Annotated in this window: 102 protein-coding genes and 2 tRNA genes (2 of these 104 running past the window's edge); 51 read left to right on the top strand and 53 right to left on the bottom strand. The window is 67.3% G+C overall.

Annotation, left to right across the window (positions count from 1 at the left end; all coding sequences use genetic code 11):
* On the bottom strand, positions 1–488 hold the 5' portion of the coding sequence (locus ABC728_RS16590) for an ABC transporter transmembrane domain-containing protein (protein WP_416619499.1). It extends 112 nt beyond the left edge of the window; only the first 488 of its 600 coding nucleotides appear in the window; its start codon is at positions 486–488; its stop codon lies off the left edge, out of view.
* A 698-nt stretch (positions 489–1,186) separates the two neighbouring features.
* Here ABC728_RS16590 and ABC728_RS16585 point away from each other — a divergent pair.
* Positions 1,187–1,690 carry an HlyD family efflux transporter periplasmic adaptor subunit gene (locus tag ABC728_RS16585; protein ID WP_416619497.1) on the top strand — a complete coding sequence of 168 codons (504 nt, stop codon included), beginning with the start codon at positions 1,187–1,189 and terminating at the stop codon, positions 1,688–1,690.
* An 18-nt stretch (positions 1,691–1,708) separates the two neighbouring features.
* On the opposite strand, the gene ABC728_RS16580 is transcribed toward ABC728_RS16585, so the two are convergent.
* A complete protein-coding gene (locus tag ABC728_RS16580; RefSeq protein WP_416619495.1) occupies positions 1,709–2,662 on the bottom strand; it encodes an alpha/beta hydrolase fold domain-containing protein in 954 nt (317 codons plus the stop codon).
* Between the two features lie 369 nt (positions 2,663–3,031).
* On the opposite strand from ABC728_RS16580, the gene ABC728_RS16575 reads away from it, so the two are divergent.
* Both ABC728_RS16575 and ABC728_RS16570 read left to right on the top strand, forming a co-directional pair.
* On the top strand, positions 3,032–5,206 hold the full coding sequence (locus ABC728_RS16575; protein ID WP_416619493.1) for a TonB-dependent siderophore receptor: 2,175 nt from the start codon (positions 3,032–3,034) through the stop codon (positions 5,204–5,206).
* Between the two features lie 73 nt (positions 5,207–5,279).
* A complete protein-coding gene (locus ABC728_RS16570; protein WP_416619491.1) occupies positions 5,280–7,043 on the top strand; it encodes an amidohydrolase in 1,764 nt (587 codons plus the stop codon).
* Between the two features lie 136 nt (positions 7,044–7,179).
* Here ABC728_RS16570 and ABC728_RS16565 read toward each other — a convergent pair whose 3' ends face one another.
* Genes ABC728_RS16565 through ABC728_RS16540 form a run of 6 tightly spaced genes read right to left on the bottom strand, consistent with a single transcriptional unit; the run spans position 7,180 to position 13,495 of the window.
* Positions 7,180–8,070, bottom strand: coding sequence for an alpha/beta hydrolase (locus ABC728_RS16565; RefSeq protein ID WP_416619489.1), 891 nt, complete (start codon positions 8,068–8,070; stop codon positions 7,180–7,182).
* Positions 8,071–8,124: 54 nt separating this feature from the next.
* A complete protein-coding gene (locus ABC728_RS16560; protein WP_416619487.1) occupies positions 8,125–9,504 on the bottom strand; it encodes an amidase family protein in 1,380 nt (459 codons plus the stop codon).
* A complete protein-coding gene (locus tag ABC728_RS16555; RefSeq protein WP_416619485.1) occupies positions 9,501–10,787 on the bottom strand; it encodes a purine-cytosine permease family protein in 1,287 nt (428 codons plus the stop codon). The genes ABC728_RS16560 and ABC728_RS16555 overlap by 4 nt, the downstream gene beginning before the upstream one ends.
* Positions 10,784–11,134 carry an S-methyl thiohydantoin desulfurase domain-containing protein gene (locus ABC728_RS16550; RefSeq protein WP_445376649.1) on the bottom strand — a complete coding sequence of 117 codons (351 nt, stop codon included), beginning with the start codon at positions 11,132–11,134 and terminating at the stop codon, positions 10,784–10,786. The genes ABC728_RS16555 and ABC728_RS16550 overlap by 4 nt, the downstream gene beginning before the upstream one ends.
* 26 nt (positions 11,135–11,160) lie before the next feature.
* The gene (locus ABC728_RS16545) at positions 11,161–11,889 is read right to left on the bottom strand and encodes a DUF917 domain-containing protein (protein WP_445376613.1); all 729 of its coding nucleotides are present in this window, start codon (positions 11,887–11,889) and stop codon (positions 11,161–11,163) included.
* On the bottom strand, positions 11,879–13,495 hold the full coding sequence (locus tag ABC728_RS16540; RefSeq protein ID WP_416619481.1) for a hydantoinase/oxoprolinase N-terminal domain-containing protein: 1,617 nt from the start codon (positions 13,493–13,495) through the stop codon (positions 11,879–11,881). Before ABC728_RS16540 ends, ABC728_RS16545 begins: the two co-directional genes overlap by 11 nt.
* 205 nt (positions 13,496–13,700) lie before the next feature.
* Between ABC728_RS16540 and ABC728_RS16535 the strand changes: the two genes are divergently transcribed.
* On the top strand, positions 13,701–16,427 hold the full coding sequence (locus tag ABC728_RS16535) for a helix-turn-helix transcriptional regulator (protein WP_416619479.1): 2,727 nt from the start codon (positions 13,701–13,703) through the stop codon (positions 16,425–16,427).
* A 114-nt stretch (positions 16,428–16,541) separates the two neighbouring features.
* Positions 16,542–17,126, top strand: coding sequence for a carboxymuconolactone decarboxylase family protein (locus ABC728_RS16530; protein WP_416619477.1), 585 nt, complete (start codon positions 16,542–16,544; stop codon positions 17,124–17,126).
* 57 nt (positions 17,127–17,183) lie between these two features.
* On the opposite strand, the gene ABC728_RS16525 is transcribed toward ABC728_RS16530, so the two are convergent.
* The 10 genes from ABC728_RS16525 to ABC728_RS16480 form a co-directional block, all read right to left on the bottom strand.
* Positions 17,184–18,494 (bottom strand): MFS transporter, encoded by a 1,311-nt coding sequence (locus tag ABC728_RS16525; protein WP_416619475.1) that lies wholly within the window; start codon positions 18,492–18,494, stop codon positions 17,184–17,186.
* Positions 18,495–18,533: 39 nt separating this feature from the next.
* Positions 18,534–19,274 carry an IclR family transcriptional regulator gene (locus ABC728_RS16520; protein WP_416619473.1) on the bottom strand — a complete coding sequence of 247 codons (741 nt, stop codon included), beginning with the start codon at positions 19,272–19,274 and terminating at the stop codon, positions 18,534–18,536.
* A gap of 94 nt (positions 19,275–19,368) precedes the next feature.
* Positions 19,369–20,133 carry an SDR family NAD(P)-dependent oxidoreductase gene (locus tag ABC728_RS16515; protein ID WP_416619471.1) on the bottom strand — a complete coding sequence of 255 codons (765 nt, stop codon included), beginning with the start codon at positions 20,131–20,133 and terminating at the stop codon, positions 19,369–19,371.
* Positions 20,134–20,145: 12 nt separating this feature from the next.
* Entirely contained in the window at positions 20,146–21,627 is a 1,482-nt protein-coding gene (locus ABC728_RS16510; RefSeq protein ID WP_416619469.1) for an aldehyde dehydrogenase, read from the bottom strand.
* Positions 21,628–21,793: 166 nt separating this feature from the next.
* A complete protein-coding gene (locus ABC728_RS16505) occupies positions 21,794–25,012 on the bottom strand; it encodes an error-prone DNA polymerase (RefSeq protein ID WP_416619467.1) in 3,219 nt (1,072 codons plus the stop codon).
* Positions 25,009–26,655 carry a Y-family DNA polymerase gene (locus ABC728_RS16500; protein ID WP_416619465.1) on the bottom strand — a complete coding sequence of 549 codons (1,647 nt, stop codon included), beginning with the start codon at positions 26,653–26,655 and terminating at the stop codon, positions 25,009–25,011. The genes ABC728_RS16505 and ABC728_RS16500 overlap by 4 nt, the downstream gene beginning before the upstream one ends.
* Positions 26,588–27,325, bottom strand: coding sequence for an ImuA family protein (locus ABC728_RS16495; protein WP_416619463.1), 738 nt, complete (start codon positions 27,323–27,325; stop codon positions 26,588–26,590). Before ABC728_RS16495 ends, ABC728_RS16500 begins: the two co-directional genes overlap by 68 nt.
* Positions 27,326–27,636: 311 nt before the next feature.
* Positions 27,637–28,590 carry an acetyl-CoA carboxylase carboxyltransferase subunit alpha gene (locus tag ABC728_RS16490; protein WP_416619461.1) on the bottom strand — a complete coding sequence of 318 codons (954 nt, stop codon included), beginning with the start codon at positions 28,588–28,590 and terminating at the stop codon, positions 27,637–27,639.
* 151 nt (positions 28,591–28,741) lie between these two features.
* Positions 28,742–29,506, bottom strand: a complete 765-nt coding sequence (locus tag ABC728_RS16485) for an MOSC domain-containing protein (protein WP_416619459.1) — start codon at positions 29,504–29,506, stop codon at positions 28,742–28,744.
* 101 nt (positions 29,507–29,607) lie between these two features.
* Entirely contained in the window at positions 29,608–30,174 is a 567-nt protein-coding gene (locus tag ABC728_RS16480) for a methylated-DNA--[protein]-cysteine S-methyltransferase (protein WP_416619457.1), read from the bottom strand.
* A gap of 167 nt (positions 30,175–30,341) precedes the next feature.
* Between ABC728_RS16480 and clpB the strand changes: the two genes are divergently transcribed.
* The 3 genes from clpB to ABC728_RS16465 all read left to right on the top strand — a co-directional run bounded on the left by clpB (position 30,342) and on the right by ABC728_RS16465 (position 35,561).
* On the top strand, positions 30,342–32,987 hold the full coding sequence (gene clpB, locus ABC728_RS16475; protein ID WP_416619455.1) for an ATP-dependent chaperone ClpB: 2,646 nt from the start codon (positions 30,342–30,344) through the stop codon (positions 32,985–32,987).
* A 448-nt stretch (positions 32,988–33,435) separates the two neighbouring features.
* Positions 33,436–34,722 (top strand): isocitrate lyase, encoded by a 1,287-nt coding sequence (gene aceA, locus ABC728_RS16470; RefSeq protein ID WP_416619453.1) that lies wholly within the window; start codon positions 33,436–33,438, stop codon positions 34,720–34,722.
* A gap of 443 nt (positions 34,723–35,165) precedes the next feature.
* Positions 35,166–35,561, top strand: coding sequence for a VOC family protein (locus tag ABC728_RS16465; protein WP_416619451.1), 396 nt, complete (start codon positions 35,166–35,168; stop codon positions 35,559–35,561).
* Here the strand turns inward: ABC728_RS16465 and ABC728_RS16460 are convergent.
* Positions 35,513–36,181: a helix-turn-helix domain-containing protein gene (locus ABC728_RS16460; RefSeq protein WP_416619449.1), complete on the bottom strand. Its 669-nt coding sequence runs from the start codon at positions 36,179–36,181 to the stop codon at positions 35,513–35,515. The two genes, ABC728_RS16465 and ABC728_RS16460, sit on opposite strands and share 49 nt — an antisense overlap.
* A gap of 87 nt (positions 36,182–36,268) precedes the next feature.
* Here ABC728_RS16460 and ABC728_RS16455 point away from each other — a divergent pair, with 87 nt between their 5' ends.
* From ABC728_RS16455 to ABC728_RS16440, 4 genes are all read left to right on the top strand, one after another.
* Positions 36,269–36,838: a helix-turn-helix domain-containing protein gene (locus ABC728_RS16455; protein WP_416619447.1), complete on the top strand. Its 570-nt coding sequence runs from the start codon at positions 36,269–36,271 to the stop codon at positions 36,836–36,838.
* Positions 36,839–36,849: 11 nt separating this feature from the next.
* The gene (locus ABC728_RS16450; protein WP_416619445.1) at positions 36,850–37,506 is read left to right on the top strand and encodes a GNAT family N-acetyltransferase; all 657 of its coding nucleotides are present in this window, start codon (positions 36,850–36,852) and stop codon (positions 37,504–37,506) included.
* A gap of 166 nt (positions 37,507–37,672) precedes the next feature.
* A complete protein-coding gene (locus tag ABC728_RS16445) occupies positions 37,673–38,020 on the top strand; it encodes a GNAT family N-acetyltransferase (RefSeq protein ID WP_416619561.1) in 348 nt (115 codons plus the stop codon).
* A 61-nt stretch (positions 38,021–38,081) separates the two neighbouring features.
* The gene (locus tag ABC728_RS16440) at positions 38,082–38,837 is read left to right on the top strand and encodes an SDR family NAD(P)-dependent oxidoreductase (RefSeq protein WP_416619443.1); all 756 of its coding nucleotides are present in this window, start codon (positions 38,082–38,084) and stop codon (positions 38,835–38,837) included.
* Between the two features lie 133 nt (positions 38,838–38,970).
* Here ABC728_RS16440 and ABC728_RS16435 read toward each other — a convergent pair whose 3' ends face one another.
* Genes ABC728_RS16435 through petA form a run of 3 tightly spaced genes read right to left on the bottom strand, consistent with a single transcriptional unit; the run spans position 38,971 to position 41,635 of the window.
* The gene (locus ABC728_RS16435; RefSeq protein WP_416619441.1) at positions 38,971–39,756 is read right to left on the bottom strand and encodes a cytochrome c1; all 786 of its coding nucleotides are present in this window, start codon (positions 39,754–39,756) and stop codon (positions 38,971–38,973) included.
* Positions 39,756–41,063 (bottom strand): cytochrome b, encoded by a 1,308-nt coding sequence (locus tag ABC728_RS16430; protein WP_416619439.1) that lies wholly within the window; start codon positions 41,061–41,063, stop codon positions 39,756–39,758. The genes ABC728_RS16435 and ABC728_RS16430 overlap by 1 nt, the downstream gene beginning before the upstream one ends.
* Before the next feature lie 26 nt (positions 41,064–41,089).
* Positions 41,090–41,635 carry a ubiquinol-cytochrome c reductase iron-sulfur subunit gene (petA, locus tag ABC728_RS16425; protein WP_416619437.1) on the bottom strand — a complete coding sequence of 182 codons (546 nt, stop codon included), beginning with the start codon at positions 41,633–41,635 and terminating at the stop codon, positions 41,090–41,092.
* 474 nt (positions 41,636–42,109) lie between these two features.
* Here petA and coaBC point away from each other — a divergent pair, with 474 nt between their 5' ends.
* The 8 genes from coaBC to ABC728_RS16385 all read left to right on the top strand — a co-directional run bounded on the left by coaBC (position 42,110) and on the right by ABC728_RS16385 (position 47,729).
* The gene (coaBC, locus tag ABC728_RS16420; protein WP_416619435.1) at positions 42,110–43,357 is read left to right on the top strand and encodes a bifunctional phosphopantothenoylcysteine decarboxylase/phosphopantothenate--cysteine ligase CoaBC; all 1,248 of its coding nucleotides are present in this window, start codon (positions 42,110–42,112) and stop codon (positions 43,355–43,357) included.
* 14 nt (positions 43,358–43,371) lie between these two features.
* Positions 43,372–43,827: a dUTP diphosphatase gene (gene dut / locus ABC728_RS16415; RefSeq protein ID WP_416619433.1), complete on the top strand. Its 456-nt coding sequence runs from the start codon at positions 43,372–43,374 to the stop codon at positions 43,825–43,827.
* A 10-nt stretch (positions 43,828–43,837) separates the two neighbouring features.
* Positions 43,838–44,293, top strand: a complete 456-nt coding sequence (locus tag ABC728_RS16410) for an RrF2 family transcriptional regulator (protein WP_416619431.1) — start codon at positions 43,838–43,840, stop codon at positions 44,291–44,293.
* A gap of 100 nt (positions 44,294–44,393) precedes the next feature.
* Positions 44,394–45,356, top strand: coding sequence for a cysteine synthase A (cysK, locus tag ABC728_RS16405; protein ID WP_416619429.1), 963 nt, complete (start codon positions 44,394–44,396; stop codon positions 45,354–45,356).
* A gap of 159 nt (positions 45,357–45,515) precedes the next feature.
* Positions 45,516–45,662, top strand: a complete 147-nt coding sequence (locus ABC728_RS16400; protein WP_416619427.1) for an entericidin A/B family lipoprotein — start codon at positions 45,516–45,518, stop codon at positions 45,660–45,662.
* 54 nt (positions 45,663–45,716) lie between these two features.
* Positions 45,717–46,301 (top strand): NUDIX hydrolase, encoded by a 585-nt coding sequence (locus ABC728_RS16395; RefSeq protein ID WP_416619560.1) that lies wholly within the window; start codon positions 45,717–45,719, stop codon positions 46,299–46,301.
* A 68-nt stretch (positions 46,302–46,369) separates the two neighbouring features.
* Positions 46,370–47,380, top strand: a complete 1,011-nt coding sequence (locus tag ABC728_RS16390) for an alpha/beta hydrolase (RefSeq protein ID WP_416619425.1) — start codon at positions 46,370–46,372, stop codon at positions 47,378–47,380.
* A gap of 4 nt (positions 47,381–47,384) precedes the next feature.
* Positions 47,385–47,729 carry an RNA-binding S4 domain-containing protein gene (locus tag ABC728_RS16385; RefSeq protein ID WP_416619423.1) on the top strand — a complete coding sequence of 115 codons (345 nt, stop codon included), beginning with the start codon at positions 47,385–47,387 and terminating at the stop codon, positions 47,727–47,729.
* A gap of 39 nt (positions 47,730–47,768) precedes the next feature.
* On the opposite strand, the gene ABC728_RS16380 is transcribed toward ABC728_RS16385, so the two are convergent.
* On the bottom strand, positions 47,769–48,089 hold the full coding sequence (locus tag ABC728_RS16380) for a DUF1476 domain-containing protein (RefSeq protein ID WP_416619421.1): 321 nt from the start codon (positions 48,087–48,089) through the stop codon (positions 47,769–47,771).
* A 139-nt stretch (positions 48,090–48,228) separates the two neighbouring features.
* Here ABC728_RS16380 and ABC728_RS16375 point away from each other — a divergent pair, with 139 nt between their 5' ends.
* The 4 genes from ABC728_RS16375 (at position 48,229) to ABC728_RS16360 (ending at position 50,922) form a co-directional block, all read left to right on the top strand.
* Positions 48,229–48,981, top strand: a complete 753-nt coding sequence (locus ABC728_RS16375; protein ID WP_416619420.1) for an NRDE family protein — start codon at positions 48,229–48,231, stop codon at positions 48,979–48,981.
* 148 nt (positions 48,982–49,129) lie between these two features.
* The gene (gene purC, locus ABC728_RS16370) at positions 49,130–49,894 is read left to right on the top strand and encodes a phosphoribosylaminoimidazolesuccinocarboxamide synthase (RefSeq protein ID WP_416619419.1); all 765 of its coding nucleotides are present in this window, start codon (positions 49,130–49,132) and stop codon (positions 49,892–49,894) included.
* A gap of 64 nt (positions 49,895–49,958) precedes the next feature.
* A complete protein-coding gene (purS, locus tag ABC728_RS16365) occupies positions 49,959–50,201 on the top strand; it encodes a phosphoribosylformylglycinamidine synthase subunit PurS (RefSeq protein ID WP_416619417.1) in 243 nt (80 codons plus the stop codon).
* 202 nt (positions 50,202–50,403) lie between these two features.
* On the top strand, positions 50,404–50,922 hold the full coding sequence (locus ABC728_RS16360; RefSeq protein WP_416619416.1) for a hypothetical protein: 519 nt from the start codon (positions 50,404–50,406) through the stop codon (positions 50,920–50,922).
* Between the two features lie 162 nt (positions 50,923–51,084).
* Here ABC728_RS16360 and ABC728_RS16355 read toward each other — a convergent pair whose 3' ends face one another.
* Genes ABC728_RS16355 through ABC728_RS16345 form a run of 3 tightly spaced genes read right to left on the bottom strand, consistent with a single transcriptional unit; the run spans position 51,085 to position 54,133 of the window.
* Positions 51,085–52,515, bottom strand: coding sequence for an NAD(P)(+) transhydrogenase (Re/Si-specific) subunit beta (locus ABC728_RS16355; RefSeq protein ID WP_416619415.1), 1,431 nt, complete (start codon positions 52,513–52,515; stop codon positions 51,085–51,087).
* Positions 52,516–52,531: 16 nt separating this feature from the next.
* Positions 52,532–52,963, bottom strand: coding sequence for an NAD(P) transhydrogenase subunit alpha (locus tag ABC728_RS16350; protein ID WP_416619414.1), 432 nt, complete (start codon positions 52,961–52,963; stop codon positions 52,532–52,534).
* A 12-nt stretch (positions 52,964–52,975) separates the two neighbouring features.
* Positions 52,976–54,133, bottom strand: coding sequence for a Re/Si-specific NAD(P)(+) transhydrogenase subunit alpha (locus ABC728_RS16345; RefSeq protein WP_416619413.1), 1,158 nt, complete (start codon positions 54,131–54,133; stop codon positions 52,976–52,978).
* 529 nt (positions 54,134–54,662) lie between these two features.
* On the opposite strand from ABC728_RS16345, the gene ABC728_RS16340 reads away from it, so the two are divergent.
* Together ABC728_RS16340 and ABC728_RS16335 are read left to right on the top strand one after the other, a co-directional pair.
* Positions 54,663–54,875 carry a hypothetical protein gene (locus tag ABC728_RS16340; RefSeq protein WP_416619412.1) on the top strand — a complete coding sequence of 71 codons (213 nt, stop codon included), beginning with the start codon at positions 54,663–54,665 and terminating at the stop codon, positions 54,873–54,875.
* A 117-nt stretch (positions 54,876–54,992) separates the two neighbouring features.
* The gene (locus ABC728_RS16335; protein WP_416619411.1) at positions 54,993–55,970 is read left to right on the top strand and encodes an NADPH:quinone oxidoreductase family protein; all 978 of its coding nucleotides are present in this window, start codon (positions 54,993–54,995) and stop codon (positions 55,968–55,970) included.
* A 136-nt stretch (positions 55,971–56,106) separates the two neighbouring features.
* Here the strand turns inward: ABC728_RS16335 and ABC728_RS16330 are convergent, their stop codons facing one another.
* On the bottom strand, positions 56,107–57,390 hold the full coding sequence (locus ABC728_RS16330; protein WP_445376612.1) for an ammonium transporter: 1,284 nt from the start codon (positions 57,388–57,390) through the stop codon (positions 56,107–56,109).
* 492 nt (positions 57,391–57,882) lie between these two features.
* Between ABC728_RS16330 and glgC the strand changes: the two genes are divergently transcribed.
* The 3 genes from glgC (at position 57,883) to glgA (ending at position 61,593) form a co-directional block, all read left to right on the top strand.
* Complete coding sequence (gene glgC, locus ABC728_RS16325; RefSeq protein WP_416619409.1) at positions 57,883–59,172, top strand: glucose-1-phosphate adenylyltransferase; 1,290 nt, start codon at positions 57,883–57,885, stop codon at positions 59,170–59,172.
* A gap of 61 nt (positions 59,173–59,233) precedes the next feature.
* Positions 59,234–60,076: a type I methionyl aminopeptidase gene (gene map, locus ABC728_RS16320; RefSeq protein ID WP_416619408.1), complete on the top strand. Its 843-nt coding sequence runs from the start codon at positions 59,234–59,236 to the stop codon at positions 60,074–60,076.
* 23 nt (positions 60,077–60,099) lie between these two features.
* Positions 60,100–61,593 (top strand): glycogen synthase GlgA, encoded by a 1,494-nt coding sequence (gene glgA / locus ABC728_RS16315; protein ID WP_416619407.1) that lies wholly within the window; start codon positions 60,100–60,102, stop codon positions 61,591–61,593.
* Between the two features lie 163 nt (positions 61,594–61,756).
* On the opposite strand, the gene phbB is transcribed toward glgA, so the two are convergent.
* From phbB to ABC728_RS16280, 7 genes are all read right to left on the bottom strand, one after another.
* A complete protein-coding gene (gene phbB, locus ABC728_RS16310; protein WP_416619406.1) occupies positions 61,757–62,479 on the bottom strand; it encodes an acetoacetyl-CoA reductase in 723 nt (240 codons plus the stop codon).
* Between the two features lie 80 nt (positions 62,480–62,559).
* Positions 62,560–63,735 carry an acetyl-CoA C-acetyltransferase gene (locus ABC728_RS16305; protein ID WP_445376611.1) on the bottom strand — a complete coding sequence of 392 codons (1,176 nt, stop codon included), beginning with the start codon at positions 63,733–63,735 and terminating at the stop codon, positions 62,560–62,562.
* Positions 63,736–63,874: 139 nt separating this feature from the next.
* On the bottom strand, positions 63,875–65,335 hold the full coding sequence (locus ABC728_RS16300; protein ID WP_416619404.1) for a sensor histidine kinase: 1,461 nt from the start codon (positions 65,333–65,335) through the stop codon (positions 63,875–63,877).
* A 140-nt stretch (positions 65,336–65,475) separates the two neighbouring features.
* On the bottom strand, positions 65,476–67,056 hold the full coding sequence (locus ABC728_RS16295; protein ID WP_416619403.1) for a peptide ABC transporter substrate-binding protein: 1,581 nt from the start codon (positions 67,054–67,056) through the stop codon (positions 65,476–65,478).
* A gap of 118 nt (positions 67,057–67,174) precedes the next feature.
* Positions 67,175–69,100, bottom strand: coding sequence for an adenylate/guanylate cyclase domain-containing protein (locus ABC728_RS16290; protein ID WP_416619402.1), 1,926 nt, complete (start codon positions 69,098–69,100; stop codon positions 67,175–67,177).
* Positions 69,101–69,151: 51 nt separating this feature from the next.
* Positions 69,152–70,621, bottom strand: a complete 1,470-nt coding sequence (locus tag ABC728_RS16285) for a M48 family metalloprotease (protein ID WP_416619401.1) — start codon at positions 70,619–70,621, stop codon at positions 69,152–69,154.
* A gap of 97 nt (positions 70,622–70,718) precedes the next feature.
* Entirely contained in the window at positions 70,719–71,210 is a 492-nt protein-coding gene (locus tag ABC728_RS16280) for a cyclic nucleotide-binding domain-containing protein (protein ID WP_416619400.1), read from the bottom strand.
* 239 nt (positions 71,211–71,449) lie between these two features.
* On the opposite strand from ABC728_RS16280, the gene ABC728_RS16275 reads away from it, so the two are divergent.
* Positions 71,450–71,905, top strand: coding sequence for an NUDIX hydrolase (locus ABC728_RS16275; protein ID WP_416619399.1), 456 nt, complete (start codon positions 71,450–71,452; stop codon positions 71,903–71,905).
* A 52-nt stretch (positions 71,906–71,957) separates the two neighbouring features.
* Here the strand turns inward: ABC728_RS16275 and ABC728_RS16270 are convergent, their stop codons facing one another.
* From ABC728_RS16270 to ABC728_RS16250, 5 genes are all read right to left on the bottom strand, one after another.
* The gene (locus ABC728_RS16270; RefSeq protein WP_416619398.1) at positions 71,958–72,701 is read right to left on the bottom strand and encodes an amino acid ABC transporter ATP-binding protein; all 744 of its coding nucleotides are present in this window, start codon (positions 72,699–72,701) and stop codon (positions 71,958–71,960) included.
* 55 nt (positions 72,702–72,756) lie between these two features.
* The gene (locus ABC728_RS16265; RefSeq protein WP_416619397.1) at positions 72,757–73,845 is read right to left on the bottom strand and encodes an amino acid ABC transporter permease; all 1,089 of its coding nucleotides are present in this window, start codon (positions 73,843–73,845) and stop codon (positions 72,757–72,759) included.
* Between the two features lie 10 nt (positions 73,846–73,855).
* Positions 73,856–75,064 (bottom strand): amino acid ABC transporter permease, encoded by a 1,209-nt coding sequence (locus ABC728_RS16260; protein ID WP_416619396.1) that lies wholly within the window; start codon positions 75,062–75,064, stop codon positions 73,856–73,858.
* Positions 75,065–75,083: 19 nt separating this feature from the next.
* Positions 75,084–76,106 carry an amino acid ABC transporter substrate-binding protein gene (locus ABC728_RS16255; protein WP_416619395.1) on the bottom strand — a complete coding sequence of 341 codons (1,023 nt, stop codon included), beginning with the start codon at positions 76,104–76,106 and terminating at the stop codon, positions 75,084–75,086.
* A 160-nt stretch (positions 76,107–76,266) separates the two neighbouring features.
* Positions 76,267–76,713 carry a MarR family winged helix-turn-helix transcriptional regulator gene (locus ABC728_RS16250; protein ID WP_416619394.1) on the bottom strand — a complete coding sequence of 149 codons (447 nt, stop codon included), beginning with the start codon at positions 76,711–76,713 and terminating at the stop codon, positions 76,267–76,269.
* A 107-nt stretch (positions 76,714–76,820) separates the two neighbouring features.
* Here ABC728_RS16250 and ABC728_RS16245 point away from each other — a divergent pair, with 107 nt between their 5' ends.
* Together ABC728_RS16245 and ABC728_RS16240 are read left to right on the top strand one after the other, a co-directional pair.
* Entirely contained in the window at positions 76,821–77,975 is a 1,155-nt protein-coding gene (locus ABC728_RS16245; RefSeq protein ID WP_416619393.1) for a homogentisate 1,2-dioxygenase, read from the top strand.
* A 176-nt stretch (positions 77,976–78,151) separates the two neighbouring features.
* Positions 78,152–79,168, top strand: a complete 1,017-nt coding sequence (locus tag ABC728_RS16240; RefSeq protein WP_416619392.1) for a fumarylacetoacetate hydrolase family protein — start codon at positions 78,152–78,154, stop codon at positions 79,166–79,168.
* A gap of 63 nt (positions 79,169–79,231) precedes the next feature.
* Here the strand turns inward: ABC728_RS16240 and ABC728_RS16235 are convergent, their stop codons facing one another.
* On the bottom strand, positions 79,232–79,990 hold the full coding sequence (locus ABC728_RS16235; protein WP_416619391.1) for an SDR family oxidoreductase: 759 nt from the start codon (positions 79,988–79,990) through the stop codon (positions 79,232–79,234).
* A gap of 43 nt (positions 79,991–80,033) precedes the next feature.
* Here ABC728_RS16235 and maiA point away from each other — a divergent pair, with 43 nt between their 5' ends.
* The gene (gene maiA, locus ABC728_RS16230; protein WP_445376610.1) at positions 80,034–80,666 is read left to right on the top strand and encodes a maleylacetoacetate isomerase; all 633 of its coding nucleotides are present in this window, start codon (positions 80,034–80,036) and stop codon (positions 80,664–80,666) included.
* Positions 80,667–81,051: 385 nt separating this feature from the next.
* The gene (locus ABC728_RS16225; protein WP_445376609.1) at positions 81,052–82,977 is read left to right on the top strand and encodes a transglycosylase domain-containing protein; all 1,926 of its coding nucleotides are present in this window, start codon (positions 81,052–81,054) and stop codon (positions 82,975–82,977) included.
* A gap of 45 nt (positions 82,978–83,022) precedes the next feature.
* Here the strand turns inward: ABC728_RS16225 and ABC728_RS16220 are convergent, their stop codons facing one another.
* Positions 83,023–84,123, bottom strand: a complete 1,101-nt coding sequence (locus ABC728_RS16220; RefSeq protein ID WP_416619388.1) for an alkene reductase — start codon at positions 84,121–84,123, stop codon at positions 83,023–83,025.
* A gap of 301 nt (positions 84,124–84,424) precedes the next feature.
* On the opposite strand from ABC728_RS16220, the gene ABC728_RS16215 reads away from it, so the two are divergent.
* The 3 genes from ABC728_RS16215 to ABC728_RS16205 all read left to right on the top strand — a co-directional run bounded on the left by ABC728_RS16215 (position 84,425) and on the right by ABC728_RS16205 (position 87,492).
* Positions 84,425–85,717, top strand: a complete 1,293-nt coding sequence (locus ABC728_RS16215) for a hemolysin family protein (RefSeq protein ID WP_416619387.1) — start codon at positions 84,425–84,427, stop codon at positions 85,715–85,717.
* Positions 85,718–85,805: 88 nt separating this feature from the next.
* A complete protein-coding gene (locus tag ABC728_RS16210; protein WP_416619386.1) occupies positions 85,806–86,798 on the top strand; it encodes a zinc-dependent alcohol dehydrogenase family protein in 993 nt (330 codons plus the stop codon).
* 187 nt (positions 86,799–86,985) lie between these two features.
* Complete coding sequence (locus tag ABC728_RS16205) at positions 86,986–87,492, top strand: hypothetical protein (RefSeq protein ID WP_416619385.1); 507 nt, start codon at positions 86,986–86,988, stop codon at positions 87,490–87,492.
* Positions 87,493–87,556: 64 nt separating this feature from the next.
* Here ABC728_RS16205 and rraA read toward each other — a convergent pair whose 3' ends face one another.
* The gene (gene rraA / locus ABC728_RS16200; protein ID WP_416619384.1) at positions 87,557–88,033 is read right to left on the bottom strand and encodes a ribonuclease E activity regulator RraA; all 477 of its coding nucleotides are present in this window, start codon (positions 88,031–88,033) and stop codon (positions 87,557–87,559) included.
* A 236-nt stretch (positions 88,034–88,269) separates the two neighbouring features.
* Here rraA and ABC728_RS16195 point away from each other — a divergent pair, with 236 nt between their 5' ends.
* On the top strand, positions 88,270–89,292 hold the full coding sequence (locus ABC728_RS16195; RefSeq protein WP_416619383.1) for an NADP-dependent oxidoreductase: 1,023 nt from the start codon (positions 88,270–88,272) through the stop codon (positions 89,290–89,292).
* A 190-nt stretch (positions 89,293–89,482) separates the two neighbouring features.
* The gene (locus ABC728_RS16190; RefSeq protein ID WP_416619382.1) at positions 89,483–89,857 is read left to right on the top strand and encodes a VOC family protein; all 375 of its coding nucleotides are present in this window, start codon (positions 89,483–89,485) and stop codon (positions 89,855–89,857) included.
* Between the two features lie 3 nt (positions 89,858–89,860).
* Here ABC728_RS16190 and ABC728_RS16185 read toward each other — a convergent pair whose 3' ends face one another.
* The gene (locus ABC728_RS16185; RefSeq protein WP_416619381.1) at positions 89,861–90,931 is read right to left on the bottom strand and encodes a hypothetical protein; all 1,071 of its coding nucleotides are present in this window, start codon (positions 90,929–90,931) and stop codon (positions 89,861–89,863) included.
* A gap of 221 nt (positions 90,932–91,152) precedes the next feature.
* On the opposite strand from ABC728_RS16185, the gene hemJ reads away from it, so the two are divergent.
* Complete coding sequence (hemJ, locus tag ABC728_RS16180; RefSeq protein ID WP_416619380.1) at positions 91,153–91,587, top strand: protoporphyrinogen oxidase HemJ; 435 nt, start codon at positions 91,153–91,155, stop codon at positions 91,585–91,587.
* A gap of 309 nt (positions 91,588–91,896) precedes the next feature.
* Here the strand turns inward: hemJ and ABC728_RS16175 are convergent, their stop codons facing one another.
* From ABC728_RS16175 to ABC728_RS16155, 5 genes are all read right to left on the bottom strand, one after another.
* Entirely contained in the window at positions 91,897–94,878 is a 2,982-nt protein-coding gene (locus ABC728_RS16175; protein WP_445376608.1) for an ATP-binding protein, read from the bottom strand.
* A 135-nt stretch (positions 94,879–95,013) separates the two neighbouring features.
* Complete coding sequence (locus ABC728_RS16170) at positions 95,014–95,400, bottom strand: gamma-butyrobetaine hydroxylase-like domain-containing protein (protein ID WP_416619378.1); 387 nt, start codon at positions 95,398–95,400, stop codon at positions 95,014–95,016.
* A gap of 3 nt (positions 95,401–95,403) precedes the next feature.
* Entirely contained in the window at positions 95,404–95,625 is a 222-nt protein-coding gene (locus ABC728_RS16165) for a Trm112 family protein (RefSeq protein ID WP_416619377.1), read from the bottom strand.
* Between the two features lie 54 nt (positions 95,626–95,679).
* On the bottom strand, positions 95,680–96,345 hold the full coding sequence (locus tag ABC728_RS16160) for an LON peptidase substrate-binding domain-containing protein (RefSeq protein ID WP_416619376.1): 666 nt from the start codon (positions 96,343–96,345) through the stop codon (positions 95,680–95,682).
* A complete protein-coding gene (locus ABC728_RS16155; RefSeq protein WP_416619375.1) occupies positions 96,342–97,265 on the bottom strand; it encodes a tetratricopeptide repeat protein in 924 nt (307 codons plus the stop codon). Before ABC728_RS16155 ends, ABC728_RS16160 begins: the two co-directional genes overlap by 4 nt.
* A 269-nt stretch (positions 97,266–97,534) precedes the next feature.
* Between ABC728_RS16155 and ABC728_RS16150 the strand changes: the two genes are divergently transcribed.
* The 6 genes from ABC728_RS16150 (at position 97,535) to ABC728_RS16125 (ending at position 102,301) form a co-directional block, all read left to right on the top strand.
* A tRNA-Gly gene (locus ABC728_RS16150) sits at positions 97,535–97,609 on the top strand.
* Between the two features lie 42 nt (positions 97,610–97,651).
* Positions 97,652–97,726 (top strand) — tRNA-Gly (locus ABC728_RS16145).
* A 302-nt stretch (positions 97,727–98,028) separates the two neighbouring features.
* Positions 98,029–98,889, top strand: coding sequence for a flagellar motor stator protein MotA (gene motA / locus ABC728_RS16140; protein ID WP_416619374.1), 861 nt, complete (start codon positions 98,029–98,031; stop codon positions 98,887–98,889).
* Between the two features lie 187 nt (positions 98,890–99,076).
* Entirely contained in the window at positions 99,077–100,732 is a 1,656-nt protein-coding gene (locus tag ABC728_RS16135; RefSeq protein ID WP_416619373.1) for a long-chain fatty acid--CoA ligase, read from the top strand.
* 96 nt (positions 100,733–100,828) lie between these two features.
* Positions 100,829–101,332 carry a GNAT family N-acetyltransferase gene (locus ABC728_RS16130; RefSeq protein WP_416619372.1) on the top strand — a complete coding sequence of 168 codons (504 nt, stop codon included), beginning with the start codon at positions 100,829–100,831 and terminating at the stop codon, positions 101,330–101,332.
* A 399-nt stretch (positions 101,333–101,731) separates the two neighbouring features.
* Positions 101,732–102,301, top strand: a complete 570-nt coding sequence (locus tag ABC728_RS16125) for a DJ-1/PfpI family protein (RefSeq protein ID WP_416619371.1) — start codon at positions 101,732–101,734, stop codon at positions 102,299–102,301.
* A 221-nt stretch (positions 102,302–102,522) separates the two neighbouring features.
* Here ABC728_RS16125 and ndk read toward each other — a convergent pair whose 3' ends face one another.
* Positions 102,523–102,945: a nucleoside-diphosphate kinase gene (gene ndk, locus ABC728_RS16120; protein WP_416619370.1), complete on the bottom strand. Its 423-nt coding sequence runs from the start codon at positions 102,943–102,945 to the stop codon at positions 102,523–102,525.
* 138 nt (positions 102,946–103,083) lie between these two features.
* Between ndk and ABC728_RS16115 the strand changes: the two genes are divergently transcribed.
* Positions 103,084–104,997, top strand: coding sequence for an ABC-F family ATP-binding cassette domain-containing protein (locus ABC728_RS16115; RefSeq protein ID WP_416619369.1), 1,914 nt, complete (start codon positions 103,084–103,086; stop codon positions 104,995–104,997).
* Between the two features lie 108 nt (positions 104,998–105,105).
* Entirely contained in the window at positions 105,106–105,702 is a 597-nt protein-coding gene (locus tag ABC728_RS16110) for a class I SAM-dependent methyltransferase (protein WP_416619368.1), read from the top strand.
* A gap of 205 nt (positions 105,703–105,907) precedes the next feature.
* Here the strand turns inward: ABC728_RS16110 and ABC728_RS16105 are convergent, their stop codons facing one another.
* Positions 105,908–106,762, bottom strand: coding sequence for a phasin family protein (locus ABC728_RS16105; RefSeq protein ID WP_416619367.1), 855 nt, complete (start codon positions 106,760–106,762; stop codon positions 105,908–105,910).
* 352 nt (positions 106,763–107,114) lie between these two features.
* Here ABC728_RS16105 and ABC728_RS16100 point away from each other — a divergent pair, with 352 nt between their 5' ends.
* A complete protein-coding gene (locus ABC728_RS16100) occupies positions 107,115–107,840 on the top strand; it encodes a peptidase (protein ID WP_416619366.1) in 726 nt (241 codons plus the stop codon).
* A gap of 21 nt (positions 107,841–107,861) precedes the next feature.
* Here the strand turns inward: ABC728_RS16100 and ABC728_RS16095 are convergent, their stop codons facing one another.
* Positions 107,862–108,659 carry a hypothetical protein gene (locus ABC728_RS16095; protein WP_416619365.1) on the bottom strand — a complete coding sequence of 266 codons (798 nt, stop codon included), beginning with the start codon at positions 108,657–108,659 and terminating at the stop codon, positions 107,862–107,864.
* 51 nt (positions 108,660–108,710) lie between these two features.
* Here ABC728_RS16095 and ABC728_RS16090 point away from each other — a divergent pair, with 51 nt between their 5' ends.
* Together ABC728_RS16090 and ABC728_RS16085 are read left to right on the top strand one after the other, a co-directional pair.
* The gene (locus tag ABC728_RS16090; protein WP_416619364.1) at positions 108,711–109,631 is read left to right on the top strand and encodes an SDR family oxidoreductase; all 921 of its coding nucleotides are present in this window, start codon (positions 108,711–108,713) and stop codon (positions 109,629–109,631) included.
* Between the two features lie 66 nt (positions 109,632–109,697).
* Positions 109,698–110,954: a DUF445 domain-containing protein gene (locus ABC728_RS16085; RefSeq protein ID WP_416619363.1), complete on the top strand. Its 1,257-nt coding sequence runs from the start codon at positions 109,698–109,700 to the stop codon at positions 110,952–110,954.
* A gap of 295 nt (positions 110,955–111,249) precedes the next feature.
* Here the strand turns inward: ABC728_RS16085 and ABC728_RS16080 are convergent, their stop codons facing one another.
* Together ABC728_RS16080 and glgX are read right to left on the bottom strand one after the other, a co-directional pair.
* Positions 111,250–112,266, bottom strand: a complete 1,017-nt coding sequence (locus tag ABC728_RS16080; RefSeq protein WP_416619362.1) for a response regulator — start codon at positions 112,264–112,266, stop codon at positions 111,250–111,252.
* Positions 112,259–113,236, bottom strand: the end of a protein-coding gene (gene glgX, locus ABC728_RS16075) for a glycogen debranching protein GlgX (protein WP_416619361.1). It continues 1,230 nt past the right edge of the window; only the last 978 of its 2,208 coding nucleotides appear in the window; its start codon lies off the right edge, out of view — the gene reads right to left on this strand; it ends in the stop codon at positions 112,259–112,261. Before glgX ends, ABC728_RS16080 begins: the two co-directional genes overlap by 8 nt.

The following is a 113,236-nucleotide window of genomic DNA, read 5'->3' as shown; positions in this document are numbered from 1 at the left end:
CGGCATGTTCCGCCTGTGCGTCCAGGTTGGCCGTCCCCTCGTCCAGGAACAGGATCGACGGCCGGCGATAAAGCGCGCGCGCCCAGCCACAGGACCAGCAGGGCTTCGGCCAGGTTGAACAGGCCGTTGGCCGTGCCGCCGAACAGGCCAAATCTCTGTGAGCGCAGGCTGTTATTGATGCTGTCGGCCCAGGCGTTCTGCCAGAGGGAATGGCGTTCGGCCTCCCGGCCGAACAGCTTGAAGGCGCGGGCGCCGCGAACCGTCTCCAGGAAGATCGAATTCTCCTTGGCAGCCAATTGTATGCCCTCATCCGTCAGCCGCCGCTGATAGGGGTAGGAAAGCGCGCGCACGCCGAAATAGAGGACAAGGCCGACCAGGACGATGGCCGTCAGGACCGGTGCATAGACCAGCATCACGGCAAGGGTCGCTATCGCCATCACCCCGTCCAGCACGACGGCGATCAATCCACCCGTGAAATGTTTCGACACCTCCGCCCAGAAAAGGCGCCGCTTGCCGATGGCGGGGTCGTTGATATTTATTTATTTTTTATATAATCTCCTATCTCTTATACCAACTTTCGATTAGTAGAACTCATCGCAAGTTGGTCCGGCGGCGACTGCCACAGCACCGCTCGTGCGGCGCAGCCAAGCCAACGAATGTTGGCGCCGGCAATTGAGGGCGGTGACCAGAACCTATAGGTTCTGGTCACCGCAAAATAGTATTATTACAACAAGATCGGTGAAGGTTGTGATAAAAATAAATAGAAAGGCGAAAGGTGTAGCAATATTCCTCAGTCCCGCATTCTCTCCATTCATAAATGATATGGTTAGATCATCTAATGAAGGATTCTTAATTGGAGCAATTTCTATGATTCTTGCAAATCTTGGTTTTATGTTTTTAATCGCGCTATTTTTGGGCTTTTTAAAAATCAACAAAGATGCAAATGAAAAATAAAGGATTTCTAACATTATCACAAAAAAGGCGATCTTCCGCCAGGAAGCCATTGATCATCGTCGCCAGCGTCTCTATGGCGAAGTGGTGATCAGCCAGCCGGTGCGCCATGTCGTTCTGACGGTGGCGCTGGCGGTTACCGCCATGGCGGGTCTGGCCTGGCTTACCGTCGGCAGCTACGCCCGGACGTAGATGGTGCCGGGGTACCTGGCCCCCATCGGCGGGCTGGCGCAATTTGCGCCGTACGCTGGCCGAGCTTGAACTGGCCCAGGGCTATGTGCTGGTCGCCCCGGTCGCCGGACGGGTGGCCGCGCTGCAGGCCGAGACGGGACAGGCCGCCGCCCCCGAGGTGCCCCTGGTTGCCATCGTGCCGGAAGATGCGGGCATGGAGGTGCAGTTGCTGCTGCCGTCGCGCGCTTCCGGGCTGGTGGAGGTGGGGCAGGCGGTGCGCCTGCGCATCGATGCCTTTCCCTTCCAGCGCTTCGGATCGGTGAATGGCACGGTAGCCCAGGTCGGCCGCGCAACCTATCGCCCCGGCGATCTGCTGACCCCCATCGTCTTCGCCGAAGCCGTCTACCGCGTCACCGTGATGCCGGAACGCCTGTCGGTCAGTGCCTATGGCGAGGAAAGGCGGCTTCAGGCCGGCATGACATTGTCGGCCGATATCGTGGTGGATCGCCGCCGCTTCATCGATGTGCTGCTCGACCCGCTGCGCGCCATCCGGGGGCCGGCAGCCTGAACACCCCGCGCAACAGCCTCAGCCGACCCGGCCGGCGATGAAGCCGGCGCCGTCGGCAATGGCGCGGCGGGCCAGGGGGGAAATGGACATGGCTTCCAGGAAACTATGGACTGCACCGGGATAGACCCGGCATTCCACGGCGACGCCGGCCTGTATCAGCCGTTCATGCATGGCCAGGCTGTCGGCCGCCACAAGGTCCAGTTCGGCCACGACGAGGAAAACCGGCGGGAACCCGCGCAGGTCGGCCAGCAGGGGGCAGGCCTGGGGGTTGGCCTCGTCCGCGGCGTCGCGCAGGTAATTGGCCCAATAGCCCCGCGCCTCCTCCCGGTTCAGGATGGCCCCCGGCCCGCCGAAACGCGCCTCCGCCGCGTCGGAGATGATGTTCGTGAAGCCGCCATAGTTGGACAGGATGGCCTTCACCAGATCCGGTTCCCCCCGGTCCCGCAGGCGCAGGCAGGTGGCGAAGGAAAGGTTCCCGCCGGCTGAATCGCCCCCCATGGCCAGCCGCGCCGGGTCGATCCCCCATTGCCCGGCATTGTCCTTCAGCCACAGCATCAGCGCCTCGATCCGGTCCAGCGCCGTCGGGAACTTCGCTTCCGGCGCCAGAGGGTAATCGACCCCGATCACGGCAAAGCCGCCCTGGGCCGCATATTCGCGCATCAGCCGGTCATGCGTGTCGATGCTGAATAGGGTGAACCCCCCGCCATGCACATAGACCAGGGCCGGCAGCGCGCCGCCCCCCGCCACAGGCCGGTACACCCTGATCCGCAATTCCCCGGCACCGGGATCGAAGGTGCGTTCCAGCGTCTCCGCCATCACCGGCCCGCCGACGGTCCAGGGGGCCCGCACCTGTTCGGCCGCGATCCGCTGGTCCGGGAAATCCATGCTCTCCAGCGGCGGGAACCGCTGCCAATCCTCCCGCATCCGCAGGATGAAGCGGTGAATGTCGGGATCGATGCCATCCATGGCCATGGTGTCTTCCACCCTTGCAAGCGCAGGCCGGACGGGACCGATCCCGAACGGTCTAATCACCGGCCAGCCTGTGCCCCACCCGTCCCGCCCTGCAACAGGATGGATGGGTAAGTGCTTGGTCAGGCGGGTAAATGCCGGCCGTGCCGCCGGCCCGGAAGCCCCATGGGCGGCCCCACCCGGCGCGCCCGTCCCCAGCCTTACCCGTCTTTACCCGCCTTTACCCTGAAAAGCCCATCCCTCCGAAGCGGGGTTGCGCCAAGCTGAATGCACCGCGACAGATGCACGAACGATGGTTCGTCAATGATCGCCACGCAATTCAAAAATCAATGGCACCGGGAAAGCACAACGGGGAAGGTAAGGGGAATTACAATGGTATCGATGCTTAACGAACCCAACACTCTATTCTCGAAGAAGGCGGCCCTGCGCCGCGGGTTTTTCTGCACCCTGTCGGCTGGCTGCCTGCTGGCCGCCACCGGCGGTGCGCTGGCCCAGGAAGGCAGCGGCACGGACCTGGAAGAGATCGTGGTGACGGCCGACCGCGCCATCGTCGGCACGAAGACCAATGCCGCCCTGATCGAGACGCCGCAGGCGATCAGCGTCATCACCGACCAGGAATTCCGGGACCGCACCGCGGTCGACCTGCAGGACATCTACCGCTACAGCGCCGGCGTTTCCGGAGCCCCCAGCGTCGATTCCCGCGGCGACTTCGTCACGGCGCGCGGCTTCGACGCGGCGCAGTACCTGGACGGGCTGAAGCGCATGCCCGATTTCATCTATGGCGCGCGGCTGGAAACCTACACGCTGGAACGCGCCGAGGTACTGCGCGGACCGTCATCCGTGCTGTATGGCGCGGGGGGGCCGGGCGGCATTCTGAACGGCGCCAGCAAGATGCCGAAATTCCAGACCGGCGGTGAGGTCGGGATCGTGCTGGGCACCGACAAGCGCAAGCAGATCCAGGGCGATGTCACGGGCGCCCTGTCCGACACGGTGGCCGCCCGCCTGGTGGCGGTGGGGCGCGACGGTGAATCCCAGTGGGGCACGCCCGATGACCGCCTGCTGATCAATCCGTCGCTGACCTGGGAGGCCACGCCGGACACCGAGGTGACGCTGATCGGCCTTTACCAGGACGACAAGCAGGGGTCGCTGGGCTATGTGCCCCTGTCGAAATCACTGCTGGCCCCCAACCGGAACGAGCGGATTGCCTTCAATTTCTACCAGGGTGAACCCGGCTTCGGCGGCATGGACACGCAGTACACGTCGGGCAGCCTGCTGCTGACCCACCGTTTCGCCCCCAGCATCGTGTTCAGCAGCCGCACCCGCTATTCCCACATGGATACCGATTACCGGGAGGTCTACAGCGACCTGTCCGACGGCGGCTATGCCGTCTATGTCAGCCCGTTCGCGGACGCGGAGGAAACGCTGCTGCGCCGCGAATTCTATGTGAACCGGGAAAAGAGCAAGGTGCTGAACACCGACAACAACCTGTCGGTCGGGTTCACCACGGGGCCGCTGAAGCATAATGTCCTGTTCGGCGTCGATTATACCTGGTTCGACCAGAGCAAGGATGAAGGCTTCTCCTGCAGCGGCTGGCTGGAGGCGCCCTGCTTCGCCGGCGGCAGCCCGCCGCCCATCAACATCTACAACCCGCAATATGGCGCGCCGTTCGATTTCGGCTACACCAATTTCCTGGAATATAAAAGCACGCAGCTCGGCGTCTATGTCCAGGACCAGATCAGCTATGACGACCGGGTGCATGTGCTGCTGGGCCTGCGCCGCGACCGCGCCACCTCCGAACGCAACGGGGTGCGGGAGCTGAAGCAGAATGCCTGGTCCTTCCGCGGCGGCATCATCGCCGAGCTGGTGGCCGGCATCTCCCCCTATTTCAGCTATTCGGAATCCTTCCTGCCCGTGCCGGGCGGCGACTTCGCCGGCAATTCCTTCAGCCCGCGCACGGCCCGGCAGTATGAAGGCGGCGCCAAATGGGAACCGATGCGGGGCGCCCTGCTGACCGTGGCCTATTTCGACATCAAGGAAAGCAACTACGTCTCCCAGGACCCGAACAATATCCAGAACTTCATCCAGGGCGGGTCCGTCGGGTCCAAGGGCGTGGAGGTGGAAGCCACCATCCGCCTGCCGGGTGATTTCGACTTCGCCGCCGCCTACAGCTACACCGACGCGGAGGTCCTGACCTCCAGCCAGACCCTGACCGCCGGGGACCGGATCATCGACATCCCGAAGGAAATGGCCTCCCTCTGGGGAAGCAAGACCTTCCAGGTGGGAGCCGACTGGACCCTGCGGGCCGGTGCCGGCGTGCGCCATATCGGCAACAAGATCGACACTTCGCAAAGCTTCCTGACGCCGTCGGTGACGCTGGTGGATGCCATGGTGTCGGCCAGCTATGGTGACTGGTCGGCCTCGGTCAATGCCAGCAACCTGTTCGACAAGAAATATTACGCCACCTGCGGCCTGTCCTCCCCGCCGGAGGGCTATTGCGTCGCCGCCAAGGATCGCACGATCCTGGCGTCGGTGACCCGCAAGTTCTGATCATCGGGCGGCCGGTGCGGATGGTGGCCCCAGTCGCCATCCGCATCGGTCGCCACGGGAGGGAGAGCCCCTGATGTCTTCACGTTCACGCCGCCTCATCCCGGCGCTGGCCCTGCTGCTGGGAACCACCGGCCTCGTTTCCTGTGGCGGGGAGGGCGGGACAGCCGGCGACAAGGCCCCGGCCGCCGCCCTGCTGCTGACCAATGCCCGTGTCTATACGGTGGAGGCGGCGCAGCCCTGGGCGGAAGCCGTGGCCGTGGACGGGGGCCGCATCCTGGCGGTCGGTTCCGCCGCCGAGCTTGCCCGATACAAGGGTGACGCCACGCGGGTGGTGGACCTGGGCGGGCGGCTGGTGATGCCATCCTTCGGCGATGCGCATGTGCATCCGGTGTTCGGCGGCCTGTCCTATTCCCGCTGCTCCCTGCATGCCGGGCGCACGGTGGAGGATTACCAGCGGATCATCAGGGGCTGCATCGACAGCCATCCCGGTGACGATGCGGTGTTCGGCGTGGGGTGGCAGGACGCGCTGTTCCCGCCCAACGGCATCCCGCGCAAGGAGGTGCTGGACGCGCTGTCCAGCGACCGGGCGCTGATCTTCTCCAATGTCGGGGGACACAGCTACTGGGTCAATTCCAGGGCGCTGGCACTGGCCGGCATCACCCGCGACACGCCCGACCCCGAGAACGGCACCATCGACCGCGACCCGGCGACGGGGGAGCCGGTCGGCGGCCTGCAGGAAAGCGCCATGGCGCTGGTGGAAAAGCTGGTGCCCAAGCCCACGCAGGAGGAGCTGGAGCAATCCATCCTCTATACCTCCCGGCTGTTCAACAGCCTGGGCATCACCAACTGGCACGACGCGCTGGTGGATGTGGCCGCCGACGGGTCCAGCGAGGTGGTGGAGGCCTATGGCGCCGTCAAGCAGCGGGGAGAACTGACCAACCATGTCGCCCTTGCCCTGAAATGGGACAATGGCCAGGGACTGGAGCAGATCCCGGCCCTGCGCACGGCGGCCGGCCGGGCCGAAACGCTGGGTTTCCGCGCCCGCGCCGTGAAATTCTTCGCCGATGGCGTCATCCCCCAGCATACCGCGGCCATGATCGAGCCCTATGCCGACGATCCCCATAATCACGGCACCCTGCAGATCGCGCCGGACATGTTCAAGGCGGCGGTCACGCAACTGGCGGCCGATGGCGTGCAGCCCTATGTCCATGCCATCGGCGACATGGCGACCCGGGCGGCACTGGATGCGTTCGAGGCCGCCAAGGCACAGAACGGCACGCTCTACCGCCCGGTGATCACGCATATGAACGTGGTGGACCCGGCCGACCAGCCGCGTTTCGGGTCGCTGGGCGTCATCGCGCAGTTCCAGGCCACCTGGTCCAGCAACTATCCCTATATGGATCTGACCAAGCAGGTCATCGGGCCGGAACGGTCGCAATGGATCTATCCGGCCAACAGCCTGCTGAAGGGCGGGGCCGTCATCGCCTATGGCGCCGACTGGCCCGTGGCCACGGCCGATCCGCTGGCCGGCCTTCAGGTGGCCGTCACGCGCGTGAATTACGAGGATACGACCTCGCCCCCGCTGCTGCCGGATGAGGCGATCAGCCTGGAACAGGCGGTGAAGGCCCATACGATCAACGTCGCCTATGCCAACAGCATGGAGGATGTCACCGGCTCGCTGGCCCGGGGCAAGAGCGCGGACCTGATCGTGCTGGATACCGATATCTTCAAGGTCGATCCCCTGCGCATATCGGATGCCAAGGTCCTGCTGACCCTGTTCGAAGGCAAGCCCGTGCATGGGACCCTGGAGCAGTTCGGGGACGAGGCGGCCCCCTGACGGGCCGCCGGGATGGGCGCCTGCACCGGTGCCGAAAAGAAGAAGGCCGGAACGGGCACCCCCCGTTCCGGCCTTCTTCTTTCCCTCACAATTTCCTGCGAGAACCCGGCCCCGCAAGAACCCGGCCGGCGGCCCCTCAAGGCCATTGCATGGCGGCGCGCAGGGCGGTGGTGACCGATCGGCTGGGCACGGTGATATGGGTTTCGCCGTCCAGCACCATATGGCTGCTGCGCAGCCCCAGCGCCGATAACGGCTCCAGCCGTTTCCCAAGGGCGATGCTGTCGGTCAGACTGACCGGCGTCTCCTCCCGCTCTCCCGCCAGGATCAGGAGCCGGCTGCCGCTTGCCAGCGCCGGCTCCTTTTCCAGCCGGGCACGGAAGGCCCGTTCCTCCGCCAGGATGGCCTGATCGTCCCACCAGATGGACGGGCTGGCCGCGATGATCGTATGGAAGGCACCGGGCCGGGAATAGAGCACATGCAGGGCGAACAGCCCGCCCAGGGAATGGCCGTAGAGCGACTGGCGCAGCGGGTTCACGCCATAGCGCCGGGCGATTTCCGGCCGTACCCGGTCCATCAGGAACGACAGGAAACGGTCCCGTCCGCCGGACGGATGGTCCTTGTACAGCGCCTTCAGCACGGGATGGGCGATGGGTGCGGTGAAATCACCCATGCGCCGCGGATCATAGGGCAGATCGTTGGGATAGCCGATGGCCACCACGATCATCTTGTCCAGCCCCTGGCTGTACACGCCCTGGATGCGCCGCGCCTCCGCGAAGCCGGCGAACATGGCGTTGCCATCCAGCACGTACAGCACGGGATAGCCGCCCTCCGGCACCTCCCCCGCGGGGCGGGAGACATAGATCCGGTAGGTCTGGCCATGGGCCGCAGGCATGTCCCAGACCTCGGTATCCGGCATGACATAGGGGGTGGCGACCGGGGCGGCGTCCTGTGCCAGCACCGGCAGGACCGGTGCGGCCAGAACACCCGCCCCCAGCAGAAGCAGCGGTCCCAGGATGGCGTTCTTCATGACGGCAATCTCCCCCTCTTGTTCACCCCGGCCGGTCCCAGGCTGGTTTCCCTGTCAGGCCAGGGGCGGGCGGCGATGGGCCCAGGGCCGCGCCTCCTCCAGCGCCGCGCCCAGGGCCAGCAGCAGGTCGTCACCGCCATGGCGGGTCCAGAACATGGCCCCCGCCGGCAGGCCGCCCTCCCCTTCGAACAGCGGCAGGGACAGGCCCGGATAGCCGGCCATGTTCTGAAGCTGCGTGTGGTTCACATGCCGGAAATGGTCGCGCCACAATTCATCGAACGCCCGGTCGGGCGCCAGCACGCCCAGCGACGGGGCCGTGCTGGCCGCCACAGGGCTCAGCACCAGGTCGAACCGTTCCCAGAAGGTGGCCAGGTGCAGGTCGATGCGCCCGATGGCCGACAGGGCGGCGGCCAGGTCGTCGGGCGTCACGGCCTGGCGCCGGTCGGCCAGCCCCAGGGTCCAGGGTTCCAGCACCGCGTCCGCCGCCGCCCCCAGCCGGGACCGGGTCAGGTCCACGACCTCTCCCGCCCCATAGCTCCACAGGATATCGAAGGCGCGGTTCAGCGCCCCCAGGTCCAGCGGCAATTCCCGCGGCTCCACCGCATGGCCCAGGTCGGCGCACAGGGTGGCCGTCCGGCCGATCATCTCCACGATGTCCGGCGCCGGCAATTGCCCGTCCAGCCCCTGCAGGCTCACCGCGATGCGCAGGGGCCGGCCGGGCGCGGCCGGGCCGGGCGGCTGGCTGCGCAGGGCGCGGGCGGCCCAGGCCGTGTCGCGCATGGACCGGCCATAAAGCCCGTCGGAGGCCAGCAGGTCGTCGATCAGGCTGACGGCGCGGGCCCGCAGGTTCCAGTTGCGGCTGGGTTTGAACCCGATGATGCCGCAATGCGACGCCGGGATGCGGATGGACCCGCCCCCGTCGCTGCCCGTGGCCAGTGGCACCATGCAGGCCGCCACCGCCGCGGCCGCCCCGCTGCTGGACCCGCCCGCCCCATGTTCAAGGTTCCAGGGGTTGCGCGTCGGACCATAGAGCAGCGCCTCGCCGGAGCCGATCAGGCCGAATTCCGGCATGGTCGACAGGCCGCAGGGCACCAGCCCCAGCGCATCCATCCGCCGGGCGAACGGGTATTTCCGGCGCCCCACCGTGCCCTGCCGGCTGCGCGAACCCGACAGCCAGGGAAAGCCCGGATATTCCATCGAGGCCTTCAGCAGATAGGGCACACCGGCCATGGGGGCCGACCGGTCCAGCCCGGCCAAGGCCGCATGCGCCTGTGCCGCCGCGACATGGGCGACGGCGTTCAGCGCCGGGTTCAGCGCGTCGATCCGCGCCAGGGCCGCATCGAGCAGAGCGGTGGGCGGCACGTCCCCGCGCCGGACCAGATCGGCCTGCCCGTGGGCATCCAGGGCGCAGATGGCATCGATATCGCCGCTCATATTCTTCCCCGGAAGCGCAGAACGATCAGATAGGCGCCGGCCGCCAGCAGCGTGGCGTCCAGCGCCGGCACGGTGGTCAGGGTGAGGCCGGCGGCCATGGCCGGCATGGTGATGGCCAGCGATCCCAGCCAGACGGCGATGGCTTCCCAGCGGACCGGTGGCACCGCCGCTGCTGACCCCGCCGCTGTGCCGGCCGCTGCCCGGTCGCGGAAGACCAGGAAGCCGTCGATCACATAGATGGCGGCGATGGGCGGAATGATCAGGCCCAGCGTGACCAGGAAGGGGATGAAACTGTCGATGATGCCCATCAGGGCGAAGGCGCAGCCCACCGCCCCGCCGCCCAGGATGATATGGACCTGCCGCAGACGGGGAAAGGTCGCCGCCAGGGACAGGCCCGCCGAGTAGAGGTTCAGCGCGTTGATGGTCCAGACCGACAGCAGCAGCATGAGCAGGGCCGGCACGCCCAGCCCCATGCCGACGACGATCTGCATGATGTCCGTCTGGCCCGTGGACAGCGCGATCAGGGCGGAGACGACCATCAGAACGGGCGCCGCGAAGGGAAAGGACAGCACCATGCCCGCCAGCGCCCCCCGTTCTGTACGGATGAAACGCGACAGGTCCGGCATGGCGGCCACGGTCAGCATATTGCCGCCGACCAGGGCGGACAGGGCGATGCCGAAGCTCATGGCCACGGGCGGATCAGCCACGGGGGCCAGATCCACCGGCCCCGTCCCCAGCGCCTTGACGCAGACCACCAGCAGGATCACGCCCACCAGCGGCACGGCCACCATGGCCAGCCGGTCCAGCGTTCGGAAACCGAAGATGGTGGAAATGGTGATCAGCACGCTGCCGATGATGACAAAGGTGCTGAAATTGCCGGGAATGCCGAAGCCCTGCGACGCGGCGGCCACCATGGCGCTGCCGAAGAAGGAGACATTCACCCCGAACCAGCAGAAATGCACGATGGCGATGACGATATTGACCAGCGCCGCCCCCCGCACCCCGAAGGAGCGCTGGACCAGCATGTAGGTGGTCAGCCGCGTGCGCACGCTGATGATGGATGTCAGGCAGGCGCCCGCACACAGGATCAGCCCGGCCGCCAGGGCCGCCGTCACCGCCTGGGAGAAGCCCAGCGCCATGCCCGTCTGCGCCCCGTTCAGGAACCCGGGCAGGGCGAAGGTGAAGCTGGCGATGATCAGCGCCACCCGCCATCCCGGCACCGTCAGGTGTTCGGGCAGGGGACCGCTGGCAAAACCTTCGCTGCCGCTGTTGCTGTGGCTCATGCACCCTCGCCCTGGTTCAGGATCTCGATCGGCGTGAAATCGGGCCCCAGCCCGAAGGCGGCCGGTCCCACCAGGGACAGCGCCGCCGGTTCGCGTAGCATGGACGGGGCCGATGCCGCGATCACCTTGACCCGCTGGCCGTATTTCAGCCGCTCCGTCGTGATCGTGTCGGCCGTCTCCCGGTCCATGATGGTGATCAGGTCGGGCACCATGGCCCGGACGCGGCCATCCTGACGGGCCACCAGATTCTCGTTCTGGAACAGCACCTCCATCCGGCTCCCGCCATCGCCGAACCCGTCGATGGTGACCCGCCCGACGGAGAAGCCGCCGCGCGTCTCGCGCTCCAGGTCGGTGATCTTGCCGTCGAACAGGGTCAGGCAATGGGGATAGAGGCCCGAGTCCCCAAAGCCGCGGCCAGGGCCTGGAACGGGTCACGCCGTTCGGTCCGGGCCGTGCGGATGGCCTTGCCGATGGCGATGGCCGTGCTGACGCTGCCGGGAATGGAATGCTGCCGGGCCTGCGCGCCGGTCAGCGGATATTCCACCATATGCGCGATGCCGCCCAGCGCCACCGACAGGCCGCGGGCCACGCGCTCATGCGTCAGGTTGTTGTCCGTCTCGATGACCGCCAGCGAGCCGCAGGCCGCTGTCAGCACCGACGGACAGGCCGACAGGCCGCGGATGTTGAAGATCACCATCTGGGATTCCGGGAAAGCGCGGCCCATCCCGTCGCAATCCACGACCGGCACGCCCAGTTCGGCCGCCGCCACGAAGGGCGCCAGCCCGTTGCCGCCGCCGATCTCCACGGGCAGCACGGCATCGATCCTGCGGCCCATCAACGCTTCCAGGCGCCGCAGGCCGGCCACGGTCTCCCCGCCATTGGGCAGCTTTTCCACCGACACGGTGGGCGCGCCGATCCAGCCGCAGGGAGCGACCAGCGCATCGTCGGCAAGATCGGCCGGCGCGATCAGGTCGAAGCCGCCGCAGCGCGCGATGGCCGCCTCGGCCAGCAGCAGCCCGTAATAGGGATCGCCGCCGCCGCCCGAACCCAGAAAGGCGGCGCCACGGGCGAGATCGGCCAGGGCCGCGCGATCAATGCGCATGCTGTACCTCCGTGAAGCGGGGGGCCGGGGTGCCGCCGGCCAGATCGCCGACCGCCTTGATGCGCACCTGGGCCGACCGGCCCGGCAGATAGCTGAGGAACACTTCTTCCATATCCACGATCTCGACTGTCTCGGCCTCCCCGCCGGCCGTCACGACGCGGGCCACGGCCTCCTCACGCAGGCGGGCCAGGGCCGTTTCGCGCGGGATGGCCGCGTAATCCACGACCTGTTCGATCTGTGCCCCGATCTGGGCGATGGCGGCCCCCACGGCATTGGCCACGTCGGCATGGGGCGGGCGGATCACCCTGGCCGCCCCTTTCAGGTCATCGTCCACCAGGAAATGCCCGCCCCCCACAGCGATGATGGTGGCATCGCCGCGTGCCGTCTTCATGCGGTCCACCCCGTCGGCCAGCATGGACTGGATACGGGTCCAGACAGCGTCCCGCACGGCGGGGGCGAGCGCGGGGATGCGCGCGGCATCGCCGAAGGCCGCCCTGCCCGTGGAAACGGCGATGTCGCTGGCCGTCAGGGTCGTGCCGCCGAACAGACAGCCTTCCTGCGTGATGCGATAGCCCACCGAATCCGGCCCGACACGCAGGTCCGTCCCGGCCAGGGTGTCGGCCCGGTACAGGCCGGGGTCCAGATGGATGCGCGTGCCGCCGCCCAGGCCGATGGCCAGGATGTCGGGCATGCGGAAATTGGTGCGCACCCCGCCGATATCGACGGCGATGGAGCTTTCACGGGGAAAGCCGTTGGCCAGCACGCCGATATCGCAGGTCGTGCCGCCGACATCCATGACGATCCCGTCATCCACCCCCGTCAGGAACGCAGCCCCCCGCATGCTGTTGGTGGGGCCGGACCCGATCGTCATGACGGGGTAGCGCGCGGCATGCGCGGCGGAAATCAGCGTGCCGTCATTCTGCGAGATGTAAAGCGGGGCATCCAGGCCCAGTTCCCGCAGCGCCCGCTGGAAGGAGGCGATGACATGGCGGGCCAGGCTGGTCAGGGCGGCGTTCAGGATCACGCCGTTTTCCCGCTCGATCAGGCCCAGCCGGCCGATGGCATGCGACAGGCTGATCGCGGCCTGCGGATATTCATCGCGCAGGATGGCGGCGGCCCGTTCCTCCATGGCGGGGTTGATGGGGGCGAAGGCGCTGCTGACCGCGATGCTGGCGATACCGCGCTGGCGGCAGGCGCGGGCGGCGGCGCGCACCTTGTCCTCGTCGAAGGGGGCGATCTCGCGGCCATCCACCTCGTACCCGCCGGGCAGCAGGAAGATGGCATCCCCCACCTGCCCGGCCAGCGCCTCCGGCCAGCCGGTCAGCGGCGGCAGCGCCTCGCCCGACGGGCTGGCCAGCCGGATGATGCCCACCTTGTCCAGGTGCGCGCGTTCCACCAGGGCGTTGGTGAAATGGGTGGTCCCGATCATCACCGACGTGACGATGGCGGGCGGCAACCGCGCCTCGGCCAGAACCCGCGTGATCGCCGCGGCGACACCGGAGCTGACATCCGCCGTCGTGGGCTGCTTGGTCGAGGCAACAACCCGCATGCCGTCGATCAGGACCGCATCCGTGTTTGTTCCGCCCACATCGACACCAATGCGCACTCCTCAACCCTCCAGATCACCTTCACATGCACTGGATTAGAGGGAAGGCACCCCCGGCGCGGCAATTTGTAAAACGGGTGTAGGCGGGGCCGAACGGGTAAGCGGCCCGTTCGGCGCGGGTAACGTGTTGAAAGCCCCGCGCACTGTCCGTACCCTGATCCGTGCCAGGTGCCTGGACGACCACACGGAAGCGAAGGAAGGTTCCATGGAGGACGTGATCGCCGCCAAATTCGGCCCCCCCGTCTGGATGGGCGACCAGATCCGGCGCGATCCCCTGCTGGACCGGCTGGACGCCGCGCTGATGCACCGGCTGACCCTGGTGCAGGCGCCGGCCGGCTATGGCAAGACCAGCATCCTGGCCCAATGGCGCGGACGGCTGGCCCAGCGGTCGGTGCGGGCCGTCTGGCTGGCGCTGGAACGCGACGATTGCGACCTGAAGCGGCTGGTGCGCTATCTGCTGCGGGCCGTGCGGGGGGAAGGCGGGGCGGCGGATGCCCCGGCGCTGGCCGCCGACCTGCCGCCGCGTGCCGCCCTGTCGGCCGTCGTCAACGAACTGGCGGGGGAGGAAGGACCCCTGGTCCTGATCCTGGACGACCTGCACCACGCCCAGGGCGAGGGGGTGGCCGATTTCCTGCAAGCACTGATCCGGCTGGCCCCGCCCAACTGCCATTTCGTTCTGGCGTCGCGCGATTACCCCCGGCTGGGGCAATCGGTGCTGGCGGCAGAGGAACAGTTGCTGGAGATCACGGCCCATGACCTGCGTTTCTCGCTGCGTGAGGCTGAAAGCCTGCTGGCCCGCGCCGGCCGGCCGCTGGCCGCCGATGACGTGGACCGCATCCTGCACCGCACGGAGGGCTGGCCCATCGCCCTGCAACTGACCTCGCTGTCGCTGAAGCGCGGGATCGGCCAGGAGCGGCTGATCGCGCAATCCGGCGGGTCCGGCACCGATCTGGCCCGCTATCTGTCCGAACAGGTGCTGATGGCCCTGCCGGACGAGGTGCGGGAGGTGGTGATCCGCACGGCCCTGCTGGACCGGCTGACGGGTGACCTCGTCAATCTGCTGTGCGACCGGCATGATGGCTGGCTGGTGCTGGAACGGCTGGAACAGCAGGGCGTGTTCCTGACCTCCATGGGGCCGGACCGGCGGGAATATCGCTACCACCAGCTTTTCGCCGAATATCTGCGCGACCGGCTGGAACGGTCGGACGGCCGCCTGTTCGCGGCCCTGCAAAGCCGCGCGGCCGACTGGTTCTCCCAGCGCGGCCAGGTGGCGGAGGCCGTGGCCCACGCCATCCCGGCCGGCGACGACACGCGCCTGGCCGAGATCCTGGAGGAAGCGGGCGGCTGGCGGCTGATCCCGCTGGGCCTGCAAGGCGTGCTGGAACGCGGGCTGGCCCGGCTGTCGGGCGCCCTGGTGCATACGCGCCCCCGGCTGGTGCTGGCGCATGTTTATCTGCTGATGAAGCAGGGGGAATTGGGGGCCGCGCGCGTGGCCTTTGACGCCTTTGCCCAACGGGCCGACGAAACAGCCCTGTCGGCCGACCTGCGCACGGAAATCAGGGTCGTGGGCGACACGCTGACCGATTACGAGAACCAGCCCGTCACCTTCGACGACCTTCTGGCGCGCGAGGCGCTGCTGCGCAAGCTGCCGGCCAACGATCATCTGATCCTGGCCAACATCAACGAGACTTTGGCCGCCAAATATTTCGAGGGTGGTTGGCTGGAGCGCGCCCTGCAGCCCACCCTGACGGCGCGGGAGCATTATCGGGCCTTCGGTTCGCTCTACAGCGACATCTTCACCCGCTTCCTGGAAGCGCGGATCAAGCGGGCGCAGGGCCGGCTGAAGGAGGCGGAGGCCATCCTGAAGGCGGCCCGGCAGGACATCGTGGAGAATTTCGGCGACCATTCCGATCTGGCGGCCAATTGCAACGCCTTCCTGGCCGAGCTTCTCTATGAGCAGGATCGGGTGTCGGAGGCCCGCGAACTGCTGGCCTGGGCACTGCCGCACATGGAACAGTCCGATGGCTGGGTCGATGTCTATGCCGTCGCCTATTTTACCGAGGCCCGCGCCCTGGCCGGGGATGGTGCCTTCGACGAGGCCTGGAACACCATCGCCCGCGCCCGGCGGACGGCGGCCCGGCGGCGCCTGCGGCAATTGGAACTGCTGGCCGACATCAGCGAGGTGGAACTGCACCTGATCCACGGCACGGGGCTGGACGCGGCCGCCATGGCGGCGGAAGCGGCGGGCATCGATGCGCTGGCCGACATGATGATGGCGGATTCCCCCTTCTACCGTCCCGTCGCCGTGGCGGCGTCGCTGTGCCGCGTGAAGCTGCGGCTGCTGGACGGGGCCACCGGTGCGGCGATGGCCGAACTGGCCCGGCTGCGCACCTGGGCCGACCAGCGCGGCGCCGGCCGGCTGCTGATCGATGTCAACATCCTGGCCGCCTTCGGCCACCGCGCCACCGGTTCCCCGGAAGAGGCGCGGACCTGCTTCGACGAGGCCGTGGGCATCGCCATGTTCCAGAACATCGTGCGCCCCTTCGTGGAGGCGCGGCGCTTCGTGCAGGCCGGCCTGGACGCGGCCATGGCCGACGGGGCAGAGGTCGACCGTTTCCGCGGGCAGTTCCTGAAGTCACTCGCAAAATCACTTGCAGCCTGCCGCAACAACATCACCGCCCCCGGCCTGTTCAACGAGGCGGAGGCCGAGGTACTGTTCCTGCTGTGCCAGGGCCACTCCAACAAGGAAATCGCCCGCCTGATCGGCATGTCGCCCGATACGGTCAAGTACCGGCTGAAATCCCTGTTCCGGAAGATCGGCGTCAGCAAGCGCCGTGACGCCGTGCGGGTGTCGGCCGAACGCGGGCTGATACCCACCCGCGGCGCCTGGCCCGCCCGCAACGCCGTGGCCGAGGAGGCGCACAGCGACTGATCCTTACTCCCGATGAACCGTTTTGTCCGGACATTCACCCGTTGGCACGGAGGTGGATTTGCCCCATAATGATATCTTAATATATCATTATGGGTTTAACCAGGGAGGGATACAGTGCCGAATACCGTCATGCCGCGCGTGCCCGTGGAGCAGATGAGCACCCCCATCGCCGAGGCGTTCCATCGCTGTGTCAAGAAGACGGGCGACGGGACCATCATCGAGGTGATGGCCCACAATCCGGAGATCATGCGCTGGTACTTCGACGAGTTCTATGGCGGCGTCTTCTACAACAGGCTGCCAGGCATGCGCCTGGATGTCCGCAGCAAGGAATTGCTGCGCATCAAGCTGTCCAAGCAGCATGGCTGCCGGCTGTGCAACCGGTCCAACACGCTGGACGCGGTGGCGGCGGGCATCACCGAGGAAATGATCGATGTCATCGACAATCCCGCCTCCCCCTTGTGGACCGACAAGGACCGGGCCGTGATCGCACTGGCCGACGAGATGGCCCTGCAGAACATGGACGGCCACCTGTCCGCCGACCTCTATGCCCGGCTGCGGGCCCATTACGACGATGCGCAGATCGTGGAGCTGGGCTTTGTCGCCGCGATCCTGACCGGCATCGCCAAGTGGATATTCACCTTCGACATCGTGGACCGGGAAGAGACCTGCCCCATCAGAAATCCCGCCGCCACGGCGTGACGGCGACGGTCCGGGGGCATTCCGGCACCCCCGGACCCGCAACCGGCGGCGCGCCCTTCATTCCCGGCGCGGCAGCAGCAGCAGCATGGCCGCGGCAACCAGGCCGCCCGCCCCCATCACCAGCGAGACGGGCAGCAGGCCGCTGCCGCCTGCGAACAGGGCCCCGGCCAGCACCGGCCCGATGGCGGACCCGCCGCGTCCCACCCCGATCACGAAGCCGATGCCGCTGGCCCGCAGATGGGCCGGGAAGGTGGTGGCCAGGATCGGATACATGCCGACCACGCCGGCATTGATGAAGAAGGCGGCCAGCGCCACGACCAGCGACAGCCAGAACAGGTCCGTCAGGCCGGAGCCGAACAGGCCGATGGCCAGGAACGAACAAAGCATGGCGCCGACCACCAGGGGCCGCAGCCGCAGCTTCTGCGAGGCAAGCCCGATCAGCACCGCGCTGGCCAGGGAGCCGACATTGGCGGCGACCAGCACCCGGCCGGCACTGGCGGCATCGTGCCCCATGTCCACGACGATCTTGGGCACCCATTTCTGCACGAAATAGAACAGCATGATCTGGGTGAAATAGGCGATGGTCAGCAGAATGGTGACGCGGGCATAGCCCCCCGTGAACAGGGACAGCAGCGAGCGCTGCGACCCGCCGGCCAGGGGGGCCGGCAAGGCGGCCAGCAAGGGCTGGCCCAACCGGGCCAGGGTCCGGTTGACCCTTTCCAGGGCATCGGCCGGACGACGCGCCAGCAGGCTGTCGATGGATTCCGGCAGCAGGAACCAGGCCAGCGGCAGCACGGCCAGCGTTGCGACGCCCCCGAACAGGAAGACGCTACGCCAGTCGCCGCTGCCTTCCAGCAGGGCCGCAGCCACCAGCCCGCCCAGGATGGCCCCGCTGGAATAGCCGGCGATGTTCAGCACGACATTCAGGCTGCGGCGCCGGGCGTTGGAATATTCGGCCACCATGGCGCTGGTCGATGACAGCATGCCGCCGATGCCCAGCCCCGTGGCCAGCCGCGTGGCGGACAGGAAGGCCACGTCGCGCGCCAGGGCCGACAGCAACATGCCGGCCGCCATCACCACCAGACAGGCCAGGATGGTGGGGCGCCGTCCGATCCGGTCGGCCAGGTTGCCGATCAGCACCGAGCCGGTGGCCATGCCGATCAGTTCCATGGACAGCACGATGCCCAGCATGGCCCGGTCGATGCCCCATTCGGCGGCAATGCCGGGGGCGGCGAAGCTGATGGCCAGCACGTCGAACCCGTCCAGGGCGTTCAGGGCGATGCACAGGCAGACCACCACCCATTGCCGCCAATGCATGGGGGCGGCGTCCAGCAGGCCGCTGCCAGCGTCGGTATTGTTGGAAGCCATATCCTTGTCATCCCTCCCGCCATGGCAGGAAGGTGGCGATCAGGCCCCGTCCTGCTTCAGTTTATCGAGCTGTTCCGCCATCACGCCCGCGATTGCCGGCCGCCTGTCCAGGCAGCGGGAGACGGGGCCGACGACGACGATGGAAAGCCGCCGGTGGCCGAAGGGCAGGGCAAGCGCCACGCCGGCCAGATCGGGGATGTATTCCGCATTGCTCTGGTGGAAGCCACGCACCCGCGCGGCCTCCAGTTCCGCCTCCACCATGGCCGGGGTCAGCGGCGTGGTGGGGGAGAACCCGTCGAAGCGGATGCGGCGGTAAAGCTGCTCCCGCTCCCGCACCGGCATCTGGGCCAGCAGGGCCCGGCCGGCCGAACTGGCATGGATGGGCACCAGGCTGCCGGGGCTGGCGAAATAGCGCACGGGCTGGCGCGACTCCTCCACCTCCAGAAAGATGGCCTGTTCCCCGGCGGGGGCGGCGACCAGCACCGTTTCCCCCGTCGCCCGCGCCAGATCGCGGACCAGCCGCCGCACGGCATCGGGCAGGGGGTCGGCGCGCGTCACCCGTTCCGCCAGGTCCAGCCAGCGGGGGCTGGGGTAATAGCCGCCGCGCGGCTGGGGTTCGTAGAGGAACCCCATCTCAGCCAGCGTGCCCAGCATCTTGAAGGTGCTGGAACGTGGCCAGTCCAGATCCTCCGCGATCTCCGCCGCCGTGGCCGGCCGCAGCCGCCGGGCGAAATATTCAAGGAGCTGGAGCGCGTTCGCGGCCTGCCGCACAACAACCATGCCTGGCCTCTGCCAAACGGGGGAAAAGGGACGCCGACGATAGGGGGCCAGGCCCGTTCCGGCAAAGCCCGATCTGCACAGCCCCGTCCCGCCCTTACCGCGCCGTGAAGCCGCCATCCACGGGCAGGGCCACGCCCGTGACGAAACTGGCCTCGTCGGACACCAGCCACAGCACAGCGTCGGCCACCTCTCCCGGTTTCACCAGCCGGCCCATGGGAACCGCGCCGACCACCTTGGCCTCGTTGGCGGCCGCTTCGGCCGGATCGCCGCTGCGGCCCGTGAAGCCCGCCTTCATGGGCGTGTCGGCCAGGCCGGGGCAGACGACATTGACGCGGATATTGTCTCCGGCCAGGGCCAGGGCCAGCGACTTGGTCAGCCCCACCACGGCCCATTTCGCGGCCGAATAGATCGGGCTCATCATCGAACCGACAAGGCCGGAAATGGAAGAGGTGAAGACGATGGCCCCGCCGCCGCGTGCCCGCATGTGCGCCGCCACCTGCCCCGCCCCCAGCGTGGCCGAGGTGACGTTCAGGTCGATCGCCTTGCGATAGGCGTCGATATCCAGGTTTTCCACCGAGGCCGGACCGGGCATGCCGGCATGGGCCCACAGGATGTCGGCCCCGCCCAGGGCCGCCACGGCCTGATCGATGCTGTCGCGCGCGCCGTCCGGTGTCGACAGGTCGGCCACGATGGGCACGACCTTGCCGGCGCCGAAATCGGCCACCAGCCGGTCCAGGGCCTCGGCACTGATATCGATGGCCGCCACGCGCGCACCCTCGCGCACGAACCGTTCCACGCCGGCCCGGCCCATGCCGGACGCGGCGGCCGTGACGATGGCCAGCTTGCCTTGAAGACGCATTGCCTTCCTCCCTCAGCTTGCGAACGGGTCAGCGAAGCGCCCGGTCGTCGATATGATCGTGGTGCGGGTCTCAAGATAGCTGTCCAGCGCCTCGATCCCGTTCTCCCGGCCCCAGCCGCTGGTCTTGAAGCCGCCATAGGGCGTGGACCAGCGGATGTAGCGGTAGGTGTTGACCCAGACGATCCCGGCCTCGATCCGGTTGGCCACGCGGTGGGCGCGGCCCGTGTCCGACGTCCACAGCCCGGCCGCCAGCCCATAGGGCGTGCCGTTGGCGATGGACACCGCCTCCTCTTCCCCGTCGAAGGGAATGATGGCGGCGACGGGTCCGAATATCTCCTCCTGCGCGATGCGCATGTCGGGGCGCACGCCGGCGAACACCGTGGGTTCCACGAAATAGCCGCCGGCCAGGTCCGGGCTGTCGATGCGCGACCCGCCCGCCACCAGATCGGCCCCTTCACGGCGCCCGATATCGATATAGGACAGGGTCTTGTCCAGTTGCTGATGGTGCGCCTGCGGGCCCATATGGGTGGCGGGGTCCAGCGGCATGCCCACCCGCACACGCGCCGCCCGTTCACGGAACGCCGCGACCACCCTGTCATAGACGGGCCGTTCGACCAGGATGCGCGATCCCAGGGCACAGCTTTGCCCGCACAGCGCCCAGGCCGATCCCGTGGCGGCGTTCAGCGCCTGCTCGATATCGGCATCGGCGAAGATGATGTGCGGCGCCTTGCCGCCCAGCTCGAAGCTGAACCGCTTCAGCGTGTCGGCGCCGGTCTTCAGGATGGTCTTGGCCGTGGCGCCCTCGCCCGTGAAGGCGATCTTGTCCACGCCCGGATGGGCAACCAGATGCGCGCCGGCCGCCGGCCCGTCGCCGGGCACGACATTGACCACGCCGGGCGGAAACCCCGCCTCCTGGAACAGCCGGGCCAGCGCCAGGGAGGAGGCCGGCGTCTGTTCCGCCGGCTTCAGCACCACGGTGCAACCCGCCGCCAGCGCCGGCCCCAGCTTCCAGGTGGCCGCCATCAGCGGCACGTTCCAGGGCGTGATGGTGCCCACCACCCCCACCGGCAGGCGGGAGGTGAAGGCATGCACGCTGTCATCCATGGGGATGGTGCGGCCCGACAGCTTGTCGGCCAGGGAGGCGAACCAGTGCCAATATTGCGGGTGCAGCCCGATATCCCCGCGCGATTCCCGTACCGCCCGGCCATTATCCTGTGTCTCGATGCGCGCCAGGGCGTCGATCTGCGTGGCATAGAGATCGGCGAAGCGGCGCAGGATGGCTGCGCGCTCCCATCCCGGCATGCGACGCCACGGGCCCTCGAACGCCGCGCGGGCGGCCGCCACGGCCCGGTCGATATCCTTGATGCCGCCATAGGCCACATCGCCCCAGACCTTGCCCGTGGCAGGGTCGATGCTGCCACGCACGCCGCCATCCAGCGGCACCGTCCATTCGCCATCGATGAAAAGCCGGTCGAACCGGAAACTGTCCAGCATCGCCCTCCCCCTGACAATTTATCTCTGTATAGGGATAAATTTGTCCATATATGGGGATCGGTCAATCATCCAAGCTTCCTGATTCGGTGGGGACCAAGCGCCGCCACCCGTCAATGTCCGGTCCCCTCCATGCCCGGCCCCGTCACCAGCCCCGTCACCAGCCCCGTCAGTGGAAATTGCGCCCTTCCCCGAACACCCGGGCGGGCAGGGCATCGGGCAGGGCCGCGTCATTGGCCGACAGGCCACCCGGCTGCAGGCTGCGCAGGTGGGATGACAGGTCGATCAGCTTTTCGGCCACGATATGGATCACCTCCCCTTCCCGCTGCAGCCGCCCGCGCACGCCCATCAGCGCCGCCGTCATCAGGGTGCGGCGGTGGCGTTCCATGACGGATGGCCAGACGACAAGGTTGGCGATGCCCAGTTCATCCTCCAGCGTCACGAAGATGACGCCCGATGCCGTGCCCGGCCGCTGGCGCACCAGGGTCAGGCCCGCGACATCGACGCGCGACCCCGGCCGGGCATGGCGCAGCGCCTCCGTCGTGCCCATGCCCAGCCCCGTCATGACGGGACGCAGCAAGCCCATCGGATGGGCCCGCAGCGACAGGGACAGGGTGCGGTAGTCGGTCCAGACCTGCTCGCCCAGCGACAGGCTGGGCAATCCGGCCTCCGGCTCGTCCCCCATATCCACGGGCCCCATATCCACCGGCGGGCGGTTATCGCCGATGCGCCGGGCGCCGTCGGCCGCCTGAAACAGCGGCAGCGGCCTGCCCCCCAGTCGTTTCACCTCCCACAGCGCCTGACGACGGTCCTGGCCCAGAGGGGCGAAGGCATCGGCATCGGCCAGCCGTTCCAGCACGGCCACGGGCAGGTCCGTCCGCCGCCACAGGTCGCGGATCGTGTCATAACCGGTGCCGCGGTCGCAGGCGATCCGGATGGCCGCCTCCTCCCGCAGTCCCTTCACCTGCCGGAAGCCCAGGCGCAGGGCCGGGCCGCCACGCCCTTCCTCCAGCGTGCAGTCCCATTCCGACCGGTTGATATCCACGGGCCGCACCTCCACCTTGTGTTCGGCCGCGTCGCGCACGATCTGGGCCGGCTGGTAGAAGCCCATGGGCTGGCTGTTCAGAAGGGCGCAGGCGAAGATGGCCGGGTGGTGGCATTTCAGCCAGGAAGAGGCATAGGCCAGCTGCGCGAAACTGACGGCATGGCTTTCCGGGAAACCATAGCTGCCGAACCCCTGTATCTGCCGGAAACAGCGGTCGGCATAGGCGGGGTCATAGCCGCGGGCGATCATGCCCTGGATGAATTCCGTCTCGAAGGCGCCGACCCCGCCCGTCTTCTTGAAGGTGGCCATGGCGCGGCGCAACTGGTCGGCCCGGCCCGGGGTGAAGCCGGCGGCCACGATGGCCATGCGCATGGCCTGTTCCTGGAACAGGGGGACACCCAGCGTGCGCTTCAGCACCGCCTCCAGTTCCGGCTTGGGGAAGCCGACAGGCTCCAGCCCGTTGCGCCGGCGCAGATAGGGATGCACCATGTCCCCCTGGATGGGGCCGGGGCGGACGATGGCGACCTCGATCACCAGGTCGTAGAATTCGCGCGGACGCAGGCGGGGCAGCATGGACATCTGCGCCCGGCTTTCAATCTGGAAGACGCCGACCGTATCGGCCCTGCAGATCATGTCGTAGGTGTCCTTGTCCCCCTGCGGTATGTCGGTCAGGGCCAGCGGCCGGCCCAGGCGCTGGGACAGCATCTCCAGCCCCCGGCGCATGCAGGACAGCATGCCCAGCGCCAGCACATCGATCTTCAGCAGACCCAGCGCCTCCACATCATCCTTGTCCCATTCCACGACGGTGCGATCCTCCATGGCCGCATTCTCGATGGGAACCAGTTCGTCCAGGCGGGAACGGGAGATGACGAAGCCGCCCACATGCTGCGACAGGTGGCGCGGAAAGCCCCGCAGGTCATAGGCCAGGTCCATGCAGAGCGCCAGCGTGGGGTCGGACGGGTCCAGCCCGGCTTCCCGCGCCACCCCCTCATGCGTGATGCCATGCCGGTTCCAGCCCAGCCGGACCAGGGCGCCGATGACATCGTCGGACAGGCCCAGCACCTTGCCCACCTCCCGGATGGCCATGCGGGAACGGTAGCAGATGACGGTGGCCACCAGCCCGGCATGGGCGCGACCATATTTGTCATAGATGTACTGCATCACCTCTTCCCGCCGCTCATGCTCGAAATCGACGTCGATGTCGGGCGGCTCCCCCCGCTCGGCAGAGATGAAGCGTTCGATCAGCAACTCGTTGACCGTGGGATCAACCGAGGTGATGCCCAGACAGAAGCACACGGCCGAATTGGCCGCCGATCCCCGTCCCTGGCACAGGATGTCCCGCGACCGGGCAAAGCGCACAATGTCATGCACCGTCAGGAAATAGGGCGCGTAGTCCAGCCTGCCGATCAGGTCGAATTCATATTTCAGCAGGCCGGACACCTTTTCGGGCACACCTTGCGGGTAAAGACGTGTCGCCCCCTCCCAGGCCAGCCTTTCCATCTCCTGCTGCGGGGTCAGGCCGGACGGGATGGGATCGATGGGATAGTCGTAGCGCAATTCATCCATGGCGAAGGTGCAACGGGCGGCGATGGCCGCGCTGGCGGCCAGCGCGTCGGGCCGGGCGGCGAACAGGGCCGCCATGGCTCCGGCCGGCTTTGCGTAATGTTCGGCATGCGGGGACAGGCAGCGGCCGGCGGTGGCCAATGTCCGGCCATGACGGATGCAGGTCAGGATATCATGCAGCCGCTGCCGGTCGGGATGGTGGTAGCGCACGTCATGCGTGGCCAGCAGCCCCACCCCCAGGGCGTCGGCCAGCTCCCCCAGCCGCAGCAGCCGCGACCGGTCATATCCCTGGTAAAGCGGCGCGACAGCCAGATGGAGCCCGGCCGACGGCAGGGCCGCGAACCGGTGCAGTTGGGCCGCCAGAACGGCCAGCCGGTCCGGCGTGGCCCTGCCGTCCGGCGCCAGAACGGCCAGGATCAGCCCTTCCGCCCCGGCGGCCAGATCGGCCAGGGCCAGATGGCATTCCCCCTTGCCACCACGCCGCTTGCCCAGGGTCAGCAGCCGCGTCAGCCGGCCATAGGCCGCGCGGTCGGTGGGATAGCACAGAACCGGCGGCGCATCGGCCAGGGTCAGGCGGCACCCGACCACCAGCCGCAGACGATGCTGCCGGCAGGCCACATGCATGCGCACGGCCCCGGCCAGCGTGTCATGATCGGTGATGGCGATGGTCCGCCGTCCCAGGCCGGCAGCGGCCAGGGCCAGTTCATGGGGATGCGAGCCGCCGCGCAGGAAGCTGAAATTGCTGGTGACCTGCAGGTCGACATAATTGCCGTCCGTCATGCGCATAATCCATGCAGGTACCAGTGCCCCCGGTCGTCGGCCGTGCGGAACAGCCAGAGCCGGCGGCCATCGGCCAGTTGCGCGCGGTAATAATCCCGCGTGGGGCCCAGCCGCGCCCGCCACCAGTCCGGGCGGATGCGCTCCGGCCCTTCCAGCCAGTCCAGCCGCCAGCAGCGGCCACGCCACAGCATCTCCGCCGGTTCCGCCACCTCCACCCGCTCGGGCGGGTGCAAAAGCAGCAGCGGCCGCGGCCCTTCCACCCGCCAGGTGCGGGGGCGCGCGGGCGGCGGGCGGCGGGGCTGGGCCTTGGGCCAGGGCCGGTCACCATCATCCCCCATTGCCACCGGGGTGGAGGCCGGGACCGGGTCGGGAAATCGCATGCCGGAAGGCGCGACCGGGCCTTGCGAACCGCCGCCCGCCGGCAGGAAGGCAGGGTCGGCAAGACCCGCCTCCATCTCCCCGGCCAGATCGGTGGCGGCCTCCGGCCGGTGCGTGTCGCGCGGCAGGGGACGGCCGACCCGTTCCTCTCCCAGCCGGTTGACCAACCGGTCCAGCAGGGACAGCAGCGCCAGGGCGCCGCCCCCGCCCACGGCCAGCCCCGCCTGCTCGGCCGTGAACAGGTCAGTCGAAACGGCCGTCAGTTCCATCATCTCGATCCCGAAACCGGGTTCGATCGTGTCGAACCGTTCCCGGAACAGCTTCAGCAGCGCTGCGGGATCGCGGGCGGGGCGGGCGGCACCGATGGACAGGTCCTGCACCGTGGCATCCGTGCGAAAGCAGGTCAGCTTCAGGCGCCGCACCCCGCGCCCGGCCTGTTCCAGCCGCCGGGCCAGATCCCGCAGCAGGGCCAGCACGGCGGCCTCGATCGCCTCGCGCGTGGCGATGGGTTCCAGGAAGGAACGGCGGACCTGCCAGACCGGGGCCGGGGCCTGCGGGGCCACGGGCTCGGCCGACAGGCCCAGCATGCGGTCCAGCCGCCGGCCGATACCCGGGCCATAGCGGGCCGTCAGCGGCGCGCGCGGCTGGCGATGGACATCGCCCACCCGCACCAGCCCCACCCGCGCCAGATCGGCCACCTGTTCCCCATCCAGGCGCAGGGCCGGCATGGGCAGGGGCAGCAGCAGCGGCCAGGCCCCCCGCCCTTCCGGCAGGACAGGGTCGCTGACGGAAGGGCGGTGCCGGGCCCAGCCCCAGGCCGCGGCCGGCGAATCGCCCAGCCCCAACCGGTGGGTGAAACCGGCCCGGTCCAGCCGGGCACCCAGATCGGCCAGCAGCCCCGCCTCCCCCCCATGCAGATGGGCGGCCCCCGCGATGTCCAGGATCAGGCCGTCCGGCCCGTCGGTCGCTGTTTGCGGCGTATAACGCTGCGCCCACAGCGCCAGCCGGACCAGGGCCGCGCGGTCGCCCGCCGGATCGGCGGGCATGGCCGTCAGCGACGGTGCCAGGGCGCGGGCGTCGGCCAGCAGCAATCCTGCCCGCAGCCCGTCCGCCTCGGCCAGCCCGTCGACGGCATGCAGCCGGATGCCGCCCTGCCCCGCCAGGGTCAGGGCCAGGGGACCGGCAGGCCCGTCCTGCCTATTCCGCCGCCGCCACTGGTCCGTCGGCCAGCGGCTGAGCCAGACGGAGACGAAACGCCGCGTCATCCCACGCAACCTCCCACGAACCCGATCCGCCGCCGCGTGCCCGCAGCAGCGATACCTGCCAGCGCGGCCAGCCCCCTTCCGCCTCATGCAGGGGGCGGCCGCGCGCCGACACCACGCGCCAGCGCGTCAATGCCGTGGAAGGCGGGGGGCGGGCCACCGGCGGCAGGATCAGCAGGGCCATCATCCCCCCTTCTTCCGCCGCAAGCTGCAGGCGGCGGCCGGCCACACTGCCGGGCAGCACGCCGTCGCCGACCACAGCCGCCAGCGACGGGCAGCGCAGCGCCTCCTCCAGCACCCACAGCGCATCCTCCACCCCGGCCGGGCGCGCCAGGATCAGGCGTGAGGCGTCCAGCCCCACACCGGCCAGCCCCGGCCCATAAGGCATGTCGGCCAGCCCCAGCGGGTCCGATCGGTCGCGATGGCGGCACCAGAGGATGGGGCCGGGTGGCAGGCCCGACAGCAGGGCCGCAACAAACCCATGCGCCGCCGCATCCCCCGGCCCCGGCCAGAACTCATGCAACCCGCCCCGCACCAGCCCACCCCCCGGCAGGGCCGCATCCAGCGCGCCCAGCCCCAGCGACAGGGCCGCGCGCCCCTTGGGGGGGCGCACCCTGTCCATGATGGACAGCCGCTCCCGCAGGGCGGCGATGGTGGGGATCCTGTCGGCCATGGGGCAATTGTTCGTGTTTTGTTCCTGTTTGCAAGCGTTGAATCCGGTGGGCGGGGATGGGGAAGTGGCAATAGACACGGGCGTCCATGCCCCAGATCGGTGCCGTTACCCTGCGGGTCCGCGATTATTGCGCGGCTTGGCTACGCGGCCTATGCCGCGCGGCAGCAGTTGCCGGCGGGGCGGCTTTCCAGTCAGAGGAAAACCGCTCCAGCATGGAGAATGTCCCCTGGTATCCGCGCCGACGGGCACGGCGGCGGCACGAATGAAGGCGGGACCTGTTTGCCGGCGATGCCGACAGGCCCCGGCGCCGGTCAGCCCAGCCCCTTCTGCCCCATGTCCAGGAATTTCTGCCGGCGGTTCAGGCGCAGGGTGGGGCCGTCCTGGCCGCGCACGCTTTCCAGCGCATCCTCGATCGCGTTGCCCAGGGCCGTGATCGTCTCGTCCCGCCGGCGATGGGCGCCGCCGATGGGCTCCATCACCACGCGGTCGATGACGCCCAGTTCCTTCAGGTCCTGGGCCGTCAGCCGCAGGGCCTGGGCCGCGTCGGCAGCATTGGTTGCCGAGCGCCAGAGGATGGACGCGCAGCCTTCCGGCGAGATCACCGAATAGATGGAATGTTCCAGCATCAGCACGCGATCGGCCGCGGCGATGGCGATGGCCCCGCCGGACCCGCCCTCGCCGATGATGGTGGACACCATGGGCACGGTCAGGCGCAGACAGCTTTCGATCGACTTGGCGATGGCCTCCGCCTGGCCACGTTCCTCCGCCGACACGCCGGGGAAGGCGCCGGCCGTATCGACCAGCGAAATGACGGGCAGGCCGAACCGGTCGGCCATGGCCATCAGGCGCTGGGCCTTGCGATAGCCTTCGGGCTTGGCCATGCCGAAATTATGCTTCACGCGGCTTTCGGTATCGTTGCCCTTCTCCTGCCCGATCACCACCACGGACCGGCCGCGGAAACGGCCCAGCCCGCCGATGACGGCCCGATCCTCCCCGAACAGCCGGTCGCCGGCCAGCGGGGTGAAGTCGGTGATCAGCGCCTCGACATAGTCCAGGCAGTGCGGCCGATTCGGATGGCGCGCCACCTGAACCTTCTGGGCCGGTGTCAGCTTGGCGTAGGTGGAGCGCAGCAGCTTGTCCACCTTGTCCTGCAGCTTCTTCACCTCGTCGGCGATGTTCAGATCGCCGCCATCGGCAAGATGGCGCAGTTCCTCGATCTTGGCTTCCAGCTCCGCGATCGGCTTTTCGAATTCCAGGAAATGCATCGAATTGATGGTTCCGCCCTTGGCACTGAAGCGGGCTGATTAGCACGAGATGGGCGGGAGGGCCATAGTGTGCATGAGTGTGCATGCGCAAGGGTGGGCTGAAGGGGGAGCCCGAGCGGCCCCGAAAGCCACCGCCACCGGCCTTTCCCCGTCAGTCCAGCAGCCGCACCGGATCACCGGCCCGGATCGCCCCGCCGGCTTCAACCCTGGCATAGACACCGCAGACCACATGGTCGAACCCGCTTTTCAGCGCCTTCAACAGGGCCATGTCGCGCTCGCCCGTGGTGGGGTTGACCTCCACCGCGGCACAGCGCGTCGTGGTCTTGAAGACGGACAGCACCGTATCACCGACGGCGATGCGCCGGCCCACCCAGCCCATCTCTGCCCAGGGTGCCAGGCCCGACAGGTGCAGGTTGGCGCGGAAGCGCAGCGGATCGACAGGGCGCTGCGTCACCCGCCCGATATCCTTCACCGATGCCAAATTCAGCAGCGACACGGCCTTGTCCGGGATGTCGGTGAAATTGTGGCCGGGGCTTTCCACCAGCTTGTACGGGCCGGGCACGGCCGCACCGGCCATGTAGGCCGACAGGAACTGGTCGATCAGCAGCCGGCCCGTGGCCGTGTCGATGCGGCCGCGCGCCACGCGCTTGCCCCCGCGCCGCAGTTCGAGGACACAGGTTTCCGGATCGAACACGGCCTGCAGCGTCGCCAGCTTCTCGTCCCGCAGCAGCACCAGGAAATTGGTCTTGGGTTTCCAGGCCGGTTCCAGCGGATCGAACTGCGTCGCCCGGTGCAGGATGGCGAAACGCCGGTCATGCGGCAGGCAGCCGCCCGGCGTCAGGGTGGCATGGTCCAGCGTCTGGGCCGTCAGGCCCTTGACCGGGAAATAATGGATGGCATCGAGCGTCGCGGACATGATGGGACGAAGGATAATCCGCCCGGCGGTCACGGCGCAACCATCACAATGGGTCCGAACCGGTAATTCGGTTTCATGAAACGGCCGATCGCCCGGTAATCTCAGAACAGACCCAACTGTTCGGCCGGCAACACGGCCCCTTCGATCCGCAGCAGGGCCAGCTTCGTCGCCACCCCGCCGGGGGCCGAGAAGCCACCCGCACCGCCGGCCGCCGCCATCACCCGGTGACAGGGCACCACGATGGGCCAGGGGTTGCGCCCCAGCGACTGTCCGACCGCGCGCGGCACCGTGTGCGGCGGCATACCGCCCAGGACCGCCGCCGGCATGCGCCGGCCCACCTCGCCATAGGTCAGGGTGCGGCCCGGCGGGATGGCGCGGGCGATGGCATAGACGGCGCGGTCGAAGGGGCTGGTTTGCGCCATGTCCAGGCCTATTTCCAGCAGGTCCCGGCGCTCCCCCGCCAGCAGGGCGCGGATGCCGGCGATGGCCGCCGCCGCCGTCTCGTCCGGCTGCCCCGCGACGGCACCGGGCACGGCCTTGCGCAGGCGGCCCGCCAGATCGCCCCCTTCCACGGCCGGCAGGCGCACACCCAGCAGCCCATACGGCCCCCAGGCAATGGCACAGGTGCCGACAGGCGTGTCGAACAGGTGAAGGAAACGGCCGGTCATGGGGGGCAAGCATAACCGCTGCAACTTTCCGCGTCACCGGGCCTTGCGCCCCTTCAGGCCATCTCCCACATCCATATCGATCCTCCCGGATCGCACTTTGACGTGGATCATCGCATTCATCGGGCCCAGCGGGGACGATGGGGCAATGTTGGGGAGCATGCAGGATTATGGATTTCAAGAACTACACCGAACGCGCCCAGGGTTTCATCCAGGCCGCCCAGGGGGCCGCCCTGCGCACCGGCCATCAGCAACTGACGCCTGAACATCTGCTGAAGGCGTTGCTGGAGGACCAGGAAGGCATGGCCGCCAACCTGATCGCCAGCGCCGGCGGCGACCCGGCCAAGGCCAATGCGGCCATCGACGCCGCCCTGCGCAAGCTGCCCAAGGTGGAAGGCGGCGGCGGGGCGCAGCTTTACGTGACGCGCGAGCTGGCCCGCACCTTCGACCAGGCGACCGAACTGGCCAAGAAGGCCGGCGACAGTTTCGTGACGGTGGAGCGGCTGCTGCTGGCCCTGGCGCTTTCGGCCGGCACCGACGCCGCCAAGGCGCTGGCCGATGCCGGCGTGACACCGCAGAAGCTGAACGAGGCCGTGAACGCGCTGCGCAAGGGCCGCACGGCCGACAGCGCGTCGGCCGAACAGGGCTATGATGCGCTGAAGAAATATGCCCGCGACCTGACCCAGGCCGCGCGCGACGGCAAGCTGGACCCCGTCATCGGCCGTGACGAGGAAATCCGCCGCACCATCCAGGTGCTGGCGCGGCGCACCAAGAACAATCCCGTGCTGATCGGTGAGCCCGGCGTGGGCAAGACCGCCATCGTGGAAGGGCTGGCGCTGCGCATCGTCAATGGCGATGTGCCGGAGGGGCTGAAATCCAAGCAGCTTCTGTCGCTGGACCTGGGCGCGCTGGTGGCCGGGGCCAAGTTCCGCGGCGAGTTCGAGGAGCGGCTGAAGGCCGTGCTGTCGGAGATCCAGTCGGCGGCCGGCGAGGTCATCGTCTTCATCGACGAGTTGCACACCCTGGTCGGGGCCGGCAAGGCCGATGGCGCCATGGATGCGTCCAACATGCTGAAGCCCGCACTTTCCCGCGGTGAACTGCATTGCGTGGGCGCCACGACGCTGGACGAATACCGCAAGTATATCGAGAAGGACGCGGCCCTGGCCCGCCGGTTCCAGCCCGTCTTCGTGGCCGAGCCGACGGTGGAGGACACCATCTCCATCCTGCGCGGCCTGAAGGAGAAGTACGAGCTTCACCATGGCGTGCGCATCACCGACAGCGCCATCGTGTCGGCCGCCACCCTTTCCAACCGCTACATCACCGACCGGTTCCTGCCCGACAAGGCCATCGACCTGATCGACGAGGCGGCAAGCCGCCTGCGCATGGTGGTGGATAGCAAGCCCGAAGCCATCGACGAACTGGACCGCCGCATCATCCAGTTGAAGATCGAGCGCGAGGCCCTTCGCCGGGAGACCGACCAGGGGTCGAAGGACCGGCTGGAGAAGCTGGAGGTCGAACTGGCGGAACTGGAGCAGAAGTCCGGCACCCTGACGGCCCAGTGGCAGGCGGAGAAGGACACGCTGACCGGCGCCCAGAAGCTGAAGGAGGAACTGGACCGTGCCCGGGCCGAACTGGAACAGGCGCAGCGGTCCGGCGACTGGGCGCGGGCGGGTGAGATCACCTATGGCCGCATTCCCGACCTGGAAAAGCGCCTGACCGCCGCGGCGGAGGCCAGCCAGCACCGCATGCTGAACGAGGAGGTGCGCGACCAGGACATCGCCGCGGTGGTCAGCCGCTGGACCGGCATCCCCGTCGACAAGATGCTGACGGGCGAGCGGGAGAAGCTGCTGCGGATGGAGGAGAAGCTGGCCGGGCGCGTCATCGGGCAGCAGGAGGCGGTGGTTGCCGTCGCCAATGCCGTCCGCCGGTCGCGCGCCGGGTTGCAGGATCCCAACCGCCCCATCGGCAGCTTCCTGTTCTTAGGTCCGACGGGCGTCGGCAAGACGGAACTGACCAAGGCGCTGGCCGAATTCCTGTTCGATGACGAGACGGCGATGGTCCGGCTCGACATGTCCGAATATATGGAAAAGCACGCGGTCAGCCGCATGATCGGCGCGCCGCCAGGCTATGTCGGCTATGACGAGGGCGGGGCGTTGACGGAGGCCGTGCGCCGCCGGCCCTATCAGGTCGTGCTGTTCGACGAGGTGGAGAAGGCCCATCCGGATGTCTTCAACATCCTGCTTCAGGTGCTGGACGACGGGCGCCTGACCGATGGCCAGGGCCGGACGGTGGATTTCCGCAACACGCTGATCATCATGACGTCCAACCTGGGGTCGGAATTCCTGGCCAACCTGCCGGACGGGGAGGATAGCGGTGCCGCGCGGGCCCAGGTGATGGAGGTGGTGCGCGGTGCCTTCCGGCCGGAATTCCTGAACCGGTTGGATGAGATCCTGATCTTCCACCGGCTGTCGCGCGCCAACATGTCGGGCATCGTGGAGGTGCAGCTGGCCCGGCTGACAAAGATGCTGGCCGACCGCGACCTGGGGCTGGACCTGACCCCGGCCGCCAAGGAATGGCTGGCCGACAAGGGATACGACCCCGTCTATGGCGCCCGCCCCCTGAAGCGCGTGATCCAGCGGGAACTGCAGAACCCCCTGGCCAGCCGCATCCTGGAAGGCAAGGTGCTGCCCGGCACGCCCGTGCAGGTGGATGCCGGCCCCGACGGGCTGACCATCCAGGGCGAGCCGGTCCATGGCCCCATGCCGGCACCGGGCGAATCCGCCTGGGGTCAGTCACGGCCAGGCACACTGCATTGACGGCTGCGGGCCAACCCGTGGCGCGCTGACAGCCTCGGGCTGAAACGGCCCTGGCCGGTCAGGCTGTCTGACATCAACGGTCGAAATATTTGACCGTTGATGTCGGCGGCGACTGCCGCCGCGCGGTACGTGCCGCGCAAGGCCCCGGTGATCCGCGTGATCACCGGGGCCTTTTGCTGTCCGTATCGCCTCAGCGCGCGGGGAAATCGGCCTCTGCATGCGGATTTACAAAATTTACAACATCACACGAATTGGCATTACAACATGTGACAGCAATACTATTTTACGTTTCTGGCCATATTGATCATTTTCTGTCGCGGGCTCATGTTCATCTCAACAGCGCTGCACTGCACACCAAGCCCGGCCCCCGGCCCCCAAGGTGGCAGACAAGGACAAGCAGCCGTTCAGAAACCAATTGAGAGCCCCACCAGGCCAGGAGTTACCTTCCATGTCCCCGCTTGATCAGACCCAGAGCATCGATCTCGCCGCCGTCCACGCCAAGCGCTATGAAGGCATCAAGCGCGATTTCACGGCCGAGGATGTGCGCCGCCTGTCCGGCTCCGTGAAGATCGAATATACCCTGGCTGAAATGGGCGCCCGCCGCCTGTGGGAACTGCTGCACACGCGGCCCTATGTCCACACGCTGGGCGCCTTCACGGGCAATCAGGCTCTCCAGCACGTCAAGGCCGGCCTGGAAGCCATCTATCTGTCGGGCTGGCAGGTCGCGGCCGACGCCAACCTGGCCGGCCAGATGTATCCCGACCAGTCGCTGTATCCCGCCAACTCCGTCCCGGCCGTCGTGAAGCGCATCAACAATGCCTTCCAGCGCGCCGACCAGATCCAGACGGCCGAGGGCAAGGGCGACACCTACTGGTTCGCACCGATCATCGCCGATGCCGAGGCCGGTTTCGGTGGCCCGCTGAACGCCTTTGAACTGATGAAGGGCATGATCGAGGCCGGTGCCGCCGCCGTTCACTTCGAGGACCAGCTGGCTTCCGAGAAGAAGTGCGGCCATCTGGGCGGCAAGGTGCTGATCCCGATCCAGCAATTCATCCGCACGCTGAATGCCGGCCGCCTGGCCGCCGATGTCTGCGGCACCTCCACCCTGGTCGTTGCCCGCACGGATGCCGAGTCGGCCCAGCTGATCACCAGCGACATCGACGAGCGTGATCATCCGTTCATCGACCGCAACGACCGCACGCCGGAAGGCTTCTTCCGCATCAAGAAGGGTGTCGGCGTCGATTACTGCATCGCCCGTGCCCTGGAATACGCCCCCTATTCCGACCTGATGTGGTGGGAAACCAGCAAGCCGAACCTGGACGATGCCCGCCGCTTCGCCGAGGCCGTCCACAAGAAGTTCCCCGGCAAGATGCTGGCCTATAATTGCTCGCCCTCCTTCAACTGGAAGGCCAACCTGGACGACGCGACCATCGCCAAGTACCAGGCAGAGCTGGGCGCCATGGGCTACAAGTACCAGTTCGTGACCCTGGCGGGCTTCCACAGCCTGAACCTGGCCACCTTCGAACTGGCCAAGGGCTACAAGGAACGCGGCATGGCCGCCTATTCGGAGATGCAGCAGCGGGAATTCGCCGCCGCCGACCAGGGCTTCACCGCCGTGAAGCATCAGCGCGAGGTGGGCACCGGCTATTTCGACGCGGTGGCCGTGGCCATCTCCGGTGGCACGTCCTCCACGACCGCCATGAAGGACAGCACCGAGACCGACCAGTTCCATTGATCGGTCCCCGGATCCCTCGGTGACCGGGGGGTCCGGACCAGCACTTCGATCCGCCAACCTTCCTGAACGGGGTGGCGGGTCTGCCGGGGGTGGGGGCTGCATCCTTCCCACGGCGCTTGGCCCCAGGGCCGGAACCTTTCCGCCTTCCTTCGCGCTGGATGGGAGGAGGCGGCGGAAAGCCGGCGGACGGCGCGATGGATCGCCGACACCGTCCGGATCGTCCCGGCCAGGGGGCCCTTTCAGGCTGCTCTCTTTCAGACTGATGACATGGCAACGGCACCGCTTCTCCCGCGCGACAAGGGAGAGGCGGTGCCGTTGCCATGTCCGGTGTCATGTCCTGTCCGCCAAGTCTGCCCCATCGCCCTTTCCGGCCTGTCGCATATCTTCAAGAATGCCCGCCGCCCTTCTGGCATCAAGGGGGTTCCCATGACAGGAGCCCCCCGATGATCTTCCGCTACACCATCCTTTATGTCGATGACGTCGCCGCCAGCATCGATTTCTTCACCCGTGCCTTCAGCCTGGAGAAGGGGTTCGTGCATGAAGGCGGGGATTATGGCGAGTTGGCGACGGGTCACACCAAGCTCGCCTTCTCCTCCACAAGCCTGATGCGGCAACTGGGCAAGGACCCGGCCCGCCCCTCCCGTCGTCAGCCCTGTTTCGAAATCGCGCTGGAAACTGATGACGTGGCCGGCGCCCTGCGGCGTGCCCTGGCGGCCGGTGCCGTGCTGGAAAAGGATGTGCAGGAGATGCCCTGGGGGCAGACGCTGGCCTATGTCAGCGACCCCAACGGCTACCTCATCGAAATCTGCTCCCCGGTCCAGTTGCCCAGCCCCGGTTGAGCCAGAAGGCCCAGTTCGGCCCGGCGACGGCTCAGGCGGGCCGGCGTCAGGCCGAACCAGCGGGTGAATTCCCGGGTCATGTGGGCCTGATCGCTGTAACCAAAGGCACAGGCGATATCGGCCAATGACCGGTCGGGACCCAGACTGGCCGCCGCCCGGCGCGCCCGGCCCAGCAGACGCCAGAAATCCGGCGGCGGCAGGCCCAGCCCGGCCAGTCGCCGCTGCAGGGTACGCGGCACGACACCGGCCTGGCGCGCCACCTCCGCCCCCGTGCCGCATGACTGCGCCAGGGCATCGATCACCTGTTCCATCTCCCGGTCGGCCGCGACACCGCTTTCCAGCAAGGCGCCGATCCCGGCCGCCTCCCCCCGCGTTTGGGCCGCCGCCACCACCCGCCGGAGAAGCAGCGGGTCCGGGACCATGCCGGGCCGCAGGCGGAACCCGGCCATCTGCGTGCCGGCCGCGACGCGCACAGCCCGCGGCCCCGTGTCCCAGTCGGTCAGGGATACCCGCTGCCGTCCGTCCGGCCCGGTCGTGACCAGCAGGTCCCGGCACCCGTCGGGCAGGATGATGGCGGCCCCTTCCGCCTCCCAGCAATGCGACCAGCCGACATGATGCATTTGCGCGCGCCTTCCCCTTCCCCGCAACCGTCCGGGGACCGATCTCCCCTCTTGACGGAGTTCCATATTTGAGATTAATTCCCATTTATGGAACAGAACATCGATACGATCGACAGCCGGCTGGCCGCGCGGCTGTCGCAACTGCGCCGGGACGCGGGCTGGACGCTGGACGATCTGGCCGGCCGCAGCGGCGTGCCCAAGGCGACATTGTCGCGCCTGGAACGGGGGGAGACAAGCCCCACGGCCAGCCTGCTGGGCCGGCTCTGCGCCGCCTATGGCCGGCCCATGTCGCGCCTGCTGGCGGAGGTGGAGGCGGAGCCGGCGCTGCTGGTGCGCGCGGCCGACCAGCCGGTCTGGACCGACCCGTCGACAGGCTTCGTGCGCCGGTCCCTGTCACCCCCGGCGGCCGGGATGGAAACGGAGATGATCCACGGCACCCTGCCGCCCGGCACCGTCATCGATTACGACGCCCCGCCCGTGCCCGGCCTGGAACAGCATATCTGGCTGCTGGAAGGCCGCCTGGAATACCGGCTGGACCAGACGGCCTGGCGGCTGGAACCGGGGGATTGCCTGCGGTTCCGGCTGTATGGCGCCTCCCGCTTCACCAGTCTGGGCGAAGGGCCCGCCCGTTACATCATCGCCATCACCCGCCCCTGAGGGGACATCCCATGTCGTTCGACATCATCCAGGCGGACCGCACATCCTTTGCGGCCGCGATACCCGAACTCGCCCTGATCCTGCGGGATTGCGTCATGAACGGCGCCGCGGTCGGCTTCATCCCGCCGCTGGACCTGGATGCCGCCGCCGCCTTCTGGCAGGCGCAGGCGTCCCAGGTGGCAGCGGGGGAGAAGCTGATCCTGCTGGCCGTGACGCGGCAGGAAGCACGCACCGTCGGCACGGTCACCCTGGCCCTGGCACCGCAGGTCAATGGCAGCCACCGGGCGGAGATCGCCAAGATGCTGGTCCATCCCGATGCCCGCCGGCAGGGCATCGCCTCTGCCCTGCTGCGGCGTGCGGAGGAGGTGGCGCGCGGGGCGGGCAGGCGCCTGCTGGTGCTGGACACGCGCCAGGGCGACGATGCCGGGCGGCTCTATGCCCGCCTGGGCTGGCAGAGCTGCGGCATCATCCCGGATTATGCCCTGAATGGCGATGGGACCAGCCATGCCACGCATGTCATGTACCGCCAACTGCCGGGGCCCGTACCGGGCCTGACGGTTGAAGCGACCGACCCGGCCCAGCCAGAGGCCGCCGGCCTGCTGGACGCCCTGTCGGCCGACCTGGGCCGGCGCTTCGGCAGCGACGGGCGGGCCGGCTTCGCCGGCTAATACTATTTTGCGGTGACCAGAACCTATTGGTTCTGGTCACCGCCCTCAATTGCCGGCGCCAACATTCGTTGGCTTGGCTACGCCGCACGAGCGGCGCGGCGGCGGTCGCCGCCGGACCAACTTGCGATGAGTTCTACTCATCGCAAGTTGGTATTAGGCATCGGCCCTGCCGGCCCGGCGCCTGTTCGCCCTGGCCCACCTGGAGGGCCGGGCCGTGGGCTGCGGGGCGCTGCTGCCCTTCGCGGACGATACGGGGGAGATCAAGCGGATGTATGCCGAGCCCGGCAGCACCGGGGTGGGGGCCGCCCTGCTGGCCTTCCTGGAGGATGGCGCGCGCGCCATGGGCCTTCGCCGGCTGGTGCTGGAAACGCGCTGGGCCAACGACCGGGCCGTCGGCTTCTACCGCCGGCATGGCTATCACCTGACCGACAATTACGGCCCTTATGCCGGGCGCCCCTGGTCGGCCTGCTTCGCCAAGCCCCTGCAGCAGGCGCCGGCCGGCGCTATCCGTTGACGCCGGCCGGCGTGCGCGGTCAGGATGGCGGCTTGCATCCACCGCGGGGAAAGGGTTGGCGATGGCACGGTTGAAGGATCGGGTGGCCCTGATCACAGGGGCCGGAAATGTGATCGGCCGGGCCGTGGCGATGGCCTTCGCACAAGAAGGGGCCCATCTGGTCCTGCATTACGACGAGGAAGGACAGCGGACCGCCGTCGGGGACCTAGCACGGGAGGCCGAGCGGGCCGGTGCCCGCGTGCTGGCCCTGCAGGCCGACATCACGGGAACCAACGGCGCCTATGAACTGGTGGAAGGGGCCGTCACGGGCCTGGGCCGTGTGGATATCCTGATCAACAATGCCGGCCTGCGCCCGGCCGTCACCTTCATCGACACGACGGCCGAGCAGTTCGACACGGTGATGGCCGCCAATGTCCGGTCGGCCTTCATGGTGACGCGCATGGTGCTGCCATTGATGTTCGCCCAGAATTACGGCCGCATCGTCACCACGGTGTCGGATGTGGCCTATCACGGGGCGCCGGGCTATACGCTGTATGGTGCCGCGGCCGGCGCGCTGCTGGGCTTCACCCGCAGCCTGGTGCATGATATCGGCCCCCGCGACGTCACGGCCAATTGCGTGGCGCCGGGCGCCATCGATCCCAAGCCGACCTCTGGCACCGCGCTGGCAGGGGTGGAGGCGGTGCGTCGCGCCCTGCCCAGCCAGCGGCTGGGCCAGCCTGCCGATGTGGCGCCGGCCTATCTTTTCCTGGCATCGGACGAGGCACGGCACATGATCGGCCAGTGCATCAGCCCCTGCGGCGGCGCCGTCATGCTGTGATGCCCTTCCCCCGCCGGCGAAACCCGCCGGGGAATGTTGAAAAGCCGAAGGGCCGCCCCGTCACCGGATGCGGCCCTTCGTCATGCCAGATGGCGGGGGAGCCGGTCGCCCGGTCCCCCCCCCCAACCGGGGATCAGTGCAGGTTCGCCCACACGCGGCGCTTGGCCGCGTACATGATGCCCGCGAAGATCACCAGGAAGATCATCACCATCATCCCGACGCGGCGGCGCTCCTCCAGCTTGGGCTCGGCGGCCCAGGCCAGGAAGGTCGTCACGTCATGTGCCTGCTGGGCCGCCGTAGCCGGCGTCCCATCGGTATAGGTGATGCCATTGTCGTACAGCGGCTGTGCCATGGCGATGGCATGGCCGGGGAAGTACTGGTTGTAGGCCAGACCGGACGGCAGGTCGAAGCCGGCGGGGGCATCGGTGTAACCGGTCAGCAGGCCATAGATGTAATCTTCGTGATGGGCACGGGCCTTCACGATCAGCGACAGGTCCGGCGGGGCCTTGCCGCCATTGGCGAAGGCTGCGGCCTGCTTGTTGGGGAACGGGTTCTTGAACCGGTCGGCCGGCAGGCCGGGCCGGGCGAACATCTCGCCCTCGTCATTCGGGCCGTCGGTGATTTCCACCGACGCCGCGATGGCCTTCACCTCTTCCTCGGTGAAGCCGACTTCCTGAAGGTTGCGATAGGCCACCAGATGCAGGGAATGACAGGCCGCACAGACTTCCTTGTAGACCTGCAGACCGCGCTGCACGGACGCATAATCATAGCCCTTGAAGAAGGACAGGAAGCTGTTGACCCCGCCATGGCCCCAGTTCTGGGCCGGCGGCACGGGGGCGTCGCCGGCAGCCTGGGCGCCGGCCGTCAGGCCGGCAATGGACAGAACGCCTGCGGCGATCAGGGTGCGAAGACGACGCATCAGGCCTTCTCCATCGTTTGAGCGGTAGAGCCGGCGGCGGTCTTGCCACCACCCAGGACAGCCTGGGCGATGCTGTCCGGCAGCGGCAGCGGCTTCTCGATCCGGCCGATGATGGGCAGGGCCAGGAAGAACGCGAAATACATCACGGTGCCCAACTGGCCGATCCAGACATAGGGCGGCTCGGCCGGCTTGCCACCGGCATAGCCCAGCATGATGAAGGCCGGCACGAGGCAGAGCAGCACCCACCACTTGTAGATCGGGCGGAACCGGGCCGAACGGACCGGCGAGGTGTCCAGCCAGGGCAGGAACAGCATGATGGCGATGGAACCGAACATGGCCAGCACGCCGCCCAGCTTGGCGGGGATCAGCACCACGTCGGTGAAGGGCAGCCCGATGGAGAAGGTGATGGAGCGCAGGATCGCGTAGAAGGGCAGGAAGTACCATTCGGGCACGATATGCGCCGGCGTCACCAGCGGGTCGGCCGGAATGTAATTGTCCGGGTGGCCCAGCAGGTTCGGGGCAAAGAACACGAAGCCGGCGAAGAAGATCAGGAAGATCGTCAGGCCGAAAATGTCCTTCGTGGTGTAGTAGGGATGGAACGGCACCGTGTCCTGCGGACCCTTGGGCTCGATGCCCAGCGGGTTGTTGGAACCGGTCATGTGGAAGGCGGCGACGTGCAGCACGACGACGCCCAGCAGCACGAACGGCAGCAGGTAGTGCAGCGCGAAGAAGCGGTTCAGCGTCGGATTGTCGACCGAGAAGCCACCCCACAGCAGGGTCACGATGCTGTCGCCCACCACCGGGATGGCGGAGAACAGGTTCGTGATCACCGTGGCGCCCCAGAAGGACATCTGGCCCCAGGGCAGCACATAGCCCATGAAGGCGGTGCCCATCATCAGCAGCAGGATGATGACGCCGAAGATCCACACCAGTTCACGCGGGGCCTTGTACGAGCCGTAATAGACACCGCGGAAGATGTGGATATAGACGACGATGAAGAACATCGACGCGCCGTTGGCATGGATGTAGCGGATCATCCAGCCCCAGTTCACGTCGCGCATGATGCGCTCGACACTGTCGAAGGCCAGTGCCGTGTTGTTCGTGTAATGCATCGCCAGCACGATGCCGGAAACGATCATCGTCACCAGCACGAACATGGCCAGCGCGCCGAAGTTCCAGAAATAGTTGAAATTGCGCGGAGTCGGGAAAACCCCGTACTCCTTGCTCATCATCGTGAAGATCGGCAGGCGCTGGTCGATCCAGTTCACCACCGGGTTCTCGAAATTGGATTGTGGGGCGTGAGCCATTTGGCACTCCCTGACTGGATCTGTTCTTAGCCGATCTTGACGCGGGTGTCGGTCAGGAACGTGTATTCCGGCACATGCAGGTTGGCCGGCGCGGGGCCCTTGCGGATACGGCCCGACGTGTCGTAGTGCGAGCCATGGCAGGGGCAGAACCAGCCGCCATACTCACCCTTCGTCTCGCCCGAGGAAGTGCCCAGCGGAATGCAGCCCAGATGGGTGCAGACCCCGACCAGCACCAGCCAGTTATCCTTGCCCGCCGTCACGCGGTCCTGGTCGGCCTGCGGATCGATCATGTCCGCCGGCTGCACGGCGCGGGCGGTGTCGATCTCTTCCTGCGTGCGGTTGCGGATGAAGACCGGCTTGCCGCGCCACATGACCTTGATGGCCTGACCGGTCTGGATCGGGGCCAGGTCGACCTCGACACTGGCCAGCGCCAGCGTATCGGCGGCCGGGTTAAGGCTGTGGATGAAGGGCCACAGGGCGGCGGCACCACCAACGCCACCCATGGCGGCGGCAGCCAGATAGATGAAATCGCGGCGGGTCTGGCCGTCGCCCGCATGCATGGTGTCCGCCATACCTCTCTTCTCCTCAAAGAGCGAACCGGGCGATGGCCCCCACCGGGCCGCCGCCCAAGACTGGAACGACTTGTTGTGACCCGGCGGGGGCCGGGCACGAATAGGCTTGTCCGCCGGCCTGGCCATCCCCATCTGCAGCGCCAGCATGTCCCATCGGGGATGGTCATGGCGGCAGCCTGTTGAAAAGGCCAACACGAACGGAGCGGCCGAAGGATTCTCCGGTCGCGGATGTTCGATATACATGCCCCGCCAACCGTTGGGAAGCGCGTGCTTCTGGACAATCTGTCGCGCACGGACATCCGGCCCCCGGCGGCAACGCATGGCGCGGCCCAAGCGGCGCGCTTGCATCCGGCCGGGTTTGGGAATATCCCTGATTTCACAGCGGCGGCGCCGTGCTTTGCCCGGCCCGCCATGGCGCAATTCGCGGAGAATCGGGACAGGCCCGGTTCCGCCCCAGCTTGATGCCGGCCCCCCTTGCAACAGACACCCCCACCCGCCCCGCCCCTCGCCGGCCGCCGCATCCTGCTGGTGGTCAGCGGCGGCATCGCGGCCTACAAGACCCCGGACCTGGTGCGGCGCCTGCGGGAACGGGGGGCGGCCGTGCGCGTCGTGCTGACGGGCGGGGGGGAACGCTTCGTGACCCCGCTGGCCCTGCAGGCGGTGTCGGAGGATACGGTCTATCGCGACCTGTGGTCCCTGACCGACGAATCGGCGATGGGCCATATTCAGTTGTCGCGGCAGGCGGACCTGGTGCTGGTCGCCCCCGCCACGGCCAACATCCTGGCCCGCATGGCGCACGGGCTGGCCGACGATCTGGCCAGCACGGTGCTGCTGGCCACCGACAAGCCCGTGCTGGTGGCGCCCGCCATGAATGTGCGCATGTACGAACATCCGGCCACCCGGGCCAACCTGGACCTGCTGGCGGCGCGCGGCGTGGGTATCATCGGCCCCGATGACGGCGCCATGGCCTGTGGCGAATATGGGCCCGGCCGCATGGTCGAACCGCTGGCCATCGCCGATCATCTGATCGCCTGGTTCGCACAACGGGATGCGCCCAGGCCGCTGGCCGGCCGCCATGCCCTGGTGACCAGCGGCCCGACGCATGAGGCGATCGACCCCGTGCGCTATATCGCCAACCGGTCCAGCGGCAAACAGGGCCATGCCGTGGCCGCCGCCCTGGCCGCCCTGGGCGCGCGCGTCACGCTGGTCAGCGGGCCGGTGCGCCTGACCGACCCGGCAGGGGTGACCGTGGTGCCGGTGGAGACGGCGGCGGAAATGCTGGCCGCCTGCCGCGCGGCCCTGCCGGCCGACATCTTCGTGGCCGCCGCGGCCGTCGCCGACTGGCGCGTGGACGGGGCGGCGGAACAGAAGCTGAAGAAGGATGGCGGCGGCCCGCCCGCCCTGCGGCTGGCGGAGAACCCCGACATCCTGGCCACCCTGTCAGCCCCGGGGCCCGAAAGGCCGGCCCTTGTCATCGGTTTCGCAGCCGAAACGAATGATGTGCAGACCTATGCCCGTGCCAAGCGGCAGCGCAAGGGCTGTGACTGGATCGTCGCCAATGACGTGTCGCCCGCCACGGGCACCTTCGGCGGCGACCGCAATTCCGTGCATGTCATCCGCGCCGACGGCCAGGAGGACATCTGGACCGACCTGCCCAAGACCGAGGTGGCGGCACGTCTGGCCACCGCCATCGTCGATCATTTCGGAAACGGAAAGATATAGGAAAGAATATAGGAATGTCAGAGACCAGCATTTCCATCCGCCGACTGCCGCATGGTGCCGACCTGGCGCTGCCGGCCTATGCCACGGCCCTGTCGGCCGGCATGGACCTGCTGGCAGCACTGGACGGCCCGCTGACCATCGCCCCCGGCGCGCGCGCGCTGGTGCCGGCCGGCATCGCCATCGCCCTGCCGCCGGGGTATGAGGCGCAGGTGCGCCCCCGTTCCGGCCTGGCCCTGAAGAACGGCATCACCGTGCTGAACAGCCCCGGCACCATCGATGCCGATTATCGCGGCGAGGTGAAGGTGATCCTGGCCAACATGTCCGACACGGGCTTCACGGTGGAACGGGGCATGCGCATCGCCCAGATGGTGATCGCCCGGCATGAGCGGGCGGCCTGGGTGGAGGTGGATGATCTGGATGAGACCGAACGCGGGGCTGGTGGATTCGGGTCCACGGGCACCAAGGGCTGAGGGAACGAGGATGCTGCGGATTTCCAAGAAGCTGATGTTCGCCATCGAGACCGTGCTGGACATCGCCTATAATGCCGGATCGGCCCCCGTGCAATCGGCCGAGATCACCCAGCGCCAGGGCATCCCCAAGCGCTATCTGGAGCAGGTGCTGCAGGCCCTGGTGCGCGCCGGGGTGCTGGCCGGGGTGCGCGGGCCCAAGGGCGGCTACCGGCTGGCCAAGGAACGCCGCCGCATCACGGTGGCGGAGATCGTGCGCGTCGTGCGCGCCCTGGAACAGGCCACCGACCCGATCGAGGAGGAGGTCGGCGCGGAGCTGGGCCGCAAGGTCGTCCGCCCGCTGTGGGCGGAATTGCAGGAAGAGGTGATGGCCCGCCTGGAACAGACCAGCATCGAGGATCTGTGCGTGCGGGCCCATCAGGCCGGCGTGGCCAGCGAGGCCGCGTCCAAGCTGGATTTCAGCATCTGATCCCGGCCCGTGGCACCGGCACGGCTTTGACACCCGTCGCCACTGCCTATATACATTCCCGACCCGGTATTTCCGATAAATACCACAACGGAGACGTGAAATGTCCGCCAACGCCGAATTCCGTGGCAAGATCTACGACAATATCCTGGACACCATCGGGGCCACGCCGCTTGTGCGGTTGAGCCGGCTGGCGGCCAAGCACGGGGTCGTGGCCGATGTCGTGGCCAAGCTGGAATTCTTCAACCCGCTGTCCAGCGTGAAGGACCGCATCGGCAAGGCCATGATCGAGGCGGCGGAGGCCGAGGGCAAGATCGCACCCGACCGGACCGTGCTCATCGAGCCGACATCCGGCAATACGGGCATCGCCCTGGCCTTCGTGGCGGCGGCCAAGGGCTATCGCCTGATCCTGACCATGCCGGAAAGCATGTCGCTGGAACGGCGCAAGATGCTGAAGCTGCTGGGGGCGGAACTGGTGCTGACCCCGGCCCCGCAGGGCATGAAGGGCGCCATCGCCAAGGCGGAGGAGCTGCTGGCCGGCACACCGGGTGCCTATATGCTCCAGCAGTTCAAGAACGCGGCCAATCCGGCCATTCACCGGGCCACCACGGCCGAGGAAATCTGGAACGACACGGCGGGCAAGGCCGACATCCTGATTTCCGGCGTCGGCACGGGTGGCACGCTGACCGGCGTGGCCCAGGTGCTGAAGGAACGCAAGCCCGGCTTCCAGGTCATCGCCGTGGAGCCCGAGGACAGTCCCGTCCTGTCCGGCGGCCTGCCCGGTCCGCACAAGATCCAGGGCATCGGCGCCGGCTTCGTGCCCGACATCCTGTCCAAGGACCTGATCGACGAGGTGCTGCGCATCTCCAACGTCCGTGCCTTTGAACTGGCCCGCGAGGCGGCCAGGACCGAGGGCGTGGCCGTCGGCATCTCCTCCGGTGCCGCGCTGGCCGCCGCGTTCGAGGTGGGTGCGCGGGCCGAGAACAAGGACAAGCTGATCGTCGTCGTGCTGCCCAGCTTCGCCGAGCGTTACCTGTCCACGGCCCTGTTCGAGGGGCTGGAGTAAGGACCGCAGCCCCTGGCGGCCCCCTTGCCGCCAGGGGCTGCGGCCATCCGTGTCGATGCCCCCGATTTGCGGGAAGGGGGAACGGAACAATCGACCTTGCGCTGTGTTTCTCGTTTTGTCAGCCGGCCTCCCGGGCCGGTTCCAGGACGAGAGGATATCATGAAGAAGCGTTTTCTGACCGTTGCAGCCCCCCTGCTGGTTTCCCTGCTGGCGCTTTCGGCGTGCAATACCGTGGAAGGCGTGGGCAAGGATGTGAAGTCCGGCGGCAAGGCCATCGAGGACACGGCCCAGGACGCCAAGAGCTGATCCTGATCGCCGCTTGATGCCGTAAGGCTTTGACGGCATGGTGGCGGCATGAGCATGCCGCCACCTTCCCCGCCCCATACTCCGCCCCGTCCGCCTGTCCCGCCGGCCCCGACCACGGGTCCGCGCCTTCGCACGGCGCCCCAGGGGGAGGATCGGGAGCGGCTGGTCTGCCCCGATTGCAACTATATCGCCTACGAGAATCCCAAGATCGTCGTGGGGGCCGTGGTGACCGACGCCACCGGCCGCTTCCTGCTGTGCCGGCGCGCCATCGAGCCGCGCCGCGGCTTCTGGACCCTGCCCGCCGGCTACATGGAACTGGGAGAGACGACGGAGCAGGGTGCCGCGCGTGAAGCGTGGGAAGAAGCGACGGCCCGGATCGCCATCGATGCGCTGCTGGCCGTCTACAATATTCCGCGCATTTCGCAGGTGCAGATGATCTATCGCGCCAGCCTGTCCGATCCCGCCATCGCCCCCGGGACCGAGAGCCTGGAGGTGGGAATGTTCGCCTGGGGGGATATCCCCTGGGACGAACTGGCCTTTCCCAGCGTGTCCTGGGCCCTGCATGAATGGCGCGACCGGGCGGGCCTGACCGGTTTCGCCCCCGGCACCAACCCGCCCCCGCCCGTGGAGGGCTTGTAACCGGCCCCGCCTGTGGGCGAAGATGCGGGCGCGATACCGAAACCTGCCAGAGAAAGCCGGACCCGTCGATGCGCCGTTCCCTGCATGCCGCCCGCGGCACCGTTCACCGCCTCACGCTGGGCAGCCAGGTCCTGCGGGACAATCTGCTGGGCGACCCGTCGGAACGCGACATCCATGTCTATGTCCCCGCCGGCCATGACGGGCGGGACCTGCCGCTGCTGATCGACCTCGTGGGTTATACCGCCGGCGGCCCGGCACACACCAACTGGAAGAATTTCGGCGAGAACCTGCCGGAACGTCTGGACCGGCTGATCGATAGCGGGGCCATGGCACCGGCCGCCGTCGCCTTTCCCGACTGTTTCACCCGCCTGGGCGGCAACCAGTACATCAATTCCGCCGCCATGGGCCGCTGGATGGATTTCCTGTGCGACGAGGCGGTGCCCTTCGTGGAACGCCGGTTCGGGTGCGGCGGGGCCGGGCGGCGCGCCCTTTTCGGCAAGAGCAGCGGAGGATATGGCGCGCTGGCGCATGTCTTCCTGCGCCCCGATATCTGGGCGGCGGCGGCCTGCCATTCCGGTGACATGGCGTTCGAACTCTGCTACCTGCCCGACATGCCGGGCGTGCTGCGCGCGCTGAGCCGGCATGGCGGCTCCATCGAGCGGTTCATGAATGCCTTTGAGACGACCCGCAAGACGGATGGCAAGGACACCCACGTCCTGATGATCCTGTGCATGGCCGCCACCTATGATCCCGACCCGTCTCAACATCTGGGCATCCGCCTGCCCGTCACCCCCGATACGTGCGAGATCATCGCGGAACGCTGGGCCAACTGGCTGGAATGGGACCCGGTGCGGCTGGTGGAAAGCCGGGCGCACGCGCTGCGGGGGCTGAAGGGCCTGTTCATCGATTGCGGCGACCGCGACCAGTATAACCTGATCCACGGCGCCCGCCGGCTGCACCGCCGGCTGGAGGCGCTGGATGTGCGCCACCGGTACGAGGAATTTCCCGACGACCATTCCTCCATCGATTACCGGATGGATGAAAGCCTGCCCTATCTGGTCCGCTGCCTGAACGGCTGACCCGATGACCGGGCAGGATATAACCCCGACCGATCCGTCCGATGCCGCCGATATGGCCCGGGGCCGGCTGCGGCTGGACAAATGGCTATGGTATGCGCGGTTCCTGAAGACACGCAGCCAGGCGGCGAAGCTGGCCGGTTCCGGCACGCTGCGCCTGGGTGGTGCCCCGGTATCGAAATCCAGCCAGCCCGTGAAGGTGGGGGACGTGCTGACCTTCCCGCTGGGCGCCTATGTGCGGGTGATCAGGGTGACAGCACTGGCCGCGCGGCGCGGGCCGGCGGCAGAGGCCCAGGCGCTCTACGAGGACCTGGACCCGCCGACGCCGGAAGCAAGGCTGCCGCGGGGATAGGCACGGGTATCGCGGCGCCGGACATGCCGGCGCCCGCAACTACTCGCTCTGGATCTGGGCGCGGGCGATCTCAAGCTGGGTGTCCAGCTCCTTCTCCACCCGGTGCTCGGAAATCGCGACACCCTTGGCCTGGAAATCGGCCAGGATCTTGCGGACGATGTCCTTGTGGCCCGGCTCCTCGAAATCGGCGGCCACGACCTGCTTGGCATAGGCGGCGGCGTCCTCGCCGGTGATGCCCATCTGCTCCGCGGCCCACAGGCCGACCAGGCGGGCGCGGCGGGCATAGATGCGGAACAGCAGTTCCTGGTCGTGCTTGAACTTGTTCTCGAATGCCTGTTCGCGATCGTCGAACGTGGTCATCTTCTTCCCTCTGTGAATGAAAACCCGCTATCGTTCCGCGGCTGCTTATATACCGGTCATGCGCCAGCCGCCATCGTCTGCTGCGCTTCGCACCGTATAGGATGGTGTCCATTGGTCGTAATGTGAAGGTGTCGCACCCATGTGTACGGTGGTCATCCTGCGTCGTCCCGGTCATGAATGGCCGCTGCTTCTGGCCGGCAACCGGGACGAGATGCTGGCCCGCCCCTGGAAGCCACCGGCCCGCCACTGGCCCGACCGGCCGGAGGTGCTGGCCGGCCTGGACGAGACGGGCGGCGGGTCCTGGCTGGGCATCAACGACCATGGCGTCGTCGCCACGGTCCTGAACCGGGAACACACGCTGGGGCCACAGGCCGGCAAGCGGTCGCGCGGCGAACTGGTGCTGGACGCGCTGGACCATGCCGACGCGGAGGCCGCGGCCGATGCGCTGGGCCATCTGGACGGCCGCGCCTACCGGCCGTTCAACCTGCTGGTCGCCGACAACCGGGATGCCTTCTGGCTGTCGCTGCCGGCCGATGGCGGGCGGATCCGAACCCATCGCGTGCCGGACGGGCTTTCCGTCATCGCCAGCACCGACCTGAACGACACGCACAATCCGCGCACCCGTTTCTTCCGCCCCCTGTTCCAGGCCGCGGCCATCCCCGATCCGGACAAGGATGACTGGCGCGCCTGGCAGGAATTGCTGGGCTGCCGCATCTGGGACGGCGATGCGGGCCCGCGTGGGGCCATGTGCATCGTCACCGACTGGGGTTATGGCACGGGCAGTTCGGCGCTGGTCGCCCTGCCCTCCATGCAGCGGTCGGGCGCGCCGCCGCGCGTCCTGTTCGCCGCCGGACGGCCCGACCAGACGCCGTTCCAGCCCATCGACCTCTGATCCAAGCCACCCAGCACTGACCCGCCCGCATCGCTGCTTGCATTGTGCCCGGCCCCGTTGCTTGCTATAGGGTGGGCGTCGGACCCGCTGGCCAGCGCCACGCGGGTCCGTATCCCTTTGGCTGGAACGATTGCTGGACACCAGACCCATGACCCGACGCCGGCGCATCTACGAAGGCAAGGCCAAGATCCTGTACGAAGGCCCCGAGCCGGGTACCCTGGTCCAGTATTTCAAGGACGACGCCACCGCGTTCAACGCCCAGAAGAAGGGCACGATCACGGGCAAGGGCGTGCTGAACAACCGTATCAGCGAATATCTGATGACGAAACTGGGCGAGATCGGCATCCCGCACCATTTCGTCCGCCGCCTGAACATGCGCGAACAGCTTGTGCGCGAGGTGGAGATCATCCCCATCGAGGTGGTGGTCCGCAACATCGCCGCCGGGTCCCTGACCAAGCGCTTTGGCATTCCGGAGGGCACGCCGCTGCCCCGCTCCATCGTCGAATATTATTTCAAGAACGACGAGCTGGGCGATCCGATGGTGTCGGAAGAGCATATCACGGCCTTCGGCTGGGCCGCCCCGCAGGATCTGGACGACATGCTGTCGCTGGCCCTGCGCATCAATGATTACCTGAACGGCCTGTTCCTGGGCATCGGGCTGAAGCTCGTCGACTTCAAGGTGGAATTCGGCCGCCTGTGGGAGAACGAGGAGATGCGCATCGTCCTGGCCGATGAGATCAGCCCGGACAATTGCCGCCTGTGGGACGCCAAGACCAACGAGAAGCTGGACAAGGACCGCTTCCGCCAGGATCTGGGCAATGTCGCCGAGGCGTATCAGGAAGTGGCCCGCCGCCTGGGCATTCTGCCCGAGGCCGGACCCGGCGATCACACCGCCCCCAAGCTGGTGCAGTGACCAGGACGGCAGTGGCCACCATCCGCTATCCGGTTTCCTCCGCGTTGTTGAAAAGGGTTTCCCCATGAAGGCCAAGGTCGTGGTGACGTTGAAGAACGGCGTGCTGGACCCGCAGGGCAAGGCCATCGGCCATGCCCTGACCAATCTGGGTTTCGACGGGATCGGCGAGGTCCGCCAGGGCAAGCTGATCGAACTGGAAGTGGCCGAGACCGATCCGGCCAAGGCCAAGGCCCAGATCGAGGACATGTGCCGCAAGCTGCTGGCCAACACCGTGATCGAGAATTATTCGATCGAACTGGTGGCCTGACGCCCCGGCATCCCCCGTGCCGCCCGTATCCGGCGCGGCGCGGGCCTGTCCCGCCTGACGCCCATCTCGCTTCAATCATTGAGATATTCGCCATCGGCAGGTAGAGACTGTTCTATCGACAGTCTCCTGCCCTGCTTTTCCCTGTCCGTAGGGATCCCAGGGCCGGGTCCCCAGCGCCAACCCTGTCAGGGATGCGACCCCGATGCGTGATATCCGCCTGTCCAGCCTGTTCGCCGCCGCCCTGTTCGCCGCCCTGCCCCTCGCGGCCGGCGGCCTGCCCGCGCGGGCCGCCGCACCGGACGAGGTGCTGAAATGCCTGGGCGTCACGGATGATGCGGCACGCCTGGCCTGCTATGACCGGGCGGTTCCGGCCCTGCGTCAGGCCCCGCCAATGGCCGCCGCCCTGCCCCCCGCCCCCCCGCCGCCGGTGGTGGCGGCCAGCCCGCAGCAGGCGTTCGGCGCGGAACGCCTGTCCAGCAAGGAGCGCGGGATCGAGGAGGTGGCGGAGATCACAGCGACGCTGGTCAGCTTCCAGCAGGCCGGTTACGAGCGTTACACCTTCACCCTCGATAATGGCCAGGTCTGGACCCAGACGGTGGCCCGCTCGCTGTCCAACCTGCGGGCCGGACGCAGCCTGCGCATCGAGAAGGGAATGGTGGGCAGCTACAACATGGTGATCGACGGCGTCTCCGGCCTGATCAAGGTCCGCCGGGTGAAATAGCCCATCAACGCCGACACCGGACAGACGGCAGGATGCAAAAAGGGCCGCCCGATTTCCGGGGCGGCCCTTCTTTTGTGCGGCGGAGCCAAGCCAACGAATGTTGGCGCCGGCGATTGAGGGCGGTGACCAGAACCAACAGGTTCTGATCACCGCAAAATAGTATCAGTGCCCGCTGCCCGAGAGGTTCTTCACGATCTCCTCGGTCACCTTCTTGGCGTCACCCAGCAGCATCATGGTGTTGGGGCGGAAGAACAGTTCGTTCTCTACGCCGGCATAGCCGGCACCCATGGACCGCTTGATGAACAGTACCGTCTTGGCCTTTTCCACATCCAGGATGGGCATGCCGAAGATGGGGCTGGCCGGGTCGGTCTTGGCGGCCGGGTTGGTCACGTCGTTGGCGCCGATGACATAGGCCACGTCGGCCTGGCCGAAATCACGGTTGATCTCGTCCAGTTCGAACACCTCGTCATAGGGCACGTTGGCTTCGGCCAGCAGCACGTTCATGTGGCCGGGCATGCGGCCCGCGACGGGGTGAATGGCGTACTTCACCTCCACGCCTTCCTTCTTCAGCAGGTCGGCCATTTCGCGCAGCGCATGCTGGGCCTGGGCCACGGCCATGCCATAGCCGGGGACCACGATCACCTTGGTCGCGTTCTTCATGATGAAGGCCGCGTCGTCGGCGGAGCCGGCCTTGAAGCTGCGGTCGATGGCAGCGCCGCCACCCGCCGCGGCCGCGGCCGTGTCACCGCCGAAGCCACCCAGGATGACGTTGAAGATCGACCGGTTCATGCCCTTGCACATGATGTAGGACAGGATGGCGCCGGAGGCGCCGACCAGCGAGCCGGTGATGATCAGCAGGTTGTTCTGCAAGGTGAAGCCGATGCCGGCCGCGGCCCAGCCGGAATAGCTGTTCAGCATCGACACGACGACGGGCATGTCGGCGCCGCCGATGGGCAGGATCAGCAGCAGGCCCAGCGCCAGCGCCAGCAGCACGATGATCCAGAACAGCAGTTCCGACTGCGTGAAGCACAGCAGTGCGATCAGCACGACCAGTGCGATGCCCAGGCCGGCATTCAGCAGATGCTGCCCGCCGAAGACCAGCGGCTTGCCGCTGACCCGCCCGTCCAGCTTCAGGAAGGCAACGACCGAGCCGGTGAAGGTGATGGCACCGATGGCGACACCCAGGCTCATCTCGATGATGGAGCCGATATGGATGGCGCCGGGCCGGCCGATATTGAAGCTTTCCGGCGAGTAGAAGGCGGCACCCGCCACGAACACGGCGGCCAGGCCGACCAGGCTGTGGAAGGCGGCGACGAGCTGAGGAAGCTGCGTCATCTGGATGCGCTTGGCGATCACGACGCCGATGGCGCCGCCGATGGCGATGCCGGCCACGATCAGGATCAGCCGGCCGAATTCCAGCGACTGGCCCGTCAGGGCCGGCAGCGCGAACAGGGTGGTGACGATGGCCAGCGCCATGCCGATCATGCCGAAGCGGTTGCCCGCCTGCGCCGTTTCCGGGCTGGACAGACCGCGCAGGGCCAGGATGAACAGCACCCCGGAAACGAGATAGAGAAGCGATGCGGTGATGAGCATTATGGTTCCTCCCCGATCACTTCTTGGCGGCGCCGGCGGGCGCCTTCTTCTTGTACATGGCCAGCATGCGCTGCGTGACCATGAAGCCGCCGAAGATGTTCACGCTGGCCAGCACGACGGCCAGGAAACCCATCAGCGCGGAAAAGCCGCTGGCCGCGGCCCCCGTGGCGATCAGCGCGCCGACGATGATGACCGACGACACGGCATTGGTCACCGCCATCAGGGGCGAGTGCAGGGCCGGCGTCACCTTCCAGACGACGTAATAGCCGACGAAACAGGCCAGGACGAAGACCGTCAGGCCCGTGACGATGAAGGGCATCCCGCCGGCATGGGCAAGCTGCGCCTCCAGCATCGAAATCTTGTTGGCCAACTGGACCGCCTGCTCACGCGCGGCATCCAGGTTGCTCAGCAGCTCCGTGCCGCTGTCCGCTTTGGCAGCAAAGGTCATGGCGGCTCCTCCTCAGGCAGCGGGCTTGTTGAAGGCGGGGTGGACGACGGCGCCGTCGCGGGTCAGGCCCGTGCCCTTCACCACCTCGTCCTCCCAGTTCATCTTCAGCGTCTTCGTCTCCTTGTCGACGAAGGGCGTGATGAAGTTGAGCAGGTTCTTGGCGTACAGGGCCGAGGCGTCGACGGCGATGCGGCCCGGCATGTTGATGCGGCCGATGATCTTCACGCCGTACTTCTCCACAACCTGGCCGGCCACCGCACCTTCCACATTGCCACCCTGCTCGCAGGCCAGATCCACAAGGATGGCACCCTGCTTCATGGTCTTCAGCATCTCGTCGGTGACGAGGATGGGCGCCTTGCGACCGGGGATCAGGGCCGTGGTGATGACGATGTCCTGCTTCTTGATCGTCTCGGCGATCAGGGCCGCCTGCTTGGCCTGGTATTCCTTGGACATTTCCTTGGCATAGCCGCCGGCCGTCTGGGCCTGCTGGAACTCCTCGTCCATGACGGCGACAAAGGTGCCGCCCAGGCTTTCCACCTGTTCCTTGGTGGCCGGGCGCACGTCGGTGGCCGACACCGCGGCGCCCAGGCGCTTGGCGGTGGCGATGGCCTGCAGGCCGGCCACGCCGGCCCCCATGATCAGCGCGCGGGCCGGCGGCACCGTGCCAGCGGCCGTCATCATCATGGGAAAGGCGCGCCCGAACTCGTTCGCCGCCTCGATCACGGCGCGGTAGCCGGCCAGGTTCGACTGCGAGGACAGGATGTCCATGCTCTGCGCACGGGTGATGCGCGGCATGAACTCCATCGCGAAGGCATCGACCTTGGCGGCGGCATAGGCGGCCACCGTCTCCGGCGCGCCATAGGGCGACAGGCCGGCGATCAGGATGGCCCCCGGTTTCAGCAGGGCCAGTTCATCGACATCGCCTTCCCCGGCGGTCAGGGGGCGCTGCACCTTCAGCACGATGTCAGCCCCGGTCAGGGTCGAGGCCAGATCGGGGGCAATGCCCGCCCCGGCGGCGGTGAAGGCCTCGTCGGTGATGGCGGAGCCCAGGCCCGCGCCCGCCTCCACCACCACCTCGAATCCCAGCCCGATATATTTGCGCACCGTGTCAGGCGTTGCTGCGACTCGCAGCTCGTGCGCCCGGCGCTCCCTCGGTATGGCGATTTTCATGCGATCCGATTCCCCCTCTCAAGTCCTCTGCCAAAAGGCGGCCCAGGTGGCCGGAGTTCCTTCAGGATTATGCCGGCCGATAATTTTGCACCCGCACGATGACGCATCCGGTAATCTTTGTGAAGCTTTGCGGGGGCATAGCGCCATGTTGCCAAACGGGACGCCCGATAATCGATCCCTGGGCAACCCCGTCCGCACCTGCCATCGGACAAGTCGGGTGTGCCGTCCTGGATGACATCATGTTGCTAGTGGCATTCCATATTAAGTCTGCACTTTAGGGCAAAATTCACGTATGTCGCCTGCCGAATTGGCCCTGGAATGCCGGAGAATGTGTAGTATCATTACAAATCCAACTGCGACGAACGTCCAGCTTGGCGGCCATTCCTTCCTCATGGACCCGGACAGCCGCCCTGCCATGCGGCTGAGGCGCACCGCCCTTGCAATGGCGTCGGGGGCAAGCAGGGGTCTGGACCGGCCCGGCCGTTCCGTCGCACAGTGCCCCCCGCCCCAGCCCGAAGCGCCAATGACCATGACCGATACCGCAGCACCCGAGAAACATCCGCTGGCCGACGCCGCCCGCACCCTGTTCAAGGAACTGACCGATGCCGGCCGCCCCGTTGTCGGCACCGGCCTGGGGGAGGGGCGGATTTTCCTGCGCGTCTCCGGCCCCGACCATGGGGCGCCGGCTGAATATCGCGGATACCAGGTCGTCGTGCTGACGGACGAAGGCATCAAGCGCTAGCACCGGCCGCGCTGCCGGCACCCGCCGGCCGAGCCACACCCCTTGACGGCGCCCCCTCCCCGTCGCACCCTTCAAACAATTGTTTGAACGAACCAGTGCAAGAACGGGAGGAAGCGCATGCCCAAGGCATTGCAGTGCATCGAATTCGGACCGCCGGAGAAACTGTCCCTGGCCGAAGTGCCTCCCCTGCCGCTGGGGGCGGGAGAGGTGCGGATCGCCGTCAAGGCGGCTGCCCTGAACTTTGCCGACACCCTGATCATCGAAGGCAAGTACCAGGAAAAGCCCCCCTTTCCCTTTGTCCCCGGCATGGAATGCGCCGGCATCATCACCGAACGGGGTGAGGGGGTACGGCATCTGGCGGTGGGACAGCGGGTCATGGCCCTGTCGGCCAAGGGGGCCTTCCGGGAGGAAACGGTGGTGGAGGCGGGGGCGGTCCTGCCCATCCCGGACGGCATGGATTTCGCCACGGCCGCCGGCTTTCCCGTGGCCTATGGCACCTCGCACCTGGCCCTGACCGACAGGGCGCGCCTGCAAGCCGGAGAAACGCTGCTGGTATTGGGCGCATCGGGCGGCGTGGGGCTGACAGCGGTGGAGATCGGCAAGGCGCTGGGCGCGCGCGTCATCGCCGCCGCGTCATCCCCGGAAAAGCTGGACGTGGCCCGCGCACACGGGGCGGACGAGGGGATCGATTACAGCGCGGAGGATCTGAAGGGACGGCTGAAGGAACTGGCCCCAAAGGGGGTGGACGTCGTCTTCGACCCCGTGGGGGGCGATTATTTCGATGCCGCCTTGCGCAACATCGCCTGGTGCGGGCGTATCATCACCATCGGTTACGCCGCGGGACGCATCCCCCAGGTGCCGGCCAACCTGCTGCTGGTGAAGAACTGCGCCGTGCTGGGACTGTTCTGGGGCGCCTATCGCAAGCACGATCCCCGGCGCCTGGGCCAGAGCCTGGGTGAATTGCTGAACCTGTGGTCACAGGGCAAGCTGCGCCCGCATGTGTCGCATGCGCTGCCCCTGTCCGACCATGCCCGCGCCTTCGGCCTGCTGTCGGGACGCCAGGCCACGGGCAAGGTCGTGCTGACCATCGGGTAGGCGGGAGACGGGGCACTTGAAGCGGGGTCAACCCCGGTGGGCGCGATCCCCCGCGATGGCCCATACCCCCCGGAAATGGAACCGCCGCACCGGTTGCCCGGTGCGGCGGCTTTCTTTCCAGACGGATGCCCGGAGCTTACTGGACCAACTCGCCGTGCAGGGCGATGTCCAGACCGTCGCGCTCGGCCTCCTCATCCACGCGCAGGCCGACGATGGCCTTGACGACGTAGAGGATGACGGTCGTGCCGATGGTGGCCCAGACGATCGTGGCCAGGATGCCCCAGATCTGGGTCCAGACCTGACCGATATTGCCTTCCAGGGCGCCGGCGGTGCCGCCGATGGCCTCACGGGCGAAGACGCCGGTCAGGATGGCGCCGACGATGCCGCCGACCCCGTGAACGCCCCACACATCCAGGCTGTCGTCATACTTCAGGGCATGCTTCAGCGTGGTGGAGGCGAAGTAGCAGATGATGCCGGCGGCCAGACCGATGCCGAGCGCACCGTCGATGCCCACGAAACCGGCGGCCGGGGTGATGGCGACCAGGCCACCGACGGCACCGGAGATGGCACCCAGGACCGACGGCTTGCCCTTCACGCCCCATTCCACGAACATCCAGGCCAGCGTCGCGGTGGCGGCGGCAACCTGCGTGACCAGCATGGCCATGGCGGCGCTGCCATTGGCGGCGGCGGCGGAACCGGCGTTGAAGCCGAACCAGCCCACCCACAGGAAGGCGGCGCCGATAACCGACAGGACCAGGTTATGCGGCTTCATGTCGGAAGAGCCATAGCCCTTGCGCTTGCCCAGCACGATGGCCGCCACCAGACCGGCGACACCGGCATTGATGTGCACGACGGTACCGCCGGCGAAGTCCAGCACGCCGTCGCCGCCAAGGAAGCCGCCGCCCCACACCCAGTGGCAGACCGGGGCATAGACGATCAGCGACCACAGGCCCATGAACAGCAGCATGGCCGAGAACTTCATGCGGTCGGCGAAGGCGCCGGTGATCAGGGCCGGCGTGATGATGGCGAAGGTCATCTGGAATACGATGAACAGCGATTCCGGGATGCTTCCCGACAGGCTGTCGACCGTCACGTCCGCCAGGAAGGCGCGGCTGAAATCGCCGATATAGGCATTGCCTTCACCGAAGGCCAGGCTGAAGCCGACCACCACCCAGAGCACGGAGATCAGGGCGGTGATGGCGAAGCTCTGCATCACCATCGTCAGGACGTTCGGCTTGCGGACCATGCCGCCATAGAACAGTGCCAGACCAGGAATGGTCATGAACAGCACCAGCGCCGTGGACGTCAGCAGCCAGGCGGTATCGCCTGAGTCCAGGGTCGGCGCCGCGTCCTGAGCGAGGGCCACGCCCGGAACCAACGCCAGGCACGCCGCGATAAGGGTCTTGAACATACGATTCATGTGGCTCCCCATTCTTGTGGGCACGGGGCCGACCGGCCGCCGCACACGCCGTTTCCCCTCTATTCAAAGTCCGTGCCGCAACGCAAAGCGGCGGAATCCCTACATCCGGTCCTGAGCGGAATCCACGCAGCCACCCAGGACTCCCCTGCGAATCCGGACTGTTTGCACAAATTTTGTGCTGTTTCCAGCGGTGCGAAATCGGGATAAAGTTAATTCAAACAATAATTTAGACAAAAACACCTCGCCCGTATTACCCCGATTCAGCGGCTAAAAATGCGTCAGATTAAAAAATAGGCAATTTTCCGGCATTTCCGATCGCGCGTACCGGCACAGGCGGTCTTCGCGATTTCGTTGTCTGCCCTGCCCGTTCCACACCCTCGCGCATACGTATCGGGACGTGACCCGGCCGGATGCATGTGAGAGCATCGGGCACGAAGACAGCCGCCGGATGAAGCGGCGGCGTCCCTGGCGTCAGGATGGGAGGATCGGGAATTGCTCACCAGTCAGTCTGAACAGCGTCTGGACCGCGATCTGCGGCAGGCACCGCGTCATGCCTTGGCCCTGGTGCTGGCGGGCGGGCGCGGCAGCCGGCTGAAGCAACTGACCGACCGCCGGGCCAAGCCGGCCGTGCATTTCGGTGGCAAGTTCCGCATCATCGATTTCGCGCTGTCCAACTGCATCAATTCCGGCTTCCGCCGCATTTCCGTGCTGACGCAGTACAAGTCGCATTCCCTCCTGCGTCATCTTCAGCGCGGCTGGAATTTCCTGCGCGGGGAGATCGGGGAGTTCATCGACCTGTTGCCCGCCCAGCAGCGCATCGACGAGACAAGCTGGTATCAGGGCACGGCCGATGCGGTGTACCAGAACCTGGACATCCTGCGGTCCCACAAGGCCGAATGGGTGCTGATCCTGGCCGGCGACCATATCTACAAGATGGATTACGCCAACATGCTGGCCAGCCACATCCGCACGGGCGCGGATGTGACGGTGGGCTGCATCGAGGTGCCGCGCCGGGAGGCGACGGGCTTCGGCGTCATGCATGTGGATGAAGAGGACCGCATCGTCAGCTTTCTGGAAAAGCCGGCCGACCCGCCGCCCATGCCCGGCAAGCCCGACATGTCGCTGGCTTCCATGGGCATCTATATCTTCAACGCCCAGTTCCTATACGGACATCTGGAGCGCGACGCCCGCGAACAGGGCTCCTCACGCGATTTCGGCAAGGACATCATCCCCTATCTGGTGGACCGGGCCAAGGTGATGGCCCACCATTTCAGCGAAAGCTGTGTGCGCAACCGCGCCCAGCCCGGTGTCGCCTATTGGCGCGATGTGGGCACGGTGGACGCCTATTGGGAAGCCAACCTGGACCTGTGCCAGGTGTCGCCGGACCTCGACCTCTATGACCGCGACTGGCCCATCTTCACCTACCAGGAGCAATTGCCCCCCGCCAAGTTCGTGTTCGATGATGATGGCCGCCGCGGCATGGCGGTGGACAGCATGGTGTCGGCCGGCTGCATCACCTCGGGGTCGCTGGTGCGCCGGTCGCTGCTGTTCAACAAGGTGCGCGTCCACTCCTATTGCGAGCTGACCGACGCCGTCATCCTGCCGGAGGTGGAGATCAACCGGAACGCCCGGCTGACCAAGGTGGTGGTCGATCGGGGCTGTGTCATCCCGGCCGGCCTGGTGGTGGGCGAGAACGCGCAGGAGGATGCCCGCCGCTTCTACCGGTCGGAAAATGGCGTGGTGCTGATCACCCAGGACATGCTGGACAGGCTGGCCGGCTGACGGGCCGGCCCTTTGGTGCCATCATGGGGAACCATGCCGACGGAACATCAGGGGGGCGGCGATGAAGACCTATGCCGGCAATTTCGTGCTGGACCCGCAGGGGCGCCGCGTGCCCCTGCAGGATGCGGCGGGCTTCGCCGCCCTGCGCGCCGCGGGGCAGGCCGCCGCGGCCTGCCTGGATCATATCGCCCCCTTCATCCGGCCCGGCGTGACGACGGGCGACCTGGACCGGGAGGTGGATGGCTTTCTGCGGGCCCGCGGGGCCGTGCCGGCCACGCTGGGCTATCACGGTTTTCCCAAATCCTGCTGCATCTCCCCCAACCATGTCGTCAATCACGGCATCCCGTCCGACCGGACACGGCTGATGGAAGGCGACATCGTCAATATCGATGTCACGGCCATCGTGGATGGCTGGTACGGGGATACCAGCCGCACCTATCCGGTGGGCGCGGTGGCGCCGGCTGCCGCGCATCTGGTGCGCACGACCTATGATGCCATGATGGCGGGCGTGGCCCAGGTGGCCCCCGGACGCCATCTGGGCGATGTCGGCAACGCCATCGAGCAGACGGGCCGGACCTATGGCTATTCCACGGTGCGCGATTATGTCGGCCACGGCATCGGCCGCATCTTCCACGATGCGCCCGACGTGATGCATTTCGGCCGGCCGGGCAAGGGCATGAAGCTGGTGCCCGGCATGGTCTTCACCATCGAACCCATGCTGAACCAGGGCGGTCCCGGCGTGCGCACGCTGGCCGATGGCTGGACCACCATCACCCGCGACCTGTCGCTGTCGGCCCAGTTCGAGCACATGGTGGGCGTGACCGCGGACGGGGTGGAGATCTTCACCCTGTCCCCCACGGGCCAGCATTGCCCCATGCCGCCCCCCGGCGGCGATATCCGATGATCCCAACAATCCCGGACCCGATCATGCGCGTTCTTTTCGTCTCGTCGGAATGCCTGCCCTATGTGAAGACCGGCGGCCTGGGGGATGTGGCCGGTGCCCTGCCGGCCGCCCTGCGGGCTGTGGGGGTGGATGTCCGGCTGCTGATCCCCGGTTATCCCGGCGTGCTGGAAAGGCTGGACGGCATCCGCGTGCTGCGCGATCTGCGCGGGCTGCCGGGCCTGCCCTCGGCAGCGCCGGCCCGGCTGGTGGCCGGGCGCGGCGTGGATGGCGGCATCGTCTATGCGCTGGACATTCCCAGCTTCTTCGGGCGCAAGGGCAACCCCTATCTGGGACCCGACGGGAAGGATTGGAGCGACAACCATCTGCGTTTCGCGGCCCTGGGCCGCGTGGCGGCCCTGATCGGGCTGGCCGGCGACGGGAGCACCGGCCGCGCGATGTGGAAGCCGGACGTGCTGCATGGCCATGACTGGCAGGCGGGCCTGGCCGCAGCCCATCTGCATTTCCCGCTCTGGCCCCTGGCGGGCCTGAAACGGCCGGGGACCGTGTTCACGATCCACAACCTGGCCTTCCAGGGGCTGTTCCCCGCCGACATGGTGCCCATGCTGGGCCTGCCCTGGGACGGGTTCACGCCGCAGGGGTTCGAGTTCCACAACCACCTGTCGTTCCTGAAAGCCGGCCTGGTCTATTCGGACCGGCTGACCACGGTCAGCCCCACCTATGCGACGGAAATTCAAGGGGAGGTGTTCGGCTTCGGCCTGGACGGGTTGTTGCGTGCCCGCGCCGGCGTGCTGGAAGGCGTTCTGAACGGCATCGACACCGACGCCTGGAACCCGGCGCGCGATCCCCAGCTTGCCGCCCCCTATGATGCCGGCACCCTGCCTGCCAAGGAACATAACAAGGCCGACCTGCAGCGGGCCTTCGGCCTGACCCCGGACATCCATGCCCCGCTGTTCGGCATCGTCAGCCGCCTGACCGACCAGAAAGGCATCGATCTGGTGGTGCAGGCCATCCCGCATCTGGTGGCGCGCGGCGCGCAGCTTGCCGTGCTGGGCACGGGTGCGGCCGGGCTGGAACAGGCGCTTGCCGGGGCCGCCCGGCATTATCCGGGCCGCGTCGGGCTGGTGCTGGGCTATGACGAGGCGCTGTCCCACCGCCTGCAGGCCGGCGTGGACGTGCTGATGGTGCCGTCCCGGTTCGAGCCGTGCGGCCTGACCCAGATGTATGCCCTGCGCTATGGCACATTGCCGCTGGTCAGCCGTGTGGGCGGGCTGGCCGATACGGTGACCGACTGCACCGACGATGCGCTGTCCGATGGCACGGCCACCGGCTTCACCTTCGGCCCCGTCACGGTGCCGGCCCTGATCAATGCCATCGACCGGGCCCTGGCCCTGCATCCGCAGACCGACCGCTGGCGGCAGGTGCAGCGCAACGCCATGGCGCGCGACGTATCATGGACGGCATCCGCCCGCCATTATGTCGAAACCTACAAGGCCGCCATCGCCGCGGCCGGTCCCTGATATTGGCGGGCGCTGGCCGGCCGTGCCCGGCCGCCAGGGTCGCCAGAGGGGCGGCGGTGCCTAGGCCCCGCGGAATGAATGAAAAAGGGCGGGTGCCACACCGGCCCCGCCCCCCTTCTTCACAGCGCCCTTCGGCGCGCCGTGGCGCGCCGGGGTCCGCGCATCAATACATGTGCTGGCCGCCATTGATGGACAGGGTGGACCCGGTGACAAAGCCGGCCTCTTCCCCCACCAGGAACAGCACGCCGCGCGCAATCTCGCTGGCCTTGCCCAGGCGGCCAACAGGGATCTTGGCGACAATCTTCTCCAGCACGTTGGGCGGCACGGCGCGCACCATGTCGGTATCGATATAGCCGGGCGCGATGGCGTTCACGGTGATCCCCTTGGCCGCCCCTTCCTGGGCCAGCGCCTTTGTGAAACCGTGGATGCCCGACTTGGCGGCGGCATAGTTCACCTGGCCATACTGGCCGGCCTGACCGTTGATGGAACCGATATTGACGATGCGGCCGAAATTGCGTTCCCGCATGTCATCGATCACGGCGCGGCAGGTGTTGAAGCAGCTTGCCAGGTTGGTCTGGATCACATCGTTCCACTGCTCGAACGTCATGCGGTGGATCGTGGTGTCACGGGTGATGCCGGCATTGTTGACCAGGATATCCACCGGTCCCAGATCGGCCTTGATCTTGGCCACGGCCGCCTTCACCGCCTCGAAATCGGACACGTCGAACTTGTAGGCGGGGATGCCCGTCCGCTCGGTGAATTCCTGGGCGGCCTTGTCATTGCCGCCGTAATTGGCGGCGACCAGATAGCCGGCTTCCTTCAGCGCGACGGAAATCGCCTCGCCGATGCCGCGCGTACCGCCCGTAACCAATGCCACTCGTGCCATCTTGTTTCCCCCTTCGTTGGAAAATCACTTTGCGCAAAAAAGCGAACGGGGGTGACTGGCACCCCCGTTCCGTCCGACCGTCAGTCCCGCTCGACACAGAGCGCGACGCCCATGCCGCCGCCGATGCAAAGGGTCGCCAGACCCTTCTTGGCATCGCGCCGGATCATCTCATGCAGCAGCGTGATCAGCACACGGGCGCCCGATGCGCCGATCGGATGGCCCAGCGCGATGGCGCCGCCATTCACATTCACCCGGGCGGGGTCCAGGCCCAGGTCGCGGTTGACCGCGATGGCCTGCGCCGCGAAGGCCTCGTTCGCCTCGATCAGGTCCAGCTGGTCGATGGACCAGCCGGCCTTGCGCAGCGCCTCCCGGCTGGCCGGGATGGGGCCGGTCCCCATGATGGACGGATCGACGCCGGCCGTGGCCCAGGAGGCGATGCGGGCCAGCGGGGCCACGCCGCGCCTGGCGGCATTGTCCGCCCGCATCAGCACCAGCGCGGCGGCACCGTCATTGATGCCCGATGCGTTGCCGGCCGTGACCGTGCCGTCCTTCTTGAAGGCGGGACGCAGCTTGGCCAGCAATTCCGCCGTCGTGCCGTGCTTGGGATATTCGTCGGTATCGACGATCACATCGCCCTTGCGGCCCGACACGGTGACGGCCGCGATCTCGTCCTTGAAGCGGCCTTCCTTCTGCGCCGCCTCGGCCTTGTTCTGCGAAGCGGCGGCGAAGGCGTCCTGCTCCTCCCGGCTGATGGCGAACTTGGCGGCCACATTCTCGGCCGTCTGGCCCATGTGGTAATTGTTGAAGGCGTCCCACAGCCCGTCGCGGATCATGGTGTCGACCAGCGCGGCGTCGCCCATCTTCGTGCCACCACGCATATAGATGGCGTGCGGGGACAGGCTCATGCTCTCCTGCCCGCCGGCGACCACCACCTCGGTATCGCCCAGCAGCAGCGACTGGTAACCCAGCGCCACGGACCGCAGGCCCGAACCGCAGATCTGGTTGATGGCGAAGGCCGTGCGGCCGGCCGGGATGCCGGCGGCGATGGCCGCCTGGCGCACCGGGTTCTGGCCCTGACCGGCGGTCAGCACCTGACCGAACACCACTTCCGACACCTCGGCCGCATCGGTCTTCGCGCGTTCCAGTGCGGCGCGGATGGCAACCTCGCCCAGCTTGTGGGCCGGCACGGCACCGAAGGCGCCATTGAAGGCGCCGATCGGGGTGCGGGCCGCACCGGCAATTACCACTTCGACCATGGTTCCTCTCCTTGAAATCTCGCCGTCCGGTCCCCGGGACCCGGACAATTCCTCCGCCCGGAAGCTTAGGCGGAAGCGGCTGGCCGGTGCAAGCAACGGGTCCATGACAGCCCCGCCACAACCGCATTATTGCGCTGCATCATGGCCGATGGACAACAGGTGCCGCTTGCTGTTGGGCTGACCGGCTGCCCGGCGCAACCCGGGGGAAGACCAGGGTGAACAGCGCCCCGCCCTGCGGCGAGGCGCCGACATGCACCGTTCCCCCCATGCGGACCGTCACGATATTGTACAGAAGATGCAGCCCCAGCCCCGACCCGCCCGTGCCGCGCCGTGTCGTGAAGAAGGGTTCGAAGATGCGCGGCCACAGATCGGGCGGAATGCCCTGGCCGTCATCGCCATAGGTCATCTCCACCCGCCCATCCTCCAGCAGGCGGGCCGACAGGCGCATCACCCCGGCCCGTTCGCCCGGATAGGCGTGCATGATGGAATTGATGACCAGATTGGTGACGATCTGCGCCATGGCGCCGGGATAGCCGTCCATTTCGATGCCTTCGGGCACCGCCATCTCCACCCGGTGCCCGGCCCGGCGCACGCGCGGCGACAGGCTGGCCAGCACCTCCGCCACATAGGCGCGCAGGTCGTAGGGGCGGCGCGCATCGGACGACTGGTCCACCGCCACCTCCTTGAAGGACTGGATCAGTTCCGCCGCGCGCACGGCATTCTTCTCGATCAGGCCGGCCAGCTCGTCCACCACGGTCAGATACTCGTCGAAGGTGCTGCGCCGCAGCTTGCCTTCCGCCGCCAGCGCCATGATGCGCGCCGTCTCCGTCTTCAGTTGCGAAGCACCGGTGACCGCCAGGCCCACGGGCGTGTTCACCTCGTGCGCGACGCCGGCCACCATGCCGCCCAGGCTGGCCATCTTCTCCTGCAGGATCATCTGGGCCTGGGCAGCGCGCAGCTCGTCCAGCGTGCGCTCCGCCTGGGCGCGGGCCTCCTCCGCCTTGCGACGGCCGTCGATGGCCGCATCACGCGCCCGTTGCAGCATCAGCCGCGTCTTGGTGCGGGCCGATTGCGACGACAGGTTGGCCAGGACCAGCAGCACCACGGCCGTCAGCAGGAAAGCGAATCGGCTATGGACATCATCGGCATGGCTGCCCGTGTAAAGCTGCCAGCCATAGGTGCCGGCGATGACGGCGATAAAGCCGGCGAAAAAGACCAGGATGGCCCGGTTGCCCCCGAAATTCCCCGTCGTTGCCACCCCCATCAGGAACAGCGGCACCAGCGGCGACGCGATGCCGCCCGTGAAATGCAGAAGCATGGCGATCAGGCTAAGCCCGGCCAGGTTGTTGGCGATCGTCACCTCGTGAAACCGGCCCGTCAGGCGCACCAGCACCAGATTGACGCCCAGGATGGCGGCATAGCCGGCCCAGGCCAGGCTGACGGGGTCGAACGGCCCCTGCCGGACGGCCCAGACGGCGTAAAGCACCAGCAGCCCGACATGGATCAGCAGCGTCACGCGGATGAAGGCGCGGGCACGCAGCAGTTGCTTCTCGTCAAAGCCGGGTTGGCGCATCACGGCGGGAAGGAACAGGTCCGTCACCGCGCGCAAAGTCCCCGACGCCCACAACCGCCAGCCACCAGCGCCCATGCGCCTGCCCCCAGTCCGTCGGTTCATACCCTGTCAGGCTCGCCGAATTCGGACAAAAGCTCAATGGGTTAAGCGGTTTTTGCATGAAAAATTCAGGGTTTTGCAACTTCTTGCGGTGCAAGATGGCGCACGGGGTGGCTGTCGCGCAGATTATCCACCCATCCCCCGATCCGGGGGGCAACCAGATGCCGGCTGGTGGCGAACAGCACGGGCATGAGGGCGGCGTCATCCAGCATCAGCGCCTCGGCCCGGCGCAACGCGCGGGCCATGCCGGCCCGGTCCGTCGCGGCATCGGCCGCCGCCATGGCGGCATCGAAGGCGGGGCTGGCATAGCCATTGCCGTTATGCTGCTCGCGCGTGCGCAGGATCTCCAGATATTTTTCCGGGAAAACCCAGAACCATTGCCGCAGGACAAGACCGGGATAGGACCCGTCGCGTACCCGGCCCATCACCACCTTGAATTCCTGGTTCTCCAGTTGCGTGCGCACGCCCAGCACCGACTGCCAGCGGGCCGCCACGGCCACGGCGATCTGCTTGTTCATCTCCCCCGTCGGGTAGAGCAGATTGACCGTCAGCGGCCGGTCCGGGCCGTAGCCGGCCTGGGCGAACAGGGTCCGGGCCAGGGCGTCGCGTGCGCCTTGCGTCCACCCGGCCTGGACGGGCAGGGCGGGGTCATAGTCGGGCAGGCCCGGCGGCACAAAGCTGTGGGCGGGGTCGCCATCGCGCAGGATGCGCCCGGCAATCGTCTCCCGGTCGATGGTCAGCGACAGGGCCAGCCGCAGCGCCCGGTTGGATTTCCAGGGCTCCACCCGCATGTTGGGGGCAATGAAATTGATGCCGGCGCGCGGGGCCAGCCGCAACGCATCCCCCAGATGGGCCCGCACCCAATCGAGCTGGCTGGGCGGCACCGTTTCGGTGATGTCCAGTTCGCCTGCCCGGAACCGGCGCAGTTCGGCCTGGCCGTCCTCCGTGGTGAAGAACAACACCTTGTCGAAGGCCACAGAGGCCGCATCATGGAAATGCGGGTTGCGCACGACGCCGACATGGCTTTGCGGCCGCTGGCTGTCCAGCCGGTAGGGACCGTTGGAGACCAGGTGGCCGGCCCGCGCGAACCCGTCCCCATGCGCCGCCACCGAGGGCGGATGCACGGGATATGTGGCCCGGTGATAGAGATAATCGGTGAAATTGGGCTTGGGCGCGGCCAGCCGCACCTGGAAGCTGCGCATATCCAGGGCCGCCACGCCCAGCGCTTCGGGCGGCATCCGCCCCGCGGCCACCGCCTGCGCATTCAGCACGGGATAAAGGAAATCCGCGAACAGCGGCCGGGTGGCGGGGTCCACGGCACGGCGCCAGGAATAGACGAAATCCGCAGCCGTCACGGGGCTGCCATCCGACCAGCGCCCATCGGCACGCAGGATGAAGGTATAGGTCAGGCCATCATCCGACACGGTCCAGCTTTCCGCCGCCCCCGGCACCATGCGGCCCGCCGCGTCCGGGGTCAGCAGCCCCTCGAACAGGGCCGTCAGGATACGGCTGTCGCCGGCGCCCACGGCGCGGTGCGGGTCCAGGCTCTCGCTGTCGGGACCGTTCCCCAGCCGCAATACGGTCTCCGCCGCCGCCGGCGGCAGGGCAAGGGCCAGGCAGAACAGCAGCAGGGCAAGACAGCGCGACATGGACGGCCCCCCGGGGTTCGCACTGGTTGGGGAAGGAAACCGCCGGCAGCGTGACGGGTCGGCCCCGCGAAGTCGAGCGCGCAATGGCGCGGCGGCCGGACCCGTCGGGTGATGCCGCCTATTCCCCGTCCGGCACGACCAGCCGCCAGACATCGACCAGGGCCCGCCTGCCACGCAGGGAAAAGGCCCCGATCGCCGTCAGCGGCATGTCCACGGCACAGGTGCCGGCGGCGCGCACCGTGTCGTCGCTGACCAGCACGACATAGCACTCGTCCTCCATCATCTCCCCGCCCAGCGCTTCCAGCCGGGCGGCGGTGTTCACCGTGTCGCCGACGATGGTGTAGTTGATGCGGGTGGAAGCGCCGATATTGCCCACGATGACAGGGCCGGAATGCACGCCCACGCGCAGGCAGACGGGCGGACGGCCGGCTGCCTGCGCCTCGGCCGCTTCTTCCGCCACGACATGGGCGATGGCATGGGCGGCCCGCAGCGCGCGGGCGGCATGGTCGGGCTGGTCGTCGGGTGCGCCCCAGAAGGCCATGACGGCGTCACCGATGAACTTGTCCACGGTGCCGCCCTCCGCCTCGATGCAGGCGGCGATGCGGGTGAAATGGCGGTTCAGCCATTCCGCCGTATCCTGGGGCGACATCTTCTCCGCCATGGCGGAGAACCCCTTGATGTCGGTGAACAGCACGGTCACGTCCCGTTCCTCCGACGGGATTTCGGCCTGGGTCGCGTCGCGGCGGATCAGGCGCAGCACCAACGACTTGGGCACATAGGTCTCAAACCAGCGCAGGCCGCTGACCATGGCGTTGAAGGCGGCGGCAGCGTCCGCCACCTCGCGGAACCGGCTGTCGGGCAGACGCGGGACATTGGCGAAATCCAGGTCGCGCAGGGCCACGGCGGCCCCCGACAGCAGCCGGATGCGCCGGCTGATCATCTTGCCCAGGGCCATGGCCACCAGCACGGAGACGATCAGGATGACGAAACCCACGACCAGCAGGTGCTGGAACCGGTCGATCTCGCTGTCCATATCCTCTTCCCGCATGGCGACGACCAGCGTGAAGGGATGCTCGCCATAATCGGAGATGGAGCGAAGCAGGTAGAAATAATTGACCCCGTCCACCTTGGCCTGGCGGAAATGCAGGTCCGCGCGGCGTTCGCTGATGCGGGTTTCAACCTTCTTGCCGGCATTCCACTTGGCCAGGGGCGTGCCGATCCCGTCGGGCCCCACGACGGACCAGATGGCCGAGACGATCGGGTCCCCCACCTCCTCCAGCGTGGGCAGGGGCGGCCGGTTCTCCACCGCGGCGAAATCGAACCGCCTTTCCGCCAGCGCCGGATGGGCCAGCACATAGCGGTCATCGAACAGGATGAAGCTGAACAGGCCCATATCCTTGTCCGTATCGCGCAGGAAGCGCGACAGGCCGTTGAAGCCCACGGCCGACATCACGGCCCCCAGGAACTGCCCGTCCCGGCGCAGAGGCCCTTGCACCGGCATGACCGTCGTTTCGATCTCGTCGGCCCAGACCGGGTCCAGCCAATGGGCCGAGCCGGTCCGCAGCACATCGGCCAGGATGACGGGCGCATCCTTCACCTTGTCCATGTCGAAGGCCGATTCGGTGTCCCCGACGCGGGCCGCCCCCAGCAACTGGTGGTCATCGGCCCGCAGGACGCCGATGCCGGCGACCTGCGGCGTGGAGGCCAGGGCACCGCGCAGCAGCGCCTCGATCCGGTCGGTGTCGTCGATCGACATCTCGCCCGTGCTGAGGATCGAGGTGAGGTAATCCACCTGGGCCTGGGCCGGGTCCAACTGGGCCCGCACCCGCGCCTCGGCCATGTTCATGGCCAGTTCGGCCTTGTCGTTCAGCAGGTTATAGGTGTTGCGGCCCGATGTCTGCACCCCCAGCAGAAAGACGCTGGCCACGGCGGCCAGCATCAGCCCGCCGAAGCCCAGCGTCATGACGGCGGTGATCGGCAGACGCCAGCGGCCTTTGCACGCCGTCGTCTCCTCGCATCGCGGAAGGGGAAGAAGGGTCTTCATGGCCGCGGACGGTACAGGAGAGGGCGAAGGCCGGCAACTGCCGGCCCCGTCCTACCCTTCGACAATGGTCTTCACCCACACGCCGGGCCGGGGCTCCGTGCCGGGCGGAATGTTGTTCAGGACGCGGAACCGTTCGTCCGCATGGTCCTTCAGCGGCATGCGGGCCACGAAATCGGCCACCCGCTCGCCCTGCTTCACCTGCACGACCTTGATCCGGTAGGGCTTCAGGCCCGCCTTCTCCGCCGCGGTCAGGCGGCGGAAGCTGTTGGCCGTGTCCAGGAAGCCGGGATCAAGCCGGCTGGCCAGGGCCGGCGGGCTGGACAGCAGGAACCGGTGGTAGCGCCCGGCCGTTCCCGCCGAAATGGCGACCAGACGGGCAAAGGCGGGGCCGGACTGTCCCGACAATTGCGTCACGGCCGTGGCGGCGGGCAGCCCGCCGATGGTCAGGGACCGCAACTCGCCCAGCTGCACACCCTTGGCCCAGGCATTGGCGATATAATCGGCAGCGCTGTAGGCGCCATCGGCCTGGCCCTGGGAATAGACGATCTGCGATCCTTCCGGCCCCAGCCCGATCACCGCCTGGTCGCTGTTCAGCAGGCGGAAGCCGTCCGGCACCTCGAACCGGAAATCCATGCCGGGATGGGCGAAGACCCGCCCCCGCACGAAGCCGTTCTGGGCGCTGTCGCCATAGATCATGCCATCGATGGCCTGCATATATTCGCTCTGGCGCACCAGCAGGTTGGCGCCGCCCATCTGGGCGGCGGCGGCCGTGGCCCGCTCGGCGCGGTCGCCCGTGGGCGGATGGGTCTGGAGATAGCTGAACTGGTCGGCCCGGCCCGGCTGGCCGGCCAGCAGCGCCTCCAACTGGGCATGGCGGCCCATGGAAGACAGGAAGCCCGCCATCTCACGCGGGTCGTAGCCCGCAGCCGTCATGTAGCGGATGCCCAGATTATCGGCCTGCAGCTCCTGGCTGCGGCTGAAACCGGCCAGGGCGACCTGTGCCCCGGACTGGGCGACCTGACCCGCCTGCTGGCCCAGCAGGATGCCGGCCAGCAGCGCCCCGCCCTGGGCCAGCACGCCGCGGCCATAGCGGTCGGCCGAATGGCGGGCCGTGACGTGCCCGATCTCGTGGCCGACCACGCCGGCCAGTTCCGCCTCACTGTTGGCCAGGGCCATCAAGCCGCGGCTGACATAGACATAGCCGCCGGGCAGGGCGAAGGCGTTGACGATGGGGCTGTCCAGCACCGTGAAGGTGTAGCGCGTGCCCGGCACCTCGGTCCTGGCCGCCAGTTGCTGTCCCAGCCGGTCCACATAGGCCTGAAGCTTCGCATCCTCGTACCGGCCACCGAATTCCTTCAGCATTTCGGGATGCTGCTGGGCACCGATGGCGGCTTCCTGTTCGGGGGGCATCAGGGCCGTGAACTGCCGGTCGCCGGTGACCGGATTCGTGGAGCAGGCGGCCAGCCACAGGGGCAGCATGACGGGCGCAAGGCGGGGCAGAAGGCGTGTCAGACGGGCCATGGTTCAGGCTTCCAATGGTCGTTCGCAGTCCCATTCTTATGCCAAACTAGGCCGGATACCGATAGTCATCCGGTCGGATGAGGGGGAGGGCAAGGGGTCATAGGCTATTGGCCCTGCTCAATTCCCGCGTCGTGAATTCCAGGCGCAGCGCCAGATCGCGCAGCATGGGCACGGCCATTTGCGGGAACTCGTCCATCAGCCGGAAAAACGCCTCCCGCTCGATGCGCAGCGTGATGACATCGCCCACGGCCAGGGCCGTCGCCATGCGCGGCCGGCCGCACAGGATACCCACCTCTCCGATGATGCCGGACCCGTCATGGCTGATCCGATGGACGGCGCCGCCAGCCCCGTGCAGCAAAAGATCGACCCGGCCGCACAGGATGACATGGGCCGCATCCGACGGCTCGTCCTGACGGAACAGCGTGGTGCCGTCAGGAAAGCACTGCTGCTCGCCGGTGAAGGCCAGCAGCTTCAGCTTGGACAGTTCGATCCCCGCGAACAGGGGCAGACGCCGAAGCGCCTCGACCTGTTCGGTCAGGCTGGCGGTCAATGCTTCCTCCCCCATGGCTGCCTGTTTTTGATGCAGCATCCGTTATGACATAGTCGTGACGCATCCGTTCCCCCATGTCCAGCCCGATGGCCGTCAGCGCCGGATTGCCCGTCCGGCAGGTGGCCGTTCCCGGTATCGGGCGGGCATGGATCAGGGGATGGTCGCCATGTCGCAAATCCCCTCCGTCCGGCAGGCGGCATCAGGATAGGATCGGTGCCGGCCCGCCGCCTTGATGCGGGTCAACGCCTCATCATCCGACCATCCCGCAGGGAATTGCCATGTCCGTCGCCCTCCTGACCCATCCCCGCGTCGGCGTCGGCTGCCTGGTCTGGAAACAGGCGCGCGTGCTGCTGATCCGGCGGGGCAAGCCGCCGGGCCATGGCGAATGGTCACTGCCCGGCGGCAGCCAGGAACTGGGGGAAACGCTGTTCCAGGCGGCGGAACGCGAGGTGCTGGAGGAAACGGGCGTCACGGCCCGCGCCCGGTCCATCCTGACCGCCGTGGACAATATCGTGCATGACGCCGCCGGCGCCCTGCTGTTCCATTACACCATCGTGGATGTGGAGGCCGACTGGCAGGCGGGCGAACCCGTGGCCGGCGACGATGCGCTGGACGCGCGCTGGGCCGGCCTGGAGGAATGCGAGGCGCTGGTGTCCTGGGAGCCGCTGAAGCAGGTCCTGCGCATGGCCTTTGCCCGGCACGCGGATGGCCCTGTCCTGGCCGACGGGCGATGACCCCCGCGGCCGGCAACAGCCCGCAGGGGGCAAAGGCCGGCCGGTCATTTCATCAATGGCTCAGCACCTGGCCCAGGAAGGCGCGGGTGCGCTCGCTCTGCGGGTTGTCGAAGAACTGTTCGGGCGGCGCCATCTCCACGATCTCCCCCCGATCCATGAAGACCACACGGTCGGCCATGCGCCGGGCGAATCCCATCTCGTGCGTCACGACCAGCATGGTCATGCCGCCTTCGGCCAGGTCGGTCATCACGTCCAGCACTTCCTTGACCATCTCCGGGTCCAGCGCGCTGGTCGGTTCGTCGAACAGCATGATGGACGGGTCCATGCACAGGGCGCGGGCGATGGCCACGCGCTGCTGCTGCCCGCCGGAAAGCTGGCCCGGAAACTTGGCCGCCTGATCGGGAATGCGCACCCGCTCCAGCAATTGCAGGGCCTTGGCCTCTGCCTGCGCACGCGGCATCTTCTTCACCCACATGGGCGCCAGGGCGCAATTCTCCAGCACCGTCAGGTGCGGGAACAGATTGAACTGCTGGAACACCATGCCAACGTCGCGGCGGATGCTTTCCACGTGCCGCACGTCGTCGTCCAGCGGCACGCCCTTCACGATGATCTCTCCCGCCTGGTGTTCCTCCAGCCGGTTGACGCAGCGGATCATCGTGGACTTGCCCGACCCCGACGGGCCGCAGATGACGATCCGCTCCCCCTTTTCCACGGACAGGCTGACATCGCGCAGCACATGGAAGGCGCCGTACCATTTGTTGACGCCGCGCAGTTCGATGATGGGCTCGGTGGTCATTCGCTCAACTCCGTGTCGGGGGCGCGGGCGGTCATGGCGTCGTGATGATCGCGCGTCACCGCCGCCTCCCCTGCCCGAGGACGGTTTCCAGATACCGGCTGTAGCGGGACAGCGCGTAGCAGAACAGCAGGTAGATGAGGCCGACGAACAGGTACGCTTCCTTGTAGAAGCCGCGCCAGGCCGGATCGGTCAGCGCCGATTTGGCCGTGGACAGCAGGTCCAGCAGGCCGATGACGATGACCAGGCTCGTATCCTTGAAGGTGGCGATGAAGCTGTTGACCAGCGGGGGGATGACCAGCGCCAGCGCCTGGGGCAGCACGATCAGCCGCTGGCGCTGCCAGTAGCCGAGGCCCAGTGCCTTCGCCGCCTCCACCTGTCCCTTGGGGATGGCCTGCAGGCCGCCGCGCACCACCTCCGCCACATAGGCGGCGGCGAACAGGATGATGCCGATCTGGGCGCGCAGCAGCTTGTCGATCGACACCCCGGCCGGCAGGAACAGCGGCAGCATCACCGACGCCATGAACAGGATGGAGATCAGCGGCACGCCGCGGATCAGCTCGATATAGACCACCGACAGGGCACGCAGCACGGGCAGTTCCGACGTGCGGCCAAGGGCCAGCAGCACCCCCAGCGGGAAGCTGGCCGCCAGCCCCACGACGGACAGGGCCAGCGTCAGCGGCAGACCGCCCCATAGCGAGGTCGGCACGAAATCCAGCCCCAGCACCCCGCCGAACATCATCAGCGCGGCAAACCCCATGCCACCGGCCCAGATGAAGACCAGCGGCCGGCCCCAGACCCGGCGGTCGGCCGAGACGACCAGCATGCCGATGATGGACAGCATGGCCAGCGTCGGCCGCCAGTGCTGGTCATCGGGGAAGGTCCCGAACAGGATGAAGCGCCATTTCTCCGCCAGGAAGGCCCAGCAGGCGCCGCCGGCGGCGCGGCAGGCGGCGGCGTCGCCATCCCATGTAGCGCTGACCAGCAGCCAGTCGATCACGCCGGGCACCAGCCTGAACAGCAGATAGAGGATCAGCAGCGTCAGCAAGCTGTTGTACCAGGTGGAAAACAGGTTGGCACGCATCCAGCCGACCGGCCCCTGGCGGGGGCGTTCGGGGGCGGCGCGCTGAACGGTTTCGGTTTCCATGGCGCTCATCCTACCGCTCCACCAGCGCCACGCGGCGGTTGTACCAGTTCATCAGCAGCGACAGGCTGAGGCTGATGACCAGATAGGCCGCCATGATCGACAGCACCCCTTCCACCGCCTGGCCCGTCTGGTTGATGGTGGTGTTGGCGATGGACACGAAGTCCGGAAAGCCGATGGCAACAGCCAGCGAGCTGTTCTTGGTCAGGTTCAGATACTGGCTGGTCGTGGGCGGGATGATGACGCGCAGCGCCTGCGGCAGCACGACGAGCCGCAGCACCTGCCCCCGTGTCAGGCCCAGCGCCGTCGCCGCCTCCGTCTGCCCCCTGTGTACGGCCAGGATGCCGCTGCGCACGATCTCGCCGATGAAGGCGGCCGTGTAGATGACCAGGCCGAACAGCAGGGCCGCGAATTCCGGTGTCAGCGTCATGCCGCCCCGGAAATTGAAGCCCTGGAGCACGGGAACGTCGATGGCGCCGCCGCCATGCGCCAGCAGGATCAGGCCCGGCATGCCGATGACCAAGCCCAGGCCGACAGGCAGCATGTGGAAACGCCGGCCCGTCCGGGCCTGACGCCGGGTGTTCCAGGCGGAAATGACCAGCGTCAGGATGACGCCCAGGCCGAACGCGGCGGCCACCCAGGCCCAGACCGGATCATCGGCCGGGGCGGGCAGTTTCAGCCCGCGGTTGGACAGGAAGACACCCGGCAGCGGCTCCAGCGCCTGGCGCGGTCCCGGCAGCCCCTCGGTCAGCAGGCCGTACCACAGGAAAAGCTGAAGCAGCAGGGGAAGGTTGCGGATCGTCTCGACATAGAAGGTGGCGAAGCGGGCCACCAGCCAGTTGTCCGACAGGCGCGCGATGCCCAGCGCCACCCCAAGGATGGTGGCCAGGACGATACCGATGCCCGACACTTTCAGCGTATTCAGCAGCCCGACCAGGAAGGCGCGGGCGTAATTGTCCTGCGGGCCGAAGGCGACCGGGCTTTCACCGATCTGGAACCCCGCCTCCCGCTCCAGGAAGCCGAAACCGGAGGAGATGGACAGCCGGGCGAGGTTGTCCATCGTGTTGCCGACCAGATACCAGGCGGCCAGCGCGACCAGGAAGGCCGCAACGACCTGCCACAGGATGGCACGGACGAGGGGATTGTTGATGGACAGGTGAAAGGCCGCCTGCCCGGGCGGGGCGGCGGCCTTGATCGTGGCGGGCGCTTGGCGGTCCGTCATGGGGATGGAGGCCGGCCGGTCAGCGGATGGGCGGGGCGTACATCAGGCCGCCATTTGTCCAGAGCGCGTTCAGACCCCGCTCCAGCTTCAGCGGCGTCGACTTGCCGACATTGCGTTCGAAAACCTCGCCATAATTGCCGACGGCCTTGATGGCGCGATAGGCCCATTGCTTGTCCAGGCCCAGCGCCGGGCCCAGATCGCCCTGGACGCCCAGGATGCGCTGCACCGTGGGGTCGGTGTCCTGCAGCTTGGTATCGATATTGGCCTGGGTGATGCCCTTCTCCTCCGCCTCGATCAGGGCAAAGACGCTCCAGCGCACGATGTCCGCCCACTGGTTGTCGCCATGGCGGACGACGGGGGCCAGCGGCTCCTTCGACATGATTTCCGGCAGGATCACGAAATCGTCGGGCTTGGGCGCCACAGAGGCGCGCACGCCCGCCAGACCGGAAATATCCGTGGTCAGCACATCGCAGCGGCCGGAGAAGAAGGCGGCATTCACCTCGTCCAGCGCCTCGATCACGACGGGCCGGAAGGAAAGATTGTTGGCACGGAACCAGTCCGCAAGGTTCAGTTCGGTGGTGGTGCCGGGCTGCACGCAGACCGTGGCCCCGTCCAACTGCTTGGCGCTGGTCACGCCCAGGCTTTTGGCCACCATCAGGCCCTGGCCGTCGTAATAGACCACGGGGCCGAAATCCAGCCCCTGGGCATCGCGGGTCAGCGACCAGGTGGTGTTGCGCGACAGCACGTCGATCTCGCCCGATTGCAGGGCGGTCAGCCGCTGTTGCGCCGACAGCGGAATATAGCGGACCTTGTTCGGGTCGTTCAGGACGGCGGCGGCGACCGCCTTGCAGATATCCACGTCCAGCCCCGTCCAGCGGCCCTGGCTGTCGGGGCTGCTGAAGCCCGGCAGGCCGCTGTTCACGCCGCAGACCACTTGTCCCCTTGCCTTCACGGCGTCCAGCGTCGGCCCGGCCTGTGCCGGGCTTGCGATGAAGGCAAGGCATGCCGCCAGGGCGGCCGCACCGTGCAGGCGAAGGTTCATTTCTACGATCCCCTGTTTTACGTGACCGGCTATCCGATACCGGCCCCTTTTCATGTCAAACAGTTAAGCATTCAATGCGGATCGGAAACAACCCTGTAACCGGGACAATGGCGACAATTTTCACCCCCTTGGCCCGCCGGGCCGACCGGGGCCGCCGGTTCTAGCCCATGCTGCGCGACAATTGTTCCAGCCGTTCCTCCAGCTTGGCGGAGAGGGACTTGAACTGGGCCAGTTCCCCTTCATCCAGGCAGTCCAGCCAGCGCCGCTGCCATTCCAGCGCCAGCGGCGCGATACGCTCATAGAGCGCGCGGCCCGCCGGCGTGAAGGACAGGCGCAGCAGACGCTGGTCGGACGGGTGCGTGCTGCGCGACAGCAGGCCGGCCTCCACCAGCGCCGTGACGGCGCGGCTGACCTTGGCCTTGTCCATGGCCGACCGCTCGACAATGTCGTTGGAGGACAGGGGCTGTTCACGCCCCAGGATGGCCATCACCCGCCATTCGGGGATGGAGATGCCGAATTGCTCCTCGTACCGGCGCGCCAGTTCACGGCTGACGCGCTTGGCCAGGACATTCAGGCGATAGGGCAGGAAATCGTCGAGATCGAGCATGGGTCAAGGGTGACCTGCCCGATACGGACTTGCAAGAGGGTCTGTGATCCGCCATATTCGTTTCAATTGAAACGAATTACCTGACAAGCCAGCCGGGAGCAGCCCCCATGCGTCGGTATATCTCCTTTCCCAGGGTCGAGGGCACAGCCTCGCGCCAGGCCCATGCCGACCTGCCGCCCGGCACCTATGAACGGGAACTGGGCCGGGAGGGTTTCTTCGGCCCCGCCACGCACATGTACCACCGCAACGCCCCCACGGGCTGGACAAGCTGGGAGGGTCCGCTACGCCCCCGCGCCTTCGACCTGAACCAGTTGGTGGAGGGCTTCTCGGCCGGGCCCTGGGCGGCGAAGGAGGTGCTGTTCAACGCCCATTGCCGCATGCGCATGTGGCGCTGCGATGCCCCGATGGACCATCTGGCCCGCAATGGCGACGGCGACGACCTGATCTTCGTGCATGAGGGCGAGGGGGAGCTGTACTGCGACTACGGCCACCTGACCATCAAGGCCGGTGACTATGTCGTGCTGCCGCGCGGCACCATGTGGCGCCTGTCCCCCACCCGGCCCGTCACGGCCCTGCTGATCGAGGCGACGGGATCAACCTATCAGTTGCCCGATCGCGGCATCGTCGGCCCGCATGCAATCTTCGACCCGGCCATGCTGGACACGCCGACGATCGACGCGGCCTTCCGGGACCAGCAGGCCGATAACGGCCCCGGCGGGGCGCCTGACGGGTCCTGGCGCGTGCTGGTGAAGCGGCGCGGGGCGATCAGCACGGTGACCTATCCGTTCAACCCGCTGGACGCCGTGGGCTGGAAGGGTGATCTGGCGCCCGTGCGCCTGAATGTGAAGGATGTGCGGCCGCTGATGAGCCATCGCTACCACCTGCCGCCCAGCGCCCATACCACCTTCGTCGCCAACCGTTTCGTCGTCTGCACCTTCGCCCCCCGCCCGTTCGAGACGGATGAGGGCGCCATCAAGATCCCGTTCTTCCACAATAACGACGATTATGACGAGGTGCTGTTCTACCATGCCGGCGATTTCTTCAGCCGCGACAATATCAAGGCCGGCATGATGACCTTCCACCCGTCGGGCTTCACCCACGGGCCGCATCCCAAGGCGCTGGGCAAGATGCTGGTGCAGACCAAGCCCGCGACCGACGAATATGCGGTCATGGTCGACACCCGCGACGCGCTGGAGGTGGCGGACCTGCCCGCCGGCGTGGAGAACCCCGCCTATGCCGACAGTTGGCGGGTGAAGCCGTGACACCGTTCTGCGGTGATCAGAACCAACCAGGTTCTGATCACCGCCCTCCATCGCCGATGCCAACATCCGTTGGCTTGGGCTACGCCGGACGAACGGCGCGGCAGCAGCCGTAGAGCCAGCAGGTTCCTGCTTAGCCGTTCGCCACCACAGAATTTCCCCGAGCCGGAGCCTCCTTCATGAAACTCGCCTCCCTGCAACAGGGCCGTGATGGCCGTCTCGTCCTGGTGTCCGACGATCTGTCCCGCTGCGCGCCCGTGCCCGACATCGCGCTGACCCTGCAACAGGCGCTGGACCATTGGGACAGCGTGGCCCCGGCCCTGAAGGCCGTGGCGGACAGGCTGAATACCGGCGGGATCGACAGCCAGCCGTTCGACGAGACGGAATGCGCCAGCCCCCTGCCGCGGGCCTATCAATGGGCCGACGGGTCGGCCTATGTGAACCATGTGGAACTGGTGCGCAAGGCGCGCAACGCCGAGATGCCGCCCAGCTTCTGGACCGACCCCCTGATGTATCAGGGCGGGTCGGACAGCTTCCTGGCCCCGCACGATCCGATCCTGATGGCGGACGAAGCCTATGGCATCGACCTGGAAGGAGAGGTCGCCGTGATCACCGGCGACGTGCCCATGGGCGTGACGCCGGAACAGGCGAAGGCGCATATCCGGCTGGTCATGCTGGTCAACGATGTCTCGCTGCGGGGCCTGATCCCGAACGAGTTGGCCAAGGGCTTCGGCTTCTTCCAGTCCAAGCCCAGCAGCGCCTTCAGCCCGGTGGCCGTCACGCCCGACAGCCTGGGCGACGCCTGGGACGGCGGCAGGCTGCATCTGCCGCTTCTGTCTTCCATCAACGGCCAGCCCTTCGGCAAGCCCGATGCCGGCGTGGACATGACCTTCGATTTCCCCACCCTGATCGCGCACGCGGCCAAAACCCGGCCGCTATCGGCCGGCACCATCATCGGGTCGGGCACCGTGTCCAACAAGGATGCCGATGGCGGGCCCGGCCGCCCCGTGTCGGAAGGTGGCCTGGGCTATAGCTGCATTGCGGAAATCCGCACGATCGAGACCATCCGCGACGGCAAGCCCAGCACCCCCTTCCTGCGCTTCGGCGACCGCGTGCGGATCGAGATGAGGGATGGGCGCGGCCGCTCCGTCTTCGGCGCCATCGACCAGGAGGTCCGCCGGTACGAGGGCGCCTGAGAGAGGCGGACGGGGGAAGCCGGGCCCATGGGATCATCGCCGGCCCCGGCCACCGCCCCCGCCCTACAGCCCGCGCAGCCCGCCGCTGGCCCGGATCACCTCGCCCGTGATCCAGGCCGCGTCGGGGCCGGCCAGAAAGGCGACGATGGCGGCAATATCTTCGGGTTCCCCGATGCGGCCCAGGGCCGTGCGCCGCACGATCTCGTCGGCACGCGATCGGTCGCCCGACTTGAACCGGTCGGTGGCCGTCACGCCGGGGGCGACCGTATTGATGGTGATGCCGCGCGGGCCCAGTTCCTGCGCCAGCACCCCCGTCATGGCATGCACCGCCCCCTTGGACGCGGCATAGACGGCGCGCAGCCCCACGGGCATGTCGGTGATGACGCTGCCGATATTGATGATCCGCCCGCCCGGCTGCATGGCCCGCGCCGCCTCCCGCGCCATCAGCAGCGGTGCGGCGGCATTCACGGCCAGCACCTGGGCCAGTTCTTCCGCCGTGATGTCGGCGATGGCGGCGAAACGGCCCGTGCCGGCATTGTTGACCAGGATGTGCGGCACGCCCAGCGCCGCCGCCGCCGCGCCGAACAGGGCCACCGCCCCGCCGGCATCGGACAGGTCGGCCAGATCCGCCTGCAACGCCACGGCCCGCACGCCATGCTGCACGCGGCAGTGCCCGGCCAGTTCTTCCGCCGTCTGGCGGTGCGACCCGTAATGCAGCGCGACATCGGCGCCGTCGCGTGCCAGCCTGTCGGCGATGGCGGCCCCGATGCCGCGCGATGCCCCCGTGACAAGGGCGATCCTGCCCACCAATGGACGGCCCATGGCCCTGCCTCCCCATCAATCCCCGACCGGTGATACCACAGCCATGCAGCTTCATACCTATTTCCGTTCGTCTGCCGCCTACCGGGTGCGCATCGCCCTGGCGCTGAAGGGCATCGCCTGGGATGCGGTCCCCGTCCATCTCCTGAAGGATGGCGGGCAGCAGAAGGCCCCGGCCTATCGGGCGCTGAACCCGATCGGGCTGGTGCCGACCCTGGTGGATGGCGACACCGTGATCCCGCAATCGCTGGCCATCCTGGAATATCTGGAAGAAACGCATCCCACCCCTGCCCTGCTGCCGGCCGGGCCCGTGGCACGGGCCCGGGCCAGGGCCATGGCCCTGACGGTGGCCTGCGACATCCATCCGCTGAACAATCTGCGGGTCCTGTCCTATCTGCGGGGTCCGCTGGACCAGGGGGAAGAGGCTGTCAACGCCTGGATTGCGCACTGGATCGCCGAGGGCTTCCAGGCGCTGGAACAGATGGCGGAGGGGCCGGATTTCTGCCTGGGCGGGGCACCGGGCCTGGCCGATCTGTGCCTGGTGCCGCAGATGTTCAATGCCCGCCGTTTCAACATCGACCTTGCCCCCTATCCGACGCTGGTTGCCATCGACGCGCATTGCCAGACACTGGAAGCCTTCCAGGTGGCGGCACCGGCACAGCAGCCGGATGCGGCATAGGCGACAACAGGCGACGACAGGCGCGCGCCGGCCCGCAATCATTCCCCGCTTTCGTCCCAGAAATCGCCGCAATGGGGGTGCATCAGCTTGTCCGGGCGGCCGCCGGAAGCCTATCCTGGCCACCATCATCCGAAAATGCCCCCTGGGGACCCGTTCCTTGACAACGCTGAGCGCACCGCCCCGTTTCACCCCCCCCGGACCGCCGCCGAAAAGGCGGCCACCCGGACCGCCTCCGGGCGGTTCGGGGCCCGGTGGTGGCGGACGGGGGGCAGCCCCCCCGCCCCCATCCCCACCCGGCGGCGGCAAGGGTTCGCGCCGGTCGCAGCCCCGCAAGTCCTGGGGAAAGCGCTTCCTGACGGGGATCACCGTCCTGGGTATCTGGAGCGTGATCGTCGTGGCCGGCATCGTTGCCTATGTCGCCCATGACATGCCCAGCATATCGGAAGTGGCCGCCGCGGCCCGCCGGCCGGCCATCACGCTGGTGGCCATGGATGGCACCGCGTTCCAGCGGCTGGGCGACCTGCGCGGGGAAACGCTGGATGTCGGGGAATTGCCGCGACATTTCGTGGATGCCCTGATCGCCACGGAAGACCGGCGGTTCTGGAGCCATTTCGGCGTCGACCCCATCGGCATCGCACGCGCGGCCTATACCAACCACAAGGCCGGGCGCACGGTCCAGGGCGGGTCCACCCTAACCCAGCAATTGGCCAAGAACCTGTTCCTGACCCCCGACCAGACCTTCAAGCGCAAGGCGCAGGAAGCGTTGCTGGCCATCCAGCTCGAAGCGACCTACAGCAAGGAGCAGATCCTCACCGCCTATCTGAACCGGGTCTATCTGGGGGCCGGCACCTTCGGCGTCGACGCGGCGGCCCGCACCTATTTCAACAAGTCGGCCCGTGATCTCAGCCTGCGCGAATCGGCCATCATCGTCGGTCTGCTGAAGGCGCCGTCGCGCTATGCCCCCACCGCCAGCCTGAATCGGGCCACCCAGCGCATGGGCGTGGTGCTGCGTGCCATGCTGGACGAAGGCTATATCACCCAGGCCCAACTGGATGCCGCCATGACCCCGCCGCAGGCCCCGGCCCGGACCGAGCAGGCCGACGGCGACGGCCGCTATTTCGCGGCCTGGGTGGCGGACCAGTTGCCGGCCTTCGTGGGGGCCGACCATGGCGACCTTGTCGTCCACACCACCTTCGACGGCGGCATGCAGCGCATCGCCCAGCAGAAGGTGACGGAGATGCTGGCCGGGCCTGGTGCCGAGGCCAAGGTGGGCCAGGCGGCCGCCCTGGTCATGACGCCCGACGGCGCGGTACGCGCCATGATCGGCGGCCGGGATTACGCCAACAGTGAGTTCAACCGCGCCACGCAGGCACTGCGCCAGCCGGGTTCGGCCTTCAAGCCCTTCGTCTATCTGGCGGCGCTGGAGGAAGGGTGGGGGGAATACAGCACCGTTCTGGACGCCCCGTACCGCAAGGCCCGGTGGACGCCCGGCAATTATGACGGACGGTTCCGCGGACAGGTCACGCTGCGCGACGCGCTGGCCCATTCGCTGAACACGGCCACGATCCGGCTGATGGAAAGCGTGGGCATCGACAATGTGCGCCACGCCGCCCGGCGCACGGGCCTGACCACGCCCATGCGCCGCGACCTGTCGCTGGCCCTGGGTACGTCGGAGGTGACCCTGCTGGACCTGACCGGCGCCTATGCCACCATCGCCAATGCCGGGGAGGGCGTGATCCCTTACGGTATCCTGGAGATCCGCGACACGAGCGGCAACATCCTTTACCAGCGCCACGGGTCCAGCGCCGGATTCGCCGTCGCCGCCCCGCATGTGGAGGCGATGAACCGCCTGCTGGCCGGCCCCGTCACCTATGGCACGGGCAAGGCAGCACAACTGGACCGGCCCGTGGTGGGCAAGACCGGCACGACCCAGGATTACAAGGACGCCTGGTTCATCGGCTATACCGCCGATCTGGTCGGCGGCGTCTGGCTGGGCAATGATGACGGCGCGCCCATGAAGAAGGTGACGGGCGGCGGCCTGCCGGCCCGCCTGTGGCAGGCCATCATGGCGGAGGCGCACCAGGGCCTGCCGCCGCGCGACCTGCCCGGCCTGGGCCGCCAGGCACCGGACCCCGCATCAAGCCCCGCATCCAGCCATGCGCCACCGGCCGAAAGCGATGTCCAGACGGCCGACGGGCTGAGCCTGCCGGATGCCGCACCGGCAGGCCCGGAAACGGCCCCGCCGGCCGCCGCCAACGAGGAGGGCAGCGACCCGATCGGCAACCTGTTGCGCAGCCTCACGGGCCGCTGACGGGCGGGTGAGGGGCTGGCCGGGCAGCGCCCGCCCCGCCGCCGGTCACGCCGCCTGTTCCAGCACCGGATAGTCCAGATAGCCGCGTTCGTCGCCGCCATAGAAGGTGGCGCGGTCAGCCTGGGCCAGCGGGGCCTTGCGGCGGAACCGTTCCACCAGGTCCGGGTTGGCGATGTAGGGCACACCAAAGGCGATGGCATCCGCCGCCCCTTCCGCGATCAGCCGGTCCCCCATCTCCCGCGTGATGCCGCCATTCAGGATCAACGGTCCCTTGAACAAGCCGCGCAGCAGGCCCGCCACGCGCGTGGCACCGGGCGGCGGGCTCATCTGATGGTCGTCGGCCAGCGGCTCGATGATGTGCAGGAAGGCCAGGTCGAACCGGTTCAACTGTTCCACCGCATAGGAGAAGGTGGCGGCCGGGTCGTTGTCCGACATGTTGTGATAGGCGCCGTTCGGGCTGAACCGGATGCCGACCCGGCCCGGCCCCAGCACGTCCGTGACCGCCGCCACCACTTCCAGCATGAAGCGGTTGCGGTTTTCCACCGACCCGCCATAGCGGTCGGTGCGCTGGTTGGACCCGCTGCGAATGAACTGGTCGATCAGATAGCCGTTGGCGCCATGCAGTTCCACGGCATCGAAGCCGGCCGCCCGGGCATTTTCCGCCGCCCGGGCGAAATCGGCGACGATGCCGGCGATCTCGTCCGTTTCCAGGGCGCGCGGCGTCACATAGTCCAGCATCCCCTGCGGGGTGAAGGCCTTGCCGTCGGGCTTGATGGCAGACGGGGCCACGGGCAGCCCGCCGCCGGGCTGCAGCACCGGATGGGACAGGCGGCCCACATGCCAGAGCTGGGGGGCGATGCGGCCACCGGCTTCATGCACGGCATCCACGACCCGGCGCCAGCCGGCCACCTGGTCGTCCGTATGGATGCCGGGAGTATAGGCATAGCCCTGCCCCTGCTGGCTGACCTGGGTACCTTCGGTGATCAGCAGGCCGGCCGTGGCGCGCTGCACATAATATTCGGCCGTGGCTGCCGTCGGCACGTCACCCTTGCCGGCACGCGACCGGGTCATGGGCGCCATGATGACGCGGTTGGGCAGGTCCAGCGCCCCCAGGCGCAGCGGAGAAAGCAGATCGTTCCGGCTCATGCGGGAAATTCCTTGATAGGGTCGTTTGCGGTGCGGCAGGGCCGATGCGGCGGCGCACCATGGGTCATGGGCGCAGCCTTGCGGATCGGATGGCAATGTGCAAGTGACCGGCATCACGCAGAATGTTGCAGGCGTGAAAAAGAAACCGGAGCGGGGCAGATGCGGCCCGTGCCGCCGAAATCCCCTGCCCGCGCGTTGGCCGGGTCAAAGGGTCGCTCAATAAGGGCGCTCGCTTTTCAGCCGCAATGCGATAGGATGGGGGCGCGGACCGCTTCCTGGTCCGCGTCACCCAACGCAGAAGATGGTTTCGCTCGAACTCGCCGCGGTCCTGTTCCTGATCCTGTTGAACGGCTTCTTCGCCATGTCCGAACTGGCCATGGTTTCCGCCCGAAAAATCCGGCTCCAGCAGATGGCGGAGGACGGGCGGCGCGGCGCCCGCGCCGCGCTGATCCTGCAGGACGATCCGTCGCGCTTCCTGTCCACGGTCCAGATCGGCATCACCCTGATCGGCGTGATCAACGGCGCCCTTGGCGGGGCGACACTGGCCAACCGGCTGGCCCCCTGGCTGAACGAAATGCCCCTTGTCGCGGGGTATGGGGAGACGCTGGCCATCGCCATCGTCGTGGTAACCATCACCTACCTGTCGCTGATCGCGGGCGAACTGGTGCCCAAGCGCATCGCGCTGAACAATGCCGAGGCCATCGCCAGTTTCGCCGCCCCCATCATGCGCGGCCTGTCGCGCGCCACGGCCCCCTTCGTATGGCTGCTGGGCGCCAGCACGGAAGCCATGCTGAAGCTGCTGCGCGTGCCGGAAAAGGCCGAGCAGACCGTGACGGAAGAAGAGGTCAAGAGCCTGATCGCCGAGGGCACGGCCAGCGGTGTGTTCGATCCGGGCGAAAAGCGGATGATCGAGGGCGTCATGCGCCTGGCCGATCGCACCGTGCGATCCCTGATGACGCCGCGGCCGGAGGTGATGTGGCTGGACATCGACGATGATCCGGAGAACATCAAGCGGGAGATCCGGGAAGCCGGCCATTCCCGCTTCCCCGTGTGCCGCGGGGATTTCGACGATGTCCTGGGTACCATCCATACCAAGGATGTGCTGCACAGCCTGCTTCAGGACGGCGCCTTCGATCTGCGACCCGTGCTGCGCACGGCGCTTATCGTGCATGATGGCACGGCGGTCATGCGCCTGCTGGAACTGTTCAAGCAATCGGGCGAGCAGATGGCCGTCGTCGTGGACGAATATGGCACGGTGGAGGGCATTGTGACCCTGACCGATCTGCTGGAAGGCATTGCCGGTGAACTGCCCGACGATGGCGGGGAGGACAGCGACATCGTCCAGCGCGAGGATGGATCGCTGCTGATCGACGGCATGATGGCCGTGGAAGAGGTGGAGGCCCATCTGGGCCTGAAGAGCCTGCGCGACGAGGATAGCGGCTATCACACCCTGGCCGGCTTCCTGCTGTACAAGCTGGGACGCATTCCGTCCGCCGGCGAATATGCCGACCATGACGGCTACCGGTTCGAAGTGGTGGATATGGATGGCCGCCGCATCGACAAGGTGCTGGTCATGCCCACGCCGGAACCGTAAGCAACGGGCTGTAATGGCGGGCCGCCGCCCGCCCCTGTTGGGGCCGGGTATGGCCTGTTGTCCGGTGCCCGCTTGGTGATGGAGATCAATGATGAAAGCCGTGCAGTTACGGGGTTTCGGCGGCGTGGAGAACCTGGCCCTGGCCGAGGTGCCAGCGCCCGTCGCCGGCCCGGGACAGGTGCTGGTGAAGATCGCGGCTGCCAGCGTCAATCCCGTGGATACCAAGATCCGCCGCAACGGCCCTCCCATCGCCCCGGACCTGCCCGGCATCCTGGGCTGCGACATGGCCGGCACGGTGGTGGCCCTGGGCCCGGGGGTCACGGGCTTTCAGGTCGGCGATGCCGTCTATGGCTGTGTCGGCGGGGTGAAGGGGTTGCAGGGCACCTATGCCGAATATGTGGCGGCCGATGCCCGGCTTCTGGCCCCGGCGCCGGCCGGCCTGTCCCCGCGGGAGGCCGCCGCCCTGCCGCTGGTCACCCTGACGGCGTGGGAAGGGCTGGTGGACCGGGCACGGGTGCGGCCGGGGGACCGGGTGCTGATCCATGGCGGTGCCGGCGGGGTCGGCCATGTCGCCATCCAGATCGCCAGGCAGCAGGGTGCGCACGTCACCACCACCGTGTCCTCGGATGAGAAGGCAGCCATCGTGCGCGGCCTGGGCGCCGACGAAGTCGTGAACTACCGCGATGAACCGGTCGAGCGTTATGTCGCCCGGCTGACGGGGGGCCGCGGCTTCGACATCGTGATGGACGCCACGGGCGGCAGCGACATCGCCACCAGCTTCGCCGCCGCGCGCCTGAATGGCCAGGTCGTGACCATCGTGGCCGGCTATACGGCCGACCTGTCGCCCATGCATGGCAAGGGGTTGAGCCTGCATGTCGTGTTCATGCTGCTGCCCATGCTGCACGATCATGGCTTTGCCATCGATCGCGCCCACCAGGGGCGGGTACTGCGTCAGGCCAGCGGCCATCTGCGCCCGCTGGTCGACCCCACGCGCTTCACGCTGGAAACGGTTGGTCAGGCGCATGAAAGGCTGGAAGGCGGCAAGGCGGTCGGCAAGCTGGTGATCGATATCGCCCCCTGAGGCCGGCCCCGGCGCATTCGCCGCATGATGGTCACGATTGAAACATCGCCCACGATCCGCCATTTTCCTGTGAGTAACCTGTTCGTGACGCCGATGGTCCCCGACCGCTGGCGTCGTGATGGGTAGGGGCGGTGCGGCCGGCGGCATCGGAATGCGCCGGTGAAGCTTTGCTAAGGAGCGTCAGGTCATGAAGTTCAACCGTTCCACGACCATCCGCGGCGCCATCGCCGTGGGCGCGCTGCTGGGGCTTGCCGCCTGTGCCAACCCGCAGGCCGATCAGGCCATGTTCGCCCAGCAGGCCTTCGTCGGCATGCCCAAGCAGTTCCTGCTGTCCTGTGCCGGCGTGCCGACGCGCAGCGCCACCGTCGATAATGTCGACTATTTCACCTATACCAGCGAACGTCTGGTCAGCACGCCCTCCACCGGGCCGCGCTTCTCCGCCGCCTACGGCTATTACCGGCCATGGTCGCCCTGGTACGGCTGGGGTATGGGCTTCGATGATTATCCGGAGGTGGAGACCCGCGACTGTCAGGCGACCTTCACGCTGAAGGACGGCGTGGTGACGCGCATCGTCTATAACAGCGCTTCCGATGGCCAGTCGGCCCGTCTGGGCCAGTGCTATCGCATCGTGGAGAATTGCCTGGCCATGGCCCAGCACCGCCAGCAGGGCGCGCCGCCGCAGCCCGGGCAGTAATGACGGATGGGCAGCCGCTTGCCGGAAGGTCCCCGGGGCCTCCCGGCAAGGTTGGTGCCGGGGGTCAGGCCTTTTCCGGCAGGACGACGACCCCGTCCTCATCGCTATAGACCCAGTGGCCGGGGGTGAAGGCGCAGTCGCCGAAACTGACCGTCTGGTCGGCCTCTCCCGACCCGGTCTTGGCGCTTTTCAGGGGATTGGTGCCAAGGGCCTTGACGCCCAGCGGCAATTCCCCGATGGCCGCACTGTCGCGGATGACGCCATTGACGATGATACCGGCCCAGCCGTTCTTCACGGCCAGGCCGGCGATGATGTCGCCCACCAGGGCGGAGGCCAGCGACCCGCCACCATCCACCACCAGAACCGCCCCGTCGCCCGGCTTGGACAGGATGGATTTCAACAGCGCATTGTCGCGGTGGCAGCGCACGGTCCGGATGGGCCCGGCAAAGCGCACCTGGCCCCCGTAATTGCGCATCTGAACCCAGCAACTGGTGATCACGGCCTCATGCGTGTCGACCAGATCGGCGGTGGCGAAATCCATGGGTCGGGTCCTTCCTGCGGTTTGGCTTATACACGTCCCGTTGATCGCAACCGATCACCGGCCTGAATTGCCGCCGCCGGCATCCAGGGGCCTGAAGACTGTACCTTCAGGGGCTTTCTGTCCATGCGACCAATTTCCGAACGATCGGACTTTTTTCATTGAGTCGAACGTGCGTTTGAACCATGCTGCCCTACAGTGATGCGGGCCGTGGGTCCGCCATAAATATCGGGGGAAACATGTCCGACGCGATCAATCGCCACTGGCTGCTGCTGGACCGCCCCAAGGGCGGCAATTTCACCGAGGTGCTGAGCCTGCGGGAAGAACCGGCCCCCGTGGCGGGGGAAGGCCAGTTCCGCGTGCGTACCATCCATCTCTCGCTGGACCCCACCAATGCGGTCTGGATGCAGTATGACAGCTATCTGCCCGCCGTGCCGCTGAACAGCACCATGCGCGGTCTGGTGCTGGGCGTGGTCGACCAGTCGAACCACCCGAAATTCAAGGTGGGCGACATCGTGACCGGCATGGGCGGCTGGGCCGACTATACGATCAGTGACGGGTCGGCCTTCGGCCGGGTGCCGGCCATCCCGGGCCTGCCGCTGACGGCCTATATGGGGCCTTTGGGCATGACGGGGGCCACGGCCTATTTCGGCCTGCTGGATATCGGCCGACCCAAGGCGGGGGAGACGGTCGTCGTTTCGGCCGCGGCCGGGGCCGTCGGCTCCCTGGTCGGGCAGATCGCGAAGATCAAGGGCTGCCGCGCGGTCGGCATCGCCGGATCGGACGAGAAATGCGCCTGGCTGACGGGCGAGCTGGGCTATGACGCCGCCATCAATTACAAGGCCAAGGGCTGGCAGAAGGCCCTGAAGGCGGCCGTGCCCGACGGCATCGACATCTATTTCGAGAATGTGGGCGGCGATATCACCGAGGCGGCGCTGAGCCTGCTGAACGTCAAGGGGCGCATTCCCTTCTGCGGCGCCATCAGCCAGTACAACGCCACCGAACCGCCGCCGGGCCCGCGCAACCTGTCCGTTCTGGTCAGCCGGCGGGCCCGCATGGAAGGGTTCCTGGTCCTGGACTATAATTCCCGCCTGGGCGAGATGTATGCCGAAATGGGGCCCTGGGTGGCCGAAGGCCGCATCAAGTGGAAGGTGGACCTGGATCAGGGGCTGGAAAACACCCTGACTTCCTTCGCCAAGCTGTTCACGGGCGGCAATACCGGCAAGCTGGTCGTCCAGGTGTCGGAGGAACCGGCCCGGTAATGCCAAGTTGCGGTGAGTTGAACGCATCGCAACCTGGTTGGCGCGTTGAGCCCCCGCGTGCCCATGCCCGCGTGTGCCCAGCCGTCGGATGGCGGCGCCCGGCCCATGAGGGATGCATTGATCAGGACCATAGGGTCTGATCACCGCGAAATAATATTATGATAAACACACGATCAACGGAGGAAGAAGCATGGCAACCCTGTCCTATGGCACCGTCGGTTCCAACCGGCTGGAAGAGGCCAAGGCCTTTTATGATGCGCTGCTGGCCCTGATCGGCATGCGCGGCATTTTCGAGCATCCGTCGGGCGGGCGCATCTATGGCCATGCCCGCGCGCCCGTCTTCGGCGTGCTGGGGCCGTTCAATGGCCAGCCGGCAACGCCGGGCAACGGCTCGATGTTCGCCTTCGGCTTCCCCAGCCGGGAAGAGGTCGATGCCTTCCACGCCAAGGGCTTGGAACTGGGCGGCACGGACGAAGGCGCCCCCGGCCCCCGCGGCCCCGGCCTCTATTTCAGCTATTTCCGGGACCTGGACGGCAACAAGCTGTGTGCCTACAGCCTGGGTTGACCATCAGCGCACCCCGGAGGCGGACGTTTCGATGGCCTGGATATGGTCCAGGCCGGGCTGGATTTCGGAGCGGATGAATTCCACACGCTTGTTCGGCCCGCCCCCGCCCTGGGGAAAGCGTGACTTCCACAGTGCCATCTTCACGGCCAGTCCACACAGAACGCCGCCGATGGTGACATGGTGGCTTTCGATCTGGTGGCGCACGGACCGGAAGCTTTCCGCACTGATATCGTTCCAGAAATGCTTGCTGCGCTGGTCGAACGCCTCGAACCGGCCCGTGATGGAGGTGGTGATCGAGGTCAGCTTCGACTGCACGTCACCCAGCATCTTCACGATATTGCGGTCCCGCGCGATCAGTTCGGAGGATTTCGGCTCCATGGCCCATTTCAGAAAGCGCTGCACCTCCGGCACGATGCCGTCCAGGCATGACCTGAAATAGGCCAGCGACAGGAACACATCGCCGTAATCCTCCAGGAAGTCGGGGATTTCGTTCAGCTTCACCTTCAGCTTGTCGGACAGCAGGCGCAGGTTGTTCAGCGCCTCGTCCCGGTCGGGATTGGCCAGCATGGCCAGGATGTCCGACACGTCGCTGATCTGCCGCTGTTCCCCGCCATAGACCTGCTGCAGCAGAGGGCGGGTGAAATCCTTCATGTAGCCGGTCAGTTCCGACCGCTTGTTGTCCGACAATTGCAGCGACTTGGCATCATTCACGGCGATGCCGACACGACGCAGTTCCTTGCGCAGCGTATAGACATCGAAGCTGTTGATGCGGGTCAGCTTGTTGATCTGCACCATGTCGACGCGCAACGACTTGGCATGGCTTGGGAACAGGCTGCCCAGATGGTCGGGGCTGATCTGGCCGCTGCCCGTCTGCCGGTCCTTGAACACCTCCACCACGGTTTCAAGCCGGGCATTCTTGATCAGGCTGGCGCGGCGCAGGCCGGGGGTCTGCAGGGGCAGCATGCCCAGCGGCAGGATATGCAGCGCATCGCGAGAGGCATCGTCGAACGCGACGATCTCCGCTTCCTGCTCGGGTGCGGCTTCCGGTGCCTCGATCGGGGCGGTGTCGGCCATCAGATTTCCTTGGGGGCCGCAGGAGAGAAGCAGGCGGCCGGGCGGCGAAAAGGTCCCGAAAACTAGTCGCGAGCGACGGCCAGCGCAAGCTGCAACCAGGTCGTGCGCCCGGCGTTCCGCTTGGTTGCTGCCATCCACAATGCTATTTAGCCGGGGCGGGAACCGGCGGGCAAATGTCCATCGGGATATCCGGACGGCCAAGAACAAGGGATCGCACGCGCATGGAACTCTATCTCTGGGTCAAGGCCCTGCATGTCATCAGCGTCATCGCCTGGATGGCTGGCATGCTCTATCTGCCCCGCCTTTTCGTCTATCATTGCGCGGCGGAGCGCGGGTCGGTCCAGTCGGAAACCTTCAAGGTGATGGAGCGGCGGCTGCTGAAGGCCATCATCAATCCGGCCATGGCCGCCACCTGGATCTTCGGCATCGCCATGATCGCGATGAGCCCGGAATTGCTGAAGGGTCAGGGCTGGCTGCACGCCAAGCTGACCCTGGTCCTGATCCTGTCGGGCATGCATGGGGTGTTGAGCAAGTATGTGCGCCTGTTCGCCGCAGACGCCAACACGAAGCCGCAGAAATTCTTCCGCATCCTGAACGAGGTGCCGACCATCCTGATGATCGGCATCGTCATCCTGGTCATCGTCAGGCCCTTCTGACGCGGGTCAGGCCCGCCGGGCTGTCCGGGCGGGCCCGTAACCGCCAGGCTGTACGGGCGGGCCCGTAACCGCCAAGCTGTACGGGCGGGCCCGTACGGTGCCCCACACATGCAACGCCCACATGCAGGGAATTTTCCCGCATGTGGGTATATGCGGCCCCGCGGGCGTCAGAGCACGTTGAAGAGATACAACAGCAGGATGATGGGAAGCGGGATGCCCAGAACCCAGAGAAGAATGCCACGCATGATGTTTCTCCCATGATGTTGTCCCATGGGAAACGGTGCCGGGCGCCCGATGTTCCGCGGCGGGTCAGGGTGCCTGGACCTCCACCGGCAAGGTGATGAGGAAGCGGGTGCCATGGCCGGGCACGCTGGCCAGGTCGATATCCCCCTGCAGCGGACCCGTCACCAGATTGTGGACGATGTGCAGGCCCAGCCCCGTCCCGCCGCTATCCCGCTTGGTGGTGAAGAACGGGTCGAAGGCCTTGGCCTGCACATCCGGCGACATGCCGCAGCCATTGTCGGTGATGGCGATGGACACCCGGTCGGCCCCCAGCCGGCGCGTGGCGATCAGGATTTCCGGCTTTCCGTCATCCGTGAAACCATGCACGACGGCGTTCTGCACCAGATTGCTGACCACCTGGGCCAGAAGCCCCGGCAGGGTGGTGACATGCAGTTCCGCCGTGCCGTCCACGGCCACGGCCACGCGGCGCTGACGCAGCATCGGGTCCAGGCTTTTCAGAACATCGCCGACATAGGCTGTCAGGTCGACCGTGCGCACCGCCTCGCTGCTGCGGTCGGCCGATACCTGCTTGAAGCTGCGCACCAGGTCGGCGGCCCGTTCCAGGTTGCCGGTCAGGATGCGCAGCCCCTCATCCATCTTGTCCAGGAACTGGTCCAGCGCCGCGCGCTTCAACTGTGCCGTTCCGAAGGCGCGGGCAATGTCGTCACGCTCGCTTTGCAGGTGGGTGGCCATGGTGAAGGCGACACCCAGCGGCGTGTTGATCTCATGCGCCACCCCGGCCACAAGCTGCCCCAGCGAGGCCAGCTTCTCCTGCTGCACCAGCCGGTTCTGCGTGCTGCGCAGTTCCGACAGGGTGCTGTCCACCCGGGCATAGGCGGCCGCATTGGACAGCGCGATGGCGCCATAGGCCGACAGGGTGCGGAAGATCAGCTTCTCCCGCTCCCCATAGGCGTTTTCCCGCGCCGACTGCGCCGTCATGACGCCCAGCAGGCGCGACCCCACCAGCAGGGGCGACAGCAGCAGCGTGCGCATGAAACGGGTGCCGGGGATGTGCGATGGCGCCGTCTGTTCGCTCGGGCCGCGCAGGATCAGCATCTCCTGCCGGTCGCGGGCACAGCGCGCCACCAGTGATACCGGGTCCGAGAGAAGCCGGCGCACCATGGGCAGCGGGCGCCCCGCCTCAACCCCATAGCGCAGGTCCAGCCCGTCGCCCGCCGCGTCGAGCAGATAGAGCGAGAAACCATCGAATTCCAGCAGCGTGCCGGCATGGCGGTGCAACCCGTGAAACACGGCCTCGGCATCCAGGGTGGCCGTGATCTGCTGACCGATGCGGCCCAGCAGTTCCAGGGTCTGGGTCGCCTCGCTCAGGGCGGCGGCGCGCGACGCCTCCGCCGCGGCGATCTGGCGATGGTAATCGCCTTCGGCCTTCAGCCGTTCCGTCTCGAACCCGGCCTGCATGGCCAGAAGCCGGTCGCTGACCTCCCGGCTGTGGATCACGCCGCGCGCCTGACCGGCCCGGCGTTCCCAATGCAGCGCCCGGGCGATGTCACCCACCACCTCATAGGCCTCGCCCAGGGCAGCCAGCAGATCGGCGGGCGCGGTGTAGCCCTGGATCAACTCGGCAAGCGACAGGGCCCGCAGCAGCAGATGGATGACGGGTGTCTCCCCCGGTGCCATCCCGGCGGGCGGCGGCAGGTCGGGGAAGCGGCGATGGATGTCGGCCAGGGCCCGAAGCACGTCAATCTCGCGCCAATGGTCGGTGCGCGATCGGACCAGTGACAGCGCCCGGCCGGCCGCCGCCATGGCCTCGTCCCGGCGGACCAGCGCGGACAGGGCCCGCGCCCGCCCCGTCTCCGCCTCCACCTGCAGGTCGGACTGTTCCAGGTCGACGGCGATGTCCAGCAGGTCGTCGAACCAGCGCAGCGCCGCCGTCGGGTTGCCGACATCCATTTCCAGGTCGCCCAGATACTGGCAGGCGATGGCCTGGTTGCGCGACCGGCCGAAGGGGGCCAGCCATTCCTGTGCCTCCAGCAGCAGGTGCCGCGCACGGCCCGACTGCTTCAACCGGCGCAGCGTATCGCCCATGGATCGCAGGCACTGGCCCACGGCCGCCGGCCATCCGGTGCCGCGCGCCATGCCGTGGGCGCGTTCCCGCCACAGGAATTCGCTGACATAATCGTTCAGGTTGGCGTGGGCGGCGCCGACATTGCCGGCCAGCATCACGGCCAGCCGCATCTGCCCGGCCAGCACGGCCTGGTCGCAGCCGCGCTGGTAATGGCGCAGGGCCTTCATGAAATCGCCGCGGGCAAAGCGCAGGCCGCCATGGAAATAGGCCGCCACCGCGTCCAGGCCGGGATGTTCCAGCAGCGGCCCCTCGGGCAGCAGCGGCCCCCAATGCCGCTCTGCCGCCGCGGCATCGACAAACACCGTGTCGCGCGCGATCCAGGCCTGGGCGATCTGCTGGCGCTGGGTGTCGCCGGCACGCAGATAAAGGGCATGGGCCATGCGGTGGGCCTGGGCGCGGCGCCGCTGCTGCCCCAGGTCCAGCGCCAGCAGCGCCTCCGTCATGAAGGCATCCCCCTCCCCCAGCAGGTCGCCGATCTGGCGGAAGGTCTGCTTGGCGCTTTCCAGCAGGCCGCCGGCCTGGTCCAGTTCCGCGAACAGCGCCTTCGCCTCCGCCTTGATCAGCAGCAGGCGCGCCGTCAACCGGCGCAGTTCCCGCTCGCTGGCTCCCGTGGCATGCGGCAGCAGGCCCATCGCCTCCGTCGCCATGTCCAGGGCGGCGCGCGTATCGCGCTGGCGGTTGTACCAGGCCAGCGTCGTCAGCAGCAGCAGGCGGTGGACGGGATCATGGGCCTGAGCCAGATGATGTTCGGCCGCCAGGACCTGTTCGGCCAGACCATAAAGGTCCAGCGGGCCGACAAGGCCGGAACCGGGCAGCGTCGGACAGGCCGGCGCATCCGGCGGGGCTGCATCGATGTCCAGCCCGGCCGGCAGCCCGTCGAACCCCGTCACCTGCTGATCTGTTCCCGATGTTTCGTCCGCCATGGACCGCCTGCGCCCGCCCATCGTCCGCCGATCGGGCTTGGACGAAATTTCAATCAAATGCTACGCAACTGTTCAGCGAAGGGCAAATCCGTTTACGCGATACGCGACGGATTCCGGTTCCGGTCTCCCCAGCCGTCAGCGCGACAGGCCGCGGGCCGCGATTTCGGCCAGATAGGCCGGCCAGAGCGTATCATGGTCGCGACCCAGGCGGTGGAGCAGCGACCAGGTGTAGATGCCGCTGTCATGGCCGTCATCGAAGGTCAGGCGCACGGCATAATGGCCGACGGGCTCCACCCCCGTGATGGCGACGCCCGACTTGCCCCCAAGCCAGCGGCGCTGGGCCGGCGTATGCCCCTGCACCTCGGCCGACGGGCTTTCCACCCGCAGATATTCGGCCGGCAAGTCGAAATGGCTGCCATCGTCGAAGGTGACGGACAGCACCCGTTCCGCCCGGTTCAGGCGCAATTCCCGCGGCCAGTGCCGCGTGCCGCCGGCCTCGCTGGCAAACCGTTCCTCCACCATGGGTCAGGCCGCATCGCCCAGCGAACGCGCCTCGTCCACCAGCATGATGGGGATGCCGTCGCGGATGGGATAGGCCAGTTTCGCCTGGTCGGAAATCAGTTCCTGGGCCTCCGCGTCGTAGCGCAGCGGCGCCTTGGTCAGCGGGCAGACCAGGATTTCCAGCAGGCGCGGATCGACGCGGGCGCTGGCGGGGGGGGTATTCTCGGTCACGGTCGGGTCGGTCATGGCGTCCCTTTGCCTCAAGTCTCAAGATGGAACGGGGTCCAAGATGGAACGGGGTCAATGCCGCAGGCTGCCGCCCTCGCCGTCGCCGCCCTGGTGGATGGCCATTTCAACCAGGGCCAGCAGCAGCCGGGCGCGGGCTTCCAGGTCCGGGCTTTCCAGGAGGGCCTGTTTTTCCGGCGCGTCGAAGGGGCAGATCATGGCCAGCGAGGTGATCAGCCGGTCCAGCGGCGCCTGGGCGATGGAATCCCAATTGGCCGTGATGCCCTGCTGCTGGAAATAGGTGCGCAGCGCCGTATCCAGCCGGTCACGGTCGATATGGCTGGGGCCATCCTCATCCAGGTCCGCCGAAAAGCCCGACCAGTCGGCCACTGCGCGGCGATAGCCGCGGGTCGTGGGGATCTCCGACAGCAGGCGGAAGCGGCAGACCCCGGTCAGCGTGATCAGGAACCGTCCATCATCCGTTTCGCTGAAGCTGGTGATCCGGCCCGCGCACCCGATATCGAACAAGGGCGGTTCCGCCGCCATGCCATCGTCGCGGGGCTGGATCATGCCGATCAGGCGATCGGTGGCCAGCGCGTCCTGCACCATGTTGAGATAGCGCGGTTCAAAGATGTTGAGCGGCAGCCGACCCCGCGGCAACAGCAACACCCCCGTCAGGGGAAAGACGGGGATGCTGTCCGGCAGGTCGCCCGGTCCGGGGTCGAACGGGTTCCGGCTCATGAGAACAGGAGCGATGAAAGCTTGCGCCGGGCCTGGATCACCAGCTTGTCCACAGGCCCCAGCGCCTCGAAGATCTTCAGCAACTGGGTCCGGGCGGCCTTATCGTTCCATTCCCGGTCGCGGCGCACGATCTCCAGCAGGGCGTCCAGCGCCTCCTCGTTACGGCCGGCGGCATAGAGCGCCAGGGCATAATCATAACGGGCCTGATTGTCGGCCGGGTTGGCATCCACGGCCGCCTTCAACTCACCCAGCGGGCCGGCCTTCGCCGCCTGTTCGGCCAGGTCGATCTGCGACTTCACGGCCGCCAGCTCAGCCGATTTGGCAATGCCAGCCGGGGCGTTGCCAAGCATCTCCTTGGCCGCGTCCGTCTCGCCGATGGCCAGCAGGCAGCGGATGACGCCGGCATAGGCCGCCGCATTCTCCGGTTCCTCGGCCAGCACCTCCTGATAGATGGCGGCGGCACCCTGCGCGTCGCCGCCCTCCAGCACCTGCTTGGCCTCCGCCAGGATCGCGGCGATGTCCAGCCCGCCGGCCTGACCGCCTGCCGCCTGGATCAGCCGGTCGATGAAGGCCTTGATCTGGCTTTCCGGCAGCGCGCCCTGGAACCCGTCGATGGGACGGCCCTGGAAGAAGGCATAGACGGTGGGGATCGACTGCACCCGCAGCTGACCGGCCACGGCCGGATGCTTGTCGGTATCGATCTTGACCAGTTTCACGGCCCCCTTGGCGGCCAGCACGGCCTTTTCAAGGATGGGACCCAGCGTCTTGCAGGGGCCACACCAGGTGGCCCAGAAATCGACGATGACGGGCACATCGCGCGACGCCTCGATGACATCGGCCATGAAGCCGGCGTCGCTGCCATCCTTGATCAGGTCGTTGGCGGGCTTGGCGCCGTCGGGGGCGGGCGTGGTGGAGAACATGGATGGTCGTTCCTGGTCTGTCTGGTCTGTAAGGCTTTTGCGCGGGGGCACGGGCACGTGCGGGACGCACCCGTCTTCTTTGTCTCAAGCGTTATATAGAGCGCGCAAGGGCCCGCCGCAAACCTCCCGAAGGGCGGCCATGCGCAACGCGGGGGCCGGCAGGCGTAAATTCCGGGAGGACCATGAAAGAAAGTCCTTGCATGCCCGACTTTGATGGCTATATTCCGCGCTCACCGCCGGGGGGAACCCCGACGGGCTTTCGGAAATGGGCGGGCGTAGCTCAGGGGTAGAGCACAACCTTGCCAAGGTTGGGGTCGAGGGTTCGAATCCCTTCGCCCGCTCCATTCCGAAAACATGACCGCCGATGGCGGTGCCGAACTGGCGATGCGGGCGTAGCTCAGGGGTAGAGCACAACCTTGCCAAGGTTGGGGTCGAGGGTTCGAATCCCTTCGCCCGCTCCAGTTCACAAAAATCCACACCATGAAATCGGCGTCACATAGAATCGACGCTCATGGATTTGTCGGCCCATTGAAAATCCCCTGGGCGGAGATGCCCGGGTCGGGAAATACCGGCATTCGGCTTTCAAAAGCCTGTTCGCCATCCGGTAACGCCCGTCCTGCCGCCGCTGCGGGCGGCGTGCCGAATCGGGCCTCCTCCAACCGGCCCCGGCCGGCTCCTGACCTTATGCCCGGTTGGTTTTGATACCCGTTTGGGTTAGGCTGCCCAATGGTTTCAGGGCGTTTCATTCGAACCGGGGCATTTAATGTTCGCCATCATCGGCCTTGTCGGCGTGTTCTTCTGTGTGTTCGGCGGTTACGTCATCTTCGGCGGCAAGATGGGCATCATCATCGAGGCCCTGCCGAAGGAAATCATGATCATCGGCGGGTCCGGCGTCTCGTCCTTCATGATCACCAATTCGGCCCATACGATCAAGGCCGCGGGCGCCGACATCAAGAAGATCTTCGCCGGATCCAAGTTCCATAAGAAGGAATATATCGAGCTTCTTTCCCTGCTCTATCAAATCCTGAAGACCATGAAGAGCAAGGGCGTGCTGGCCATCGAACAGCACATCGAAAAGCCGATGGAGAGCAACATCTTCAACGCCTATCCGGCCGTGATGAAGAATGCGACCACGGTCAAGTTCATTGCCGATTACCTGCGCATGTTCTCCATCGGCGTCGACAACCCGATCGAGATGGAAACGCTGATGGAGCAGGAGATCGACAAGATGAAGCATGAGGACCAGCATTCATCCCACGCCATCCAGGGTCTGGCCGACGCGCTGCCGGCCTTGGGCATCGTGGCCGCCGTGCTGGGCGTGATCAAGACCATGGCGTCGATCACCGAACCGCCGGAGGTGTTGGGCAAGCTGATCGGCGGCGCGCTGGTCGGCACGTTCCTGGGCATCTTCCTGGCCTATTGCCTGGCCGCCCCCATCGCCGGCCGCCTGAAGGGCATCGCGGAGGAGGACAGCCAGTTCTTCGGCGTGATCAAGACGGCCATCGTCGCCCATCTCGGCGGCTATGCCCCGCAGGTATCGATCGAGGCGGCCCGCAAGAAGGTACCGACCGAGTACATGCCCGATTTCAACGAGCTTGAGGAAATCCTGTCGCAGATCAGTTGACGGGGCGCCCCACGCCACCACCGCGATGCCACGCCAAAGGCCGCCCCGATCCCCGTCGGTGCGGCCTTTTTGCTGGCTGCCGGAAACTGGAACAGACGTTTAAATCAGCACTGGAAACCCGCCCTGAAAATCACCAAGCTATGGAAGGCCAAACCATAACAACAACCATGCCTGGGAGAAGGATTCGATGCTTGCCGGATTGATGATGGACCGCCCGCTGCTGACCACCAGCCTGCTGCGGCATGCCGCGCAGAATTACGGGAGCCAGCCCATCACATCGCGCTTCGCGGCAGAGGCGCCGCATACCTATAGCTGGCGTGATGCCTGGCACCGCGTGGCCCGGCTGGCCCATGCGCTGGATGCACTGGGTGTGAAGGGCGGGGACCGGGTGGGCACGCTGGCCTGGAACGACCATCGCCATCTGGAGCTTTATTACGCCCTGCCCGGCATCGGCGCCGTGTGCCACACCATCAATCCGCGCCTGTTTCCCGACCAGATCACCTACATCATCAACCATGCGGAGGACCGGTTCCTGTTCGTGGACCCGATGTTCGTGCCGCTGGTGGAAAAGCTGTGGCCGGCGCTGAAGGGCGTTGAAGGCGTCGTGGTGATGACCCGTCCCGAGCTGATGCCGGCGGCACCCGGCATCCCCAACCTGCTCTGCTACGAAACACTGCTGGAAGACCGGCCGGAAAGCTATGACTGGCCGGAATTCGACGAGAACACGGCCTGCGGCCTTTGCTACACCTCCGGCACGACGGGCAATCCCAAGGGGGTCCTTTACAGCCACCGGTCATCGGTGCTGCACGCCTATGGCGTGCTGACCGCGCCGGGCATGGACCTGCGCGGCGCATCCAGCATCCTGGTCGTCGTGCCGCTGTTCCATGCCAATGCCTGGGGCTATCCCTATGCGGCCGCCATCAATGGCGGGAAACTGGTGCTGCCCGGCCCCCGGCTGGACGGCAAAAGCGTCTATGAGCTGATGGAGGAGGAGAAGGTCAGCGTTTCCAGCGGCGTGCCCACGGTCTGGCTGGGGCTGCTGGCCCATATGCGCACGACCGGCGCCCGGTTCACGACCTTGAAATCCGTCACTGTCGGCGGTTCCGCCCTGCCCCGCGCCATGCTGGAGGAGTTCGAGAAGGTCCACGACGTCTCCTGCATCCAGGGCTGGGGCATGACGGAACTGTCACCCGTGGGGAGCCTGGGCAGCCTGTCGCCGGAAGAGGCGCTGCTGCCCCTGGAACAGCAGCATGACGCCAAGATGCGGGCGGGCCGCCCGCTCTATGGTGTGGAAATGCGGATCATCGGCCCCGACGGCCGCGACCAGCCGCATGACGGCCTCTCCTATGGCGAGCTGGCCGTGCGGGGACCCTGGATCACCCGCGGCTATTACAAGGACGAGAAGGCCAATGCCGAGGCCTTCACCCCCGATGGCTGGTTCAAGACGGGCGACGTCGCCGTGATCAGCCCCGACGGGGCCATGAGCATCGTGGACCGCGCCAAGGACGTCATCAAATCCGGCGGCGAATGGATCAGTTCCATCGACCTGGAGAATGCCGCCATGAGCCATCCGTCGGTGCAGGAGGCCGCCGTCGTCGGCGTGCCGCACCCCAGATGGGTTGAGCGGCCGCTGCTGGTCATCGTACCCCGCGCCGGGCACACGCCCGACAAGGACGCGCTGATGACGCATCTGGCGGGCGAGGTGGCGAAATGGTGGCTGCCGGACGATATCGTCTTCGTGGCGGAACTGCCCCATACCGCCACGGGCAAGCTGCTGAAAACGGAACTGCGCAAGCGCTTCCTGTCCCATCCCCTGCCGGGAACCGGTGCGGCGGCGGAATGAAGCCGCCCGTCCATCTTGTGATGTGAAGCACTTCATAGGGGGTATGGCCTTCGGGGCGGTTACGGTTGCCGGGACGCAACCAATAGTGACCGCCCCATGAGCGATGCTGCCTCACAGGTCCTGATCTCCCGCCTGTCCGGCCTGCAGGCCCGCATCGCGCAGCCGGCGGACCGCAGCATGGTCCGGCAACTGGTGATGGCCGATGCGCTGCACATGCTGGCCGATGTCCCCGGCTCCGTCCGGTCCATGATGGTGTCGATCCAGGTTGAAGGCCGCATGGACAATCTGCGCCACGGGCGCCCGGACGCGGAAACCCTGCTGCTGGGCCTGGATGCGCGCATGGTGGGGATGATGACCCTGGACTGGACGGGGCCGGACGGGGTGGCCCTGCTGGACCTGACCATCCTTCCGGGCCAGCGCCGCCGGGGCCTGGGGGGCATGGCGCTGTCGGCACTGTGCGGAACGGCGGACGGGATGGGGCTTCCCGTCCGGGCGGCGCTGTTCTACCACAGCGATGCCCGCCCTTTCCTGTCACGCGCCGGCTTTGCCGTCACCAATGACAGGGGCACGGAAATCACCCTGGTCCGTCCACCCGCCTGACCCCCGGATACCCCTTCCCGGACGCCCTGCGGCGGCCCTTTCAAGGCCCCCCGCCATGCGCCCATGGCAGGTCTACCCGAATTGTGGCTTGACCTTCGCCATGCGAAGGGCCAATTACCCCGCCATGCATGAAAAGACGTAACACGCCCCCCGATCCCCGACCGGAACCTTGGGGGGAGAGCCACGACCGACCCCACCCGCCGCGCCGGGTGCGGCGGAACGCCATGGCATACCGTCCCCCAGGAACGGACCGGGTCCCATCGGGACAGCGCGCCGCTTTCGGCATGGCTTGAAAAACGACGCTGCGGCCCGGCCGTGGCGAGCCTGTCCTGTTCCCCCGCGCCGGGCCACCGGGCCGCCGATGGGCAGAGACGGACCAACCAGTAAGGAGACACGACCTTGACCGAACAACTGCTCGCCGGAAAGAACATCGCCATCCTCGTCGCCAACGGCTTCGAAGAAGTGGAGATGACGGAACCGCAGCGCGCCCTGCTGAAGGCCGGGGCCAAGCCCAAGATCATCTCTCCCGAACAGGGCCTGGTGAATGGCTGGCACGGCGCCGCCTGGGGCCATTATTTCCCCACCGACCGCCATGTGGGCGAGGTGCTGGCCGCCGATTTCGATCTGCTGGTCCTGCCGGGCGGTGACCGCTCGGTCGCCAAGCTGGCCACCAACCCGCACACCCGCCGCATCGTCGGCAGCTTCGTCGATGCCGGCAAGGGCATCGCCGCCTTTGGCAAGGGCGTGGAACTGCTGGCCCTGGTGGAGCGGATCAAGACCCGCACCGTCACCGGCGCCGACAGCGCCCGCGCGGCCCTGGAAGCCGCCGGCGCGGTCTGGTCGGAGGATGCCGTCGTGCAGGACCGCTTCCTGCTGACGGCGCAGAGCAGCGAGAACATGGCCGACCTGATCGACGCCATGCTGCGGCATTTCGAAGCCGCCGTCGAACAGCGCAAGCAGGCCGCCTGATCCACCGTCAGAGCTGGCCGGCAAAGCTGGTTGGTCAAGGGCGCCGCGGGACCATGGGTCCCCGGCGCCCTTTTTCTTTCAAGACCATCAGGCAGCCCCCCCCATCGAACCGGACGAGCCTGATGGCGCCGGACGAGAGCGGCCCCAAGTAAAAAGCCGCCGAGGCACAGCCCCGGCGGCTTTTCAGATCGATCCCCGATGGGAAACGGCGTCGGCTGGGATCAGCCCACGATCTCCGTCCCGGCGAAGAAATAGGCGATCTCGATCTTGGCATTGTCCAGGCTGTCGGAGCCATGGACGGAATTGGCCTCGATGCTCTCGGCGAAATCCTTGCGGATCGTGCCGGGGGCGGCATTGGCCGGGTTGGTGGCGCCCATGATCTCGCGGTTGCGGGCCACGGCGTTCTCACCTTCCAGAACCTGCACGACCACCGGGCCGGAGATCATGAAGGAAACCAGCTCGCCGAAGAACGGACGCTCGCGGTGAACGTCGTAGAACTGCTCGGCCTGCTGCTTGGACAGCCACACGCGCTTCTGGGCGACGATGCGCAGGCCGGCTTCCTCGAAGCGGGCGTTGATCTTGCCGGTCAGGTTGCGGCGGGTCGCGTCGGGCTTGACGATCGACAGCGTCCGTTCGACAGCCATGGTTATCTCCATAAGGCATAAGCTTGAAACTGGGCGGCCTTATACAGGCCCCGTGATGCCCCCACAACGGTCATTCTGTCTGCCCTTATATGCGTGCCGCTTCTGCGGTCCGGCAGTTTGTGGTAAGGGGCGCACATCATGCTGATGATCACCGACCTCACCTACCGTATCGCCGGCCGCTTGCTGCTGGACCAGGCTTCCGTCACGATCCCCGCCGGGCACCGTGTGGCGCTGGTCGGCCGCAACGGCACGGGCAAATCCACGCTGCTGCGCCTGATCGCCGGGGAGGTACAGCCGGATGCGGGTTCCATCACCCTGCCCAGCGGGCTGAAGATGGGGTGGGTGCGGCAGGAGGCACCGGGCAGCGAGACCACGCTGATCGACGCGGTGCTGGCCGCCGACACAGAGCGCACGGCCCTGCTGGCCGAGGCGGAGACGGCGACCGACCCGCTGCGCATCGCGGAAATCCATCACCGCCTGTCCGACATCCAGGCCCATTCGGCCGAAGCACGGGCGGGCCGCATCCTGTCGGGCCTGGGGTTCGATGCCGAGGCGCAGCGGCGGCCTTGCAGCGATTTTTCCGGCGGCTGGCGCATGCGCGTGGCCCTGGCCGGCGTGCTGTTCGCCGAGCCCGACCTGCTGCTGCTGGACGAGCCGACCAACCATCTGGACCTGGAAGCCACATTGTGGCTTGAGGAATATCTGCGCAACTATCCGCACACGATGCTGATCGTCAGCCATGATCGCGGCCTGTTGAACCGCGTGCCGACCAGCATCGTGCATCTGGACCAGTTGAAGCTGACCGCCTATGGCGGCAATTACGACCAGTTCGTGCAGGTCCGCACCATGCGGATGGAACATGCCAAGGCCCAGGCCGCCAGGCAGGATGCCCAGCGCGCCCATCTCCAGGCCTTCGTGGACCGGTTCCGCGCCAAGGCCAGCAAGGCGACCCAAGCGCAAAGCAAGCTGAAGGCCATCGAGCGGCTGGGCCCCCGCATCCAGGTGATCGACGATACGCCCGTCAGCTTCAACTTCCCCTCCCCCGACGAGCTGGCCCCGCCGCTGATCCGGCTGGACAATGTGTCGGTGGGCTATGGCGACAGGGTGGTGCTGAAGCGGCTGGGCCTGCGCATCGATGCCGATGACCGCATCGCGCTTCTGGGTGCCAACGGCAACGGCAAGTCAACGCTGGTCAAGCTGCTGGCCGGCCGCCTGGGCACCATGTCCGGGGAGATGTTCCGGTCGTCCAAGCTGCGCGTCGGGTATTTCGCCCAGCATCAGACGGACGAGTTGACCCTGACCTGGACGGCGCTGCAACAGATGCAGGCCGTAATGCCGCCCGGCACGCTGGAGGGCCAGGCCCGCTCGCATCTGGGCCGGTTCGGCTTCAACCAGGCCAAGGCGGATACCAGGATCGCCAGCCTGTCGGGGGGCGAGAAGGCCAAGCTGCTGCTCGCCATGATGACCCGCGACGCCCCACACATCCTGATGCTGGACGAACCGACCAACCATCTGGATATCGACAGCCGCGACGCGCTGGTCGAGGCGCTGAACGACTATGAAGGGGCTGTCATCGTCATCAGCCACGACCCGCATCTGGTGGAGTTGACCGCCGACCGGCTGTGGCTGGTGAATGACGGCACGGCCGCGCCGTTCGAAGGCGATCTTCAGGATTACAAGCGCCTGCTGCTGGAAAAGAGCAAGGCGGAGCGGGCGGCGGCGGCCGGCGTGGCGGGCGGCGGCCCCGACAGGGGCGCCGGGCGCGACGCCCGCAAGGAGGAACGGCGGGCTGCCGCCGAACTGCGTCAGCAACTGGCCCCCCTGCGCCGGCAGATTGAAACCGTCGAAAAGCGTGTGGCACAACTCACCAGGCGGAAATTGGAGCTTGAAGGAAAGCTGGCGGAACCCAAGCTCTACGAAGGTCCGTCGGAAAAGGTGACCAAATTGCAGATCGAGCTGGGTGCCGTCGGCAACGATCTGGAAGCGGCAGAGCTGGAATGGCTGGAGCTGTCGGAAAAAATGGAAACGGCACTGGCAGTTGGAAACGTGTGAAGACCCAGGCCGACCGCCCAAGCGGTCCGACCTGACCAGGAGGGTATGTTGCGTCGCAGCATCGCCAGCCTTATTTCTGTCCGGTTCAACTGTTCCCAGGCACCCAGAATGACCCATAGAGCCGCCACCCTTCGCACCCATCAGGAGAGCAGCGCCGCCTGGCTGTTCTTCAAGCGCTGGCTGGCCAACCCTCTCAGCATGGCGTCCATCACCCCGTCGGCCCCGTCGCTGTCGCGGCTGATGGCACGGCAGATCCGCCGCGATCCGGACGAGGTGGTGGTGGAGTTCGGCGGCGGCACGGGTGCTGTCACCCGCGCCATCCTGGATGCGGGCGTTCCCCCCTCCCGCCTTTACAGCGTGGAACGCGACCCGGAACTGGCCACATGGCTGCGCCGGCATTTCCCGCAGGTCAACGTGCTGGAAGGCGATGTCGCAGACATCTGCCGGATGCTGCCCGAAGAGGTGCGCGGCAAGGTGGGAACCGTCCTGGTCTGCCTGCCCATGATCCTGATCCCGGCCGAACAGCAGCGGGCCATCGTCGACGCCATCTTCGACATCATGCCGCCGGGCCGCGCCTTCTACGCCTACACCTATTCCGCCCGCTCCCCCATCCGGCGCAAGGCCTTGGGGCTGCGCGGGCGGCGGGTCGGCTTCACCATCGCCAACATCCCGCCTGCCAGCGTCTGGCGGTTCACCCGGGAGTGAGAGTGCCCGGCATGGGCATGCGCCGGCTGAGGGGGGCCGTTCAGGCCCGGCCACCGGCCGGCGGTGCCCCAGCCTGAACGAGAAGTGACGGGACCTGGAACGCAAAACGGGGCGCTGTCGCCAGCGCCCCGTTCGCGAACTCAACCTATTTTGTGGTGAGTTCCACTGATCACAAGTTGGTATCAAAAGCCGGTCAGGCGCCCGATCAGGCGGCCTTGATCTTCGACAGCTTTTCCACCGTCGCGTTGACGCGGGCCGTCAGCGGCTCGGCGGCCTCGTTGGCCACCTTGAAGCCGGTTTCCGACACCTTGGTCGCCTCGGCCACGAAGGCATCGAAGGACGTCTTGGCGAATTCGGTCTGCAGGTCGACCAGTTCCTTCACCGACTTCACGGCGAACAGGGCCTTGGTCGTAGCCACCGACTGCTCGTACTGGGCCTGGGTGAAGGCTGCGATCTCCTTCGACAGGGCTTCCAGACCCTTGGTCAGAATCTGGGACGAAGCAACGAAAGCTTCCACATTGTCCTTCTGGAAGCCGACGACATCATCGAACGAAGCGAAAACCTGCTTGCTCATTTTTTCCACCTTTTCCTTGGTATAGGCGATAGCCTGGCCGACATCCGGTGAAACGGCTGCGGCCGGGACGGGCTTGGTCACCGCCACAGGAGCCAGGGCGGCGGGGGCAGCGGCGGGCTTGGCCGCCGTTTGGGGTATCTTGGGTGCAGCCGGCCGCGGCGTGCGCTTCGCCTTCGCCGCCGGTGCCTTCGGCGCTGCGGGGGCCACGGGCTCTTCCACCGGAACGGGGGCCGTCACCTCTTCCACAGCGCCCGCCAGCGCAGCCTGCGCAGGGGCGGGGGCATCCGTCGCGGGTTCTTCCGCAGGGGCGGGCTCCACCACCGGGGCCACCGGGGCCACCGGGGCCGGAGCCTCGGCCTTCGTCGTCTCGACGGCCGCGGGGGCGGCCGGCACCTTCTCTTCAGCCGGCGGAACGGCGTCGGGCCTGGCGGCGACGGGCTTCGTCGTCCGGCGGGCCGCGGTTCCCTTCGGCGTGCGGGTTGCCATCAGCTATCTCCTTCGCGCTCTGTCGTTGCCGGTCCGCTCAGGCGCAGCCCCGGCACCGGTCGCCGCTGTCCCGACCCTGGCGGCCCGATCCGGCATCCGTGCCGGCCGGCCCACCGGTCGATCCGGTCTGCTGCAATGCAGCATGGGCAAGGTATATCGATGCGATGCGTAGAGTCAAGCGTACTTTTGTGCAGTGCAACACGATTATTGCGCGCATTGGCTGCCGGGCTCCGCATGCATGGGCGATGGCGGCAAAACAAGGGGCGGACGATTCGCTTTGGGCTTTCGCGGGAAGGTTGACCATGACAGGATGCGCGCCCCATCCGCCCGACAGCACATGGCCAGGACCCTCATGACCTATTGTCTCGGCATCAAGACCAAGGACGGGCTGATCGCCCTTGCCGACGGCCGCATCACGGCCGGCACCCAGGTGACCGCCGCCCGCAAGGTGACCCTGATGAAGAACGGCAAGGAGCAGTTCTTCGTCATGACCTCCGGGCTGCGCAGCGTGCGCGACAAGACGCTGGCCTATCTGCGCCGGGAAATGGCGGAGAAGAAGTCCAAGCCCTTCCCCACCATGCTTGATGCGGCCAATGCCTTCTCCCGCTGCCTGCGTATCGTGGCGACGGAGGACAGGGAGGCGCTGGAAGCGTCCAACCTGAAGTTCAACCTGCACGCCATCATCGGCGGTCAGTTGGCCGGGGATGAGGAACCGACCATGTTCCTGATCTATCCGGAAGGCAACTGGATCGAGGTGGACGAGCGCACCCCCTATCTGTCGATCGGCGCCACGACCTATGGCAAGCCCATCCTGGACCGGGCGCTGAAATACCAGACCACCATGACCATGGCGCTGAAGCTGGCCTATCTGTCATTCGACAGCACGCGCTACAGCTCTGCCGATGTCGGCTATCCCATCGACCTGCTGACCTACCACACCAGCGACCGGCAATGGCGGGAAGACCAGTTCGATTACGATCATCTGGTCGAACAGCGCCATTGGTGGAACAAGCACATCACCGACCTGGCCAACCGGCTGCCCAACGGGCCATGGATGGATACGCTGCTGCCGAAATGACGCGATGCGGGCCGGCGGCAGTCATTCCTGCCGCTGGCGCTTCAATTCGCGCTGCTGCGTCGTGTGGGCACGTTCCAGGGCGTTCAGGTTTTCCAGCGCCACCTGCGCCGCCGGGCTGTCGGCAGCCACACGGCGCACCGTTTCCCAATCGCGCTTGGCAAAGGCAAGATTGCTCTTGGCAGCGTAAAGATTGCCGCGCAGCAGCAGCGCCTCACTGTTCTGCGGGGACAGGCGCAGGGCTTCCTGCACATCGTTCATGGCCTTGGCGTCCAGAGCCAGCACATGATGGGCCTGGGCACGCAGCAGCCAGGCCTCCGACTGGCGCGGCATCAGGTCGATGACACGGTCCAGGTCGGCAACGGCATCCCAATAGCGTTCGGCACCGGCCCGCAGGATGGCCCGGTCCATCAGCAATTGCGGGTCGTTCGGCGTCAGCGCCACGGCCTTGCCATAGGCGGCCTCGGCCGCATCGGGCTTGCGGGCGTTGGACCATGCCAGGGCGGCCCGGCTCCACAGGTTGGCGCGCATGGTGGCGGCCTCATGCGCCAGTTCGGTGGCCGATGCCTCCAGCGCCGGGGCCGCCGCTTCCCATTCGCCCCGCAGAAGCTGGGCCAGGGCCTGGCACAGGCGGGCATCGGCGGCCCCGCCCTGGCGTTCCCACAGCTTCGCCTCTGCCAGCGCGAAGTCGGGCAAGGCCTCGGCCCGCGCCAGGCAGGCCGTGCGGCTGGAGAAAACGCGCCCATCCTCCGCCCGCGCCGAAGCGGCGGGCAGAAGGGCCATCAGGGCGGCCAGCGCCGCAGCATTGAGAAATCGGTTCATGACGCGCTACAAACTCCCATCGACCACCGGCTGGCAAGTGTCAAAAGTTTCATGACCGATCCCCTGATCCCGCCGCCAGGGCGGCTTTTCATCTTCGGCCTGGGTTACACGGCGCTGCGGCTGGCCGGCCGTCTGCGCGACGCGGGCTGGTCCGTGGCCGGCACGGTGCGCGGTGCCGACAAGGCCGCCGCGCTGGTCGCCGCGGGGATCGATGCCCACCCGTTCGACCGGGGCCGGCCGCTGGCCGGTGCCCGAAAGGTCCTGGCCGGCGCCACCCACCTGCTGTCCACCGTTCCACCCGATGAACATGGCGATCCCGTGGTCGATGCGCACGGTGCCGACATCGCGGCACAGGCGGCCGGCCTGCGCTGGGCCGGCTACCTGTCGACGACCGGTGTCTATGGCAACAGCGACGGCGGCTGGGTGGATGAGGAGACGCCCCTGGCCGCCACCGGCCCGCGCGGGCGGCGGCGCGTGGCGGCCGAAGGACAGTGGCTGTCCTTGTGGCAGGACCACGGCGTGCCCGTCCACCTGTTCCGCCTGCCCGGCATCTATGGTCCGGGGCGCAGCGCCATCGACAATGTGCGGGCCGGCACGGCGCGGCGCATCGACAAGCCGGGGCAGGTCTTCTGCCGCATCCATGTCGATGATATCGGCGGCGCGCTGATGGCTTCCATGGGCCGACCACGGCCCGGCACGGCCTATAATGTCGCCGACGACCTGCCGGCGCCGGCGGCGGATGTGGTGGCCCATGCCGCCCGCCTGCTGGGCCTGGAGCCACCACCCCTTGAGCCTTTCGATACCGGAACGATGTCGGCCATGGCCGCCAGCTTCTATGCCGATAATCGCCGGGTCCGTAATGATCGCCTGAAAACCTGGCTTTCATACCAGCTGCTCTACCCCACCTATCGCGAGGGGCTGGCGGCACAGATGGCGGAGACAAATGGTGTCCCGCCTGTAACCGGCCGGTAAATCCGCTTTCCGGGGCCGGCGGGCGGGGTAGGATGTGCAGGAACGCAACAGCATGCAAACCAACGGATGACCGACCACCTGCCCTCCCCCGCCGATGACGAGGCCCTGGCCCGCGACCTGCGCCGCCATCGCTGGCTGGCGGGCGCGTGCCTGGCGCTGGCGGCCGGCGGCTGGGCGGCCAGCCATGCGCCCTTCATGCCGCCCGGGGCCGCCCCGGCCCTGCGCGCCGTGGCGGAAGCCGGCATGATCGGCGGACTGGCCGACTGGTTCGCCGTGACAGCCCTGTTCCGCCGCCCGCTGGGACTGCCCATCCCCCATACGGCCCTGGTGCCGCGCAACCGCGACCGTATCGCCGACGGCATCGCCACCTATATCGACCGGGAATTCCTGGAACCGGCCATGCTGGTGGAGCAGGTGCGGCGCATGGACCCGGCTGACCGGCTGGCCCGGCTGCTGGATGGCCAGGACGGCCGCGGCAAGCTGGTCGATCTGCTGGCCGGGATGCTGCCCGGCCTTCTGCGTCAGGAAGGGGAGGCACCGCTGGCCCATGCGTTGAGCCGGGCCCTGTCGGCCGGCCTGTCACAGGCCGATCTGCGCCCGGCCCTGGCGGGGGCGCTGCGGACCTTCGTCACGTCCGACGCGCTGGAACCGCTGCTGCGGGAACTGGCCGACCGGCTGATCCATCTGGTGCATACGCAGCGCGGCTGGGTGGCCCAGGCCGTGGCCGGCAAATCGCGCTGGTGGATGCCGTCATCGGTCGACCGGTCCCTGGCGGAAACCATCAACGAGGCGCTGCTGGGCCATCTCTGGGACCTGCGCTCCCCGCATGCCCCGGCCGGCCAGGACCTGCGCCGCTGGCTGGCCGCCCTGCCGGACGAGGTGGAGGAGGGCAGCGAGCTGGCGCAGCGGCTGCTGGAGGCGTTGCGCCAGTTCACAGGGCCCGATGCGGCGGGGCCGCTGATCCGCGATCTGCTGGCCGGATTGCGGCAGGCGGCCCTGGACGATCTGGACAGGCCGGAGGGACATATCCGCTCCGCCCTGCACGGTGTGGCCGCGTCGCTGGCCGACGCGCTGAAGCAACCGGCCGTGCGCGACCGCCTGAACGAAACCGTGGAGGGGGCTTTCACGGCCGCCCTGCCCCGCTGGCGCCAGGCCATCCGCAATTTCGTGGCCGACACGCTGAAGAAGCAGGATGTGCAGTCCTTCACGCAGCGCCTGGAACTGCGCGTGGGGCGCGACCTGCAATTTATCCGCATCAATGGCACCCTGCTGGGGGCCGCCATCGGCGGCGCGCTCTATGTCCTGAACGGCTGGCTGTCCTGAGCAGATTTTCCCGACGCTGCCCACAAATGGGCGGGCTTGGAAAGGCTGCAAGCCATGCAGTCAGCAGTTCCCCCATGCCGGGCCCTGCCCTGTGTGGCCCGATCTGAAGGAGCCTGCCTATACCAGCGGCCGAAAATCTTGACCGAAGGTCAAGGTTTCCGGCACCTCAAGCGCCGGCACCCACATGCCAACGGCTCGTGCGCGCGCCACGTGGCGCGCGGCGGCAGTCGCCGCCGATACCAACGGTCAAATATTTCGGCCGCCGATATTAGAACAAGGCCCTCGCCGCCGCCGATCAACCATCCGTCTTGTCGGTACCGTCCTTTTCCGCCTGCTGCCCCGCCGCCTGCTGGCCGGCCTTGGCCTGGGCGATCTGGGCCAGACGGTTGCGATAGGCGGTGACCGCCCCCCGTACCTCCGCCTCCACGGCGGCAAGGTCGGTGCGGCGGGCCGTGACGCCGGCCAGCCCCAGGGCCGCCGCGCGCAAGGGCTGAACCCCGGCCAGCGGCTGCCCCGGTGCGGCACGGAAGGCTTCCAGCGCGGCGCGGATCGTCGCGGCATAGGTTTCCACCGGCCCGCGCAGGTCGCTTTCCGGGCGCAGCCGGCGCACCAGGTCATCCAGGGCGGCCCCTGCCCGCAGCAGATGGTCGGCCGCCATCCGGTCCCCCCCTGCCATCAGGCCGGGGGACGCGAAATCGATCAGGAAGGCCACCTGGAAACCGTTGCGCACGATTTTCTGGCTGTTGATGGCTTCCAGCATGTTGGCCACGGATTCAGAGGCGCGGGTGCGCTCGAACTGCCCCGTCACCTTCATCCGCATGGTGTTGGGCACATCGAACAGCGGGATCTGGATACCTTCCCGTGGCTGCCGGCGGCGATCGGGTCCGATATAGTCGGCCGTGACGACGAAGCTGCGCCGCGTGTCGATCAGGTTGGTCAGCCGGTCATGCACCTGCTTGGCCGAGAAGGGCTTGGCCATCATGTCGTCGGCACCTGTGGCGTTGAAGCGCATCAGCAGGGGCTGCGTGGGCTGCCAGGTGGTGGCGATGACACCCATGAAGGGGTTGTTGGGGGCCTGGGCATGGCGCAGCCCCTGCACGAACCGCAGGCCATCCGGATCGGGCGCATCCGCATCGATGAACAGCAGGTCGGGCTGCAGCGCGATCATGGCCGTCGGCGCGTCCGTCGTGTCGGCCATGTCCAGGATGCGTTCGATGCCAAGACGGGCCAGAATGCCCCGCAGCAGGCGGCGGGTATTGGTTTCCCGGTCGATGATGACGACGACAAGGGAACGGAAATCATAGTCAGGCATGCGCCGGCCCTCCCAGGCCGGATACCGGACCGGGCGCGGGCGCCGTGTCCGTCTCGATCAGTTGATATAGCCAGCATGTCCGGCCTGGCAAGGCGACAGCCTGTCCGGTGGCCGACAGGACCGGCCCCGGTTCGGCCGTGGGCCGCCCCTCCTCGTCACCGGTATCCAGCAGGCAGCGCCATGTCTGTCCCCCCGGCACCGACGGCAGGATGAAATCCGCCGAGTCCCCACCGGCATTGACGATCAGCAGCAGCACCCCGTCCAGGTCGGGCGTGCCGTCGGCGGCCAGATGCCGGCCCGCCTTGCCGTTCAGCAGCAGGCCCAGGCAGCGGGCATGGCCGTCGCGCCACTGCTCCGCCGCCTTTTCCACCCCTTGGGGATTGATCCAGGTGATGTCCTTCAGCCCGTCTTCCGACATTTCCCGCCCATGCAGGAAGCGCCCGCGCCGCAGCACGGAATGGTCGCGGCGCAGCCGGGTCAGGCGGGCGACGAACCGGGTCATCGCCGCCCCTTCGGCGCCCAGGCCCGGCCAGTCCAGCCAGCTCACCTCATTGTCCTGGCAATAGGCGTTGTTGTTGCCGCGCTGGGTGCGCAGCATCTCGTCACCCGCCGTCAGCATGGGCGTGCCCTGCGACAGCAGCAGCGTGGCCAGCATGTTGCGTGCCTGACGCCGGCGCACGGCATTGACGGCCGGATTGTCCGTCGGCCCCTCCACCCCGTGATTGAGGCTGAAATTGGCGTCGTGCCCGTCCCGGTTGCCTTCCTGGTTCGCCTCATTATGCTTCACATTGTAGGAGACCAGGTCGGCCAGCGTGAACCCGTCATGGCTGGTCACGAAATTGACGCTGGCCCAGGGGCGGCGGCGGGCATTGTCGAAGATGTCGGCCGATCCCGTCAGCCGTGCCGCCAGTTCGGGCAGCATCCCCTCATCCCCGCGCCAGAAACGGCGCACCGTGTCGCGGTAGCGGTC

It is taken from the genome of Niveispirillum fermenti (assembly GCF_052474395.1).
This window is presented reverse-complemented; position numbering and strand designations above follow the sequence as displayed.

Excerpts from the sequence above, each read along its gene's own strand:
- ABC728_RS16580 (WP_416619495.1), bottom strand. The coding sequence starts at position 2,662 with ATGGCCATGGATGGCATCGATCCCGACATTCACCGCTTCATCCTGCGG.
- ABC728_RS16575 (WP_416619493.1), top strand. The coding sequence starts at position 3,032 with ATGGTATCGATGCTTAACGAACCCAACACTCTATTCTCGAAGAAGGCG.
- ABC728_RS16570 (WP_416619491.1), top strand. The coding sequence starts at position 5,280 with ATGTCTTCACGTTCACGCCGCCTCATCCCGGCGCTGGCCCTGCTGCTG.
- ABC728_RS16565 (WP_416619489.1), bottom strand. The coding sequence starts at position 8,070 with ATGAAGAACGCCATCCTGGGACCGCTGCTTCTGCTGGGGGCGGGTGTT.
- ABC728_RS16560 (WP_416619487.1), bottom strand. The coding sequence starts at position 9,504 with ATGAGCGGCGATATCGATGCCATCTGCGCCCTGGATGCCCACGGGCAG.
- ABC728_RS16555 (WP_416619485.1), bottom strand. The coding sequence starts at position 10,787 with ATGAGCCACAGCAACAGCGGCAGCGAAGGTTTTGCCAGCGGTCCCCTG.
- ABC728_RS16545 (WP_445376613.1), bottom strand. The coding sequence starts at position 11,889 with ATGCGCATTGATCGCGCGGCCCTGGCCGATCTCGCCCGTGGCGCCGCC.
- ABC728_RS16535 (WP_416619479.1), top strand. The coding sequence starts at position 13,701 with ATGGAGGACGTGATCGCCGCCAAATTCGGCCCCCCCGTCTGGATGGGC.
- ABC728_RS16525 (WP_416619475.1), bottom strand. The coding sequence starts at position 18,494 with ATGGCTTCCAACAATACCGACGCTGGCAGCGGCCTGCTGGACGCCGCC.
- ABC728_RS16520 (WP_416619473.1), bottom strand. The coding sequence starts at position 19,274 with ATGGTTGTTGTGCGGCAGGCCGCGAACGCGCTCCAGCTCCTTGAATAT.
- ABC728_RS16515 (WP_416619471.1), bottom strand. The coding sequence starts at position 20,133 with ATGCGTCTTCAAGGCAAGCTGGCCATCGTCACGGCCGCCGCGTCCGGC.
- ABC728_RS16510 (WP_416619469.1), bottom strand. The coding sequence starts at position 21,627 with ATGCTGGACAGTTTCCGGTTCGACCGGCTTTTCATCGATGGCGAATGG.
- ABC728_RS16505 (WP_416619467.1), bottom strand. The coding sequence starts at position 25,012 with ATGACGGACGGCAATTATGTCGACCTGCAGGTCACCAGCAATTTCAGC.
- ABC728_RS16500 (WP_416619465.1), bottom strand. The coding sequence starts at position 26,655 with ATGACGCGGCGTTTCGTCTCCGTCTGGCTCAGCCGCTGGCCGACGGAC.
- ABC728_RS16495 (WP_416619463.1), bottom strand. The coding sequence starts at position 27,325 with ATGGCCGACAGGATCCCCACCATCGCCGCCCTGCGGGAGCGGCTGTCC.
- ABC728_RS16490 (WP_416619461.1), bottom strand. The coding sequence starts at position 28,590 with ATGCATTTCCTGGAATTCGAAAAGCCGATCGCGGAGCTGGAAGCCAAG.
- ABC728_RS16485 (WP_416619459.1), bottom strand. The coding sequence starts at position 29,506 with ATGTCCGCGACGCTCGATGCCATCCATTATTTCCCGGTCAAGGGCCTG.
- ABC728_RS16480 (WP_416619457.1), bottom strand. The coding sequence starts at position 30,174 with ATGACCGGCCGTTTCCTTCACCTGTTCGACACGCCTGTCGGCACCTGT.
- clpB (WP_416619455.1), top strand. The coding sequence starts at position 30,342 with ATGGATTTCAAGAACTACACCGAACGCGCCCAGGGTTTCATCCAGGCC.
- aceA (WP_416619453.1), top strand. The coding sequence starts at position 33,436 with ATGTCCCCGCTTGATCAGACCCAGAGCATCGATCTCGCCGCCGTCCAC.
- ABC728_RS16465 (WP_416619451.1), top strand. The coding sequence starts at position 35,166 with ATGATCTTCCGCTACACCATCCTTTATGTCGATGACGTCGCCGCCAGC.
- ABC728_RS16460 (WP_416619449.1), bottom strand. The coding sequence starts at position 36,181 with ATGCATCATGTCGGCTGGTCGCATTGCTGGGAGGCGGAAGGGGCCGCC.
- ABC728_RS16455 (WP_416619447.1), top strand. The coding sequence starts at position 36,269 with ATGGAACAGAACATCGATACGATCGACAGCCGGCTGGCCGCGCGGCTG.
- ABC728_RS16450 (WP_416619445.1), top strand. The coding sequence starts at position 36,850 with ATGTCGTTCGACATCATCCAGGCGGACCGCACATCCTTTGCGGCCGCG.
- ABC728_RS16440 (WP_416619443.1), top strand. The coding sequence starts at position 38,082 with ATGGCACGGTTGAAGGATCGGGTGGCCCTGATCACAGGGGCCGGAAAT.
- ABC728_RS16435 (WP_416619441.1), bottom strand. The coding sequence starts at position 39,756 with ATGCGTCGTCTTCGCACCCTGATCGCCGCAGGCGTTCTGTCCATTGCC.
- ABC728_RS16430 (WP_416619439.1), bottom strand. The coding sequence starts at position 41,063 with ATGGCTCACGCCCCACAATCCAATTTCGAGAACCCGGTGGTGAACTGG.
- petA (WP_416619437.1), bottom strand. The coding sequence starts at position 41,635 with ATGGCGGACACCATGCATGCGGGCGACGGCCAGACCCGCCGCGATTTC.
- dut (WP_416619433.1), top strand. The coding sequence starts at position 43,372 with ATGTCAGAGACCAGCATTTCCATCCGCCGACTGCCGCATGGTGCCGAC.
- ABC728_RS16410 (WP_416619431.1), top strand. The coding sequence starts at position 43,838 with ATGCTGCGGATTTCCAAGAAGCTGATGTTCGCCATCGAGACCGTGCTG.
- cysK (WP_416619429.1), top strand. The coding sequence starts at position 44,394 with ATGTCCGCCAACGCCGAATTCCGTGGCAAGATCTACGACAATATCCTG.
- ABC728_RS16400 (WP_416619427.1), top strand. The coding sequence starts at position 45,516 with ATGAAGAAGCGTTTTCTGACCGTTGCAGCCCCCCTGCTGGTTTCCCTG.
- ABC728_RS16395 (WP_416619560.1), top strand. The coding sequence starts at position 45,717 with ATGCCGCCACCTTCCCCGCCCCATACTCCGCCCCGTCCGCCTGTCCCG.
- ABC728_RS16390 (WP_416619425.1), top strand. The coding sequence starts at position 46,370 with ATGCGCCGTTCCCTGCATGCCGCCCGCGGCACCGTTCACCGCCTCACG.
- ABC728_RS16385 (WP_416619423.1), top strand. The coding sequence starts at position 47,385 with ATGACCGGGCAGGATATAACCCCGACCGATCCGTCCGATGCCGCCGAT.
- ABC728_RS16380 (WP_416619421.1), bottom strand. The coding sequence starts at position 48,089 with ATGACCACGTTCGACGATCGCGAACAGGCATTCGAGAACAAGTTCAAG.
- ABC728_RS16375 (WP_416619420.1), top strand. The coding sequence starts at position 48,229 with ATGTGTACGGTGGTCATCCTGCGTCGTCCCGGTCATGAATGGCCGCTG.
- purC (WP_416619419.1), top strand. The coding sequence starts at position 49,130 with ATGACCCGACGCCGGCGCATCTACGAAGGCAAGGCCAAGATCCTGTAC.
- purS (WP_416619417.1), top strand. The coding sequence starts at position 49,959 with ATGAAGGCCAAGGTCGTGGTGACGTTGAAGAACGGCGTGCTGGACCCG.
- ABC728_RS16360 (WP_416619416.1), top strand. The coding sequence starts at position 50,404 with ATGCGTGATATCCGCCTGTCCAGCCTGTTCGCCGCCGCCCTGTTCGCC.
- ABC728_RS16355 (WP_416619415.1), bottom strand. The coding sequence starts at position 52,515 with ATGCTCATCACCGCATCGCTTCTCTATCTCGTTTCCGGGGTGCTGTTC.
- ABC728_RS16350 (WP_416619414.1), bottom strand. The coding sequence starts at position 52,963 with ATGACCTTTGCTGCCAAAGCGGACAGCGGCACGGAGCTGCTGAGCAAC.
- ABC728_RS16345 (WP_416619413.1), bottom strand. The coding sequence starts at position 54,133 with ATGAAAATCGCCATACCGAGGGAGCGCCGGGCGCACGAGCTGCGAGTC.
- ABC728_RS16340 (WP_416619412.1), top strand. The coding sequence starts at position 54,663 with ATGACCGATACCGCAGCACCCGAGAAACATCCGCTGGCCGACGCCGCC.
- ABC728_RS16335 (WP_416619411.1), top strand. The coding sequence starts at position 54,993 with ATGCCCAAGGCATTGCAGTGCATCGAATTCGGACCGCCGGAGAAACTG.
- ABC728_RS16330 (WP_445376612.1), bottom strand. The coding sequence starts at position 57,390 with ATGAATCGTATGTTCAAGACCCTTATCGCGGCGTGCCTGGCGTTGGTT.
- map (WP_416619408.1), top strand. The coding sequence starts at position 59,234 with ATGAAGACCTATGCCGGCAATTTCGTGCTGGACCCGCAGGGGCGCCGC.
- glgA (WP_416619407.1), top strand. The coding sequence starts at position 60,100 with ATGCGCGTTCTTTTCGTCTCGTCGGAATGCCTGCCCTATGTGAAGACC.
- phbB (WP_416619406.1), bottom strand. The coding sequence starts at position 62,479 with ATGGCACGAGTGGCATTGGTTACGGGCGGTACGCGCGGCATCGGCGAG.
- ABC728_RS16305 (WP_445376611.1), bottom strand. The coding sequence starts at position 63,735 with ATGGTCGAAGTGGTAATTGCCGGTGCGGCCCGCACCCCGATCGGCGCC.
- ABC728_RS16295 (WP_416619403.1), bottom strand. The coding sequence starts at position 67,056 with ATGTCGCGCTGTCTTGCCCTGCTGCTGTTCTGCCTGGCCCTTGCCCTG.
- ABC728_RS16290 (WP_416619402.1), bottom strand. The coding sequence starts at position 69,100 with ATGAAGACCCTTCTTCCCCTTCCGCGATGCGAGGAGACGACGGCGTGC.
- ABC728_RS16285 (WP_416619401.1), bottom strand. The coding sequence starts at position 70,621 with ATGGCCCGTCTGACACGCCTTCTGCCCCGCCTTGCGCCCGTCATGCTG.
- ABC728_RS16280 (WP_416619400.1), bottom strand. The coding sequence starts at position 71,210 with ATGCTGCATCAAAAACAGGCAGCCATGGGGGAGGAAGCATTGACCGCC.
- ABC728_RS16275 (WP_416619399.1), top strand. The coding sequence starts at position 71,450 with ATGTCCGTCGCCCTCCTGACCCATCCCCGCGTCGGCGTCGGCTGCCTG.
- ABC728_RS16270 (WP_416619398.1), bottom strand. The coding sequence starts at position 72,701 with ATGACCACCGAGCCCATCATCGAACTGCGCGGCGTCAACAAATGGTAC.
- ABC728_RS16265 (WP_416619397.1), bottom strand. The coding sequence starts at position 73,845 with ATGGAAACCGAAACCGTTCAGCGCGCCGCCCCCGAACGCCCCCGCCAG.
- ABC728_RS16260 (WP_416619396.1), bottom strand. The coding sequence starts at position 75,064 with ATGACGGACCGCCAAGCGCCCGCCACGATCAAGGCCGCCGCCCCGCCC.
- ABC728_RS16255 (WP_416619395.1), bottom strand. The coding sequence starts at position 76,106 with ATGAACCTTCGCCTGCACGGTGCGGCCGCCCTGGCGGCATGCCTTGCC.
- ABC728_RS16250 (WP_416619394.1), bottom strand. The coding sequence starts at position 76,713 with ATGCTCGATCTCGACGATTTCCTGCCCTATCGCCTGAATGTCCTGGCC.
- ABC728_RS16245 (WP_416619393.1), top strand. The coding sequence starts at position 76,821 with ATGCGTCGGTATATCTCCTTTCCCAGGGTCGAGGGCACAGCCTCGCGC.
- ABC728_RS16240 (WP_416619392.1), top strand. The coding sequence starts at position 78,152 with ATGAAACTCGCCTCCCTGCAACAGGGCCGTGATGGCCGTCTCGTCCTG.
- ABC728_RS16235 (WP_416619391.1), bottom strand. The coding sequence starts at position 79,990 with ATGGGCCGTCCATTGGTGGGCAGGATCGCCCTTGTCACGGGGGCATCG.
- maiA (WP_445376610.1), top strand. The coding sequence starts at position 80,034 with ATGCAGCTTCATACCTATTTCCGTTCGTCTGCCGCCTACCGGGTGCGC.
- ABC728_RS16220 (WP_416619388.1), bottom strand. The coding sequence starts at position 84,123 with ATGAGCCGGAACGATCTGCTTTCTCCGCTGCGCCTGGGGGCGCTGGAC.
- ABC728_RS16215 (WP_416619387.1), top strand. The coding sequence starts at position 84,425 with ATGGTTTCGCTCGAACTCGCCGCGGTCCTGTTCCTGATCCTGTTGAAC.
- ABC728_RS16210 (WP_416619386.1), top strand. The coding sequence starts at position 85,806 with ATGATGAAAGCCGTGCAGTTACGGGGTTTCGGCGGCGTGGAGAACCTG.
- ABC728_RS16205 (WP_416619385.1), top strand. The coding sequence starts at position 86,986 with ATGAAGTTCAACCGTTCCACGACCATCCGCGGCGCCATCGCCGTGGGC.
- rraA (WP_416619384.1), bottom strand. The coding sequence starts at position 88,033 with ATGGATTTCGCCACCGCCGATCTGGTCGACACGCATGAGGCCGTGATC.
- ABC728_RS16195 (WP_416619383.1), top strand. The coding sequence starts at position 88,270 with ATGTCCGACGCGATCAATCGCCACTGGCTGCTGCTGGACCGCCCCAAG.
- ABC728_RS16190 (WP_416619382.1), top strand. The coding sequence starts at position 89,483 with ATGGCAACCCTGTCCTATGGCACCGTCGGTTCCAACCGGCTGGAAGAG.
- ABC728_RS16185 (WP_416619381.1), bottom strand. The coding sequence starts at position 90,931 with ATGGCCGACACCGCCCCGATCGAGGCACCGGAAGCCGCACCCGAGCAG.
- hemJ (WP_416619380.1), top strand. The coding sequence starts at position 91,153 with ATGGAACTCTATCTCTGGGTCAAGGCCCTGCATGTCATCAGCGTCATC.
- ABC728_RS16175 (WP_445376608.1), bottom strand. The coding sequence starts at position 94,878 with ATGGCGGACGAAACATCGGGAACAGATCAGCAGGTGACGGGGTTCGAC.
- ABC728_RS16170 (WP_416619378.1), bottom strand. The coding sequence starts at position 95,400 with ATGGTGGAGGAACGGTTTGCCAGCGAGGCCGGCGGCACGCGGCACTGG.
- ABC728_RS16165 (WP_416619377.1), bottom strand. The coding sequence starts at position 95,625 with ATGACCGACCCGACCGTGACCGAGAATACCCCCCCCGCCAGCGCCCGC.
- ABC728_RS16160 (WP_416619376.1), bottom strand. The coding sequence starts at position 96,345 with ATGAGCCGGAACCCGTTCGACCCCGGACCGGGCGACCTGCCGGACAGC.
- ABC728_RS16155 (WP_416619375.1), bottom strand. The coding sequence starts at position 97,265 with ATGTTCTCCACCACGCCCGCCCCCGACGGCGCCAAGCCCGCCAACGAC.
- motA (WP_416619374.1), top strand. The coding sequence starts at position 98,029 with ATGTTCGCCATCATCGGCCTTGTCGGCGTGTTCTTCTGTGTGTTCGGC.
- ABC728_RS16135 (WP_416619373.1), top strand. The coding sequence starts at position 99,077 with ATGCTTGCCGGATTGATGATGGACCGCCCGCTGCTGACCACCAGCCTG.
- ABC728_RS16130 (WP_416619372.1), top strand. The coding sequence starts at position 100,829 with ATGAGCGATGCTGCCTCACAGGTCCTGATCTCCCGCCTGTCCGGCCTG.
- ndk (WP_416619370.1), bottom strand. The coding sequence starts at position 102,945 with ATGGCTGTCGAACGGACGCTGTCGATCGTCAAGCCCGACGCGACCCGC.
- ABC728_RS16115 (WP_416619369.1), top strand. The coding sequence starts at position 103,084 with ATGCTGATGATCACCGACCTCACCTACCGTATCGCCGGCCGCTTGCTG.
- ABC728_RS16110 (WP_416619368.1), top strand. The coding sequence starts at position 105,106 with ATGACCCATAGAGCCGCCACCCTTCGCACCCATCAGGAGAGCAGCGCC.
- ABC728_RS16105 (WP_416619367.1), bottom strand. The coding sequence starts at position 106,762 with ATGGCAACCCGCACGCCGAAGGGAACCGCGGCCCGCCGGACGACGAAG.
- ABC728_RS16100 (WP_416619366.1), top strand. The coding sequence starts at position 107,115 with ATGACCTATTGTCTCGGCATCAAGACCAAGGACGGGCTGATCGCCCTT.
- ABC728_RS16095 (WP_416619365.1), bottom strand. The coding sequence starts at position 108,659 with ATGAACCGATTTCTCAATGCTGCGGCGCTGGCCGCCCTGATGGCCCTT.
- ABC728_RS16090 (WP_416619364.1), top strand. The coding sequence starts at position 108,711 with ATGACCGATCCCCTGATCCCGCCGCCAGGGCGGCTTTTCATCTTCGGC.
- ABC728_RS16085 (WP_416619363.1), top strand. The coding sequence starts at position 109,698 with ATGACCGACCACCTGCCCTCCCCCGCCGATGACGAGGCCCTGGCCCGC.
- ABC728_RS16080 (WP_416619362.1), bottom strand. The coding sequence starts at position 112,266 with ATGCCTGACTATGATTTCCGTTCCCTTGTCGTCGTCATCATCGACCGG.